This is a genomic window from Streptomyces misionensis, from assembly GCF_900104815.1.
Lineage (GTDB): Bacteria > Actinomycetota > Actinomycetes > Streptomycetales > Streptomycetaceae > Streptomyces > Streptomyces misionensis.
This window is the reverse complement of sequence record NZ_FNTD01000004.1, coordinates 3709818-3822354: the sequence shown is the minus strand read 5'-3', so window position 1 is coordinate 3822354 and position 112537 is coordinate 3709818. Positions and strand designations below refer to the sequence as shown.

General features: G+C 71.6%; 106 protein-coding genes, 2 tRNA genes and 2 pseudogenes (1 of these 110 running past the window's edge). 58 read left to right on the top strand and 52 right to left on the bottom strand.

Translation table 11 applies throughout. The features are described 5' to 3' along the window. The first annotated feature begins 137 nt into the window (after positions 1 to 137). The 8 genes from BLW85_RS18940 (at position 138) to BLW85_RS18905 (ending at position 8479) form a co-directional block, all read left to right on the top strand. Positions 138 to 1097 (top strand): alpha/beta hydrolase, encoded by a 960-nt coding sequence (locus BLW85_RS18940; RefSeq protein ID WP_074992669.1) that lies wholly within the window; start codon positions 138 to 140, stop codon positions 1095 to 1097. Continuing rightward, positions 1090 to 2325, top strand: coding sequence for an acyltransferase family protein (locus BLW85_RS18935; RefSeq protein ID WP_074992668.1), 1236 nt, complete (start codon positions 1090 to 1092; stop codon positions 2323 to 2325). The genes BLW85_RS18940 and BLW85_RS18935 overlap by 8 nt, the downstream gene beginning before the upstream one ends. A gap of 10 nt (positions 2326 to 2335) precedes the next feature. Beyond that, positions 2336 to 3733, top strand: a complete 1398-nt coding sequence (locus BLW85_RS18930; RefSeq protein ID WP_244174881.1) for a sensor histidine kinase — start codon at positions 2336 to 2338, stop codon at positions 3731 to 3733. Next, complete coding sequence (locus BLW85_RS18925) at positions 3730 to 4410, top strand: response regulator (RefSeq protein WP_070024177.1); 681 nt, start codon at positions 3730 to 3732, stop codon at positions 4408 to 4410. Before BLW85_RS18930 ends, BLW85_RS18925 begins: the two co-directional genes overlap by 4 nt. A gap of 101 nt (positions 4411 to 4511) precedes the next feature. After that, positions 4512 to 5861, top strand: a complete 1350-nt coding sequence (locus tag BLW85_RS18920; RefSeq protein WP_074992667.1) for a sensor histidine kinase — start codon at positions 4512 to 4514, stop codon at positions 5859 to 5861. Then, positions 5858 to 6523 (top strand): response regulator, encoded by a 666-nt coding sequence (locus BLW85_RS18915; protein ID WP_070024172.1) that lies wholly within the window; start codon positions 5858 to 5860, stop codon positions 6521 to 6523. Before BLW85_RS18920 ends, BLW85_RS18915 begins: the two co-directional genes overlap by 4 nt. Positions 6524 to 6568: 45 nt before the next feature. After that, positions 6569 to 7789: a cytochrome P450 gene (locus BLW85_RS18910; protein ID WP_074992666.1), complete on the top strand. Its 1221-nt coding sequence runs from the start codon at positions 6569 to 6571 to the stop codon at positions 7787 to 7789. A gap of 87 nt (positions 7790 to 7876) precedes the next feature. After that, positions 7877 to 8479 (top strand): Uma2 family endonuclease, encoded by a 603-nt coding sequence (locus tag BLW85_RS18905; RefSeq protein ID WP_074992665.1) that lies wholly within the window; start codon positions 7877 to 7879, stop codon positions 8477 to 8479. Between the two features lie 9 nt (positions 8480 to 8488). On the opposite strand, the gene BLW85_RS18900 is transcribed toward BLW85_RS18905, so the two are convergent. Continuing rightward, a complete protein-coding gene (locus BLW85_RS18900) occupies positions 8489 to 9997 on the bottom strand; it encodes an ABC transporter permease (protein ID WP_244175037.1) in 1509 nt (502 codons plus the stop codon). Positions 9998 to 10080: 83 nt separating this feature from the next. After that, entirely contained in the window at positions 10081 to 11052 is a 972-nt protein-coding gene (locus tag BLW85_RS18895) for an ABC transporter ATP-binding protein (RefSeq protein WP_074992663.1), read from the bottom strand. Between the two features lie 74 nt (positions 11053 to 11126). On the opposite strand from BLW85_RS18895, the gene BLW85_RS18890 reads away from it, so the two are divergent. Further along, positions 11127 to 11627, top strand: coding sequence for a GbsR/MarR family transcriptional regulator (locus BLW85_RS18890; RefSeq protein WP_074992662.1), 501 nt, complete (start codon positions 11127 to 11129; stop codon positions 11625 to 11627). A gap of 16 nt (positions 11628 to 11643) precedes the next feature. Here BLW85_RS18890 and BLW85_RS18885 read toward each other — a convergent pair whose 3' ends face one another. Beyond that, the gene (locus tag BLW85_RS18885; RefSeq protein WP_070024164.1) at positions 11644 to 12477 is read right to left on the bottom strand and encodes a diacylglycerol kinase family protein; all 834 of its coding nucleotides are present in this window, start codon (positions 12475 to 12477) and stop codon (positions 11644 to 11646) included. A gap of 197 nt (positions 12478 to 12674) precedes the next feature. On the opposite strand from BLW85_RS18885, the gene BLW85_RS18880 reads away from it, so the two are divergent. Together BLW85_RS18880 and BLW85_RS18875 are read left to right on the top strand one after the other, a co-directional pair. Beyond that, positions 12675 to 13958, top strand: coding sequence for an adenylosuccinate synthase (locus tag BLW85_RS18880; protein ID WP_070024163.1), 1284 nt, complete (start codon positions 12675 to 12677; stop codon positions 13956 to 13958). A gap of 223 nt (positions 13959 to 14181) precedes the next feature. Beyond that, the gene (locus tag BLW85_RS18875; protein ID WP_074992661.1) at positions 14182 to 16005 is read left to right on the top strand and encodes a bifunctional metallophosphatase/5'-nucleotidase; all 1824 of its coding nucleotides are present in this window, start codon (positions 14182 to 14184) and stop codon (positions 16003 to 16005) included. Between the two features lie 79 nt (positions 16006 to 16084). Here the strand turns inward: BLW85_RS18875 and BLW85_RS18870 are convergent, their stop codons facing one another. The 3 genes from BLW85_RS18870 to BLW85_RS18860 all read right to left on the bottom strand — a co-directional run bounded on the left by BLW85_RS18870 (position 16085) and on the right by BLW85_RS18860 (position 19004). After that, the gene (locus BLW85_RS18870) at positions 16085 to 16735 is read right to left on the bottom strand and encodes a hypothetical protein (protein ID WP_070024159.1); all 651 of its coding nucleotides are present in this window, start codon (positions 16733 to 16735) and stop codon (positions 16085 to 16087) included. Between the two features lie 98 nt (positions 16736 to 16833). Continuing rightward, positions 16834 to 17532, bottom strand: a complete 699-nt coding sequence (locus BLW85_RS18865; protein ID WP_074992660.1) for a GntR family transcriptional regulator — start codon at positions 17530 to 17532, stop codon at positions 16834 to 16836. A gap of 116 nt (positions 17533 to 17648) precedes the next feature. Further along, on the bottom strand, positions 17649 to 19004 hold the full coding sequence (locus BLW85_RS18860) for an aspartate aminotransferase family protein (protein WP_070024155.1): 1356 nt from the start codon (positions 19002 to 19004) through the stop codon (positions 17649 to 17651). 200 nt (positions 19005 to 19204) lie between these two features. Between BLW85_RS18860 and BLW85_RS18855 the strand changes: the two genes are divergently transcribed. Further along, positions 19205 to 21013: a serine/threonine-protein kinase gene (locus BLW85_RS18855; RefSeq protein ID WP_074992659.1), complete on the top strand. Its 1809-nt coding sequence runs from the start codon at positions 19205 to 19207 to the stop codon at positions 21011 to 21013. A gap of 141 nt (positions 21014 to 21154) precedes the next feature. Here BLW85_RS18855 and BLW85_RS18850 read toward each other — a convergent pair whose 3' ends face one another. Next, positions 21155 to 21904, bottom strand: coding sequence for an SLATT domain-containing protein (locus BLW85_RS18850; RefSeq protein WP_070024152.1), 750 nt, complete (start codon positions 21902 to 21904; stop codon positions 21155 to 21157). Positions 21905 to 22140: 236 nt separating this feature from the next. Here BLW85_RS18850 and BLW85_RS18845 point away from each other — a divergent pair, with 236 nt between their 5' ends. From BLW85_RS18845 to BLW85_RS18810, 7 genes are all read left to right on the top strand, one after another. Continuing rightward, positions 22141 to 22485 (top strand): YbaB/EbfC family nucleoid-associated protein, encoded by a 345-nt coding sequence (locus BLW85_RS18845; protein ID WP_070024151.1) that lies wholly within the window; start codon positions 22141 to 22143, stop codon positions 22483 to 22485. Positions 22486 to 22536: 51 nt separating this feature from the next. Beyond that, positions 22537 to 23136, top strand: a complete 600-nt coding sequence (recR, locus tag BLW85_RS18840) for a recombination mediator RecR (protein ID WP_074992658.1) — start codon at positions 22537 to 22539, stop codon at positions 23134 to 23136. Then, a complete protein-coding gene (locus tag BLW85_RS18835; protein WP_070024148.1) occupies positions 23129 to 23785 on the top strand; it encodes a DUF5063 domain-containing protein in 657 nt (218 codons plus the stop codon). Before recR ends, BLW85_RS18835 begins: the two co-directional genes overlap by 8 nt. Positions 23786 to 23979: 194 nt before the next feature. Then, a complete protein-coding gene (locus BLW85_RS18825; RefSeq protein ID WP_070024143.1) occupies positions 23980 to 25251 on the top strand; it encodes an aspartate kinase in 1272 nt (423 codons plus the stop codon). After that, on the top strand, positions 25248 to 26303 hold the full coding sequence (locus BLW85_RS18820) for an aspartate-semialdehyde dehydrogenase (RefSeq protein ID WP_070024142.1): 1056 nt from the start codon (positions 25248 to 25250) through the stop codon (positions 26301 to 26303). Before BLW85_RS18825 ends, BLW85_RS18820 begins: the two co-directional genes overlap by 4 nt. Before the next feature lie 327 nt (positions 26304 to 26630). Then, positions 26631 to 27317 carry a SigE family RNA polymerase sigma factor gene (locus tag BLW85_RS18815; protein ID WP_074992657.1) on the top strand — a complete coding sequence of 229 codons (687 nt, stop codon included), beginning with the start codon at positions 26631 to 26633 and terminating at the stop codon, positions 27315 to 27317. Between the two features lie 58 nt (positions 27318 to 27375). Continuing rightward, on the top strand, positions 27376 to 28527 hold the full coding sequence (locus BLW85_RS18810; protein WP_208624861.1) for a hypothetical protein: 1152 nt from the start codon (positions 27376 to 27378) through the stop codon (positions 28525 to 28527). Positions 28528 to 28565: 38 nt separating this feature from the next. Here the strand turns inward: BLW85_RS18810 and BLW85_RS18805 are convergent, their stop codons facing one another. Then, the gene (locus BLW85_RS18805; protein ID WP_177329882.1) at positions 28566 to 29363 is read right to left on the bottom strand and encodes an SURF1 family protein; all 798 of its coding nucleotides are present in this window, start codon (positions 29361 to 29363) and stop codon (positions 28566 to 28568) included. A gap of 44 nt (positions 29364 to 29407) precedes the next feature. Further along, positions 29408 to 30247, bottom strand: coding sequence for a class I SAM-dependent methyltransferase (locus BLW85_RS18800; protein ID WP_239697565.1), 840 nt, complete (start codon positions 30245 to 30247; stop codon positions 29408 to 29410). Positions 30248 to 30330: 83 nt separating this feature from the next. Between BLW85_RS18800 and BLW85_RS18795 the strand changes: the two genes are divergently transcribed. Next, positions 30331 to 32136: a S9 family peptidase gene (locus BLW85_RS18795; protein WP_074992656.1), complete on the top strand. Its 1806-nt coding sequence runs from the start codon at positions 30331 to 30333 to the stop codon at positions 32134 to 32136. Positions 32137 to 32212: 76 nt separating this feature from the next. Here BLW85_RS18795 and BLW85_RS18790 read toward each other — a convergent pair whose 3' ends face one another. Further along, entirely contained in the window at positions 32213 to 33295 is a 1083-nt protein-coding gene (locus BLW85_RS18790) for a C40 family peptidase (RefSeq protein WP_074992655.1), read from the bottom strand. A 205-nt stretch (positions 33296 to 33500) separates the two neighbouring features. Beyond that, positions 33501 to 34346 (bottom strand): class I SAM-dependent methyltransferase, encoded by an 846-nt coding sequence (locus BLW85_RS18785; protein ID WP_177329883.1) that lies wholly within the window; start codon positions 34344 to 34346, stop codon positions 33501 to 33503. Positions 34347 to 34515: 169 nt separating this feature from the next. Here BLW85_RS18785 and mshA point away from each other — a divergent pair, with 169 nt between their 5' ends. Together mshA and BLW85_RS18775 are read left to right on the top strand one after the other, a co-directional pair. After that, positions 34516 to 35853: a D-inositol-3-phosphate glycosyltransferase gene (gene mshA, locus BLW85_RS18780; RefSeq protein WP_070024505.1), complete on the top strand. Its 1338-nt coding sequence runs from the start codon at positions 34516 to 34518 to the stop codon at positions 35851 to 35853. Beyond that, positions 35846 to 36346, top strand: coding sequence for a type III secretion system chaperone family protein (locus BLW85_RS18775; RefSeq protein WP_074992654.1), 501 nt, complete (start codon positions 35846 to 35848; stop codon positions 36344 to 36346). The genes mshA and BLW85_RS18775 overlap by 8 nt, the downstream gene beginning before the upstream one ends. A 10-nt stretch (positions 36347 to 36356) precedes the next feature. On the opposite strand, the gene BLW85_RS18770 is transcribed toward BLW85_RS18775, so the two are convergent. Continuing rightward, positions 36357 to 37187 (bottom strand): AraC family transcriptional regulator, encoded by an 831-nt coding sequence (locus BLW85_RS18770; protein WP_070024131.1) that lies wholly within the window; start codon positions 37185 to 37187, stop codon positions 36357 to 36359. Here BLW85_RS18770 and BLW85_RS18765 point away from each other — a divergent pair. Further along, the gene (locus BLW85_RS18765; RefSeq protein WP_177329885.1) at positions 37186 to 37671 is read left to right on the top strand and encodes a DUF2000 domain-containing protein; all 486 of its coding nucleotides are present in this window, start codon (positions 37186 to 37188) and stop codon (positions 37669 to 37671) included. The genes BLW85_RS18770 and BLW85_RS18765 overlap by 2 nt on opposite strands. Before the next feature lie 82 nt (positions 37672 to 37753). On the opposite strand, the gene BLW85_RS18760 is transcribed toward BLW85_RS18765, so the two are convergent. Both BLW85_RS18760 and BLW85_RS18755 read right to left on the bottom strand, forming a co-directional pair. Beyond that, the gene (locus tag BLW85_RS18760) at positions 37754 to 38227 is read right to left on the bottom strand and encodes a carboxymuconolactone decarboxylase family protein (RefSeq protein WP_070024130.1); all 474 of its coding nucleotides are present in this window, start codon (positions 38225 to 38227) and stop codon (positions 37754 to 37756) included. A gap of 140 nt (positions 38228 to 38367) precedes the next feature. Further along, positions 38368 to 39657, bottom strand: a complete 1290-nt coding sequence (locus BLW85_RS18755) for an MDR family MFS transporter (RefSeq protein WP_070024128.1) — start codon at positions 39655 to 39657, stop codon at positions 38368 to 38370. Between the two features lie 153 nt (positions 39658 to 39810). On the opposite strand from BLW85_RS18755, the gene BLW85_RS18750 reads away from it, so the two are divergent. Continuing rightward, the gene (locus BLW85_RS18750; RefSeq protein ID WP_070024126.1) at positions 39811 to 40572 is read left to right on the top strand and encodes a phosphoglyceromutase; all 762 of its coding nucleotides are present in this window, start codon (positions 39811 to 39813) and stop codon (positions 40570 to 40572) included. A 200-nt stretch (positions 40573 to 40772) separates the two neighbouring features. Here the strand turns inward: BLW85_RS18750 and BLW85_RS18745 are convergent, their stop codons facing one another. After that, positions 40773 to 41210: an ATP-binding protein gene (locus tag BLW85_RS18745; RefSeq protein ID WP_074992653.1), complete on the bottom strand. Its 438-nt coding sequence runs from the start codon at positions 41208 to 41210 to the stop codon at positions 40773 to 40775. Between the two features lie 275 nt (positions 41211 to 41485). Further along, positions 41486 to 42226, bottom strand: coding sequence for a GntR family transcriptional regulator (locus tag BLW85_RS18740; protein ID WP_074992652.1), 741 nt, complete (start codon positions 42224 to 42226; stop codon positions 41486 to 41488). An 81-nt stretch (positions 42227 to 42307) separates the two neighbouring features. Here BLW85_RS18740 and BLW85_RS18735 point away from each other — a divergent pair, with 81 nt between their 5' ends. Further along, positions 42308 to 43402, top strand: coding sequence for a DUF1152 domain-containing protein (locus BLW85_RS18735; protein WP_074996123.1), 1095 nt, complete (start codon positions 42308 to 42310; stop codon positions 43400 to 43402). A 161-nt stretch (positions 43403 to 43563) separates the two neighbouring features. On the opposite strand, the gene BLW85_RS18730 is transcribed toward BLW85_RS18735, so the two are convergent. Both BLW85_RS18730 and BLW85_RS18720 read right to left on the bottom strand, forming a co-directional pair. Then, complete coding sequence (locus tag BLW85_RS18730; RefSeq protein WP_143060454.1) at positions 43564 to 45810, bottom strand: tetratricopeptide repeat protein; 2247 nt, start codon at positions 45808 to 45810, stop codon at positions 43564 to 43566. 1299 nt (positions 45811 to 47109) lie between these two features. Further along, positions 47110 to 47403, bottom strand: coding sequence for a ribosomal protein L7/L12 (locus BLW85_RS18720; RefSeq protein ID WP_074992649.1), 294 nt, complete (start codon positions 47401 to 47403; stop codon positions 47110 to 47112). A gap of 142 nt (positions 47404 to 47545) precedes the next feature. Here BLW85_RS18720 and BLW85_RS18715 point away from each other — a divergent pair, with 142 nt between their 5' ends. From BLW85_RS18715 to BLW85_RS18705, 3 genes are all read left to right on the top strand, one after another. Beyond that, positions 47546 to 48412, top strand: coding sequence for a tetratricopeptide repeat protein (locus BLW85_RS18715; protein ID WP_074992648.1), 867 nt, complete (start codon positions 47546 to 47548; stop codon positions 48410 to 48412). A gap of 265 nt (positions 48413 to 48677) precedes the next feature. Further along, a complete protein-coding gene (locus tag BLW85_RS18710) occupies positions 48678 to 49292 on the top strand; it encodes a DUF1326 domain-containing protein (RefSeq protein WP_074992647.1) in 615 nt (204 codons plus the stop codon). After that, the gene (locus BLW85_RS18705) at positions 49289 to 50056 is read left to right on the top strand and encodes a DUF2182 domain-containing protein (protein WP_074996122.1); all 768 of its coding nucleotides are present in this window, start codon (positions 49289 to 49291) and stop codon (positions 50054 to 50056) included. Before BLW85_RS18710 ends, BLW85_RS18705 begins: the two co-directional genes overlap by 4 nt. An 88-nt stretch (positions 50057 to 50144) precedes the next feature. Here BLW85_RS18705 and BLW85_RS18700 read toward each other — a convergent pair whose 3' ends face one another. The 3 genes from BLW85_RS18700 to phoU form a co-directional block, all read right to left on the bottom strand. Continuing rightward, entirely contained in the window at positions 50145 to 52109 is a 1965-nt protein-coding gene (locus tag BLW85_RS18700) for a YncE family protein (protein WP_079172363.1), read from the bottom strand. A gap of 373 nt (positions 52110 to 52482) precedes the next feature. Beyond that, positions 52483 to 52638, bottom strand: coding sequence for a hypothetical protein (locus BLW85_RS39435; protein WP_167381417.1), 156 nt, complete (start codon positions 52636 to 52638; stop codon positions 52483 to 52485). 145 nt (positions 52639 to 52783) lie between these two features. Beyond that, positions 52784 to 53473: a phosphate signaling complex protein PhoU gene (gene phoU, locus BLW85_RS18695; RefSeq protein ID WP_070024116.1), complete on the bottom strand. Its 690-nt coding sequence runs from the start codon at positions 53471 to 53473 to the stop codon at positions 52784 to 52786. Positions 53474 to 53702: 229 nt separating this feature from the next. Here phoU and phoR point away from each other — a divergent pair, with 229 nt between their 5' ends. After that, a complete protein-coding gene (gene phoR, locus BLW85_RS18690) occupies positions 53703 to 54959 on the top strand; it encodes a two-component system sensor histidine kinase PhoR (protein WP_070024114.1) in 1257 nt (418 codons plus the stop codon). Further along, positions 54956 to 55636 (top strand): two-component system response regulator PhoP, encoded by a 681-nt coding sequence (gene phoP / locus BLW85_RS18685; RefSeq protein ID WP_014673455.1) that lies wholly within the window; start codon positions 54956 to 54958, stop codon positions 55634 to 55636. The genes phoR and phoP overlap by 4 nt, the downstream gene beginning before the upstream one ends. Before the next feature lie 92 nt (positions 55637 to 55728). Here phoP and BLW85_RS18680 read toward each other — a convergent pair whose 3' ends face one another. Then, on the bottom strand, positions 55729 to 56418 hold the full coding sequence (locus BLW85_RS18680; RefSeq protein ID WP_074992645.1) for a copper chaperone PCu(A)C domain-containing protein: 690 nt from the start codon (positions 56416 to 56418) through the stop codon (positions 55729 to 55731). A gap of 617 nt (positions 56419 to 57035) precedes the next feature. Between BLW85_RS18680 and BLW85_RS18670 the strand changes: the two genes are divergently transcribed. From BLW85_RS18670 to BLW85_RS18640, 7 genes are all read left to right on the top strand, one after another. Further along, entirely contained in the window at positions 57036 to 57518 is a 483-nt protein-coding gene (locus tag BLW85_RS18670; protein ID WP_003953493.1) for a CarD family transcriptional regulator, read from the top strand. A 334-nt stretch (positions 57519 to 57852) separates the two neighbouring features. Next, positions 57853 to 58662: a 2-C-methyl-D-erythritol 4-phosphate cytidylyltransferase gene (ispD, locus tag BLW85_RS18665; protein ID WP_074992644.1), complete on the top strand. Its 810-nt coding sequence runs from the start codon at positions 57853 to 57855 to the stop codon at positions 58660 to 58662. Beyond that, entirely contained in the window at positions 58652 to 59149 is a 498-nt protein-coding gene (ispF, locus tag BLW85_RS18660) for a 2-C-methyl-D-erythritol 2,4-cyclodiphosphate synthase (protein ID WP_074992643.1), read from the top strand. The genes ispD and ispF overlap by 11 nt, the downstream gene beginning before the upstream one ends. 83 nt (positions 59150 to 59232) lie before the next feature. Continuing rightward, positions 59233 to 59637: a PPOX class F420-dependent oxidoreductase gene (locus tag BLW85_RS18655; protein ID WP_074992642.1), complete on the top strand. Its 405-nt coding sequence runs from the start codon at positions 59233 to 59235 to the stop codon at positions 59635 to 59637. 94 nt (positions 59638 to 59731) lie between these two features. After that, positions 59732 to 61132 carry a cysteine--tRNA ligase gene (gene cysS, locus BLW85_RS18650; protein WP_074992641.1) on the top strand — a complete coding sequence of 467 codons (1401 nt, stop codon included), beginning with the start codon at positions 59732 to 59734 and terminating at the stop codon, positions 61130 to 61132. Between the two features lie 102 nt (positions 61133 to 61234). Then, a complete protein-coding gene (gene rlmB / locus BLW85_RS18645; protein WP_070024103.1) occupies positions 61235 to 62179 on the top strand; it encodes a 23S rRNA (guanosine(2251)-2'-O)-methyltransferase RlmB in 945 nt (314 codons plus the stop codon). Positions 62180 to 62307: 128 nt separating this feature from the next. Continuing rightward, positions 62308 to 63996: a DoxX family protein gene (locus BLW85_RS18640; RefSeq protein ID WP_208624860.1), complete on the top strand. Its 1689-nt coding sequence runs from the start codon at positions 62308 to 62310 to the stop codon at positions 63994 to 63996. A gap of 73 nt (positions 63997 to 64069) precedes the next feature. Here the strand turns inward: BLW85_RS18640 and BLW85_RS18635 are convergent, their stop codons facing one another. The 3 genes from BLW85_RS18635 to BLW85_RS18625 form a co-directional block, all read right to left on the bottom strand. Further along, positions 64070 to 64801, bottom strand: coding sequence for a nucleotidyltransferase family protein (locus BLW85_RS18635; RefSeq protein WP_070024100.1), 732 nt, complete (start codon positions 64799 to 64801; stop codon positions 64070 to 64072). A 33-nt stretch (positions 64802 to 64834) separates the two neighbouring features. Then, complete coding sequence (locus BLW85_RS18630) at positions 64835 to 65293, bottom strand: hypothetical protein (protein ID WP_070024099.1); 459 nt, start codon at positions 65291 to 65293, stop codon at positions 64835 to 64837. A gap of 160 nt (positions 65294 to 65453) precedes the next feature. Further along, on the bottom strand, positions 65454 to 66590 hold the full coding sequence (locus BLW85_RS18625; RefSeq protein WP_070024096.1) for an ABC transporter ATP-binding protein: 1137 nt from the start codon (positions 66588 to 66590) through the stop codon (positions 65454 to 65456). A 217-nt stretch (positions 66591 to 66807) separates the two neighbouring features. Between BLW85_RS18625 and BLW85_RS18620 the strand changes: the two genes are divergently transcribed. Beyond that, positions 66808 to 66881 (top strand) — tRNA-Thr (locus tag BLW85_RS18620). 81 nt (positions 66882 to 66962) lie between these two features. On the opposite strand, the pseudogene BLW85_RS18615 reads toward BLW85_RS18620, so the two are convergent. From BLW85_RS18615 to BLW85_RS18605, 3 genes and pseudogenes are all read right to left on the bottom strand, one after another. Continuing rightward, positions 66963 to 68113 (bottom strand): annotated as a pseudogene (locus BLW85_RS18615) (tyrosine-type recombinase/integrase). Further along, positions 68113 to 68295 carry a helix-turn-helix domain-containing protein gene (locus BLW85_RS18610; RefSeq protein WP_074992639.1) on the bottom strand — a complete coding sequence of 61 codons (183 nt, stop codon included), beginning with the start codon at positions 68293 to 68295 and terminating at the stop codon, positions 68113 to 68115. Before BLW85_RS18610 ends, BLW85_RS18615 begins: the two are co-directional and overlap by 1 nt. Beyond that, positions 68288 to 69659 (bottom strand): annotated as a pseudogene (locus BLW85_RS18605) (replication initiator). Before BLW85_RS18605 ends, BLW85_RS18610 begins: the two are co-directional and overlap by 8 nt. A 418-nt stretch (positions 69660 to 70077) precedes the next feature. On the opposite strand from BLW85_RS18605, the gene BLW85_RS38880 reads away from it, so the two are divergent. After that, positions 70078 to 70911, top strand: coding sequence for an SLATT domain-containing protein (locus BLW85_RS38880; RefSeq protein WP_208624859.1), 834 nt, complete (start codon positions 70078 to 70080; stop codon positions 70909 to 70911). 109 nt (positions 70912 to 71020) lie between these two features. Here the strand turns inward: BLW85_RS38880 and BLW85_RS38875 are convergent, their stop codons facing one another. Both BLW85_RS38875 and BLW85_RS38870 read right to left on the bottom strand, forming a co-directional pair. Next, positions 71021 to 72046 (bottom strand): hypothetical protein, encoded by a 1026-nt coding sequence (locus BLW85_RS38875; RefSeq protein WP_143060453.1) that lies wholly within the window; start codon positions 72044 to 72046, stop codon positions 71021 to 71023. A 1034-nt stretch (positions 72047 to 73080) separates the two neighbouring features. Beyond that, the gene (locus tag BLW85_RS38870; RefSeq protein WP_143060452.1) at positions 73081 to 73788 is read right to left on the bottom strand and encodes a hypothetical protein; all 708 of its coding nucleotides are present in this window, start codon (positions 73786 to 73788) and stop codon (positions 73081 to 73083) included. 185 nt (positions 73789 to 73973) lie between these two features. On the opposite strand from BLW85_RS38870, the gene BLW85_RS39430 reads away from it, so the two are divergent. After that, positions 73974 to 74038, top strand: a tRNA-OTHER gene (locus tag BLW85_RS39430). A 129-nt stretch (positions 74039 to 74167) separates the two neighbouring features. Here BLW85_RS39430 and BLW85_RS18590 read toward each other — a convergent pair. From BLW85_RS18590 to BLW85_RS18555, 8 genes are all read right to left on the bottom strand, one after another. Beyond that, on the bottom strand, positions 74168 to 74965 hold the full coding sequence (locus BLW85_RS18590; protein ID WP_074992637.1) for an AfsA-related hotdog domain-containing protein: 798 nt from the start codon (positions 74963 to 74965) through the stop codon (positions 74168 to 74170). An 18-nt stretch (positions 74966 to 74983) separates the two neighbouring features. Then, positions 74984 to 76018 (bottom strand): aldo/keto reductase, encoded by a 1035-nt coding sequence (locus tag BLW85_RS18585; RefSeq protein WP_070024092.1) that lies wholly within the window; start codon positions 76016 to 76018, stop codon positions 74984 to 74986. Further along, on the bottom strand, positions 76015 to 76737 hold the full coding sequence (locus BLW85_RS18580) for a thioesterase II family protein (RefSeq protein WP_070024090.1): 723 nt from the start codon (positions 76735 to 76737) through the stop codon (positions 76015 to 76017). The genes BLW85_RS18585 and BLW85_RS18580 overlap by 4 nt, the downstream gene beginning before the upstream one ends. Before the next feature lie 29 nt (positions 76738 to 76766). Further along, a complete protein-coding gene (locus BLW85_RS18575) occupies positions 76767 to 78176 on the bottom strand; it encodes a class I adenylate-forming enzyme family protein (RefSeq protein ID WP_074992636.1) in 1410 nt (469 codons plus the stop codon). Positions 78177 to 78193: 17 nt separating this feature from the next. Continuing rightward, a complete protein-coding gene (locus BLW85_RS18570) occupies positions 78194 to 78799 on the bottom strand; it encodes a hypothetical protein (RefSeq protein WP_074992635.1) in 606 nt (201 codons plus the stop codon). Then, positions 78792 to 79940: a beta-ketoacyl synthase N-terminal-like domain-containing protein gene (locus BLW85_RS18565; protein ID WP_074992634.1), complete on the bottom strand. Its 1149-nt coding sequence runs from the start codon at positions 79938 to 79940 to the stop codon at positions 78792 to 78794. The genes BLW85_RS18570 and BLW85_RS18565 overlap by 8 nt, the downstream gene beginning before the upstream one ends. Before the next feature lie 50 nt (positions 79941 to 79990). Continuing rightward, entirely contained in the window at positions 79991 to 80251 is a 261-nt protein-coding gene (locus BLW85_RS18560) for an acyl carrier protein (RefSeq protein WP_070024085.1), read from the bottom strand. An 86-nt stretch (positions 80252 to 80337) separates the two neighbouring features. Next, positions 80338 to 81315: a DMT family transporter gene (locus BLW85_RS18555; protein ID WP_070024084.1), complete on the bottom strand. Its 978-nt coding sequence runs from the start codon at positions 81313 to 81315 to the stop codon at positions 80338 to 80340. 75 nt (positions 81316 to 81390) lie between these two features. On the opposite strand from BLW85_RS18555, the gene BLW85_RS18550 reads away from it, so the two are divergent. Next, positions 81391 to 82296 (top strand): LysR family transcriptional regulator, encoded by a 906-nt coding sequence (locus tag BLW85_RS18550; RefSeq protein WP_074992633.1) that lies wholly within the window; start codon positions 81391 to 81393, stop codon positions 82294 to 82296. 191 nt (positions 82297 to 82487) lie between these two features. After that, entirely contained in the window at positions 82488 to 83849 is a 1362-nt protein-coding gene (locus BLW85_RS18545) for a hypothetical protein (RefSeq protein WP_074992632.1), read from the top strand. Positions 83850 to 83907: 58 nt separating this feature from the next. Here BLW85_RS18545 and BLW85_RS18540 read toward each other — a convergent pair whose 3' ends face one another. Next, complete coding sequence (locus BLW85_RS18540) at positions 83908 to 85548, bottom strand: FAD-dependent oxidoreductase (RefSeq protein WP_074992631.1); 1641 nt, start codon at positions 85546 to 85548, stop codon at positions 83908 to 83910. Between the two features lie 209 nt (positions 85549 to 85757). On the opposite strand from BLW85_RS18540, the gene BLW85_RS18535 reads away from it, so the two are divergent. The 7 genes from BLW85_RS18535 to BLW85_RS18505 all read left to right on the top strand — a co-directional run bounded on the left by BLW85_RS18535 (position 85758) and on the right by BLW85_RS18505 (position 91014). Next, positions 85758 to 86843, top strand: coding sequence for a SchA/CurD-like domain-containing protein (locus tag BLW85_RS18535; protein WP_070024076.1), 1086 nt, complete (start codon positions 85758 to 85760; stop codon positions 86841 to 86843). 56 nt (positions 86844 to 86899) lie between these two features. Continuing rightward, positions 86900 to 87337 (top strand): cupin domain-containing protein, encoded by a 438-nt coding sequence (locus tag BLW85_RS18530; RefSeq protein ID WP_070024074.1) that lies wholly within the window; start codon positions 86900 to 86902, stop codon positions 87335 to 87337. After that, positions 87334 to 88593: a beta-ketoacyl-[acyl-carrier-protein] synthase family protein gene (locus BLW85_RS18525; protein WP_070024072.1), complete on the top strand. Its 1260-nt coding sequence runs from the start codon at positions 87334 to 87336 to the stop codon at positions 88591 to 88593. Before BLW85_RS18530 ends, BLW85_RS18525 begins: the two co-directional genes overlap by 4 nt. A gap of 7 nt (positions 88594 to 88600) precedes the next feature. Beyond that, on the top strand, positions 88601 to 89845 hold the full coding sequence (locus tag BLW85_RS18520; protein ID WP_070024070.1) for a ketosynthase chain-length factor: 1245 nt from the start codon (positions 88601 to 88603) through the stop codon (positions 89843 to 89845). Positions 89846 to 89912: 67 nt separating this feature from the next. Further along, complete coding sequence (locus BLW85_RS18515) at positions 89913 to 90167, top strand: acyl carrier protein (protein WP_070024068.1); 255 nt, start codon at positions 89913 to 89915, stop codon at positions 90165 to 90167. A gap of 1 nt (position 90168) precedes the next feature. Then, positions 90169 to 90648, top strand: coding sequence for an SRPBCC family protein (locus BLW85_RS18510; protein ID WP_074992630.1), 480 nt, complete (start codon positions 90169 to 90171; stop codon positions 90646 to 90648). Between the two features lie 42 nt (positions 90649 to 90690). Then, positions 90691 to 91014 carry a TcmI family type II polyketide cyclase gene (locus BLW85_RS18505; protein ID WP_070024064.1) on the top strand — a complete coding sequence of 108 codons (324 nt, stop codon included), beginning with the start codon at positions 90691 to 90693 and terminating at the stop codon, positions 91012 to 91014. A gap of 81 nt (positions 91015 to 91095) precedes the next feature. Here the strand turns inward: BLW85_RS18505 and BLW85_RS18500 are convergent, their stop codons facing one another. Both BLW85_RS18500 and BLW85_RS18495 read right to left on the bottom strand, forming a co-directional pair. Further along, a complete protein-coding gene (locus BLW85_RS18500; RefSeq protein ID WP_107409320.1) occupies positions 91096 to 92091 on the bottom strand; it encodes a methyltransferase in 996 nt (331 codons plus the stop codon). 128 nt (positions 92092 to 92219) lie between these two features. Then, complete coding sequence (locus BLW85_RS18495; RefSeq protein ID WP_074992628.1) at positions 92220 to 93317, bottom strand: right-handed parallel beta-helix repeat-containing protein; 1098 nt, start codon at positions 93315 to 93317, stop codon at positions 92220 to 92222. 87 nt (positions 93318 to 93404) lie between these two features. Between BLW85_RS18495 and BLW85_RS18490 the strand changes: the two genes are divergently transcribed. Together BLW85_RS18490 and BLW85_RS18485 are read left to right on the top strand one after the other, a co-directional pair. Beyond that, the gene (locus BLW85_RS18490) at positions 93405 to 94070 is read left to right on the top strand and encodes a rhomboid-like protein (RefSeq protein WP_177329887.1); all 666 of its coding nucleotides are present in this window, start codon (positions 93405 to 93407) and stop codon (positions 94068 to 94070) included. 10 nt (positions 94071 to 94080) lie between these two features. Then, on the top strand, positions 94081 to 95487 hold the full coding sequence (locus BLW85_RS18485) for an NAD(P)/FAD-dependent oxidoreductase (protein ID WP_208624858.1): 1407 nt from the start codon (positions 94081 to 94083) through the stop codon (positions 95485 to 95487). A 33-nt stretch (positions 95488 to 95520) separates the two neighbouring features. Here BLW85_RS18485 and BLW85_RS18480 read toward each other — a convergent pair whose 3' ends face one another. After that, complete coding sequence (locus BLW85_RS18480) at positions 95521 to 97014, bottom strand: MFS transporter (RefSeq protein WP_070024057.1); 1494 nt, start codon at positions 97012 to 97014, stop codon at positions 95521 to 95523. Positions 97015 to 97069: 55 nt separating this feature from the next. Next, positions 97070 to 98041, bottom strand: a complete 972-nt coding sequence (locus BLW85_RS18475) for a zinc-binding dehydrogenase (protein WP_074992627.1) — start codon at positions 98039 to 98041, stop codon at positions 97070 to 97072. A 126-nt stretch (positions 98042 to 98167) separates the two neighbouring features. Here BLW85_RS18475 and BLW85_RS18470 point away from each other — a divergent pair, with 126 nt between their 5' ends. Continuing rightward, positions 98168 to 98845, top strand: coding sequence for a pentapeptide repeat-containing protein (locus BLW85_RS18470; protein ID WP_167381416.1), 678 nt, complete (start codon positions 98168 to 98170; stop codon positions 98843 to 98845). Positions 98846 to 98849: 4 nt separating this feature from the next. Here BLW85_RS18470 and BLW85_RS18465 read toward each other — a convergent pair whose 3' ends face one another. Then, positions 98850 to 99350: a hypothetical protein gene (locus BLW85_RS18465; RefSeq protein WP_070024053.1), complete on the bottom strand. Its 501-nt coding sequence runs from the start codon at positions 99348 to 99350 to the stop codon at positions 98850 to 98852. Positions 99351 to 99477: 127 nt separating this feature from the next. Here BLW85_RS18465 and BLW85_RS18460 point away from each other — a divergent pair, with 127 nt between their 5' ends. After that, positions 99478 to 100869 carry a M1 family metallopeptidase gene (locus BLW85_RS18460; protein ID WP_208624857.1) on the top strand — a complete coding sequence of 464 codons (1392 nt, stop codon included), beginning with the start codon at positions 99478 to 99480 and terminating at the stop codon, positions 100867 to 100869. 12 nt (positions 100870 to 100881) lie between these two features. Here BLW85_RS18460 and BLW85_RS18455 read toward each other — a convergent pair whose 3' ends face one another. Together BLW85_RS18455 and BLW85_RS18450 are read right to left on the bottom strand one after the other, a co-directional pair. Next, positions 100882 to 101823: a bifunctional GNAT family N-acetyltransferase/NUDIX hydrolase gene (locus BLW85_RS18455; RefSeq protein ID WP_074992626.1), complete on the bottom strand. Its 942-nt coding sequence runs from the start codon at positions 101821 to 101823 to the stop codon at positions 100882 to 100884. Positions 101824 to 101913: 90 nt separating this feature from the next. Continuing rightward, complete coding sequence (locus tag BLW85_RS18450; RefSeq protein WP_070024048.1) at positions 101914 to 102489, bottom strand: TerD family protein; 576 nt, start codon at positions 102487 to 102489, stop codon at positions 101914 to 101916. 164 nt (positions 102490 to 102653) lie between these two features. On the opposite strand from BLW85_RS18450, the gene arfB reads away from it, so the two are divergent. Both arfB and BLW85_RS18440 read left to right on the top strand, forming a co-directional pair. Continuing rightward, positions 102654 to 103091 carry an alternative ribosome rescue aminoacyl-tRNA hydrolase ArfB gene (arfB, locus tag BLW85_RS18445; RefSeq protein WP_070024047.1) on the top strand — a complete coding sequence of 146 codons (438 nt, stop codon included), beginning with the start codon at positions 102654 to 102656 and terminating at the stop codon, positions 103089 to 103091. Positions 103092 to 103133: 42 nt separating this feature from the next. After that, the gene (locus tag BLW85_RS18440; protein WP_070024044.1) at positions 103134 to 103988 is read left to right on the top strand and encodes a sigma-70 family RNA polymerase sigma factor; all 855 of its coding nucleotides are present in this window, start codon (positions 103134 to 103136) and stop codon (positions 103986 to 103988) included. 21 nt (positions 103989 to 104009) lie between these two features. Here BLW85_RS18440 and BLW85_RS18435 read toward each other — a convergent pair whose 3' ends face one another. Together BLW85_RS18435 and BLW85_RS18430 are read right to left on the bottom strand one after the other, a co-directional pair. Then, entirely contained in the window at positions 104010 to 104495 is a 486-nt protein-coding gene (locus BLW85_RS18435; RefSeq protein ID WP_070024042.1) for a GNAT family N-acetyltransferase, read from the bottom strand. A 215-nt stretch (positions 104496 to 104710) separates the two neighbouring features. Continuing rightward, the gene (locus tag BLW85_RS18430; protein ID WP_071828471.1) at positions 104711 to 105283 is read right to left on the bottom strand and encodes a flavin reductase family protein; all 573 of its coding nucleotides are present in this window, start codon (positions 105281 to 105283) and stop codon (positions 104711 to 104713) included. Between the two features lie 329 nt (positions 105284 to 105612). Between BLW85_RS18430 and cdgB the strand changes: the two genes are divergently transcribed. Both cdgB and BLW85_RS18420 read left to right on the top strand, forming a co-directional pair. Further along, positions 105613 to 107268, top strand: a complete 1656-nt coding sequence (cdgB, locus tag BLW85_RS18425) for a diguanylate cyclase CdgB (protein ID WP_070024038.1) — start codon at positions 105613 to 105615, stop codon at positions 107266 to 107268. 117 nt (positions 107269 to 107385) lie between these two features. After that, positions 107386 to 108294: a carbohydrate-binding protein gene (locus tag BLW85_RS18420; protein ID WP_074992625.1), complete on the top strand. Its 909-nt coding sequence runs from the start codon at positions 107386 to 107388 to the stop codon at positions 108292 to 108294. A 99-nt stretch (positions 108295 to 108393) separates the two neighbouring features. On the opposite strand, the gene BLW85_RS18415 is transcribed toward BLW85_RS18420, so the two are convergent. From BLW85_RS18415 to BLW85_RS18400, 4 genes are all read right to left on the bottom strand, one after another. Continuing rightward, positions 108394 to 108741: a peptidase inhibitor family I36 protein gene (locus BLW85_RS18415; RefSeq protein WP_074992624.1), complete on the bottom strand. Its 348-nt coding sequence runs from the start codon at positions 108739 to 108741 to the stop codon at positions 108394 to 108396. A gap of 135 nt (positions 108742 to 108876) precedes the next feature. Then, a complete protein-coding gene (locus BLW85_RS18410; protein ID WP_074992623.1) occupies positions 108877 to 109797 on the bottom strand; it encodes a 1-phosphofructokinase family hexose kinase in 921 nt (306 codons plus the stop codon). 126 nt (positions 109798 to 109923) lie between these two features. Then, positions 109924 to 111102: an N-acetylglucosamine-6-phosphate deacetylase gene (gene nagA, locus BLW85_RS18405; RefSeq protein WP_177329890.1), complete on the bottom strand. Its 1179-nt coding sequence runs from the start codon at positions 111100 to 111102 to the stop codon at positions 109924 to 109926. Further along, entirely contained in the window at positions 111102 to 112049 is a 948-nt protein-coding gene (locus BLW85_RS18400; protein ID WP_074992622.1) for an ROK family protein, read from the bottom strand. Before BLW85_RS18400 ends, nagA begins: the two co-directional genes overlap by 1 nt. 129 nt (positions 112050 to 112178) lie before the next feature. Here BLW85_RS18400 and BLW85_RS18395 point away from each other — a divergent pair, with 129 nt between their 5' ends. Continuing rightward, positions 112179 to 112537, top strand: the beginning of a protein-coding gene (locus tag BLW85_RS18395) for an extracellular solute-binding protein (RefSeq protein WP_208624971.1). It continues 916 nt past the right edge of the window; 359 of the gene's 1275 nt are visible here — the first part of the coding sequence; the start codon lies at positions 112179 to 112181; its stop codon lies beyond the right edge, outside the window.

Here is a 112537-nt window from a genome sequence, read left to right as displayed (position 1 = left end):
CCGGCCCGGTCATACCCGTAGTACCTGAGAGCCACCCCGCGGGACGGCTCCCCGGCGGGACGCCGACGACACCCCTCGGTCCATAACTTCCTTACCGGTCAAGCCCGATGGACGGGCCGGCCGGAAGGAAGCCGACCATGGGGCACCCGACCCGCACCCGACGCCGCCGAGCGCGCCGCGCACTCGTCGCCGCCCTGCTCACCGCGGCCCTCACCGTCCCCCTCTCCGCCGCGGCCCGCCCCCGCATTCCGGCCCCCGCTCCCGCGGCCCTCCCGCGCCTCACCCCGGCCACCCTCGCCGCCGCCTACGCCGCGAACCGCGCCGACGCCGGCCGCGCGGCCGGGACGGCCGCCGCGCACGGCGACTCCCGGCGCGCCGCCGCCGACCGCGCCCTGGCCGCGGCGGACCGCCGGCTGCTGGCGTTCGACGGGCGGGGCGCGGGCCTCGCCACCGAGGTGTTCGGCGATCTCGCCCACGCCGACCACATCGCGGTCCTGGTCCCCGGCTCGGACACCTCCCTGGACACCTACGCCCGCTTCCACCGGGCCGCCGCCGCCCTGCACGCCGCCACTGGTCCGCGCACCGCCGTGGTCGCCTGGCTCGGCTACACCACCCCCGGCACCGTCAGCACCACGGTGACCACCACCACCCGCGCCGACGAGGCCGCTCCCCGACTGCGGGCGCTGGTACGGCAGTTGCGCTCCCTGGTGCCCGCCCGCGCGCACCTCTCCCTGATCTGCCACTCCTACGGCTCGGTCGTCTGCGGCCGGGCCGCGCGCGGGCTCGACGCGGACGACATCGTCCTGGTCGGCAGCCCCGGCACCGGCGCGGACGACGTGCCCGACCTGGGCACCACCGCCCGCGTCTGGGCGGCGCGCGGCACCGGCGACTGGGTGGCCTATGTGCCGCACGTCCGCGCCGACCTGCTCCTCGCCACCGTCGGCTTCGGCACCGACCCCGTCTCCCGCGGCTTCGGCGCCCGGGTCTTCGACGCGGGCGCGGCCGGCCACAGCGGCTACTTCACCCCGGGCTCGGCCTCCCTCGCCAACCTGGCCCGGATCACCCGCGGCGAGACCTCCGAGGTGACCCGTGGCTGAGCGCACCGACAACTCCGGCATACGACAGGCGGTACGGCGCGGCGCCCGGCACATCGACGCCGCCACCCCCGACTCCCGCGACCGTGCCGTGGACGCCCTGCGCGCCTGGGCGATCCTCGGGGTCGTCCTCGGCCACTGGCTGGTCACCGCGCTGGTCGCCCACGACGGCGGGCTGCACACCGCGAGCCCCCTGCACCGCATGCCCTGGCTGGCCCCGATCTCCTGGGCCTTCCAGACCCTCGCGCTGTTCTTCCTGGTGGGCGGGCACGTGGCCACCAGGAGCCTGGCCTCGGCGCGGGCCCGCGGGATGTCGTACGGGCAGTGGCTGCGCGCCCGGCTCATCCGCCTCGTCCGCCCGGCCGTCGCCCTCCTGTGCCTGTGGGCCGTGGTCACCGCGGGCCTGCTGCTCACCGGCGCCCCGCCGGACACCGTCCACACCCTCGTCAAACTGGCCCTGTCCCCGCTGTGGTTCCTGCTGGTGTTCGCCGCGCTGACCGCCGTGACTCCGCTCGTCGCCCGCCTGCACCCCCTGTGGCCGCTCGCGGTGGTGCTGCACGTGGACGTGCTGCGCTTCGGGCTGCACCTCGGTCCCCACTGGCTCGGCTGGGTCAACCTGGCCGCGGGCTGGCTGGTCCCCTACACCCTCGGCGCCGCCTGGACCCGCGGGGAACTGGACACCCGCCGCGCGGGCTGGACCCTGCTGGCCTGCGGTGCGGCGGCCACGGCGGCCCTCGTCGCGCTGGCGGGCTATCCGGCCGCCATGGTCGGCGTGCCCGGCGCGGCGGTCTCCAACCTGAACCCGCCGACCCTCGCCGCCGTCACCTTCGGCCTCGCCCAGTGCGGACTCGCCCTGCTGCTGCGCGACCGGCTGCGCCGCGCGATGCGCCGCCCGCTGCTCTGGGCGGCGGTGGCCACCGTCAACCTCTCCGCGATGACCGTCTTCCTGTGGCACCAGACGGCCCTGATGGCCACCACGGCCGCCGCGCTCCCGGCCGGCCCGCTGCCCGGGCTGCACACCGCCCCCGACGGCCCGGCCTGGATCGCCGTACGACTGCTGTGGCTGCCGGTGTTCGCACTGGTCCTGGCGGTGTGCTGGGGTGCGTTCCGGTCCTGCGAGCAGGGCGGGGGCCGCCGGTCGCGGGCGCGGCGCGGCCGGGTCGTCCGGGTGCACCGGGGCGGCGCGGAACCGGGGGCCGCCCCCCGTGTCGGCCCTGGGACGCGTGTCTAAGGTGGTGGGCGTGACGGAAACGGGGGGTCGTCGGGGGTTCGCGGTGCGCGCGGACGGGGTGCGGCGGGGGCTGCGGGTGCTGCGGGACGACCTGTGCACCGTGCGGCGCGATCCGCTGCCCGCGTTCGTCTGGGTCCGCTGGCTGCCGCACGGACTGGTGTCCCTGGCCGCGTTCGGGGTGGCGACCGGCGGTGTGGCGCAGCTCGCGAACAACGGGGGGCTGAGCCTGGGCGCGGCCTTCGCGATCGGTCTGGCGCAGGGCGCCGCCCCGGTACTCGCGCTGGGGCGGCCCCTCGCCGCCTGGTGGCTGTCTCTGACGGCGGCCCTGGTGTGCGCCGCCGCGGTGCACGGGGGGCTCGGCCGGACGCCCGGGGTGGTGTTCTCCTGGCCCTGGACCGCGGCCGGGATCATCGCGCACCTGCTCGTCCTGCTGCTGCTCGCGCTGCGGGTGCGCGCCCGGGTGGCGATCGAGGCCCTGGCCCTGACGGCGCTGCTCACCTGGGCCCTGGAGGGGGTTTGGGGCGGGCAGGTATACCAGCCGACCGGGGTCGCCGCGGTGGTGCTGTCCGCGGTGGTCGTGGTGCTCGGCATCGCCGTGCGCGGCCGTCAGGAGGCACGCGCCGAACTCGTGGAGCAGACCAGCCTCACCGCCGAGGAACGGGCCCGCCGCACCCTCCTGGAGGAGCGCAGCCGGATCGCCCGGGAACTGCACGACGTGGTCGCCCACCACATGTCGGTCATCTCCATCCAGGCCCAGGTGGCACCGCACCTCGTGGAGCGGCCGCCGCCCGAGCTGATCGAGAACCTCGCGGGCATCCGGCAGAACGCGCTGGAGGCCCTGACCGAACTGCGCCGGGTCCTCGGGGTGCTGCGCTCCGAGCACCCGGAGGACCCCGAGGGCCCCTACGGGCTCGGCGCCCCCGGCACCGGCGCCGCCCCCGACGCCCCCCAGCCCACCCTGGCCCGGCTCGGCACCCTGCTCGACAACACCCGCGCCGCCGGGATGGAGGTGAGTGCCGAGGTACGGGGGAGGGTGCGGCCGTACGCCCCGGGCGTGGAGCTGTCGGCGTACCGGATCGTGCAGGAGGCGCTGAGCAACGCGCTGCGGCACGCGCCGGGATCCACGGTGCGCGTCGAGGTCGCGCACCGCCTCGACGGACTGCACCTGGAGATCGTCAACTCCCGCCCGCGGGAAGCGGTTCCGCCCTCGCCGGGCGCCGGGCACGGGCTGCTCGGCATGCGCGAGCGGGCCGCGATGCTCGGCGGCCGGGTCACCGCCGCCGCGACCCCGCAGGGCGGCTTCGCGGTCACGGCCTTCCTCCCCGGCGGCGGCACCCGGCCCGAGGGCACCCCGCCCGACGGGCCGTCCCCGGCCCCCTTGCCCACGACAGGAGAACAGACCCCATGACGAGCGGCGCCGGCACCATCCGCGTACTCATCGCCGACGACCAGGAGATGGTGCGGCAGGGCTTCACCGTGCTGCTCGACGCGCAGCCCGGCATCGAGGTGGTCGGGCAGGCGGTGGACGGACGCGACGCCATCGCCAAGTCCGCCGAACTCGGTCCGGACGTCGTGCTGATGGACATCCGGATGCCCGAACTCGGCGGCATCCAGGCCACCGAGCACATAGCGGCGGCCCAACCGGGCGTCAGAGTCCTGGTGCTGACCACCTTCGACCTGGACGAGTACGTGTACGACGCGCTGCGCGCGGGTGCCTCCGGGTTCCTCCTCAAGGACGCCTCCGCCGACAAACTGGCCGAGGCGGTACGGGTGGTGGCCGGCGGCGACGCCCTGCTCGCGCCCGGTGTCACCCGGCGCCTCATCACCGAGTTCTCCCGGCTGGACGGCGGCCGCCGCTCCCCGCTGCGCCGGCGCGTCGGCGAGCTGACCGAGCGGGAGACCGAGGTGCTGGCGCTGATCGCGCAGGGACTCAGCAACGCGGAGATCGCCGGGCGGCTGGTGGTGGCCGAGCAGACCGTGAAGACGCACGTGGGCCGCATCCTGGTGAAGCTGGGGCTGCGCGACCGCACCCAGGCCGCGATCTTCGCCTACGAGTCCGGGCTGGTCCGTCCCGGCACCCGCTGAGTTCCCCGTCCCGAAGGCCGCGTGTAGTACCTGAGACGGACCCCGCGGAACCCCTCTCCAAGCTGACGACCGGAACCGGTCCGCCGCCTACCGTTCTCCCCGTGACCGAGACGACGCACACGCACCCGACCCCGCCGGCCGGGGCCGGCCGGCCGCGCAGCCCGGAGTTCCGGCTGGCGGCCGACGCCCTCGCCGGGCTGCGGCAGGACCTGTTCCACGGGGCCTTCGCCTACCGCCCGCTGCCCCGCCTCGGCCCCGGCAGCCGGCTGGTGCGCGGCCGTTCGGGCCGGATGCGGGAGTACGCCGCCTGGGCCCCGCACGGCCTGGTGGCCTTCCTCGGCCTGGTGGCCATGTGGCTGGGCATGCTGCGCAGCGACATCTCCGGAGCGCCGACCCTGCTGTGCGGGCTGCTGTCCCTGGTGCCGGTCCTGCTGACCCTGGTGCGGCCGGCCGGAGCCTTCTGGCTGTCCCTCGTCGCGTCCCTGGTCAGCGGCGTGGTCAGCGAGGACTACTGGGGCGGGATATGGACGCCGGGCACCTTCTTCTCCCACCTGGTGGTGCTCACCGTCGTGGCGGTCCGCACCCGCCCGCGCACGGCGGCCTGGATGTGGGTGCTGACCGGGGTGTACGGCTCCTTCGCCAGCTGCCTCCTCACCCGGGTGGACGGCAGCAGCCAGGTCGCCCAGATGCAGGTGCTGTCCGCGCTGGTCCTGCTGGTGGTCGCCGTACGGCAGATCCGCAGGCAGGCCGCGGAGGAGGTCACCGCGCAGCAGTCGGTGACCGAGCACGAGCGCTCGCGCCGCACGCTGCTGGAGGAGCGCACGACCATCGCGCGCGAGCTGCACGACGTGGTCGCCCACCACATGTCCGTGGTGGCCATCCAGGCGGAGGCCGCACCGTACCGGGTGCAGAACCCGCCGCCGGAGCTGGAGAAGGCGTTCGCCACCATCCGGGAGAACGCGGTGGCGGCCCTGACCGAGCTGCGCCGGGTCCTCGGGGTGGTCCGCGCCGAGGACTACGAGGCCCCCGACGCCCCGCAGCCCACCCTCGCCGACCTCGACGCGCTGCTCGCCAACGTCCGCGAGGCCGGTCTCGACGTGACGAAGGCGGTGACCGGCGCGGTGCGCGGACTGCCGCAGGGGGTGGAGCTGTCCGCCTACCGCATCGTGCAGGAGGCGCTGAGCAACACCCTGCGGCACGCGCCCGGGGCGAGCGCCCGGGTGGAGATCGGCTACGTCCTCGGCGGCCTGGGCCTGCGCGTCGTCAACGGCCCGCCGCCCGCGCCGAGCCTGGTGAAACCGTCACCGGGCGCGGGGCACGGGCTCACCGGGATGCGGGAGCGTGTCACCATGCTGGACGGCGAGATGACGACGGCCCGGACGGACGAGGGAGGCTACGAGGTGACGGTCTTCCTGCCGGTCCCGGCCCCGGAGACCGAGGGCGGCGCATGACGATCCGCGTACTGGTCGCGGACGATCAGATGATGGTCCGCGAGGGCTTCTCCGTCCTGCTGAACGCGATGCCGGACATCGAGGTCGTCGGCGAGGCCGTCAACGGCCGGGAGGCGGTGGACCGGGTGCGGCAACTCGCCCCGGACGTCGTCCTGATGGACATCCGCATGCCCGAACTGAACGGCATCGAGGCGACCCGCGAGATCGTGGCGGCGGACGCCGCGGCCAAGGTGCTGGTGCTCACCACCTTCGACCTGGACGAGTACGTCTACCAGGCGCTGCGCGCGGGTGCCTCCGGGTTCCTCCTCAAGGACGCCTCGGCCCGCCAACTCGCCGACGGCGTACGGGTGGTGGCGGCCGGCGAAGCGCTCCTCGCTCCCTCGGTCACCAAGCGCCTGATCTCCGAGTTCTCCCGCCTACCGGAGGCCAGGCACCCGCTGACCGTCGCCCACACGGCCTACGGCGACCTCACCGAGCGCGAGACCGAGGTCCTGGTCCTCATCGCCCAGGGCCTGTCCAACGCGGAGATCGCCGAACGCCTGGTGGTCGCCGAGTCCACCACCAAGACCCATGTCAGCCGCATCCTCGTCAAACTCGGCCTGCGCGACCGCACCCAGGCCGCGGTCTTCGCGTACGAGGCCCGCCTGGTGACACCCGGCTGACGCGCGCCCCTGGTCAGAACGCGCCCCGCGGGTTAGCGTCCGGGCATGTCAGGGCCACACGACCTCGCTTTCGACCCCTGGGACCCCGCGTTCCTCGCCGACCCCTACCCGGCCTACGCCGAACTGCGTGCGCGCGGCCGGGTGGTCCGGTACGAACCGAGCGACCAGTGGCTGGTGCCGCACCACGCGGACGTCTCGGCGCTGCTGCGGGACCGGCGGCTGGGGCGGACGTACGGGCACCGGTTCTCGCACGAGGAGTTCGGCAGGCAGGCGCCCCCGCCGGAGCATGAGCCGTTCCACACCCTCAACGACCACGGGATGCTCGATCTGGAGCCGCCGGACCACACCCGCATCCGGCGCCTGGTGTCGAAGGCGTTCACCCCGCGCACGGTGGAGCGGCTGAAGCCGTACGTGGAAAACCTGGCGAACGAGCTGGTGGCGGGGCTCGTCCGGGACGGCGGCGGGGACCTGCTGGCGGACGTGGCGGAGCCGCTGCCGGTGGCGGTGATCGCCGAGATGCTGGGCATCCCGGAGGCGGACCGGGGGCAGCTGCGGCCCTGGTCGGCGGCGATCTGCGGGATGTACGAGCTGAACCCGTCGGAGCGGACCGCGGCGGCGGCGGTCCGCGCCTCGCTGGAGTTCTCCGAGTACCTGCGGGGGCTGATCGCGCACCGCCGCGAGCATCCCGGCGAGGACCTGGTCTCCGGGCTGATCGCCGCGCACGACGAGGGCGACCGGCTGACCGAGCAGGAGATGATCTCCACCGCCGTACTCCTGCTCAACGCCGGTCACGAGGCCACCGTCAACGCCACGGTCAACGGCTGGTGGGCGCTGTTCCGCAACCCCGGCCAGCTCGCCGCCCTGCGCGCCGACCACTCCCTGGTGCCGACCGCGGTCGAGGAGCTGATGCGCTACGACACCCCGCTCCAGCTCTTCGAACGCTGGGTGCTGGACGACATCGAGATCGACGGCACCACGATCCCGCGCGGCGCCGAGATCGCCATGCTCTTCGGTTCCGCCAACCACGACCCGGCCGTCTTCGCCGACCCCGGCCGCCTCGACCTCACCCGCCGGGACAACCCCCACATCTCCTTCAGCGCCGGCATCCACTACTGCATCGGCGCCCCCCTGGCCCGCATCGAACTGGCCGCCTCCATGACCGCCCTGCTCCGCCAGGCACCCACCCTCGCCCTGGCGGCGGAACCGGCCCGCAAACCGAACTTCGTGATCCGGGGCCTGGAGGGGCTGCGCGTGGAGGTGCGCTGATCACCCGTCCGGCTGATCACGCGGCTGTTTTGGCATATGCCTGCCGTCCGCACGGCACGCTGGTGCCCGCCTTACGAGGAGGGCACCATGACGGTTATGGCAGAGCGCGAGTTGCAGTCGGCCCAGATGTCGGTGGAGGAGTTCGAGAGGATCGCCGAGTCCGCGGCCAGGGAGACCGACGACACCGTCAGGTTCGAGTTCATCAACGGACGGATCGGGGTCAAGAAGGTGCCTGACGGCGACCACAACAGCATCGTGCTCTGGCTGATGAAGCAGTGCATGCAGGCGCGGCCGGACCTGGACCTCTACCAGGGGCAGGGCCTGAAGGTGGAGGAGTACCGCGAGGGGCGGGTCCGGCCGGACGCCGTTCTCGTGCCCGAGGACCACTACGCCGGCCACGGTGAGTGGGCCGATCCGGCCGGCGCGCTCCTGGTCCTCGAGGTCACCTCCCATGACTCCGACACCGACCGGCGCGACCGCCAGGAGAAGCCCGTGGCCTACGGCGCGGCCGGGATCCCCTTCTACCTGCTGGTCGACCGCGACGACCACACGGTCACCCTGTTCAGCGACCCGACCCCGGGCGTCGGCTACCGCGACACCCACAAGGAGGCGTTCGGCGCGAGGCTGACGATCCCCCAGCCACTCGGCATCGAACTCGACACTGAGAGACTGAAGCGGTACGTCGACTGACCCGCCCCCTCACCCCGCCACGTCCCGCCTCCGCAGCCCCGCCAGCCCCGCCGCCACCAGCAGTGCGGCGAGCCCGGTCAGGAGCAGCAGCGGCGGCCAGTGCACCGCGCCGCCCGGCAGCTTCGGGAGGTGGGCGAAGGGGGAGAGGTCCAGGAGGGCGCGGGGGGCCTTCAGGGCGGGGCCGACCCAGCCGAGCAGCAGGACCGCGCCCGCGACCGCCCACGCGGCGCCCGCACCGCGCGGCAGCACTCCGTGGAGCAGGACCGCGATGCCGCCGATCACCCAGATCGCGGGCAGCTGCACCAGACAGGCGGCCAGCAGGACGCCCGCGTCCTTGCCGTACCCGGCGGCGAAGCCCAGACCGGTGAGGAGCATCAGCAGCGCCGCCCCGCCGAAGGCGATCAGCAGGTGCCCGGCCGCCCAGCGCAGCCGGCCGACCGCGCCCGCCAGCACCGGTTCGGCCCGCCCGGAAGCCTCCTCGCCGTTCAGCCGCAGCACCGACTGCACGACGTACAGCGCCGCGACCAGCCCCAGCATCCCGGTCAGCGCGGCGAGCAGCGCGTCATCGAGCGCCGCCTGCCCGCCCATCCGCCGGAACAGCTCCCGCGCCTGGTCGTTGCCGCGCACCAGGTCCGCCGCGCCGGTCGCCACCGCGCCGTACACCACCCCGGCGACGAAGAACCCCGCGCTCCAGCCGAGCACACTGCCCCGCTGCAACCGCCAGGCCAGCGCCCCCGCGCCGGCGAGCCGCCCGGCGGCGGGTCCCGGCCGGGTCGGCAGGAAACTCATGCCGACGTCCCGGCGCGCGGCCAGCGCGTAGGCGAGCGCGCCCTGGACCAGTACCGCCGCCGCGAACAGCGCGAGCACCCACCAGCGTTCGCCCGCGAAGGGCCGCAGGTTCTCCAGCCAGCCGAGCGGGGACAGCCAGGTCAGCATCGAGGAGCCGTCCGGGGACGCCGCGTCGCCCGCCGCCCGCAGCACGAACGCCGCGCCCAGCACCGCCGCCGTCAGCCCCCGGGCGAGCCGCGCGCTCTGCGTCAGCTGGGCCGCGATCGCCGCCGTGGTCGCGAACAGCAGCCCGACCCCGCCGACCCCCAGCCCGAACGCCACCGCCCCCGGGCCGCCCTGCCCGGCCAGACCCGCCGCGATCAGCGCGGCCAGGACCGCGTTCGCGCCCGCCGCCGTCAGCAGCGCGGCCGTCAGCGGGGCCCGCCGCCCGACCATCCCGGACGACACCATCTCCTGCCGCCCGCTCTCCTCCTCGTCCCGGGTGTGCCGCACCACGACCAGCAGGCTCACCACGGCGGCGAGCGCGCTCGCGTACACCCCGACCCGCCAGGCGGTGAGCGCGCCCAGCGAGTCCGCGAAGACCGGTCCGACCATGGCGCGCAGCGAGGTGTTCGCCGTCATCTGGTGCATCAGCGCGGCGCGCGCGGCCGGGGTGCCATAGACGCTCCGCAGGGCGTTCGGCATGGTGAGGACCATCAGCGCGATCACCGCGAGCCACACCGGGACCATCACCCGGTCCCGGCGCAGCGCGAACCGCGCCAGCGTGCCGGTACCGGCGAACGACCGGTGGCCGCCGCCCCCTGCCGTCCTGTTCACACCGTCACCTCGTCCGCACCGGTGCCGTCGGCGTCGTCCGCGTCGTCCGCGTCGTCCGTGTAGTGCCGCAGGAAGAGTTCCTCCAGCGTCGGCGGGGTCGAGGTCAGCGTGCGCACGCCGGACTCGCCGAGCACCCGCAGCACGCCGTCGAGCCGGTCGTTGTCGACCTGGAGCCGCACCCGATGGCCCTGCACGTCGAGGTGGTGCACCCCCGGAAGGTCCGCCAACGCGCCGGGTGAGCCCGCGAGTTCGGCGCTCACGCTGGTCCGGGTCAGATGCCGCAGCTCGGCCAGCGAACCGCTCTCCACCGTCCGCCCCTTGCGGATGATGCTGACCCGGTCGCACAGCTGCTCCACCTCGCCGAGGATGTGGGAGGAGAGCAGGACCGTACGGCCGCGCGCCCGCTCCTCGCGCACGCAGCTCCGGAAGACCTCCTCCATCAGCGGGTCCAGGCCCGAGGTCGGCTCGTCCAGGATCAGCAGGTCCACGTCCGAGGCGAAGGCGGCGACCAGGGCGACCTTCTGCCGGTTGCCCTTGGAGTAGGTGCGGCCCTTCTTCGTCGGGTCCAGCTCGAAGCGCTCGATCAGCTCGGCCCGCCGCCGCGGGTCGAGCCCGCCCGCCCGCCGCCCGGCCCGCTCCCCGCGGCCCCCTTGGCGCAGCCGGCCGAACAGGTCGATGACCTCGCCGCCGGAGAGGTTGCGCCACAGCGTCACGTCGCCGGGCACGTAGGCGATCCTGCGGTGCACCTCCACCGCGTCCCGCCACGGGTCGCGGCCCAGCACCCGCGCGGCGCCCGCGTCGGCGCGCAGCAGCCCGAGCAGCACCCGGATGGCGGTCGACTTGCCGGCGCCGTTGGGGCCGAGGAAGCCGTGCACCTCACCGGTCTCGACGTCGAGGTCGAGACCGTCCAGCGCATGGGTACGGCCGAAGGACTTGTGGAGTCCGGCGACCGTGATTGCCTTCGTCATGACCCCGAACGTACGCTTCTTTCAGAAATTTGTGAAGTTACCGAATGTCCCTAATGTTGGGTACGGTTGACCCCATGACGGAAGCGGAGGGGACACAGCCGGCGGGGCGGGACCCCGAGGCGGTCTCGGCGTTCGTGGAACACTTCGCGGCCCAGCTGGTCGAGGCGGGCATGGCCCGGATGCCCTCGCGCGTCTTCGCCGCCCTGCTCGCCTCCGACACCGGCACCCTGACCTCCGCCGAGCTGGGCGAACAGCTTCGGATCAGCCCGGCGGCCGTCTCCGGCGCGGTGCGCTACCTCGCCCAGGTGCACATGGTCTCCCGCGAACGCGAACCCGGTTCGCGCCGGGAGCGCTACCGCGTGCACAGCGACCAGTGGTACGAGGCCCTCACCAACCGCGACGCCATCATCAAGCGCTGGGAGGACGCCCTGCGCGAGGGCGTCGTCAGCCTCGGCGCGGACACCCCCGCGGGCCGCCGCCTGGCCGAGACGCTGGCCTTCTTCGAGTTCATCGAGAAGGACGTGGCGGAGATGATGGAACGCTGGCGCGCCTACCGGGACGAGAAGTACCGGTGATCTCCGGGGCGCGTGCTCAGCGCCCCCGCGCGCCAGCCGGCAGCACCAGCGTCCACGCCCCCTCGACCGCCCGCCAGGCCCGCCCCCGCACCGGTCCCCGCACCACCGCGTCCGCCCGGTAGTGGAAGTCGGGCCCGCTGACCCTGACCGCGTGCCCGGACGCCCGCAGGGGACCCCCGGCCGCCCGCCGGACCTCCACCTCGGCCAGACCGCCGGCCGGCCTGAGCGAGACCGACTCCACCGGCTGGTCCAGTTCCACCACCGTCTCCCCGTCCACCTCCACCCGCAGCCGGGCCGGTCCGGGCGCGGGTATCGCGGCCAGGCGGGGCGGGCGCGGGCTCAGGGTGCGGACCAGGGAGCGGTACCAGGGGCGCCCGGCCGCCGCCACCGGCTCGGGCACCGCCGCCCGCACCGGTGCCGGGGGCACGGTCAGCCCGGTCAGCACCAGCCCGTCCGCGTCGTCGGCCAGCAGGTCGAGGCGGCGCTCCTCGCCGTCCAGGACCGCCCGCGCCGCCGCCACCGCCCCCGTCGGCACGCCCAGCGACTCCGCCAGCGCCAGCCGTTCCCCCACCGGGACCATCGACAGCGCGCATCCGGCCAGTTCCCGTTCCCGGTGCAGCAGGGTCACCGCGCGCACCAGGGCGCGGTCGTCGCCCACCACCACGGGGCGCCTGGCACCCCGACGGCCCAGTGCCCGGGCGAATTCCGCCGGGTCCTCCGGGAGACAGACCTTGGCCGCCGCACCCGCGCTGAGCACGTCTTTCGCGATCCGTACGGACTCCCCGTCCGCTTGTCGGGCCGCCGGATCGATGATCACCAGCAGCTGTTCGGACGTCGCGAAAGTCGCCACCTCGGTCCTGCCTCGCTTCCTCGGGTAGCATCTTTGTGCAAGAGCCCCTTGCGCTATTGCGCCAGGGGCTTCGTCTATTCCGGGGCATCCGGTCCGACGGTTGTGCGGCCAACGACGGTCGCGGTGGCACGCGGCGGTGAACCTTACGCCCACGCCCCTGACCTTGGACATGCCCCGCCCGGAAGGGGTGTACGCGCGTGCCCGCACTTGTGCTGCTCGGTGCTCAGTGGGGTGACGAGGGCAAGGGGAAGGCCACCGACCTGCTCGGTGGATCGGTGGACTATGTGGTGCGATACCAGGGCGGCAACAACGCCGGCCACACGGTCGTCGTCGGCGACCAGAAGTACGCACTCCACCTCCTCCCTTCCGGCATCCTCTCTCCCGGATGTACGCCGGTCATCGGCAACGGTGTCGTCGTCGACCCGTCGGTCCTGCTCTCCGAGCTGAGCGGTCTGAACGAGCGGGGCGTCGACACCTCCAAGCTCCTCATCAGCGGCAACGCCCACGTCATCACGCCGTACAACGTGACGGTCGACAAGGTGACGGAACGCTTCCTCGGCAAGCGGAAGATCGGCACCACCGGGCGCGGCATCGGCCCGACCTACGCCGACAAGATCAACCGCGTGGGCATCCGGGTCCAGGACCTGTACGACGAGTCGATCCTCCAGCAGAAGGTGGAGGCGGCCCTCGACGTCAAGAACCAGATCCTCACCAAGCTCTACAACCGCCGCGCCATCGCCGCCGACCAGGTGGTCGAGGAGCTGCTGGGCTACGCCGAGCAGATCAAGCCGTACGTCGCCGACACGGTCCTGATCCTCAACCAGGCCCTGGAGGACGACAAGGTCGTGCTGTTCGAGGGCGGCCAGGGCACCCTGCTCGACATCGACCACGGCACGTACCCCTTCGTCACCTCCTCCAACCCGACCGCCGGCGGCGCCTGCACCGGTGCCGGCGTGGGTCCGACGAAGATCAGCCGGGTCATCGGCATCCTCAAGGCGTACACCACCCGCGTCGGCGCCGGTCCGTTCCCGACCGAGCTGTTCGACGAGGACGGCGAGGCGCTGCGCCGGATCGGCGGCGAGCGCGGTGTGACCACCGGCCGTGACCGCCGCTGCGGCTGGTTCGACGCGGTGATCGCGCGGTACGCGACCCGGGTGAACGGCCTGACCGACTTCTTCCTCACCAAGCTGGACGTGCTCACCGGCTGGGAGCAGATCCCGGTCTGCGTCGCGTACGAGATCGACGGCAAGCGGGTCGAGGAACTGCCGTACTCCCAGACCGACTTCCACCACGCGAAGCCCGTCTACGAGAACCTGCCGGGCTGGAGCGAGGACATCACGAAGGCCAAGTCCTTCTCCGACCTCCCGAAGAACGCCCAGAACTACGTCAAGGCGCTGGAGGAGATGTCCGGCGCCCCGATCTCCGCGATCGGCGTGGGTCCGGGCCGGGACGAGACGATCGAGGTCAACTCCTTCCTGTAAGCCGGAAGAAGGCTCCGGTTCACCGTGCGGCAGCGCCCGCCGGGTCCGCCTCCGCGCGGACCCGGCGGGCGCTTCCGCGTTCCGGCCCGGATGACTCATCCTTGACCTGGACATGGTCATTTCCTGGTTTGCGGCGATGAGGGGCGCGAGCACGATCTACGCGGGTAGCCTCCGCCTTGGAACGCCCCTCTGCTCGCACCAACTCCAGTCTCAGGAGCCTTGAATGACCCACAGTCGCATGAACCGCCGGGAGTTCGTGAAGAAGTCGGCCGTGACCGGCGCCGCCGTCGCGGCGGCGGGCGCGGTCTCCGGCGGCACCGCCGAGGCGGCCGACCGCGGTCATCACCCCGAAAAGGCTCCGCGCACCTGGTCGTTCTCCATCCTGGGCACCACCGACCTGCACGGCCACGTCTTCGACTGGGACTACTACGCCGACGCCCCCTACACCGACAAGGCCGGCAACTCGGTGGGCGTGGCCCGCGTCGCCACCCTCATCAAGCAGCAGCGCGAGGCCAAGGGCGAGCACCGGGTGCTGCTCGTCGACGCCGGCGACATCATCCAGGGCACCTCCCTGGCCTACTACTTCGCCCGCGTCGACCCGATCACCGGCACCGACGGCAAGCGCGGCCCCAGGCACCCGATGGCCACCGCCATGAACCACATGCGCTACGACGCCGCCGCGCTCGGCAACCACGAGTTCAACTACGGCATCGACACCCTGCGCAAGTTCGAGGACCAGTGCGACTTCCCGCTGCTCGGCGCCAACGCCCTGCACGCCACGTCGCTGCGCCCGGCCTTCGAGCCGTACACCGTCAAGCGCATCAAGGTCCCCGGCGCCCCGGACATCAAGGTCGGCATCCTCGGCCTGACCAACCCCGGCATCGCGATCTGGGACAAGGACAACGTCGGCGGCAAGCTGGTCTTCCCGGGCCTCGTCGAGCAGGCGAAGAAGTACGTGCCCCGGCTGCGCGCCCTCGGCTGTGACGTCGTCTTCCTGACCGACCACTCCGGCCTGGACGGCTCCTCCTCGTGGGGCGACGCGCTTCCCTACATCGAGAACGCCTCCAACCTGGTCGCCGAGCAGGTCCCGGGCATCGACGCGATCCTCGTGGGCCACACCCACGTCGAGGTGCCGTCGTACACCGTGAAGAACGAGCAGACCGGTGAGGACGTGCTGCTGTCCGAGCCGTACTGCTGGGGCTACCGCCTCAGCGTCTTCGACTTCGAGCTGGAACTCCACCACGGCCAGTGGAAGGTGACGGGCAAGAAGGCGCAGACCCTCGACCCCAAGGGGGTGGACGAGGACCCGGAGATCAAGAAGCTCCTGGAGGCCGATCACGAGCTGGTCGTGAAGTACGTCAACACGCCCGTCGGCACCTGCACGGCGGACCTCTCGGCGGCGGACTCCTGCTGGAAGGACGTCCCGATCATGGACTTCATCCACAAGGTCCAGATGGAGACGGTCAAGACGGGCCTGTCGGCCGCCGACGCCGCCCTCCCGCTGATCTCGGTGGCCGCGCCCTTCAGCCGCACGGCCGACATCCCGCAGGGCAACGTCACCATCAGGGACATCGCCGGCCTCTACATCTACGACAACACCCTGTACGGCAAGAAGCTCACGGGCGCCCAGCTGAAGGACTACCTGGAGTACGCGGCGAAGTACTACCACCAGGTGCCGGCGGGCACGAAGGTCGACACCGCCACGCTGACGAACGCCAACAGCTTCTGGGACTACATGTACGACACGGCGGCCGGCGTCGACTACGAGATCGACATCGCCCAGCCGGAGGGCTCCCGCATCAGGAACCTTTCCTACAACGGCGCCCCCGTCGCCGCCGACCAGGTCTTCGTCGTGGCCGTCAACAACTACCGGGCCAACGGCGGTTCCGGCTACCCGCACATCGCCTCGGCGGAGATCGCCTACAGCTCCACCAACGAGATCCGGCAGCTGATGATCGACTACGTCACCGCCACCAAGTCCCTCGACCCGGCCGACTTCGCGGTCACCAACTGGAAGCTGACCCAGGACGGCACGCCGGTCTTCTGATGTGCGCCGGCCTCCGCGCGTCCACTTCCCGGCCCGGCACGGCCGGGAAGTGGGCGCCGGGCCCCTCCAGCGGTGGAACTCAGCTGAAGACGATCATCGAACCCTGGGCCAGCGACCGGGTCGTGGCCGCGTGCAGGCCCAGCCAGACGTGGCGCTCGCGGGCGAAGGGGCTGGGGTCGTAGGGCGTCGGGGCGGCCGGCTCCTCCAGCTCCGTGGGAGCCGTCGGCGGGGCCGGGGGCGCCGGCGGGTTGGCCGGGTCGATGCCGATGCCCGGGGCGATGTACTGCAGCTCGCGCAGCAGCGCCTGGGAGGAGCCCAACGGCCCGCCGCCCGCGAGGAGTTCGTCGTTGGACAGGGGGTGCGGGAAGTCCACCGGGACGTACGCGCCCGCGTGGTCGTAGTGCCACACCAGATGCGACTGCTGGGCCGTGGACTCGAACATCTCCAGCAACTGCTCGTAGTCGCCCCCGAGTTCGTCCACCGGGGTGACCGGCAGGCCGCAGGCCTGGAGCAGATAGGCGCGGCGCAGGAAGTGCAGGGCGTCGTAGTCGAAGCCGGCGACCGGGGCGACCTCGCCGGACAGCCCCGGCATGTACTGGTACACCGGCACCGGGGGCAGCCCGGCCGCGGCCAACGCGTCGTTGTAGTGCGCGAGTTCCTCGGCGAACGGGTTGTCCGGGGTGTGGCACAACACGTCCACGAGCGGTACCAGCCACAGGTCACAGGCCAAAGAGAGCTCCTCGCATCGGCGGCCGCGCGGCCACGCACGGCAGCAGGTGGTCTGGGAAGCGTAATCGGTGCGCCACGCCTCCCATACCCCCACGTCCCTCAGCTGTCGGACAGATCCTCCAGCAACGCCAGCGAGTGCGCGTTCGCCGCCGCCACCGTCGTCCGCGCCGTCTCCGTGTCCCGCCGGGCCAGCGCCTCGACCAGCTCCGTGTGCCCGGCCCACAGCCGGCCGCGCAGCGTGGGCAGACGGCGCAGGTGCTGGACCGCGCAGACCCAGGCCTGGACCCGCAGCCGGTGCAGGAAGTCGCCGAGGTAGGGATTGCCGAACAAGGCGCCCAGCTCGCGCCAGAAGCGCAGGTCGTAGCCGATCAGCACGGTGAGGTCGCCCGCGGTGGCGGCACGCTGTGCTTCCTCGCCGCGGCGGCGCACCGTGGCCAGCGTCGCGGCGGTGCGCGCGTCCTCGGCCGGGGCGGCGAAGGCGGGGTGACCGGCCGCGAGGGCCTGGAACATGCCGTCCGTGACCAGGTTGCGGGCCTCGATCATGTACCGGTAGTCCGCGAGGGAGTACTCGGGCACGCGGAAGCCGCGGTGCTGGTCGGCCTCCAGGATGCCCTGCGCGGACAGGTCCACCAGCGCCTCGCGGACGGGGGTGGCGGAGACGCCGTACTGCTCGGCGATCTCCTTCACGGTGAACGCCCGGCCCGGTCGCAGCCGCCCCGCCAGCACCTCGTCACGGAGCGCGTCCGCGATCTGCTGCCGCAGGGTGCTGCGGGTGACGGCGGTGCCATTGCCGGGCATGGCCGGTCTCTCCTCACGCGTACGGGTGACGTGCTCGCACGTTTGACCAACTCTTACGGGTCTTACGAGCACGTCACCTTACGCGTTCGGCCGGGGCCCGCGGCAGCTGCGGACCGTCACACCGTGTACTCGTCGGCGACGGCCAGCGCGGCGTCGAGGGCGGCCAGGCCCTCCTTCAGCTCGGCCTCGCCGATGTTGCACGGCGGCACCACATGGGTGCGGTTCATGTTCACGAAGGGCCACAGACCGTGCTTCTTGGCGGCGGCGGCGAACGCGGCCATCGGCGCGTTCGCCTCGCCGGCCGCGTTGTACGGCACCAGCGGTTCGCGGGTCTCCCGGTCCTTGACCAGCTCCAGCGCCCAGAACATGCCGGTGCCGCGGACCTCGCCCACGCTCGGGTGGCGGGCCGCCAGGTCGGCGAGGCCGGGGGCCAGCACCGTCTCGCCGAGCCGCTTGGCGTTCTCCACCACGCCCTCCTCGGCCATCACGTTGATCGTGGCGACGGCGGCGGCGCAGGCCAGCGGGTGCCCGGAGTAGGTCAGCCCGCCCGGGTAGGGGCGCTTGCCGAAGGTCTCGGCGATCTCCTGGGAGATGGCGACGCCGCCCAGCGGGACGTAGCCGGAGTTCACGCCCTTGGCGAAGGTCATCAGGTCCGGGGTGACGTCGAACAGATCGGCCGCGAACCACTCGCCGGTACGGCCGAATCCGGCCATGACCTCGTCCAGGATGAAGACGATGCCGTACTTGTCGCACAGCTCGCGCACCCCGGCGAGGTAACCGGGCGGCGGCACCATGATCCCGGCCGTGCCCGGGATGGTCTCCAGGATGATCGCGGCGATCGTGCCGGGGCCCTCGAAGGCGATCGTCGTCTCCAGGTGCTCCAGCGCCCGCGCGGCCTCCTGCTCCTGCGTCTCGGCGTAGAAGCGCGAGCGGTACAGGAAGGGCGCCCAGAAGCGCACGACACCGCCGGTGCCGCTGTCGGAGGGCCAGCGGCGCGGGTCGCCGGTGAGGTTCACGGCCTGCTGGGTGCCGCCGTGGTACGAGCGGTAGGCCGAGAGCACCTTGGGGCGGCCGGTGTGCAGCCGGGCCATGCGCACCGCGTGCTCCACGGCGTCGGCGCCGGCGTTGGTGAAGAAGATCTTGTCCAGGTCGCCGGGGGTGCGCTCGGCGATCAGCCGGGCCGCCTCCGAGCGCGCCTCGATGGCGAACGCGGGCGCGAACGTCGTCATCCTGGCGGCCTGCTCCTGGATGGCCGCGACGACCTTGGGGTGCTGGTAGCCGATGTTGGTGTAGACGAGCCCGCTGGTGAAGTCCAGGTACCGCGTGCCGTCGTAGTCCCAGAAGTACGACCCCTCGGCGCCGGCGACGGCGAGCGGGTCGATGAGGTCCTGCGCGGACCAGGAGTGGAAGACGTGCGCGCGGTCCGCGGCCTTCACTGCGGCGCCGGCTCCGGAATTGGGCTGAGGGGTCATGCGGGCGAGCGTAAATGTCCGCGATGCGGAAGCGGTATCGGCGTCCTGTTCCGTGGGCGGGCGCAATCCACGACAGGTTGTCGACATCGGGCGCCGCGACCTGTTACGGAACCGTGGAGAGCGAGGCGTCCGACGCGCCCGGGGACGCGATTATTCTCGGGCCCGTTGCACAGCCGACGGGGTGGGAAGGGCGGGCGGTCATGGAGGAACTCGGGCCTGGGGATCCGCTGGAGATCGGGGGGTACCGGCTGCTGGCCAGGCTCGGTTCGGGAGGCATGGGACAGGTCTACCTCGCCCGGTCGGAGCGGGGCCGCACGGTCGCCGTGAAGCTGGTCCGCGAGGAGCTGGCCGCGCGCGAGGAGTTCCGGGCCCGCTTCCGGCGGGAGGTGGCGGCCGCGCGGCGGGTCGGCGGGTACTGGACGGCGCCGGTCCTGGACGCGGACACCGAGGCGGCGGTGCCGTGGGTGGCCACCGGGTACGTGGCCGGGCCCAGCCTGCGGCACGTCGTCGGGCACGAGCACGGCGCGCTGCCCGAGCGGTCGGTGCGGATCCTCGCGGCCGGGCTGGCCCACGCGCTCAAGGACATCCACGCGGCCGGGATCGTGCACCGGGACCTGAAGCCGTCGAACGTGCTGGTCACCATCGACGGGCCGCGCGTGATCGACTTCGGCATCGCCCGCGCGCTGGAGACGACCGGCGCGGGCGGCGAGCACCTCACCGTCACCGGCTCGCTGGTCGGCTCGCCCGGGTTCATGGCGCCCGAGCAGGTGCGCGGGGACCGGGTCACCCCGGCCTGCGACGTGTTCTCGCTGGGCTCGGTGCTGGCCTACGCGGCGACCGGGCGGATGCCGTTCGGGAACGCCGGCGGCGGCATCCACGCGCTGATGTTCCGCATCGCCCGGGAGGAGCCCGACCTCGCGGGCGTGCCGGAAGGGATCGCCGACCTGGTCCGCGGCTGTCTGCGCAAGGACCCGGCGGCCCGGCCCTCCCTGGACGACCTGCTGGACCGCACCGGCGCACAGGACACGGTGCACGGCGGCCGCTCCCGCGACCCCTGGCTGCCGGGGTCCCTGGTGGCCCAGCTGGGGCGGCACGCGGTGGAGCTGCTGGAGGTCGAGGAGCCGGCGACGGCCAGGACGGGGACCGCCGCCACCGGGCCGGACTCCGCGCCCGGTGGCGCGGGCGGACCGGACGCGTCGCCGGAGCACGCCGCCGTCCTGGACGGGGGAGAGCCGGCCACGGAGGGCGGGGGCGCCGAGCGGCTGCCGACCGTGGTGCCGGGGCGGCCGGCCCCGCCGGGGTGGCCGGCCGCCCCCGGGACGTACGGCCACCCCCAGCAGCACCCCCAGCAGGGCACGCACTCCCCGTACTTCGCGCCGGACGTCCCCGCGCCCGCCGGCGGGCCCGGGTATCCGGGCCCGCCGTACCAGCCGTACGGGACGGAGCCCGGGGAGCCCGAGCGGCGCAGCGGGCGGTCGACCGCGCTGCTCGTCGTGATCGCGCTGGTCGTCGCGCTCGGGGCCGGCGGTTCGGTGTACGCGCTGCTGAACAGCGGGACCGACGGCAAGGACGGCGGTACGGCCGCGCCCGCCCCCGTGACCGGCTCCGCGTCGCCCACCGGCTCGGGCGAGCGCGGCCCGGGTCCCGGCTCGGCCTCCCCCTCGGGCGGCGCGGTCCCGGACGCCTACCTCGGCACCTGGACCGCGACCATCGACAACGCCGCCGGCACCAGCACCCGCCGGCTCACCATCCGCCAGGGCGGGGTGGGCGACAGCGTGCTGACCCTGGTCGCGGACGGACCGGAGTACCACTGCGTCTTCGCCGCCCCGCTGAGCCAGGAGCCGCTCGCCCAGGGGCCGTTGGAGATCGGGCCGTCCACCGTGACCAGTGGCGAACCCGCCTCCTCCTGCACCCCGGGCGACGCGACCGAGGTCAGCCTGCTGCCCGACGGGCGGCTGCGGCGGGTGCAGCAGGGCGGCGGCGAAAGCCTGACGTACGCGAAGCAGTGACGGCGCCCAACCGCCTTGTCCCCCAAGGCGGTTGAACGTCCGGAGAACTTCCGCGAACGTGTCCGATTCGCGCCCTTGCCCGGCATGGTCTGGTGCGAGTGCCGGGTGCCCCGGCGTCGAGGCACCTTCCACGCCCCCGGCTCAGCGGGGCTCCGGGGGCCGCTGCCGCGGCATGTTCGGGCGCGCCCCGCCCACCGGCGGCAGCGGGAACCGGCCGCCCTGGCCGCCCGCCTCCTGCCGGGGCACGCACCCCACCGCCCCCTGGAGCCCCATCGGCGCCGCACCCGCGCGGAACGACCCCATCCAGTCGGCCGTCTCCACCCGCACCAGTTCCGTCACGTCCTCCGAGAACCGCCGCAGCAGCACCACGCACCGGTCCGCCGCCTCGCTCGCCGTGCCCTCCGCGGGACCCAGCACCTCCCGCATGCCCTCCGCCGCCCAGTCGAACTGGAGCGCCTGCAAGCGCCGCTGCACCGCCTGTGCCGTCGCCACGTCCCGCATCCAGCCGGACGTCACCCCGAAGTACCGGTCGACACCGGCGCAGGCGGCCGCCAGCAGCAACGCCAGGCATCCCCAGCGGGCCGCGCCGGCCGCGATCCCGGTCAGGTCCAGCAGCGGCAGGGCCACCCCGGTCACCGCGCCCGCCGCCGCCCCGGCCCGCAGCACCCGCGCCCCCCGCCGCTTCCACAGCCGGTCCCGCAGATACCAGTCCGCCGTGCGCAGCGCGCCGTGCTCCACCCAGCGGTACAACTCGTCCAGCCGCTCGCCGGGTTCGCCCCAGTCGCCGGGCGGCAGGGCCCGGCCGGTCAGATCGCCCGGCCGGGGACCGGGCGCGCCCTCGCCCCGCCCGTCCTGAGGCGGCCCCTCGGGCTGCATCTCCGGCTGACCCACCCGGCACTCCCTACTGATCACGACCGGTCACGTGGCGTGACATTCCCTGGCGACGTGCGTCACCCTTCCTACCGCCCAACGGGTGGCCCGGTCGGGACTTTCCCGGCTTTTCCGCCCGGAAGAGCGTCTTGATCAGGTAGAGGTCCGTCGTCTCTCTCACTCGAAAGAGTGGCGGCGCGAGGGCCGCCTGGACCACGTAGGCTCGTGCCAAGAAGAAAGACGTAGAGGAGCTGATCGTGATCCCCGGTGGTGGCCAGCCCAACATGCAGCAGTTGCTCCAGCAGGCGCAGAAGATGCAGCAGGACCTGCAGCGGGCGCAGCAGGAACTGGCGGAGACGGAGGTCGACGGGCAGGCGGGCGGCGGCCTGGTGCGGGCCACCGTGACCGGCGCCGGCGAGCTGCGCGGACTGAAGATCGATCCGAAGGCGGTGGACCCGGAGGACACCGAGACCCTCGCCGACCTGATCGTGGCGGCCGTGCAGGCGGCCAACGAGAACGCGCAGGCGCTCCAGCAGCAGAAGCTCGGCCCGCTGGCGCAGGGCCTGGGCGGCGGCACGGGCATCCCCGGTCTGCCGTTCTGAGGCCGTCCCCACTAGCGTACGTACCGAAAGGTCTCCAGGAAGGGCAGTCCGTTGTACGAAGGCGTGGTCCAGGACCTCATCGACGAGCTGGGGCGGCTGCCCGGCGTCGGTCCCAAGAGCGCGCAGCGGATCGCCTTCCACGTGCTTCAGGCCGAGCCGACGGACGTGAAGCGGCTCGCGCAGGCGCTCCTGGAGGTCAAGGCGAAGGTCCGCTTCTGCGCGACGTGCGGCAACGTCGCGCAGGAGGAGCTGTGCAACATCTGCCGTGACCCGCGCCGCGACCCCGCCGTGATCTGCGTCGTGGAGGAGCCCAAGGACGTCGTCGCGATCGAGCGCACCCGCGAGTTCCGCGGCCGCTACCACGTGCTGGGCGGCGCCATCAGCCCGATCGAGGGCGTGGGACCCGACGACCTGCGTATACGGGAACTTCTCGCGCGGTTGGCCGACGGGTCGGTCACGGAGTTGATCCTGGCCACCGATCCGAATCTCGAAGGCGAGGCGACGGCCACGTACCTCGCCCGCATGATCAAGCCCATGGGCCTGAAGGTCACCCGCCTGGCCAGCGGCCTCCCGGTGGGTGGCGACCTGGAATACGCGGACGAGGTCACCCTCGGCCGCGCCTTCGAGGGGAGAAGACTCCTAGATGTCTGACGCCACGCTGCACGCCAAGGACCCCGACGACTTCGCGGTCCAGATCGCGGACCAGGTCGAGAGCTTCCTGGTCGCCGTCACGGAGGTGGCCAAGGGCGACGAGCCCGGCTCGGCCGTCCCGTTCCTCCTGCTGGAGGTCTCCCAGCTGCTGCTGGCCGGCGGCCGGCTGGGCGCCCACGAGGACATCGTCCCCGACGAGCGCTACGAGCCCGACCCGGGGCCGGAGGCCGACGTGGACGCCCTGCGCGAGAACTTCGCCCGGCTGCTGGAGCCCGTCGACGTCTACTCCGAGGTCTTCGACCCCTACGAGCCCCGCAAGGCCCCGGTGCCGGCCCGGATCTCGGACGACCTCGCCGACGTCATCACGGACCTGCGCCACGGCATGGCCCACTACCGCGCGGGCCGCACCACCGAGGCGCTGTGGTGGTGGCAGTTCTCCTACTTCTCCAACTGGGGTTCGACGGCCTCCGCGGTGCTGCGCGCCCTCCAGTCGGTGCTCATCCACGTCCGGCTCAACCAGCCCCTGGAGGAGCTGGACGGACTGGACACCGACCAGACCCCGATGGGCGACGAGACCCTGGAGTTCGAGGCGGGCCGCGTCATGGCCGAGGAGATCGGCGGCCCGCTGGGCATCCGGCCCGGGATGTGAGCCGGCCGGGCCGCGGCCCCGGGCTGTGACCCGGGGCACGTTTCGCGTGGCCCGGCGCGGGGCGGGCAGGAGGCCCTGCGGAAGCGGGCGCCCGGGGTCCCATCGGCGGATGTCTCACCATGCGGGAGCAGGGTGGTGGATTTCGGACGCTCGTTAAACTGAGCCGACACAAACGAACCGAGCGAGGAGCGCACGTGGGCCTTGTCGTGCAGAAGTACGGAGGCTCCTCCGTAGCCGATGCCGAAGGCATCAAGCGCGTCGCCAAGCGGATCGTGGAAGCGAAGAAGAACGGCAACCAGGTTGTCGTCGTCGTTTCCGCGATGGGCGACACGACGGACGAGCTGATCGATCTCGCCGCGCAGGTTTCTCCGATGCCTGCCGGGCGTGAATTCGACATGCTGCTGACCGCCGGAGAGCGTATCTCCATGGCGCTGCTGGCCATGGCGATCAAAAACCTGGGTCACGAGGCCCAGTCCTTCACCGGCAGCCAGGCCGGCGTCATCACCGACTCGGTCCACAACAAGGCCCGGATCATCGACGTCACGCCCGGCCGCATCCGGACCGCGCTGGACGAGGGCAACATCGCGATCGTCGCCGGTTTCCAGGGCGTCAGCGCCGACAAGAAGGACATCACCACCCTCGGCCGCGGTGGTTCGGACACCACGGCAGTGGCCCTCGCCGCCGCCCTCGACGCCGAGGTCTGTGAGATCTACACCGACGTCGACGGCGTGTTCACCGCCGACCCGCGCGTGGTGAAGAAGGCCAGGAAGATCGACTGGATCTCCTTCGAGGACATGCTGGAGCTCGCGGCCTCCGGCTCCAAGGTGCTCCTCCACCGCTGTGTGGAGTACGCCCGCCGCTACAACATCCCGATCCACGTACGCTCCAGCTTCAGCGGGTTGCAGGGCACGTGGGTCAGCAGTGAGCCGATTGGGGACAAGAAGGTGGAGCAGGCCATCATCTCCGGTGTCGCGCACGACACCTCCGAGGCCAAGATCACGGTCGTCGGCGTGCCGGACAAGCCGGGTGAGGCCGCCTCGATCTTCCGGGCCATCGCCGACGCCCAGATCAACATCGACATGGTCGTGCAGAACGTGTCCGCCGCCGCCACCGGCCTGACGGACATCTCCTTCACGCTGCCGAAGAGCGAGGGCCGCAAGGCCATCGACGCCCTGGAGAAGAGCCGCGGCGGCATCGGCTTCGACTCGCTGCGCTACGACGACCAGATCGGCAAGATCTCGCTGGTCGGCGCGGGCATGAAGACCAACCCGGGCGTCACCGCCGCCTTCTTCGAGGCGCTGTCCGACGCGGGCGTGAACATCGAGCTGATCTCCACCTCCGAGATCCGCATCTCCGTGGTCACCCGCAAGGACGACGTGCCGGAGGCCGTGCGCGCCGTGCACACCGCCTTCGGGCTGGACTCCGACACCGACGAGGCCGTCGTCTACGGAGGCACCGGCCGATGACCGCCAAGCCGACGCTCGCGGTCGTGGGAGCGACCGGAGCCGTCGGCCGGGTCATGCTCCAGATCCTGTCCCAGCGCGCGGACGTCTGGGGCGAGATCCGTCTGTTCGCCTCCCCCCGCTCGGCCGGCCGCAAGCTGACCGTGCGCGGGGAGGAGGTCGAGGTGGCGGCCCTGACCGAGGACTCCTTCGCCGGGGTGGACATCGCCCTGTTCGACGTGCCGGAGCCGGTCGCGGCCGAATGGGCGCCCCTCGCCGTCGCGCGCGGCGCGGTGGTCGTCGACAACTCCGGGGCCTTCCGCGCCGACCCGGACGTGCCCCTGGTGGTGCCCGAGGTCAACGCCCACCGGGTGCGCAACCGCCCGCACGGCATCGTCGCCAACCCCGGCGCCACCACCCTCACCATGATCGTCGCGCTGGCCGCGCTGCACGCCGAGTACGGGCTGCGCGAGCTGGTGGTGTCGTCGTACCAGGCGGTGAGCGGGGCCGGGCGGGCCGGTGTGGAGACGCTGCGGGCCCAGTTGTCCCTGGTCGCCGGCACCGAGCTGGGCACCGCGCCCGGTGACGTACGGCGGGCCGTGGGCGAGCAGACCGGCCCGTTCCCCGAGCCGGTCGCGCTGAACGTGGTGCCGTGGGCCGGTACGGCGGCCGAGGACGGCTGGTCCTCGGAGGAACTGCGGGTGCGCGACGAGACCCGCCGGATCCTCTCCCTGCCCGGGCTGCCGGTCTCGGTGACCTGCGTCCGGGTGCCGGTGGTCACCACCCACTCGCTCACCGTCCACGCCCGCTTCCAGGGCGAGACCGGTGTCGCTGGGGCCCGCGAGATCCTCGCCACCGCGCCCGGCGTGGTGCTGTGCGACGACCCGGCGGCCGGCGAGTTCCCCACCCCCGCCGACGTGGTGGGCACCGATCCCGCCTGGGTGGGCCGGCTGCGGCGGGCGCTGGACGACCCGACCGCGCTCGAACTCTTCGTCTGCGGCGACAATTTGCGCAAAGGTGCCGCACTGAACCTCGTACAGATCGCGGAGCTCGTCGCCCGGGAGTCCGCCGGGTGACCCGTGGTGCCGCTTTGTAGGATCTGTGTGAGAAACGTGGCCGGCTCCATGGTCGAAACCGCTTGAGCCGTCCCTCTCGGCGACAGAAGATGTGCCTCCCCGCCCTCCGCAACCGCGCGCAGGGCGGGGAGCGTCTTTGCGGTCACTCTTCGGGGCGAGGGGTGGGGGGCGTGGGGACGCCGCGAACGGACCGGGTGCGGGGATGCCCGTCCATATCGGACATAGGGGAAGAGCGGGACGCATGACGGCACTTGAGGCACCGCCGGCTGTCGCACATGTGACGCCCGGCACGTACAACCCTGACGGGGGCAGACGTGTCCAACTGGCGTGGCAGAGGTACTCGAACTCACCGCGGCCCGCGGCACGGCGGCCCTTCGGCCGCCGCGTGCGGCACTGCGGCCCCGTACGCCCGGCGGCATGCCGGTGATCGCGCCCATGCCCGCCGCGGGGCCGGCCCGCATACCCGGTCAGCGAGACGGCGCTGAGGACACCACCGCGGGCACGGCCGCCGAGGCCGTCGCCGGCACCACCGTCGACCATCTCACCGAGACCTACCGGGCGCACTACCGCTCGCTGCTCGGTCTCGCCGCGCTCCTCCTCGACGACACCGCCTCCTGCGAGGACGTCGTCCAGGAGGCGTTCATCCGCGTCCACTCGGCGCGCAAACGCGTCCGCGACCCGCAGAAGACCCTCGCCTACCTCCGGCAGACGGTGGTCAACCTCTCCCGCTCCACGCTGCGCCGGCGCATCCTCGGCCTGAAGCTCCTCTCCAAGCCGATGCCGGACATGGCGAGCGCGGAGGAGGGCGCGTACGACCAGCTGGAGCGCCGCGACCTCATCAAGGCGATGAAGGGGCTGCAGCGCCGCCAGCGGGAGGTGCTGGTCCTGCGCTACTTCGCGGACATGACCGAGGCCCAGGTCGCCGAGACGCTCGGCATCTCCCTGGGCTCGGTGAAGGCGTACGGTTCGCGCGGGATCGCCGCGCTGCGGGTGGCCATGGAGCAACCCGTATGAACGACGGACTGCACCGCGACGCCACCACCACACGTCATCGCACGCTGGGAACGAAACTGTGAACCACGGCCCCGACGACAGGAACACCGAGGGGCTCGCTCCGGCCGCGGACGACGTCCAGGGGCCGCGGGACTCCTTCGGTGAGGGCGAGGGCTCCGGCGGACCGGACGGCGGCCCGCAGGCCGGGGAACCGGCTCCGGCGCTCGGCGGGCCCGGGTCGGACGAGGCGGCGCTGCGGATGCTGCTGCACTCCGCGGTCGACGGCATCGAGCCGAGCACCGGCTCCCTTGAGCACCTGCGCCGGGCGGTGCCCGCGCGGCGGGCCCGCAAGCGGCAGGCCGCCGTCGGCATGGCCGCGGCCGCCCTGTTCTTCGGTACGGCCATCCCGGCCCTCGTCCACGTCTCCGGCTCCGGCGGCAGCGACCCCGACACCGCGATGGCCGGCCAGTCCTCGCAGGCCAAGTCCGGCACCGGGCACGGCCGGGACAAGGGCGGCGAGACGAGCGGCGGCAAGGGCGCCGACGGCCGGCCGGCCCAGCCCGGCAAGGAGCCGGGCAAGCCCGGGGAGAAGGGCAAGGCCGGCGGCGCGGGCGCGGGTTCGGCCGCGGGCGCCGATCCGTCGGCCACCCTGGCCGCGGGCGTCCCGGTGTGCACGGCGGCCCAGCTGGGCTCCGCCACGGGCAGCACGGACGCGCCGGACTCCGCGGGGGTCGTCTACGGCACGTTCCACGTCACCAACGTCTCCGCGAGCGCCTGTACGGTCGACGGCGCGGGCACGGTGGGCGCGAGCGCGCAGGGGGCCGCGGAACCGGCGAAGATCATCGTCGTGCGGCATGCGGCGGGGGACGCGGCGACCGGGCTGCCCGACCCCTCGCAGGAGGTGAGCGGGCTGGTCCTCCAGCCGGGTTCGGCCTACGAGGAGAGGTTCGCCTTCGTGCCTTCCGAGACCTGTCCCACGAGCGGCGGCTCGACCGGCGGCCCGGCCGGCGGAGGCGCGAGCCCCGACCCGACGCCGACCGCGACGGACGGCTCCACCGACACCGGCGGCCCCTCCGGCGCCACCACCCAGCTCGGCTCCGGGGACACTCCGCCCAACGGCAACGTCCTGCTCACCCACACCCCCCAGGCGGGTTCCCCGACGGCGTCCACCGTGGTGACGGGGGAGTGCGCGGGGACCGTGTACTACACGGGGCTGCTGGCCGGGTCGTAGCGTCCGGGCCCGCCCGGCCGCGAGCGGCGAAGGCGGGCTCAGCCGCCGGAGGACACCGTGACCGGCGCCGCATCCTCCTCGGGCACCAGGCCCAGCTCGGCGTCCCGCGCGGCCTCGACCTCGCGCCGCAGCAGCCGGAACCACATGAACACCGTGAACCCGGCGAAGACGAACCACTCGCCGGTGTACCCCAGGTTCTGGAACGCCTTCAGGTCCAGCCCGGTGCCGTCGGGGGCCGTCGCCGGCACCGCCTTCATCCCCGCGTCGGCCTTGTCCAGCGTCACCCACGCGTCGTAGAGGTGGTACGGCACGAGGTTGACCAGCGAGGCCGAGCTGATCGCCGCCGTCTGCCCCGCCGGCAGCCCGCCCTGCCCGCTCACCCCGTTGTCCCCGGGCGTCTCGGACGCCTGGAGCGCGCCGGTGACCGTGACCTCGCCCCGCGGCGGCGCGGGCGCCTTCGCCGCGTCGGCCTTGCCCGGCAGCCATCCGCGCACCACCGGCAGCGCCTTGCCGGTGCCGGTGCGCAGCAGCGTCAGGACGTAGAACCCGTCCTTGTCGTCGAGCTGCCGGCCGGGCACGAGCAGTTGCGTCCCGTACCGTCCGTGCGCGGTCACCCGCCGCCCGGACGTCGCCTTGTCCACCGGCAGCATCGAGTCCAGCGGACGTGCCGCCTCGGAGCTGTCGGAGGCGGCCTGCCGGTTCGCGGCGTGCTCCTCCTGCACCCGCCCCTCGAACCGGCTCAGCTGCCAGGACCCCATGAAGATGCAGAAGGGGATGGCGAGCAGCACGAAGACGTTGATGCCCCACCAGCGCGGAGTCAGCAGAAACCGGTACACGCCCTCCACGGTACGGCGCCCGCCCCGCCGTCCGGACCGCAGGGTCAGTCCTTGACGGCCTTCAGCGAGTAGATCAGGGGGAGCCGCGGGTGGTCCGCGGGGAAGCGGTGGTAGCCGTCGCGCACCTCGAAGTTCTCGAAGCGCGGGAAGAGCGAGACGTCGTGCTCGTGCAGGAACTCCAGGCGCAGTCCGGTCGCGGCGAGCGCCGAGACGACGTCCCCGAGCGTGTGCTGCCACTCCACGCTGCGGTTGTGCACGGTGACGGCGTCCCGGTCGGCGTAGGTGCCGGGTTCGTCGTACACCTGTGCGTCCCGGGAGAAGTAGTCGCGCACGACCCGGCTGCCGGTCGCGTCGTCCAGGGCCTCGGTGATCGGGTGGAACTCGGCGAGGTAGAGGAAGCCGCCCGGCGCCACCAGGGACGCGGCGGTCTCGGCCCACCGCCGGATGTCCGGCAGCCAGCACAGCGCGCCGAGCCCGGTGTACACGATGTCGTACGACGCCTCGGGCACGGCCCGGACCGCGTCGTACACGTCACCGGTGACGAAGGCCGCGCGCTCGGGCCCGTAGCCCAGGTCGGCCGCGAGCGAGCGGGCCGCCTCGACGGCGGGCGCGGAGAAGTCCAGGCCGACGACGCGGGCGGCGCCGCGGTGCGCCCAGGAGAGGGTGTCGAGGCCGAGGTGGCACTGGAGGTGCAGCAGGCTCCTGCCGGTGACGTCGCCGACCTCGGCGGTCTCGAAGTCCCGCAGCACGTCCGGGCGGGCGCGGAAGCCGTCCAGGTCGTAGTAGTCGCTGTCCACGTGGACGGGCACCCGCTCGTCCCACATGGCCCGGTTGTCCTCCCGCCAGCCCTCGGGCGCGGATGTGGACGGCGTCTGTGTGGTCATGCGCGGAAAGTTATCCACAGGCTGTGCCCACCCGCCACACAATTGTCCGCGCGGCCAGGCAGTATGGGCGCATGACTGGGGCGATGAGTGAGAGCAGGACGCCGGACACCTCGGGTATGCCGGACTGGGAGAAGCGCTTCCGCGCGCCGCGCGTGTCGCTGCCCGACTGGGCGGAGGACGCACCGCACCGCGCGCTGTTCGTGTCGAACGCGACGGGCACGTACGAGCTGTACGCGTGGGACCGCGCGACGGGCGAGCAGCGCCAGGCCACGGCCCGGCCGAACGGCACGACGAGCGGCGTGCTCTCCCCGGACGGCGCCTGGATCTGGTGGTTCGACGACAAGGACGGCGACGAGTTCGGCGTCTGGCGCCGCCAGCCCTTCACCGGCGGCGCGGACGAACCGGCCGTCCCGGGCCTCGCCCCCTCCTACCCGGCCGGCCTCGCCCTGGCCCGCGACGGCCGCACCGCGGTCGTGGGCCGCTCCACGGACGAGGACGGCACGACGATCCACCTGGCCCGCGCGGGCGAGGAGCCGGTGGAGATCTACCGGCACCGCGAGTCCGCGGGCGTGGGCGACATCTCCCACGACGGCTCGCTGCTCGTCATCGAGCACACCGAGCACGGCGACGCGATGCACGCGGCGCTGCGCGTGCTGCGCCCGGACGGCACCCCGGTCGCCGAGCTGGACGACACCAAGGGCGGCACCGAGGAGCTGGGCCTGGAGGTGCTGGGCTTCGCGCCGGTGGAGGGCGACAACCGGCTGCTCGTCGGGCACCAGCGCCGCGGCCGCTGGGAGCCGCTGGTGTGGGACGTGGTGTCCGGGGAGGAGACGGACCTCGCGCTGGAGCTGCCCGGTGACGTGGCCGCGGAGTGGTACCCGGACGGCTCGGGCCTGCTGATCGTGCACAGCTTCGAGGCCCGCAGCGAGCTGTTCCGCTACGACCTGGCGAGCCGTGAGCTGACCCGTGTGCCGACCCCGCCCGGCTCGGTCTCCGGGGCGACGGCCCGCCCGGACGGCAGCGTGGAGTACCTGTGGTCGTCGGCCGCCGAGCCGCCGGCGGTGCGGTCCACCTCCGGCGGGGTGGTCCTGGACCCGCCGGGGATGGCGTGCCCGCCGTCGGTTCCGGTGGAGGACGTGTGGGTCGAGGGCCCCGGCGGCCGCGTCCACGCCCTGATCCAGAAGCCGGCGGGCGCCACCGGCCCCCTGCCCACCGTCTTCGACCTGCACGGCGGCCCGACGTGGCACGACAGCGACTCCTTCGCCGCGGGCCCGGCCGCCTGGGTCGACCACGGGTACGCGGTGATCCGCGTCAACTACCGCGGCTCGACCGGATACGGCCGCGCGTGGACGGACGCGCTCAAGCACCGGGTCGGTCTGATCGAGCTGGAGGATGTGGCGGCCGTCCGCGACTGGGCGGTCTCCTCCGGCCTGGCCGACCCCGCCCGCCTGGTCCTCACCGGCGCCTCCTGGGGCGGCTACCTCACCCTCCTCGGCCTCGGCACGCAGCCGGAGGCGTGGGCGGTCGGCATCGCGGTCGTCCCGGTCGCGGACTACGTCACGGCCTACCACGACGAGATGGAGGCCCTGAAGGCCATGGACCGCACCCTGCTGGGCGGCACCCCGGAGGAGGTCCCGGAGCGCTTCGAGGCGTCCTCCCCGCTCACCTACGTCGACCGGGTCAAGGCCCCCGTCTACATCTCCGCGGGCGTCAACGACCCCCGCTGCCCCATCCGGCAGATCGACAACTACGTCAAGCGCCTCGAATCCCGCGGCGCCGCCCACGAGGTCTACCGCTACGACGCCGGCCACGGCTCCCTGGTCGCCGACGAGCGCATCAAGCAGGTCTCCCTGGAACTGGACTTCGCCAGGAGGCACCTCCCGGCGTAGCCGTCCCGCCCGGCCGGAGCACCACCGAACGGGCCCGCCCGCCGCGCCGGCGGCGGGCCCTGGGCCGCCCGCCGTGTCACGCGTCCGGTCGGACGACGCCCAGGATCGGCATCGAGCCCGCCCCCGCGACCGTCACCGTGCGGCCCGGGCGGGGGGCCTGGACGATCGTGCCGTCGCCTATGTAGAGGGCGACATGGCTGGCGTCGTCGAAGTAGATGACGAGGTCGCCGGGGCGCATGTCCTTCACCGCGATGTGCTTGAGCTGCTTCCACTGCTCCTGCGAGGTGCGCGGGATGGGCCGGCCGGCCGCGGCCCACGCCTGGGAGGTCAGGCCCGAGCAGTCGAAGGAGTCCGGGCCCGCGGCGCCCCACACGTACGGCTTGCCGATCTGGGCGGTGGCGAACGCCACGGCCTTCTCGCCCTCGGCGGACGCCTTGCCGTGGATCTTCTTGAGGATGCCGGTGTCCAGCCAGGCGGTCTGCGCCTTGAGCGCGGCCTGCTGCTCCAGCTGGGCGAGCCGCTCCTTCTGCTTCTTCTCCAGCGACGACTCCAGCTTCTTCGCGGCGTCGATCTGCTGCTGGATCTTCTTCTTGGCGTCGGCCTTGGCCCTGCGGTCCGCGTCCAGCTTCTTCCACTGGGCGGCGGCGTCGTTCGCGTAGTCCTGCAACTGCCGCTGGGTGTCGGACAGTTCGCCGATCAGATGGTTGGCCGCCTGCTGCCCCTGGAGGACCAGGCCGGCGTCGTCCAGGACCTGTCCCGGGTCGTCGCTGAGCAGAAACTGGGCCGTGGGCGGCAGCCCGCCGCCGCGGTACTGCTCCCGGGCCGCCGCGCCCGCCTGGTCCTTGAGCTTCGCCAGCTTCTGCTGCCCGGCCACGATCTTCTCGGCCAGCGCGACGATCTCGGCGGACTGCTTCTTCGCCTTCTCCTCGGCCGCGTTGTACGCGTCGGTGGCGACGGCCGCGTCGTGGTAGAGCGTGTCGAGCTTCTGCCGGACCTGTTCGAGGTCCTTGTCCGGCACGGGAGTCGGGCTCGGAGCGGGCGCGCCGGCCCCCGGTGGCGGTGCCGGGGCGGCGAACGCCGCACCGGGCGCCGCGAGCACGGTCACCGCGCAGACCACGGTCAGGGCGGCCGCGAGCAGACCACGCTTGCCCGTACCCATACCTACCCCCCAGCTGATTTACCGTCAGTAACATACGGATGCCTGAGGGATCGTGCCACGGCCGCGCGCAAAGCGACAGAGGCCGTGGGGAAAGTCGGACTTTCCCCCCTGCCTCGAACGCCCCGGCCGCCACGACGACCACCCCGCCCGTGTGACGAACGGCGCCCGGGGATCGTTCCGTTGACGGCCACCCGAAAGGGTGGTTTCAGTTCCGGGGCGCCAACGCCTCCCACGCCACGGTCACTTCGCCCTGCCGCCAGCGGCCCGGCGCGTCGGTCACCGGCCAGTCGCCGGTGAGGGAACGCACCGCCCGCATCCAGCGCTGGCGCGCGCCGTACGAGGCGTACGGCGCGGCCCCCGCCCAGGCGCGGTCGAAGTCGCGCAGGAACGCGTGCACCGGCTCACCGGGCACATTGCGGTGGATCAACGCCTTCGGCAGCCGTTCGGCGAGGTCGGAGGGGCGCTCCAGCGAGCCGAGACGGGTGGCGAAGGTGACCGTCCGGGGCCCCTCGGGGCCGAGCGCCACCCACACGTGCCGCCGCCCGATCTCGTCGCACGTCCCCTCGACCAGCAGCCCGCCGCGCGAGCCGCCGCCCGCGGGGGCCAGCCGCGCGCACAGCCGCTCCCAGACGGCGGCGACCTCGGCCTCGTCGTACTGCCGCAGCACGTTCGCGGCCCGGATCAGCGTCGGGCGCCCGGGCACCGGCACCTCGAAGCCGCCGTGCCGGAAGACCAGCCCGTCCCGCTCGTAGGGCCGGGCCGCAGCCACCCGCTCCGGTTCGATCTCGACGCCGACGACCCGGGTGCGCGGGGCGACGGTGCGCAGCCGGCCGAGCAGCTCGACGGCGGTCCACGGGGCGGCGCCGTAGCCGAGGTCGACCACGACCGGTTCGCCGGCCCGGCGCAGCTCGGCGCCGTGCGTCGCGGCGATCCAGCGGTCCATGCGGCGCAGCCGGTTCGGGTTGGTGGTCCCGCGCGTCACGGTGCCCACGACGGGCGCCCCGCCGCCCGGGCGCAGCCGGGAGCGGGGGAGGGTGGTGCGGGAGGCCATGCGTACGAGGGTAAGGGGCGCGGCCGGCCGGACGGAGTTGAGCCCAAAAAGGTAATGATTCGGTAAAGCCGCTTGTTCCGGAAATGGCCGGCACCCCCGCCGCTGTTGCACCACCGTGGAGGGCGCGGGCGAGTCCTCCCGACGGCATGCCCACAAGGAGGACCGCCACGTGAGCCAGTACACCGGCAGGCTCGTGCGCCGCTCCCCGTCCGCCGCTCCCCGGCTCCGGCTGCACCGCAGACCCCGCCGGGTGGCCATGCTCTCCGTCCACACCTCACCCCTGCACCAGCCCGGCACCGGCGACGCCGGCGGCATGAACGTCTACATCGTGGAGCTGGCCCAGCGGCTGGCCGCGCTCGGCATCGAGGTCGAGGTCTTCACCCGGGCCACGGCCGGCGACCTGCCCCCCACCGTCCAGCTCGCCCCCGGCGTGCTGGTCCGGCACGTCGACGCGGGGCCGTACGAGGGGCTGGCCAAGGAGGAGCTGCCCGCCCAGCTGTGCGCCTTCACCCACGGGGTGATGCAGGCGTGGGCCGGCCACCGCCCCGGCTACTACGACCTGGTCCACTCCCACTACTGGCTCTCCGGCCACGTCGGCTGGCTCGCCGCCCAGCGCTGGGGCGTGCCCCTGGTGCACGCCATGCACACCATGGCCAAGGTCAAGAACGCCAACCTGGCCGCCGGCGACCGTCCCGAGCCCGCCGCCCGGGTCATCGGCGAGATGCAGGTCGTCGCCGCCGCGGACCGGCTGATCGCCAACACCGCCGAGGAGGCCGGCGAACTCGCCCGGCACTACGAGGCCGACCCCGCCAAGGTCGCCGTCGTCCACCCCGGCGTGAACCTGGAGCGCTTCCGCCCCGCCGACGGCCGGGCCGCCGCCCGCGCCCGCCTCGGCCTGCCTGCGGACGCCCTGATCCCGGTCTTCGCGGGCCGCATACAGCCCCTGAAGGCCCCGGACGTGCTGCTGCGCGCGGTGGCCGTCCTCCTCGACGAGCGCCCCGAGCTGCGCTCCCGCATCCTCGTCCCGGTGGTCGGCGGCCCCAGCGGCAGCGGCCTCGCCAAGCCCGAGGGGCTCCAGAAGCTCGCCGCCCGGCTCGGCATCGCGGACGTCGTGCGGTTCCGCCCGCCGGTCGGCCAGGAACAGCTCGCGGACTGGTTCCGGGCCGCCTCCGTGCTGGTCATGCCGTCGTACAGCGAGTCCTTCGGGCTGGTCGCCATCGAGGCGCAGGCGGCCGGCACCCCGGTGCTCGCCGCCTCGGTCGGCGGACTGCCGGTGGCCGTGCGCGACGGCGAGACCGGCTTCCTGGTCGACGGGCACGAACCGGCCGACTACGCCCGCGTGCTCGGCCGGTTCGCCGACGAGCCCGCCCTCACCGCGCACATGGGCGAGGCCGCCGCCCGGCACGCCCGGCGCTTCGGCTGGGACGCGGCGGCCGCGGCGACCGCCGACGTCTACACGGCCGCGACCCAGTCGCACCGCCGTCGCGTACGCTCCCACCATGGGTGATGTCGAGAAGGCCGGACAGGTCCTGGAGGCCGTCTTCCAGGACGCCGAACTGGAGTGGGAGCGTCCCGAGCCCGGGAACTACGTGGTCAAGCTGCCCGGCACGCGCAAGCTGTCCACCACGGTCTCCTTCCTCGCCGGCCGGCACTCCCTCTCCCTCAACGCCTTCGTCGTCCGCCACCCCGACGAGAACGAGGCGGGCGTCCACCGCTGGCTGCTGGAGCGCAACCTCAAGCTGTACGGCGTGAGTTACGCCGTCGACCGGCTCGGCGACGTCTACGTCACCGCGCGCCTCCCGCTCGCCGCCGTCACCCCCGAGGAGATCGACCGCCTCCTCGGCCAGGTCCTGGAGGCGGCCGACGGCGCTTTCAACACCCTTCTGGAGCTGGGTTTCGCCACCTCCATCCGCAAGGAGTACGCCTGGCGCGTCTCCCGCGGCGAACCCACCCGCAACCTGGACGCCTTCAAGCACCTGCTCGACCGCCCGGCCGAGTGACCCCCGGCGGCTACGCCCCGCGGCGCGCCCCGCGCCGGTAGCGGCCCGGCGGCACCCCGACCAACTTCCGGAAGTGCCGGGAGAGATGGGCCTGGTCGTAGAAGCCGGTCAGGGCCGCGACCTCGCCCGGCGGCAGCCCGTCCAGCAGCAGCCGGCGGGCCCGGCCGACCCGGCGGGACATCAGGTACTGGTGCGGGGCGATGCCGTACGCGCCGCTGAACGCCCGGACGAGGTGGGCGGGATGGGCGTGCAGCAGCGCCGCCGCCTCGGCCAGGGCGACGCCGTCGACGAGCCGTGCGTCCAGCAACTCCCGCAAGCGGCGCGCGAGCCGGGGGTCGCGCCCGGGCCGCGGCGGATCCGTGCGGCGGCGCAGGTGGTCCCGCAGCCGCTCGCCGACCAGGGTCAGCCTGCTCTCCGCCTCCAGCTCGTCGCCGGGGCGGGCCAGGGCCGAGTGCAGCTGTCCGACGCGCCGGCGCAGCACGGGATCGCGCAGGTCGGGCCCGTCGACGGCGGCCCCGATCAGCTCCTCGCCCAGTCGGCTGCTGTCGAGGTACACCACCCGCTTGCGGAAGCCGCCCGGGGTCGCCGGGGAGCCGTTGTGCGGCACGTGCGGCGGCAGCAGGCTGACCGTGTCCAGCGGGGTGCCGTGCTCATGGCGGTCCAGGTCGTAGCGGACCGCCCCGTCGTCCACGATCAGCAGCGTCCAGGCGTCGTGGACGTGCATGGGGTAGGCGTACTCGGTGAAATGGGCGTGGAACACCTCGGTGACGCCCGGCACGCGGGGGCGCCACGCGTTCACTTCCTCCCCCGGGGCCTCGCTCGCGGCCCTGCTCACGGCCATGCAAACAACGTACAAGACGGCGTCGGGCGGCGGTCGGCAGTCTCGACCCATGAGTTCCCTGAGCGCCGAACCCGTCCGTTTCGACACCAAGATCGCCGTCCTGCTCCGCGCGGACCTGGCCCCCTGGCAGCGCCTGAACGTCACCGCGTTCCTGGTCAGCGGCCTGGGCGCGACCCTGCCCGAGGTGGTGGGGGAGCCGTACGAGGACGCGGACGGGGTGACGTACCTGCCCATGTTCCGGCAGCCGGTGCTGGTCTTCGAGGGCGAGAAGGAGACCCTGCGCGCGGCGCACGAGCGGGCCCTCGGCCGGGCCCTGCCCTGCGCGGTGTTCACGGCGGACCTGTTCGCCACCGGCAACGACCGCGACAACCGCGCGGCCGTACGCGCCGTGCCGACGGCCGATCTGGACCTGGTCGGGCTGGCGGTGTACGGCCCGCGCAACGGGGTGGACAAGGTGCTGAAGGGGGCGCGCATGCACCCGTGACACGCGCCCCGGCGGGATGGCCGCGTACCGGCGGGACGGACCGGCCGGACCCCCGTACCGGCCGCCGCCCCTTGCCGGCCGGTCAGCCGAACATGCCCGGCCGGTAGTCGCCCGCCGGCTGCCGGACGATGACGTTCAGCCGGTTGTAGAGGTTGATCATCGCGATCAGGCCGACGAGGGCGGCGAGCTGCTCCTCGTCGTAGTGCTTCGAGGCCTCCGTCCAGGCCTCGTCGGTCACCCCGCCGGCCGCGTCCGCGATCCGCGTGCCCTGCTCCACCAGCTCCAGCGCGGCACGCTCGGCCTCGGTGAACACCGTGGCCTCGCGCCAGGCCGCGACCAGGTGGAGCCGCTGGGTGCTCTCGCCCGCGGCCTCGGCGTCCTTGGTGTGCATGTCGGTGCAGAACCCGCAGCCGTTGATCTGGCTGGCGCGGAGCTTCACCAGCTCCTGGGTGGCGTGCGGCACGGTGGAGTCCGTGAGCACCTTGCCCGCCGAGTTGACGTACTTGAAGAACTTGGCGCCGACGGGGCTGGTCATCAGGTTCAGACGAGCATCCATGGTGGGTGCGCTCCTGTGGTGTGGTCGCTGCTGGCTACACCTCATTGACGGGAGCGGGCCGGGGAATGTGACAGCGCCGTGTGTGACCCGCGCCACTTTTCACCCGGTTGGGCGCGGGTCCGGTTGCCGGGCCCGGGGCGTCAGGCGCTGGGCTCGGGGGCGGGTGCCGCCGCGCCTTCGGCGAGGGCGCCGCCGCGGGCACCGGCCTCGTCCGTACGGTCGTCCTTGCGCAGCCCCCGCATCAGCAGTCCGTAGCCGAGCCCGGCGGCCGTGCCCACGACGGCGCACGTCCCCCACAGCCACTCGGCCCCGAACCGGTCGATGACCTGCCCGGACATCAGCGGTGCGACCAGCGCGGCGACGGACCAGGACAGGCTGTACATGCCCTGGTAGCGCCCGCGTCCGTGCACGGGGGAGAGCCGGACGACGAGCCCGGTCTGGGTCGGCGCGTTGACGATCTCGGCGAGGGTCCACACGCACACCGTGGCCATGAAGGCGCCGACCGAACCGGCGAAGGCGGTGAGCCCGAAGCCGTACCCCGCCAGCAGCGAGGAGAGGACCAGCAGGCTGCGCGGATCGCGGTGCTCGATGAACCGGGTGACCGGGATCTGGAGGGCGACGATCAGGACGCCGTTGACGGCGATGGCGAGGCCGTAGTCCGCGGGCGAGAACCCGGCCCGGCCCATGGCCACCGGCAGTGCCACCGAGCCCTGCTGGAAGATCAGGGCGACCAGGAAGGACAGCCCGACCACGGCCATGTACCGGCCGTCGCGCAGCACGGTGGCCAGGCTGACCCCGGCCTCGGCGCCGCCCCCGGACCGCTTGGCCGGAGCGTCCGGCCGGGACTCGGGGACCTTGAGGAAGACGACGAGGGCGCAGGCGGCCGTCATCCCGGCCTCGATCAGGAACCCGGCGAGATAGCTGAACTCGGCGATGAAGCCGGCGGCCGCGGAGGAGACGGCGAAACCGAGGTTGATGGCCCAGTAGTTGAGCGAGAAGGCCCGCACCCGGTCCTCGGGCCGCACGATGTCGGCCATCATCGCCTGCACCGCGGGCCGGGAGGCGTTGGAGGCCATGCCGACGAGGAAGGCGACTCCGGCGATGGCGACCGGACCGGTCATGAACCCGAGCAGCGCGACGAAGACGGCGGTGGCCGACTGGGCGACGAGCAGGGTGGGCCGCCGGCCGAGCCGGTCGGCCATGACCCCGCCGCCGAGCGCGGAGACGACCCCGCCCAGCCCGTGCAGCGAGGCGACGAGACCGGCGTACGAGGCGGAGTACCCGCGGTCGAGGGTGAGGTAGAGGGCCATGAAGGTGGCCACGAAGGCGCCGAGCCGGTTGACGAGGGTGCTGGTCCACAGCCACCAGAACTCACGGGGAAGCCCGGAGACGGCTTCCCGGGCAGCACGTCCGAGACGGGCGGCGGGCATGAGGGGACCCCCTGAAGTTGTAAGCGGCCGACAGCGCAAGCACAACTTACATAGGGGGTCTGACAGTGACCACTCGATTAACAGATGCCGTCAACGATCCACCCACTGGTCGGCCGCGTCGCCGCCCACGGGGCGTGGATTACGCTCTGAGGCATGGCCGACGCACCGTACAAGCTGATCCTCCTCCGCCACGGCGAGAGCGAGTGGAACGCGAAGAACCTGTTCACCGGCTGGGTGGACGTCAACCTGAACGAGAAGGGCGAGAAGGAGGCAGTCCGCGGCGGCGAGCTCCTGAAGGACGCCGACCTGCTGCCCGACGTGGTCCACACGTCCCTCCAGAAGCGTGCGATCCGCACCGCCCAGCTGGCCCTGGAGGCCGCCGACCGCCACTGGATCCCGGTCCACCGCAGCTGGCGCCTGAACGAGCGCCACTACGGCGCCCTCCAGGGCAAGGACAAGGCGGCGACGCTGGCGGAGTTCGGCGAGGAGCAGTTCATGCTCTGGCGCCGCTCCTACGACACCCCGCCGCCCCCGCTCGCCGAGGACTCGGAGTTCTCCCAGTTCGACGACGCCCGCTACGCGACCCTCCCGCCGGAGCTGCGCCCGCGGACCGAGTGCCTGAAGGACGTCGTCGTCCGCATGCTCCCCTACTGGTACGACGCGATCGTCCCCGACCTCCTGTCCGGCCGCACGGTCCTCGTCGCCGCCCACGGCAACTCCCTGCGCGCCCTGGTCAAGCACCTGGACGGCATCTCCGACGCCGACATCGCGGGCCTGAACATCCCCACGGGCATCCCCCTCTTCTACGAACTCGACTCCGCCTTCAAGCCCGTCACCCCGGGTGGCAAGTACCTCGACCCGGAGGCCGCCGCAGCCGCCATCGAGGCGGTCAAGAACCAGGGCAAGAAGAAGTAACGCGGCACTATCAGGCCCCCTGCCTGCGGGTTCGCCGCGGGGAGGGGGCTTTTCGCTGCGTCTGGGCCGTCTCCGGGCCGTCGGGTGTTGGAGGGTCAGGCCCGGGTCCGATTGGCCGAGGGCTGGCTTGCCCAGGATTTCCGGAAGAAGTGAGCGGAGCCCGCCGCTGGACCCCTGATATCTGCGCGGGGGCGCCTGGCTCACAAGGGCCAGGCATCGGCCATCACGAAGGCGACCACCGTTCCCCCGAAGCGGCTGGGCCCGGAGTGCCAGGACTCGGCGATGGAGTCGACCAGGAGCAGTCCGCGCCCGTGCGCGTCCTCGGCATCCGGCCGGCGCAGGCGAACACTCGCCGGGAAGCCGGGATTGTGTACCTCCACACGCAGCGAGGTGGCGTCCCGGAACCACTCCACCCGCACACGCCACTCCCCCTCCGACCGACCATAGAGGATCGCGTTGGTCACCAACTCCGAGATCATCAGCGTGCAGTCGTCGACCGAACAGGCCGGGTTGTACGGAGCGATGAACTTCCGGAACCAGCGCCGGGCCCGGGGTACGGACTCCGGAGTCGGATCCAGGATCATCGCTCCCAACCGCGGCGATTCCTCGCAGGGATAGCGGTCGATCACGTAGGTCATCCGCGCTCACTCCTTACCGCTGCCGTCGCAGTCGAGGCAGCGCCGCTTCGACGTGGCACGGGTGCGGTCATTGGCGGCGGCAAGGGCCACCGACGTGCGCGAACCAACACGCTTCCAGCCGCGCCCCCGACATCCCCGGCAAGCCAAGTGCGCGCCATGAACCGGCCGCCGACCTTGTCACGCCCGTGCCCTCTTCTAAGTGGCCTTAGCCACTTACTGGATAGTGGCATTAGCCACTCGCGGTACGCAAGGCGTTCGCACGAACTACACCTCCATCAGGCGAGGGGGTACCCCTGCTCGAACGCCCAGCGGTGCGGCGGGTAGGTCGCCTCGGAGAACTCCAGGGGCCGGTCCTGGAGGTCGTAGACCACATGGTGGACGACCAACACAGCCGAGTCTGCGCCCAGTTGAAGAGCAGCCGCTTCTTCGTCGGTGGCGGTCCGGGCGCACATGCGGTCTTCGGCGTAACTGCCCTTCCGGCCCGTCATGTTCTCGACGTACATCAGCGTCCCTTCCTGGATCCGCTCGGGCTCCAGGAGTTTGGGCGCACGCTGGCCGACGTCCGGCGCGAACCATGACGTGGACAGGGTGATCGGTCCGTCCTGGTTGTTCGTCACCCGCCGGCGGTGCACCGCCCGACGATCCTTCGACAGCCCCAGGGCCTCCGCGACGTGCTCGGGCGCGTCCATCCAGCCGGTGGACGTGATCACCGCATACTCGCCGGGCGTGTAGATCTTCCCGGTCTGCCGAGCGCGGCCGTACAACTCCCGTGCGCGCCGGTTCACTTCGAGGCTGCGCACGTAGGTTCCCGACCCCTGGCGCTTCTCGACGAGGCCCTGATGACTCAGCGCCTCCAGTGACCGGGCCGCGGTAGGCCGGGAGACCTTCCAGTCCGCCGCCAACTGCCGTTCCGACGGGACCTCGTCCCCTGCGCGCAGGTCACCCCGAAGGATCTGATCGCGGATGTAGTGCGCGATCTGGAGATACTTCGGCTGAGCCTCCTCGATCTGCGGCATGTCCCCTCCTCGTAAAAGTGGCTATGGCCTCTAGCCACTATAGGGTGAATGGCCAATACGAGAGCCCGTAATGTGGAGCACATGACGCGGTTGATCGTCGCGGCCGGGGGAGGGGGCGACGCTGTCGCCGCCGCCATGCTTCACGCGGCCCTGTATGGCGACGAGGACCAGGCGGTGATCCTCACCTACGCCTGGGACCGCCTCCTGGTCGACCCGATCCCGGGCCCCCGCGGAGCCGACAACTTCAGCGGGCTCGAACCTCTCACCCGCTCGGTCTGGACTGTGCCGGCCACTGCCGAGCCGATCGCACCGGCAGGTTCCACACTCCCCCGCCTTGCGGCAGCACTCCCGCACACCTTCACCTTGCTCGACCCCCACTATGGCGCCGAGGGCATCGCACGGCAGATGGAAGAACTGGTGGCCCACCTGGCTCCCACGTCGATCGATCTGCTGGACGTCGGCGGAGACATCCTCGCCCAGGGCGACGAACCCACCCTGAAGAGCCCGCTCGCCGACGCGCTCACACTCGCCGCCTGCTGCCAGGTTAACGCCCCGATCCGACTGCTGGTCGCAGGACCAGGGCTGGACGGCGAGATCTCGCCCGCCGTCCTAAGCCCCCTGCTCGGACCCCTTGTCCACACCTTCACGTCGAAGGACGTGGAGACGATCAGCGGTGTCCTTAAGTGGCACCCCTCAGAGGCAACCGCGATGCTCGCCGCAACAGCTCGCGGAGTCCGCGGCATCTGCGAAGTACGCGACGCTGGCCTCCCCGTACCCCTCACCGACGAGGGAGCCACCGTCCACGAAGTCGACCTGGACGACGCGGTCAGCCGCAACAACCTGGCCCGCGCCATCATGACGACCGCCGCCCTGGACGAAGCCGAGGCATATAGCCGGGAGATCTGCGGCTTCTCGGAAATCGACTACGAACGCAACAAGGCAACCTGGCTCACTGGGCCGGCACCGGCGAAGCTCGAACCCGACGACGTACTGTCCCGACTCGACCGGTTCCAGCGCGAGGCGCGAGCCCGCGGAGTCACCCACACGACCTTCCGCCGCATCACCGAGGCCCTGAACCTCAGCGGTTCCCAGCGCGAAGAACTACGCCAACTCCTCATCAGCAGCCGCCCAGAGCAGCACGCAGCACCCTTGTGGCGCATCTCAGCCGACGACTGAGTCACAACCTTCTCCACGGGTTCAAGGCGGCTCGCTCCGCTCACCGCGCGCGGCCCGGCCCCCGGCCGGGCCTGCGCTCCTGCCTTCGTCCCGCTCCAGCCCGGCCGGCGCCCGTGCCGCGCTCCGAGCAACAGCAGGCTTCGCAACTGCGGCGACCGAACCTACTTAATCGCCCCTCGAAGGTACTCCGCTATCAACCGCTTTCGGTCAGGTTCATCAAATGGCTCAAGAAGCCGCTCAGCCTCCTTTAGCGCAGAGCGGCCACGTTCGCTCTCACCGTGCGTCATCAAGGCAAGGCCGATAGCAGTCATGACGGTCCCCTGCCCGTGATCGTCTCCCGCGTCACGAAACAGCCGTAGAGCGGATTCATAAGCGTCAAGCGCTTTTCGGAGGTCTGAAGTCAGACTAATCGCGTTTCCCAGATTGAGAAAACACATTGCTTCGCCCTGGCGATCTCTCACGTCTCGATAGGCCGCAATCGCCGCACCCAGATATTGCGCTCCGTCTTTCAGAAGGGGAGTGGAGGTCTCCCGTGTTGCTCTCTGAATAAGAGTCGTTCCGAGTTGCGCCAGCGTCGAGGCTTCTGCCTTTCTGGCCCCATTCTTTGCGTGGACCACGAGGGCTTGCTTTAGCACCTTCTCAGCCTCTTGGAACCTGCCCGCTTCGCGAAGAGAGATGCCCAGATTAGTGAGACCGAAGCCATCGCCTCGCCCATGCTCTCCCCTAATTTTCATAGCCCTGCGCAAAGGTTCCATGCTGGCCTCAACGCCGACCAGATCTCTCAGAGCACCACTTAGATTGATAAGCGCTCGCGCCTCGGTATCAAAATCATTAAGGGAGCGTGCAAGGGCTACGGATTTATTGAACCAGCGCACTGCATCTCGGTACTTCCTCATAGAGGTATACGTGATACCGAGATTGTTATAAGCGCCAGCTAGGCGTGACTGATCTCCACTTCTCCTCACAGCCTCTATCCCGATAAAAAGGACGGACAAGGAGGAAGAAAAGTCCGCCGCATTAATCAGATAGGGCACGACCGATGCAGCCAAGTCCGCACTCGTGTCAGACTTTCCCAACTTTGCGGAGATCTCTGCACTAGCGACCAGGTTCGACGCCTCGATAGCGAGCCACTCCATGGCGGCGGCACGGTCGATGAAACCCACAGCCGGCTGCTTCTCTGGGTGGCCATTGATCCATTCAGCCGCATGTTCAGCCCTAGCTGAGAGGTAAGAAACGAGTCTTGCTTGAGCAGCGTCACGCGAGTCCTTGCTGTCGCTGCTCTGCGCCTGTTCAGCTGCATAGAGGCGGACCAAGTCATGCATCCTCCACCTGCCCGGGTTATTGCCCGCCTCCACTAGGTGGCAGTTAAGGAGGTGCCGCAGGGCCCGCCTCGCCTTCACCTGCTGGGTGTCGAGCAGAACAGCTGCTGCCTCTACCGACAAGTCGGTACCTGGACTAAGGGAGAGGGCCCTGAACGTTGCGGCATGGAATTCATTTAGTCGAACATAGGATCGTTCGAAAGCCGCGCGAACGGCAACATCTTCATGCTCCAGCCCCTCCAGTCGTTGCTCTTCTTGCGCGAGTTCATCCGCAAGTTCCGTTGGAGACAACTCTGGGTCGGAAGCCAGGATGGCACCGACGATGCTTACCGCCAGCGGAAGATGACCACAGAGTCTCGCCAACTCGTAACAGTCTCCGGATGGCAGTTCCCTTTTCGCCTTAACCTTGACCAGGTTCACCGCATCTTCAGGTGCGAGTACATCGAGTCGGACGTTAACTGCTCCAGGAAGCAGTGGTGCGATTGCGTTGCGAGATGTAACGATGACTCTATGCACATGAGAATTCGGGATGAGCGAAAGAACTTGCCCCGGGTCGCGAGCGTTGTCCAAAAAAAGCAAAACGGGCAGTTTGGCGTCCGCCCGCTTTTGCAATTCAGTATGAAACTGTGGACCAACATTCTCCGGCATGGGGTCGATTGCATCTACCCCTAGTGCTTTAAGTGCTGGAGAATAAACCTGGTGCGGGTAAACGGAGAGATCGGTTATGGCATCATATCCGCGAAGGTCAACAAATACGGCGCCTCCGGGGAACAGCTTCCGGTCCATTGCTAGGTTAGCAGCCCGGGTGGCGAGCTCTGTCTTGCCAATGCCTCCGAGTCCTGATAGCACCAAGACAGAGCTAGCCTCACTATCCTCTGCCGGTTGAAGATGGGCGAGGATACGTTCAACCTCACCATCACGCCCTACGAAATCGCCTCGGATAATTCCCGTTTGACTTAGCGGGATGACCGTAGGTGGTGCGGCAGTTTCGCCACTTTCGTTGACGTAGAGGTCGCGCCCAGCCTGATATACCCGAGCCTGATCAGATGCTTGCGCGCGAAGCGTCATGTGCTTTTCGGAATCGCTCACGACTCTTGGATGTGCTGGTCGCGCCCGGCCTGGTATACCCGTCCATTTCCTGTCGCGTAAGCATGCATCTGAACAGAATTGCCGCCCGCCGTACCTTGCGGGGAGAGTTCGTCCAGCAGTGCCCTCAGTTCCTCTGCAACGTGGGGCTCAGTAAGGAGCAGCCGTCGCACCCTGCCTTGCCACTCCGCTCGGAGCTCAGTCTCCGTCTGCGGGTCCTCACCACTGCGTGCCGCCAGTAGATCCTCGCGAGTCTGGTCAAGTTCACCAGCCACGGAGTCAGCCCGCTCCGGGGCGACCTTCCGCCAGATGGCTACGACTCCCTCACGTGTGCGCTGCCAGGCATCCGTAGCCATGAGCGTGACGATTGTTGTGCCAGCAGTGCCCGCAAGGGCTGCTACCTGTGGATCCATCAATGCCCCCCAGCGCTATCAGGTGGCTTCGTAGCCCCTCAACGAGACGACAAGTTACCTGCCGCGGGGGAAGATACGCCACAAAGTCCCTGCCCGGTCGCTTCGGCAAGAAGGCATCGTCCACGGTTCACCCCTAGCGCTTCCGTCGGCGAGACCCGCTGCCCGCGGACGTCCCCGAGCAGCGTGGCTGAGGCCCGGTGGTGGGTGTCCCTGGCACACGCGCGCCTGATCCGGTGGCGTACCCACCATTGTGGCTGCCTGTCGTGGACTGAGGATCAAGCACTTCAAGGGCCAGCCGCCGCCCGCGCCACCCGGCAAGGGGCCGTGCCACTCGCGTGCCAGATCCTGCGGGGAACTACGGGGAAGAGCGGAGACCGAAGGTATGCGTGATCGAGCCTCAAACCCCACCCGCCGCAGGTCGCTGAAGGAGACAGGGCCCGGAACACCCAAGCTTCCCAAGCTGATGGCTCGGGCACGGTGGTCACGGGCCGGCCGTCGATGCTTGCTCTGGTCGACGGCATCAGCAGCGTGGCTGAGGCTGGTGGGGGTGCAGCGAGGCATACGCGCGCCTGGTCGATCGGCTGACTCGCCGTCGTGGTTGCCTTTCGTCGGCTGAGGTTCAGACGCCGCATCGAAGGCCCCGGCGCCAGTCAGGCGGTCCCGCGCGGGCAGGGTTGGGCCGTCTCTGGGCCGTCCGAGGTCACTCAACAGTGGCCAATGGCGACCGACGACGACCACCAGGCGTATGAACCCACCACCCCTGACCAGCAAAAACCCAGCTCACCAAGATCCCCGGCAACACCCAGGGCAAGAAGAAGTAAGCGCTCACGAGTAAGCCCCCTTGGTGCGGGATCTCCGCGGGTAGGGGGCTTTTCGCTGCCTCCGGCTGTCACCGCGAAGGGGCCGTGCTCGCTCCCCGCTCCGGTTCCTGTCTCCACTCCGCTTCGGCGCCGGCGCTCTGGAGCAGGGCGACGGCGGACTGGGCTCTGTGTGCGGACAGGCCCCCGAGGAGGGTGACGGGCGCTTGGCGGGCCAGGACCCGGCTGTGCCACAGGCTCAGCCCGGTCACCTTGCGCACTGCTCGGGTCACGTCCATGTCGCGGGGTCCGCAGTCGATGAGCACCACCTCGTGGGACGGGTCGTCGCAGATCAGCGTGTAGTACTCGGTGGACTCGTCGGACATCTCGGCCTCCAGCCTCGGCGAGCGGGAGCGTACGCGCCCTCGAAGACGGCAGCCACGGCTTTTCGGGGGTTCGACGCCCCCCTCCCGCCCCCTCCCCTCGTCGTGCGAAACTCCCTGCCTGGTCAGCGGGAGGGGCAGGGGCGTGGAGAAGTCCGAGGCGGGGCGGTTGCTGGGGCGGGCTCGGGAGATGTGGGAGGCGCGGGAGTGGCTGCGTTCCGCCGAGTTGTACGAGCAGGTCCTCGCGCACTATCCGGACGAGGGTCCCAGCGCGGCGTGGTGGTACGACGCGGCACTGGCGTACAAGTTCCTGCGCAACTGGGCGAAGGCCTGTGAACTCGGCCGTGAGGCTGCCGCGCGTTCGCCCCGCGGCGAGCAGGACCCGGCGTTCTGGAACCTGGGCGTCGCCGCCACGATCCAGCGGGACTGGGCGACCGCCCGTGACGCCTGGGAGGGCTTCGGGATACCCATGCCGGAGGGCGAGGGGGAGATCAACGGCGCCTTCGGCCCGGCCTGCGTACGGCTGGACACGGGTGGTGAGCGCGAGGTGGTCTGGATCCAGCGGCTCTGCCCGACGCGCGGACGGGTGATGAACGTCCCGGCCACGAAGGGCCGTCGCTTCGGGGAGATCGTCGTGCACGACGGGGAGCCGAACGGCGAGCGGACGTACAACGGGCGGCGCGTCGCCGTCTTCGACGAACTGCTGCTCTTCGAGGCGTCCTCGCTGCCGACGCTGCACACGACCGTGCACGCGGCGGACGCAACCGACGTCGACGCCCTGGTGGACTCGTTCTTCGCGCGGGACTTCGGAGCCGAGCCGGCGAGCGGCTTCCACATGCTGTGCGCATGCTGCAGCGAGGGCCGGGTCGACTACGACGAGACCAGCGTGCGGACGCACAGCGGCGCGCAGACCGTCTGGCTGGCCGCCCCCGAGGCCGAGGCCCGGGAGCTGCTGGACGCGTGGGCGGTGGGCGGCGAACGCGGCTGGGAGGGACTGGAGCTGTTCGGTTGAGCCACCGGGAGTGAGCAGCGGGCGGCGTGGTGCGGGGCTAGCCTGGAGTTGTTCGGGCGGCCGTTCGGGCCAGGGAGTTCCTCCTGGTGGCGATCTTGTGGCCGAGTGGGCGCGGGACACGCGTCCGCCCTCCGATTTCCGCATGGGGCCACCGGGTCCGTGACGCATGGGGTCCATGAGGTCGAGGCGCCGCACAGGGGCGGCGCGCACATCCCAGAGCTTCCGCTCCGTCGGCCGGGCGCGTGGACCAGGCGGGAGTGCGGAGATGGCTTGGAATCTGAGCGGTACGTACCTTGAGAGCTGCAACTGCGACACCGTGTGCCCGTGTACCACCTCGGGCATGACCGCGCCCGCCGACAACGAGCGCTGCCAGGTGACCCTCGCGTTCCACGTCGCACAGGGCGAGGTCGGCGGTGTGGACGTGTCGGACCACAGCGTCGTCGTGTTCGCCGACGCGCCCCGCGTGATGGCCGACGGCGGCTGGCAGATCGTGCTGTACGTCGACGCTTCGGCCGACGACAGCCAGGCGGACGCGCTGGGCAAGGTCTTCTCCGGGCAGGTGGGCGGGCCGATGGCGGCGCTCGTCCCCCTCGTCGGCGAGGTTCTCGGCGTCGAACGCGTCCCCATCGCCTTCCACGACGACGGCCGCCGCCACACGGTGCGGGTGGCGGACGCCATCGACATCGAGATCGAGGACCAGGTGGCCCCACAACTCGGTGCGGACGGTCCCGTGATGGGGCTGACCGGCATGTTCCACCCGGCCAACAGCACTTTGACGATCGCCCGGTCGACGCGGGCCATCGGCACCGGCGTACACGGCCGCTCCTGGGACTTCACCGGCCGCAATGCGCACTCGGCGCCCTTCTCGTGGTCGGCGTGACCAGGACGGCGATCACCGTACGGCACGGCGCGGGCCACTCGGAGCTGCTGCTGCTCGCGGCGGCCGCGGCCTGGGCATGGGTGGCGCTGCGCCGGGGGGACATGGGGTCCGGGGCGATGGCCTGGGACCTGCCCGCCTTCCTGGGCATGTGGACCGTGATGATGGCCGCGATGATGCTGCCGGCCACGTCGCCCGTCGCCGCGCTGTACGCGCGGACGGTCCCCGTCCACCGGACGCCGCGCATGATCGCCTTCACCGCCGGCTACGTGCTGGTCTGGTCCGCCGCCGGGCTGCCGGCATACGCCCTGGCCGGCGGCGCGACGCACCTCGCGACCACGCGTCCCGCGGCCGGAACCGCGGCGGCCGCCGCCGTCTTCGCCGTCAACGGCGTCTACCAGCTCAGCCCCCTGAAGGACCGCTGCCTCGCCAAGTGCCGTTCGCCGATCGGCCTGCTGCTGCGCTACGCGTCGTACCGCGGCCCCTCGCGCCACCTGCGCGCCGGAGCGCACCACGGCGCTTTCTGCCTGGGCTGCTGCTGGTCCCTGATGCTGCTGTTCACGGCGTTCGGCGTGATGAACCCCTGGGCCATGGTGGGACTGGCCGCCGTCGTGACCACGGAGAAGCGCCTGCCGAGGGGCCGTCTCGTCGCCCGCGCCGTCGGTCTCGCCTCGCTGGCGCTCGCGATCGCCGTCTTCTGGGCGCCCCTGCTGGCAACCAACCTCACGGGCGGCGGCATGGGCGGGATGGGACTGCGCCACCTGTGACACGCGCCGTGCCGGGGAGCCGCCGGCCGCACGGCGAACGGCCACCGCCCGAGATGAACCCGGGCGACGGCCGTTCGCAGACGGTGCGTCAGTTGGAGAAGTACAGGTACTTCCACGAGCCGTACGTCGTCGTGTTGACGTTGTCGCCCGAGGAGTTGTTGATGTACGACGAGCGCATGCGGGCCTTGATGCCGGAGGTGCCGGGGGCGCCGAGGCTCACGGCCGACTTGCCGTTCGAGGCCAGCTTGAAGTACTCCGGGCTGCCGTCGGCGGTGTACCACTTGCCGCCGTAGTAGACCTGGAGGTCCATGCGCTGCATGCGGCCCGGGTAGTACGTCATGGTCGTGGTGAGCAGCGGGTCGGTGTTCTTGTGGAACCAGTAGTACGTCGTCGACCCGATCTTGGCCGTCTTGTAGTACTTCGTCACCGCGGTGGAGGTCTTCACCTTGGCGTAGCCCGTGGACTTGACCGTCCTCGGCTTGTAGCGGGAGTCGCCCTTGAAGACCGCGGTGACGTCCGTGTCGCGGGTCATGTCGACCGTCGCGGAGATGTTCCCGTGGGAGTCGACCTTCCCGGACTTCAGCAGCTTGTTGGGCTTGTCGCCGCCGTAGGGGTTGGCCCAGATCTCGACCGTGCGGTTCTTGTAGGTCGTCCCGAGGTGCGCCGTGAACTTCACGTCGGCGCCGTAGGAGTAGACCTTGCCGTTGTTGTTCAGGCTCAGCGAGGCCGTGGCGCGGGAGACGTCGACCTTGTCGGACGCGGTGACCGCGGAGTGCGCGGCGTCGCCCGCGTAGGTCACCTTGTAGGTGACCGTGCCGCCGGCGGGCGGGGTGTCGGTGAAGGAGTACGTGCCGTCCGCGCGCACCGTGACCGCGGGCAGCGCCTTGCCGCTCGGGGAGTCCAGGTCGACCCGGGTGACCTGGAGCTTCGCGCCGGTCGGCAGCGGGACCGTCGCGGACAGCCTGCCGGTGACGGTGAGCTGCTTGGCGCGGGTCGCGCTCGCCGGGGCGTTGACCGTCAGGGTCGGGTTGTTCAGCGCCGGGCCGGTGAGCACCTTGAGGGTGTAGCCGGAGTTCTGGGCGTCCGAGCCGACCAGCGCGAAGATCCGGGAGTCGTCCGGCGCCCAGGCGAGATCGGCCGTGCTGGAGGTGCCCTCGTCGTAGGTGCGCAGCGGCAGGGTGGCGTTGGGCCGGTACGTCATGATCTTGCCGCCGTTGACCTGGGCGACGAGTCCGTTGGAGGCGACGTCGGCGAACTGGCCGCTCGGGTAGGAGCCGGCGGCCTTGAACGTGCCGTCCGCGTAGGCGTCCCGGTCCCGGCCGTTGACCAGCACCTGCTTGCCGCCGGGCACCAGGTCGATGTCCCCGATGCCGTTGTTCAGCGTGTAGTCGCCGTTGTGCCAGGCGACCAGGGCGGCCTTGCCGCTGGAGACGTCGAGCACGGCCATCGAGTCGGTGGACAGCCCGGTCTCGGCGACGCCGAGGATGCCCGGCTGGGTCGGGTCGGTGTCCAGCAGGGCCTGGCCCCAGATGCCCACCGAGGTGCCCTCGGTCGGGAACTGCTCCAGCGACACCGGGTCGGTGCCGCTCGCCGGGTCCACCGAGGGGTCGACGGAACCGAGGTCGCCGTCCCACTGGTCGCCGTAGGAGAACCAGACCTTGCCGCCGCTGAACGCGACGTGGCGCGGGCCGGTGTTGGTGGCGACGGTGTAGCGGGCCTTGACGGTGAGCGTGTTCGCGTCGATGGCCCAGATCTCGTGGATCTGCGGGGCGGCCGCGTACACGGTCGTCCCGTCGTCCGAGACCGCGAGATCGCTCACCCCGGTGACCCCGGCGACCGAACCGAGGACGGCACCGGAGTAGTCGGTGGCCGTGACGGTGCCGCTCGTGCTGTCGCCGACGAACACCCGCTGCGCGGGCCCGTCCACCGCGAGGCCGCCGGGCGAGGTGACATGGGCGGCCGGAGCGGCCGAGGCGGTGCCGGCCGCGCCGAGGCTCAGCGCCGCCGAGCCGAAGAGGACCGCGAGCGCCGTCGCGGTCGAGATGCTGCGCATACGCACAGTGCTGCTACCCCCACAAGGAAACCCGGTGCGTGACCGGGGAGATGAGTGCGCCGCGCAGCACCCGGGCACGACCGCCGTTTCACGGTGATGCGCGGGGCGCGGCTGCTGGAGGCAGCGTATGGCATGGCTGTGACAATTGTGGAGGGGGTTTCCGGTATGGGGAGATCCCCTGAAGGCGCGGGCCCGTCGCCGGACGCCCGGGAGCGCGGGTTTCGCGAGCGCCGACCGGGTCCGGCACGGACCGAGCGGGCCGGTGCGGAGCCCGTCCGCACCGGCCCGCTCGCCGACCGTCCTACGACGATGCCGCCGTGGAACCGCCCTACGACGACGCCGTCGCAGGGACCGTCCTACGACGACGCCGTCGTCAGCCGCACTGGCAGGGGCCGCCCGACTGGCAGCCGCAGCCGCAGCCGGAGCCGCAGCCGCACGCGGCGACCAGCGGCAGGCTCCTGATCTCGGCGACCTGTTCGGTCTCGCGCTCCTGCGTGGGGTCGGGGGTGGTGCTGGGGGAGTCGGTCATGGGTCCCTCCTAGACGCCGGGGCCAGGTGGCGGGGGCGAGACTGCCCTCATCCATCTCATGCCCGCGCCCCCGGGCGCATCAACGGCGCACGGAGGCGCCCCCGGCCGACGCCCAGGCCGGCACCGCCGGGCGGACCCGGCCGGGTCACGCCCCTTCGACGCCCGTCACCGGCTGGATGTCCGGCTGGAGTTCGTCCGCGTGCTCGCCGGTGACCAGGTAGACGACGCGCTTGGCGACGGCGACGGCGTGGTCGGCGTAGCGCTCGTAGTAGCGGCCGAGGAGGGTGACGTCGACGGCCGTCTCGATGCCGTGCTTCCAGCGGTCGTCGATGAGGTGCTGGAAGAGGGTGCGGTGCAGCAGGTCCATCTCGTCGTCATCCTGCTCCAGCTGGAGCGCGAGGTCGACGTCTTTGGTCACGATGACCTCCGCGGCCTTGGCCATCAGGCGCTGCGCGAGCTGGCCCATCTCCAGGATGGTCGCGTGCAGGTCCTGCGGGACGGCCCGCGCGGGAAAGCGCAGCCGGGCCAGCTTCGCCACGTGCTGGGCGAGGTCGCCGGAGCGCTCCAGGTCGGCCGACATGCGCAGCGACGTGACGACGATCCGCAGATCGGTGGCCACCGGCTGCTGGCGGGCCAGCAGGGCTATGGCCCGGGCCTCCAGGTCGTGCTGGAGTTCGTCGACCTTCTGGTCCGCCTCGATCACGTTTTCGGCGAGCTTCAGATCGGCGTCCAGCATGGCGGTCGTGGCGCGTCCGATGGCCGAGCCGACCAGCCGGGCCATCTCCACCAGACCGTCGCCGATCGAGTCCAGTTCCTCGTGGTACGCGTCCCGCATCAGGTTCCCTCTCGTACGTGTGCTTGGGGGGTTCGGGGTCGTTGTCCGGGGGCCCGGCGGCAAAACCGGCGGCGCGAACCCCACGCTCCCACGTTCCGCCCCGTACGCGTCCGTTTCCGGCTTCCCAAATGAACCGGTACTGGCTCCAAGGTGAACTCTGGGCGACGAGTGTTCGAGGTCGCACCCTCACGGCTGTGGGCACGTCCTGCCCCATGCCTAACCTGGACGCATGGACGTGAACGCGGCGGTCGCCGCAGCGGCAGCGATCGCCGGAGTGCTCACCGGCGTCATCGCCATGCTGGCGTTCCGCTGGAGCGAACGCGACCAGAAGCGACCGACCAGGACTTCCTTGCACACAGATCCCGTACTCCCGCCCGGTGTGGACACCGTTCTCTCGGTGCTGCGCTCCTCCGCCGTCGTCCTCGACGAGGCCGACGCCGTCGTCAAGGCCAGCTCCGCCGCCTACGCCCTCGGGCTGGTGCGCGGCGGCAAGCTGTCGATCGAGCCGATGCTCCAGATGGCCCGGGACACGCGAAGAGACGGCGAGATACGCCAGGTCGAGCTGGATCTGCCCCGGCGCGGCAGCGGACGCGGCGAGGCCCTCGCCGTCTCCGCGCGGGTGGCGCCGCTCGGCTCCCGCCTGGTCCTGCTGCTGGTCGAGGATCTGACCGAGGCCCGCAGGATCGAGGCCGTACGACGCGACTTCGTGGCCAATGTGAGCCATGAGCTGAAGACGCCGGTCGGCGCCCTGTCCCTGCTGTCCGAGGCCGTCATGGACGCCTCCGACGACCCCGAGGCCGTGGAGCGCTTCGCGGGCCGCATGCAGATCGAGGCGACCCGGCTGACCAACCTGGTGCAGGAACTCATCGACCTGTCCCGGGTGCAGAACGACGACCCCCTGGAGGACGCCGAGTCCGTCCAGGTGGACGAGCTGGTCGCCGAGGCCGTCGACCGCTGCCGGCACCAGGCGGGCACCAAGCAGATCACCATGGCCGCCGGAGGCACCGCGGACCTGCACGTCTGGGGCAACCGGGGCCAGCTGGCCGCCGCCCTCGGCAACCTGGTCGAGAACGCCGTGAACTACTCGCCGGCCCGCACCCGCGTCGGCATCGCCGCCCGCCGGGTGAGCGCGCCCGGCGGTGACATGATCGAGCTGGCCGTGACCGACCAGGGCATCGGCATCTCGGACAAGGACAAGGAGCGCATCTTCGAGCGCTTCTACCGTGTCGACCCGGCCCGCTCCCGGGCCACCGGCGGCACCGGTCTGGGTCTCGCCATCGTCAAGCACGTGGTCGCCTCGCACGGCGGGGAGGTCACGGTCTGGAGCGCCGAGGGCCAAGGCTCCACCTTCACCCTCAGACTGCCGGAGGCGGGCGCGGCCCGCGACCGCGCGCAGCACCACGAGCCCGGCCTCGACGACGAGGCCGGCGGTCCCACCGAGTCATCCCCGTACGAACCGCTTCCCGCCCCGGAGGTCCTTCCGTGACCCGAGTGCTCGTCGTCGAGGACGAGGAGTCCTTCTCCGACGCCCTGTCGTACATGCTCCGCAAGGAGGGCTTCGAGGTCGCCGTCGCGGCGACCGGCCCCGACGGCCTCGACGAGTTCGAGCGCAACGGCGCCGACCTCGTCCTGCTCGACCTGATGCTGCCGGGGCTGCCCGGCACCGAGGTCTGCCGCCAGCTGCGCGGCCGTTCCAACGTCCCCGTGATCATGGTGACCGCGAAGGACAGCGAGATCGACAAGGTCGTCGGTCTGGAGATAGGGGCGGACGACTACGTCACCAAGCCCTTCTCCTCCCGTGAGCTGGTCGCCCGCATCCGCGCGGTGCTGCGTCGGCGCGGGGAGCCGGAGGAGGTCACCCCGGCCGCGCTGGAGGCCGGCCCGGTCCGCATGGACGTGGACCGGCACGTGGTGACCGTCGGCGGCTCCAAGGTGGACCTGCCGCTGAAGGAGTTCGACCTGCTGGAGATGCTGCTGCGCAACGCCGGCCGGGTGCTGACCCGGATGCAGCTCATCGACCGGGTCTGGGGCGCCGACTACGTGGGCGACACCAAGACCCTGGACGTGCACGTCAAGCGGCTGCGCGCCAAGATCGAGCCGGACCCGGGCGCGCCGCGCTACCTGGTGACGGTGCGCGGCCTCGGCTACAAGTTCGAGCCGTAGGCCGCAGGCCGTCGCCGTACGGCGGCCAGCGGTACGCCGAAGGGCGGCTCCCCGGTGCGGGGGGCCGCCCTTCGGCTTGGCCGTACGACCGCTCAGTGGCCCGCGGCCGACTGCGACGCGGAGTCGCTCGGGGTCACGCCGGTGCCCGCGCCGGTCGTGGCGGTGTCGCTCGCGGTGGCCGACGGGTTCGCGGTGTCGTGCTTGCCCGGCTTGGCGCTGCCCGAGGCGGTGGCGCCGGGGGCCGGGGAGCCGGTGGCCGCGGGCGAGGGGATCTGGCTCGGGCCCCACTTGTCGAAGTAGCTGGTGGCCGGGACCACGAAGGCGTTCAGGCTCACCGCGCCCGTCTTGCTGAAGGTGAAGGTGACCTTCTGGGCGTTGCCGTCCTGGACGCTGCCGCGGCCGCCGGGGATCTCGGCGGAGGCGTTGCCCGGGCCGCCGAGCATCAGGGAGCCGTGGGCCGGCACGGTCAGCTTCTGGCCCTTGGCCGGGGTGAGCTTCACGGTGTCGCTGGTGCCCGGGATGGTGACCGACTGGAGGGTCTGGTCGGTGGCGCCCTGGTTGAACAGCCGCGCGGAGACCACGGCCGGCCCGGTCGCCTTCGGGTCGGGCTGGGTGACGATCACGGCGTTCTGGATCTTGATGTCGCCGACGGTGGTCGCCGCGTTGTCCGGCTTGATCTGCAGGGTCTGCGAGTCGTTGCCGGCGCCGCAGGCGGCGAGTGAGGCGATCGAGAAGGCGATGGCAGAGGCGGCGAGGGCGCCGCGTCGAAGGCTGCTGCTCACGGCGGCGGCAACTCCTTGAACGCAGGGGCGGCTTCCTTGTAAAGCCGCCCTAAGTGTCTGTCCGGCGGCCCCAGGTTACCGAGCCGTTCCCGCGCGGCCGCACCCGACCCTCCCCCTGGCGTCCGGCATCCCGCCAGGTGGGGGTACCCGGCGTCAACGTCGGTACACCGGTCACTCCTGTCACAAGTGGCTCTTCAGCCACTTTGCCGAGGCCGGCTACGCCATTCGGATAACCGCGCGCAAAATCTCCGTGAAGGAATGCGTGATCAACCCCGATATTGATCACGGCATCACCCGTCCGGCGGCCCTCGATCAATTTCGGAAACGGCCCGCACCGCCCCGCGGCCACCGAACGGAGTAGCGGAAGTCGTACGCTAGGAACCGGACAAATCGGGACGTTCATCCACTTGGAGTGGGCGCGTGAGGTGTGTAACGTACGCGTTTCACCCCGTCCGGACAGCCCCTCCCACCTGCGAATTCCCGCCTTCCGGGGCCCCGCGCAGCACGTTCCGGTTGCACTTGTCAAGCCCCGAGATATGCCCTGACCTGCGAAAACGCCATTCAGAAGACGCCGTATCCGTGTTACCCTGGATAGCCACGGAAGGGGTACCTGTCACATGACGTTCAAGGTTGGCGACACCGTGGTCTATCCCCATCACGGGGCCGCGCTGATCGAGGCCATCGAAACTCGCCAGATCAAAGGCGTGGACAAGACCTACTTGGTGCTGAAGGTCGCCCAGGGTGACCTGACGGTACGTGTGCCAGCGGACAATGCGGAGTTCGTCGGCGTGCGTGATGTGGTCGGTCAGGACGGGCTGGACCGGGTCTTCGAGGTGCTGCGCGCGCCGTACGCCGAGGAGCCCACGAACTGGTCCCGTCGCTACAAGGCAAACCTGGAGAAGCTCGCCTCCGGCGATGTCATCAAGGTCGCGGAAGTCGTGCGTGACCTGTGGCGTCGTGAGCGCGAGCGCGGACTGTCCGCCGGTGAGAAGCGCATGCTCGCGAAGGCCCGCCAGATCCTGGTGAGCGAGCTGGCTCTCGCGGAGAACACGAACGAGGACAAGGCCGAGGCCCTGCTCGACGAGGTGCTCGCCTCCTGACGTGCCCGCGCCGTGGGTGGCGAAGGCCGGTCGGCTGACCGGCTGACTCGCCTGCGCCCCGCACATCTCTCAGCACGCAGCACAGCGAAAATGCCGCGGTGCCCGATGACACGGAACCTGTCGCCGGGCGCTGCGGCATGTTTCGTCCCCGCGGCGCCTACGTGCCGTACACGGGAAGCCCCTGAAAAGGAAGCAGGCCCCCCGATACTCGGTGTGCCGGGCCCGGGTGGACGGCTCGACCAGGGTCACGGAAAGGGTCCGGTCAAGGCGTCGCGCCCGGCACTCCTCCAGGCCATACCCAACTAGGTCGAGCACACAAACCTGACAGGAACCGATGTCTGACGAATCGCGTCCCTCGCCCGCGCAACCGCCCTTCGCGCCCGCCGCCACCCCCGTCGCCACCCCCGTCGCCGCCGTGATTCCCGCCGCCGGCCGGGGCGTACGGCTCGGCCCCGGCGCACCCAAGGCGCTGCGCGCGCTGAACGGCACGCCCATGCTCATCCACGCGGTCCGCGCGCTGGCCGCCTCCCGCCATGTCTCCCTGGTCATCGTCGTGGCCCCGCCGGACGGTTCCGCCGAGGTCAAGTCCCTGCTCGACGCGCACGCGCTGCCCGGGGGCACGCCCGGCGGCGGCCGGGGGAGCACCGACTTCGTGGTGGTGCCCGGCGGGGAGAGCCGCCAGGAATCGGTCCGGCTGGGGCTCGCCGCCCTGCCGCCCGAGTACGGCGTCGTCCTCGTCCACGACGCGGCCCGCCCCCTGGTCCCGGTCGACACGGTCGACGCCGTCATCGAGGCCGTGCGCGACGGCGCCCCCGCCGTGGTGCCCGCGCTGCCGCTGGCCGACACCGTCAAGGAGGTCGAACCGGCCACCGAGCCCGGCGCGCCCGAGCCGGTCGTCGCCACGCCCGAGCGGGCCCGGCTGCGTGCCGTCCAGACGCCCCAGGGCTTCGACCGCGCGACCCTGCTGCGCGCCCACGAGACCGTGACCGACGACGTGACCGACGACGCCGGCATGGTGGAGAAGCTGGGCCTGCCCGTGGTGACCGTGCCCGGTCACGAGGAGGCGTTCAAGGTGACCCGCCCGCTCGACCTGGTCCTCGCCGAGGCGGTCCTGGCCCGCAGGAGGCTGAACGATGGCTTCTGAGACCACCCCGATGCTCCCCCGAGTCGGCATCGGCACCGACATCCACGCCTTCGAGGAGGGCCGCGAGCTGTGGTGCGCCGGCCTGAAGTGGGAGGGCGAGGGATCGGGACTCGCCGGGCACTCCGACGCGGACGTGGTCGCGCACGCCGCCTGCAACGCCCTCTTCTCCGCGGCCGGCCTCGGTGACCTGGGGCAGCACTTCGGCACCGGACGGCCCGAGTGGTCCGGCGCGTCCGGCGTCACGCTGCTCACCGAGGCCGCCCGGATCGTGCGCGCGGCGGGCTTCACCATCGGCAACGTCGCCGTCCAGGTGATCGGCCCCCGGCCGAAGATCGGCAAGCGCCGGGACGAGGCGCAGAAGATCCTCTCCGAGGCGGCCGGCGCACCGGTCTCCGTCTCCGGCGCCACCACGGACGGCCTCGGCTTCCCGGGGCGCGACGAGGGGCTGATGGCGGTGGCGACGGCGCTGGTCGCGAGGGTGGCCTGAACCCCGCGCCCTCCTGGTGCGGGTGAGCCGAGCGCGTGCGAGGGTACCCGGAGAGTCACGTCCACGGCTTTCCGGAGGTACCCATGCCCGCCGCCCTGTCCGACCGGCTCAAGTCCCTGCTCGACGGCAAGGTGTTCATCGTCGTCGGCACCGTCCAGCCCGACGGCAGCCCGCAGATGTCCCCGGTCTGGGTGAAGCGGGACGGCGACGACCTCCTCTTCTCCACCACGGTCGACCGCCGCAAGAAGAAGAACCTCGACCGCGACCCCCGCGTCACCGTGACCGTCATGGACCCCGAACAGCCCTACGAGTACGCCGAGATCCGCGGCACCGCCGAGATGACCGCCGAGGGCGCGCGGGACCTCATCGACGAACTGAGCCTCAAGTACACCGGCAAGAAGTACGCCGAGTTCAACCCGGACTCGGTGCACGACGCCGATCGGGTGGTGGTGCGGATCACCCCGCGCAAGGTCGTCGGCCGCCTCTGAGGGGCGACGCGCGGGTGCGCCGGCGAGGAGCGCGCGGTGCGGTAAAGAGGGGAAGGGGCGTGAGGCACTGGCCCGCGCCCACTACCCTGGAGTGGTGACTATTCGCCTGTACGACACCAGCGCCCGGCAGATCCGTGATTTCACCCCGGTCAAGCCGGGTTGTGTCTCGATCTACCTGTGTGGCGCCACCGTGCAGGCGGCCCCCCACATCGGGCACATCCGCTCGGGCCTCAACTTCGACATCATGCGCCGCTGGTTCGAGTACCGCGGCTACGCGGTGACGTTCGTCAGGAACGTCACCGACATCGACGACAAGATCATCGCCAAGGCCCACGAGCAGGACCGCCCGTGGTGGTCCATCGGCTACGCGAACGAGCGCGCCTTCAACGACGGCTACACGGCCCTGGGCTGCCTGCCCCCGACCTACGAGCCGCGCGCCACCGGCCACGTGACCGAGATGGTCGAGATGATGCGCACCCTCATCGAGCGCGGCCACGCCTACGAGGCCGACGGCAGCGTCTACTTCGACGTCCGCTCCTGGCCCTCCTACCTGGAGCTGTCCAAGCAGGACCTGGACGAGATGCGCCAGCCCGCCGAGGAGGGCATCACCGGCAAGCGCGACCCCCGCGACTTCGCCATGTGGAAGGCCACCAAGCCGGGCGAGCCCGACTGGGAGACCCCGTGGGGCCGCGGCCGCCCCGGCTGGCACCTGGAGTGCTCGGCGATGGCCCACAAGTACCTGGGCTCCGTCTTCGACATCCACGGCGGCGGCCTGGACCTGATCTTCCCGCACCACGAGAACGAGATCGCGCAGGCCAAGGCCTTCGGCGACGAGTTCGCCCGCTACTGGGTGCACAACGCCTGGGTCACCATGAGCGGCGAGAAGATGTCGAAGTCGCTCGGCAACAGCGTTCTGGTCTCCGAGATGGTCAAGCAGTGGCGCCCCATCGTGCTCCGCTACTACCTGGGCACCCCGCACTACCGCTCGACCATCGAGTACAGCGAGGACGCCCTGCGCGAGGCCGAGTCCGCCTTCGCCCGCATCGAGGGCTTCGTGCAGCGGGTCACCGAGCTGGCCGGCAAGACCGTGGAGCCCGCCGCCGAGGTCCCGCCCGCCTTCGCCGAGGCGATGGACGACGACCTGGGCGTCCCGCAGGCCCTCGCCGTGGTGCACACCACCGTCCGCCAGGGCAACAGCGCGCTGGCCGCCGACGACAAGGACGCCGCGGTCGCCCGCCTCGCCGAGGTGCGCGCCATGCTCGGCGTCCTCGGCCTGGACCCGCTCGACCCCCGGTGGGCCGGCGAGTCCGACCAGAGCGAGGACCTGCACGGCGTGGTCGACAGCCTCGTACGGCTCGTCCTCGACCAGCGCGAGTCCGCCCGCGCCCGCAAGGACTGGGCCACCGCCGACGCCATCCGCGACCAGCTCGCCCAGGCGGGCCTCGCCATCGAGGACAGCCCGCAGGGCCCGCGCTGGACGCTGGGCGCGCGTTAGCCGCCGGGCCGCCCGGCCCTTGATCGATTGTGCCGCCCGGCCTCCCGGGCGGCACACTGCATAAGACGTACGTACGAACGAAGCTCACGGAACGGATGACTCATGGCCGCGAACAACCGCCGCATGTCCGGCAAGAAGGGCGCGCAGGTCGGCAGTGGCGGCCAGCGGCGCCGGGGCCTGGAGGGCAAGGGCCCGACCCCGCCCGCCGAGATGCGCAAGGGCCACGCCAAGCAGCGTGCCGCCGCGGCCAAGGCCCGGCGCGCGCAGGGCGGCCGCCCGCAGCAGCGCAGGGGCGGCGGCAGGTCCACGTCCGAGCTGGTCGTCGGCCGTAACCCGGTGGTCGAGGCGCTGCGCGAGGGCGTGCCCGCGAACACCCTGTACGTGCAGCAGTTCATCGACAACGACGAGCGCGTCCGCGAGGCCCTCCAGCTCGTCGCCGAGCGCGGCGGCATCAACCTGATGGAGGCCCCGCGCCCCGAGCTGGACCGGATGACCAACGGCCTGAACCACCAGGGCCTGGTCCTCCAGGTCCCGCCGTACGAGTACGCGCACCCGGAGGACCTGCTCGACGCCGCCGCCGACGAGGGCGAGGACCCGCTGGTCGTGGCGCTCGACGGGGTCACCGACCCGCGCAACCTCGGCGCGGTCGTCCGCTCCGTCTCCGCCTTCGGCGGGCACGGCGTGGTCGTGCCCGAGCGCCGCTCGGCCGGCATGACCGCGGGCGCCTGGAAGACCTCCGCCGGCACCGCCGCCCGCACCCCGGTGGCCCGCGCCACCAACCTCACCCGGGCGCTGGAGCAGTACAAGAAGGCCGGGCTCACGGTGGTCGGTCTGGCCGCGGACGGCGAGGCCGAACTCGGCGACCTGGACGCCCTCCAGGGCCCGGTCGTGATCGTGGTCGGCAGCGAGGGCAAGGGCCTGTCCCGGCTGGTCGGCGAGACCTGCGACGTCCGGGTGCGCATCCCGATGCCGGGCGGCGCCGAGTCCCTGAACGCCGGTGTGGCCGCGGGCATCGTGCTGTACGAGGCCGCCCGCCGACGCGCCTGAACACCCGTCCGGAACTTCACCCTTACGCGGGAATTCCGGCGTCCATATGGCGTGCGACGCTGCTTTGACGGGGCCCGGACACATCCGGCCGGTCAAAGCAGTGTCCTAACTCCACGTCACTCGGTTAGATGAGTGTGGACACCAGAACACCCCGCACACCCACGGGGGACCGCTCGTCGGGATTCGACGACGCTCCCGCGCTGAGCATGGTGAAGGTGCCGAGCGATCCGGCGCAGGTCATCGTCAACCACGCCAGCTTCCGCGTGCAGCTGGGCGCGTCGGCCCGGCGCACCCGGTCGCCGCGGATCGCCCGTCACCTCAGCGCCGGCCAGGACACCGCCCGGATGCCCGTCGCGGGCCCGGCGGGCAGGGCCGGTGCCGGCCGTCGCCGCCCCCTCGTGTGGAGCGGCAAGTCCGCCCCCGACGACACCGGCGCCCACCGGCTCCTCCAGGCCGTGCGGGGCAGCATCGTCGGCCACGCCGACGAGTCCGACACCGGCGCCACCCGGGTCATCCCGCGCGTCGGCACCACCGACTACGGCGACGCCTACGACGCGCTCGGCGAGACCGTCGAGACCCCCGTCGTCGGCCACCAGCGCACCGCGGCCGACGACGGCGGCACCCGCCTGCTGCCCCATATGCGCACCGGCTCCTACGACCAACAGCCGTACGCCCGGCCCGGGTTCGGGTCCCATGACGAGTACGGCGAGTACGACGGGTACGACGAGGACACCGGATCCCACCCGCTCGCCGAGGAGTACGACCCCGACGCCCCGCGCTCCGCCAAGCGGGCCGCCGACGACCCGGGCAGGCACGCCTACTACCCCGGCCGCCGGATGAACCTCGGCGTGGTGCTGCTCCCGCTGCGCATCTTCCTGGGCTTCATCTCCATCTACGCCGGCATGGGCAAGCTGTGCGACCCCGTCTACTTCGACGGTGGCAAGCGCGGCTCCATGGTCACCTGGCTCAACACCCTGCACCCCTGGGACGTCGCCGAGCCGCTGCGCCAGGTCGCCCTGCACCACCCGGTCGGCTCGGGCCTCGTGATCGCGTTCCTCCAGGTCGTGGTGGGCGTGCTGACGATCCTCGGCTGCTGGCAGCGGGTCGCCGCGGTGGTCGGCGCGCTGCTGTCGGCCGCGCTGATCGTAACCGTCAGCTGGAAGACCGTCCCGGCGTACGACGCCCCCGACATCATCTATCTGGCCGCCTGGTCCCCGCTGATCATCGCCGGTGCCCCCGTCTACTCGGTGGACGGCCGGCTCGCGGGCAGCGCCTGGCGGCGGCTCGGCCCGCGCTCCGACATCTGGGAGCTGCGCCGCTACGTGCTGCGCCGCGGCGCACTGATCACCGCGCTCACCGTCGGCCTCACCCTGCTGGTCGGCTCGCTGCTCGGCGGCGCGGTCCGCGACTCCAGCCGGGTGGTCGTCCCCGGCCCCGGCGAGGCCCCCCGCAACAACGTCCCCGGCTCCCCGCTCCCGGGCGAGCCCGGCACCAAGCGGAAGCACACCCCCTCGGCCCCCGCCTCCCCCTCGGGCGGCGCCACGACCGGCGCGAGCCCGTCCGGTGCGGCCGGCACCCCGGGCGCGACGCACAGCGCGGGCGGTACGACGACCACGCCCAGCCAGACACAGGGCACCACGGGCCAGCTCCCGCCCCGCCAGTCCGCGCCCACCGGCGGCGCCCCCAGCACCACGGCCGGCCCGACCAGCACGGGCGGCGGCACCGCCACCTCCGGCGGCACCTCCCCGGGCGGCGCCACCACCTCCGGCGGCGGCTCCACCGGTGAACCGGGCCTGGTCGGCGGCCTGTTGGGCTGAGGTGACGCCACGGAAGAGGGCCCCCGCACCTGCCCGGTGCGGGGGCCCCGTCCTGTACGGCGCGCGCTCGGTGCTACCGGCCCAGCCCGGCCAACTCCTTGGCCGCCTCGGTCAGATCCTTCGCCGTGTCGATGGCCCTCCAGTACGCCCCCTGCGGCAGCGGGAACCCGGCGAGCTTCCGTTCCCGGGCGAGACCCGGGAACGTGGTGCGCTCGTGGTCGCCCCGCTCGGGCAGCAGCGCGGTGAACCCCGGTGAGAACACGTACACACCGGCGTTGATCTCGAACGTGGACGGCGGCGCCTCGATGAAGTCGGTGATGTGGCCGAAGCCGTCGGTCTTCACCGCGCCCCAGGGGATGCGGGGCCGGGCCAGCGCCAGTGTCGCCACGGCGTCCCGCTCGGTGTGGAAGTCGGCCATGTCCCGCAGCGAGAAGCGGGTCCAGATGTCGCCGTTGGTGGCGTACCAGGGCCGGTCGGGGTGGGGGAGGTGCGCGGCGGCGAACTTGAGTCCGCCGCCGCGGCCGAGGGGCTCGGTCTCCACGACGGTGCGCACGGAGACCGGCAGCTGGGCCGAGTCCAGCCAGTCCTGGAGGACGTCGGCGAGGTGGCCGCAGGAGACCACCACGTCCGTCACACCCTCCTCGGCGAGCCAGGTGAGCTGGTGGCCGATGATCGGGGTGCCCGTGCCGGGGATCTCGACCATCGGCTTGGGCCGGTCGTCGGTGTACGGACGCAGCCGGGAGCCCTGGCCGCCGGCCAGGATCACGGCTTGGGTGGGGCGCGACGCGGCGTTCGGATGGGTCATGAACCGCACTGTACGTGGCGCCCCGAGCGGGGTTCAGCCGCGTGCGGCCAGCACCCCGGTGGCGAAGGAGGTGTCGCACACCGGGCGGGCGTACGACTGGGCGCGCGCGGCGCCGTAGATGCGCACCGCGGCCTTGCCGAGGGCGCGGGCGATGGCGGAGCAGTGCCGGGCGAGCGACGGGCGGCCGTTGACGGCCTCCTGGAGGTGGGTGAGGACCACGCCCGGGTTCTTCTCGTGCAGCTCGCTCATCAGGCGGTCCCGCAGCACGTCCTCGGGGGCGTGGGCGACCGCCTTGGGGGCGGCCTCCGCCGAGATGACGTCCGAGGCGGTGAGCACCGAGCTGGCGGGGCTTCCCGTCCAGTTGACCCGGGTGACCGCGAGGGTTCCCGAGAGCACCAGGACGACGGGCAGGACGAGGGCGAGGGAGCGGCCGACCCGGCGGGCAGGGCCCCGGTGGCTGCGTCGCGTCTGAGTGGTGAGTGAGTGCTTCACGCGTGTGAGGGTAGCGGTCGGTAATGCCACCAGGACGGTCAGTCACTCTTACGGGGGATGAGAAACGACGGTTTTCGGGGTAGGGGGTTGACGGCCGCGCCCGGAACGATCATGCGAAGAGGGCCCCGCGGCGCACCGCGGGGCCCTCTTCGGACGGTGCTCAGTCGGACAGCCGCTCGCCGGTGGAGGTGGAGAAGACGTGCGTCTCGCCGGGCCGCGGCACGACGTGCAGCGTGGCGCCCTTCTCCGGCACCTGGCGGCCGGGCACGCGCACGACCAGCTCCTTCGACTCGCCGTCGAGGTCGGCGCTGCCGTAGACGTAGCCGTCGGCGCCCAGCTCCTCGACCACGTTCACCGAGACGGCGAGGCCGGCCGGGGCGTCGGCGGTGTCCTTGCTGAGGGCGCTCGCCGCGCCGCCGTTGTGCTCGACCACGTCGAAGTGCTCCGGGCGCACGCCCACGGTCACCGTACGGTCACCCTTGTCGGTGGCGGCCTTGAGGGCGTCCCGGTTGACGGGCACCACGCTGTTGCCGAACTTCACGCCGCCGTCGGTGATCGGGACCTCGACCAGGTTCATGGCCGGGGAGCCGATGAAGCCGGCGACGAAGAGGTTCGCGGGCTTGTCGTACATGTTGCGCGGGGTGTCGATCTGCTGGAGCAGACCGTCCTTGAGGACCGCCACGCGGTCGCCCATCGTCATGGCCTCGACCTGGTCGTGGGTGACGTAGACGGTGGTGATGCCGAGCCGGCGCTGGAGCGAGGCGATCTGGGTGCGGGTCGAGACACGGAGCTTGGCGTCCAGGTTGGACAGCGGCTCGTCCATGAGGAAGACCTGCGGCTCGCGCACGATCGCGCGGCCCATCGCGACACGCTGGCGCTGACCGCCGGAGAGGGCCTTGGGCTTGCGGTCCAGGTACTCGGTGAGGTCGAGGATCTTCGCGGCCTCCTCGACCTTCTGCCGGATCTCCGCCTTGTTGACGCCGGCGATCTTGAGCGCGAAGCCCATGTTGTCGGCGACCGTCATGTGCGGGTACAGGGCGTAGTTCTGGAACACCATGGCGATGTCCCGGTCCTTGGGCGGCAGGTGGGTGACGTCGCGGTCGCCGATGCGGATGGCGCCGGCGTTGACGTCCTCCAGGCCCGCGAGCATCCGCAGCGAGGTGGACTTCCCGCAACCCGACGGGCCGACCAGGACGAGGAACTCGCCGTCCTCGATCGCGATGTCGAGCTTGTCGACGGCGGGCTTGGTGGAACCCGGGTAGATCCGGGTCGCCTGGTCGAACGTGACAGTGGCCATGGTGAATGGGCCCCCTTCTACCGGCAGGAACGTGCCGGACGATCCGTTGTAGGAAGGTGGTTGGCGTAGTCCACGCGAGTGAACTGAACCGAGACGGTACCCGGCGATCACCGGTCTGTCAGTACATGGGCGGCTGTGAACTTCGGGGAAATTCTCGACAGGCCCACGAGGCGACGTGGGTACACTGCACAGGCAGGTCCGCACAGACGCGGACCAGGCCTCCTTAGCTCAGCTGGTCAGAGCGCCGCTCTTGTAAAGCGAAGGTCGTCGGTTCGAATCCGACAGGGGGCTCTTGGGTTGAACAGCGCGAACGCCCCGGCCGGTGATCGGTCCGGGGCGTTCGGCATCCACGGATGACATCAACGCGGGCGGTCACTCACGGTCGAGACGGCGCCTGAGCAGGCGATCCATGTGGCTGATGGCCTCGCGCTGCGTGTCCGAGGCCACGTGCGTGTAGACGTCCATGGTGATGCTGATCTGGCTGTGGCCCAGGATCTCCATCACGACGCGGGGCGCGACACCGGCCGCGGTGAGGAGCGTGGCGCAGCCGTGCCGGGCGTCGTGCAGACGGATGCGCCGAAGGCCGGCGGCGGCGGTGATGCGGAAGAACGACCGGTTGATGTTCTGCGGGTCGACCGGGCGACCGGTGCGGGTGGTGAAGACGTACGCGGACGGGGACAGCTCGACCCCCTTGAGCCGCGCAGCCTCCCTCTGCCGCATCCGGTGCCAACGGAGCGCTGCCAGGCAGATCAGGGGGAGGGGCACGGGACGCGCCCGGCCGCTCTTGGTGGTGTCCTCGTACAGCTCCCCGCCCACGCGCTGCACCTGATTGCTGATTCGCAACACCCGGTGTTCGAGGTCCACGTCCGACCAGCGGAGCCCCAGGATCTCGCCGCGCCGCAGGCCCATGGAGACCGCCAGGACGAAGGCGGCGTACAGCGGATCGCGGCGGGCCTCCTCCAGGAACCTCAGCGTCTCGTCCAGCGTCCAGGGAGTCAGCTCCCGGCGAGGCACCTTCGGGGCCTCCACGAGCGAGGCGGCGTTCCGCGTCACCAGCTCCTCACGGCAGGCCGCGGTGAGGGCGGTCCGCAGCACACGGTGCGCCTCCTTGGCCGTGGCCGGGGAGGCCCGGCGCGACACCTCAGCGACGAACGTCCGCACGTGGCGGGGTCCCAGCGCCTCCAGGCTCTTGGAGCCGAGCAGCGGCACGAGGTAGAGGCGCACGTGCATCGCGTACTTGCTGTACGTCGTGCGCTTGCGGTTCGGCTTGATGAAGTGCTCCAGCCAGTACGGCAGCCACTCCGAGAGCTTGGCCGACTTGGTGGGCACGGGCACGCCCTGGTCACCTTGTCGAGCAGTTCTCGGCGTTTGGCGTCGCACTCGGCCCAGGTCTTGCCGTAGGCGAACTTGCGGGCGCGGGTGCCGTCCGGCTGGAGCACGTAGACCGCGCACTGGAACCGGCCGTCTTTGCGCTTGGTGATGGTGCCGGCGCCGTTGGGATTCCGCTTGCGTTGCTGGGCCATCAGGCGGCTGCCTCCAGTTCGGTGGTGATGTACTCGCGGACAGCCCGCGCCGGGATACGGCGGCACCGGCCGATGGTGATCGAGGGAAGACGCCGGGAGCGGATGAGGTCATAGACCGTGGAGCGGCCGAGCTTGAGACGCGCCATGACGTCCGGGACCGTCAGCAGCTCGTCGTCATGCACGGGTGGGTTCTCCTTCCGTTCCGGGAGCGGGTTCGAGGGATGCGGCCAGCCAGGCTTCGGCCTCGGACAGACCGGTGCCGGCGAAGACCCAGTGGGCGAGGACGTACGTCGTCTCGGTCACCGGGCCGCTGGCTGCTGTCGCTTGTGCGCGGCGCCATTCGGCGCGGGCGTCGCGGAGGACGCCGAGGGTGGTGGAGTAGCGGCGGGACTTGGTGGAGAAGTGGCCGCGGAAGCCGAGCATGTGGGCCCAGGCGCGCAGGCGGAGGTGTTCGAGGTCCTTGCGGGCGCCGAGGGTCCAGGCGGTTCGGATGAGGCGGCGGGCGTGGTCGCTGATGTCGAGCTGGGCGAGTTCGGCGGCGAACTTCAGGGGGCGGTCGAGGGCGCCCGTCGCGGTTTCGGCGCCCTTGGTGGCGTACTTGGCGATGTACGCCGCTACGGCCCGCTCGGTCAGCTCCTGGCCGTCGTTGAAGTCGGCGGAGCGGATGGTGCGGACGTCGAGCTGGCGGCCGAAGGTGAAGGTGTGGGCGCGGCCGTCGATGACCGGGCCGTCGACGCGGGCCTTGGCGGCGGCAGCCTCGATGGCGACGGTGAGCAGTTCGGCAGTGGCCCAGGCCGGGGGCGGGGTGTCGCCGCCGCCGGGGCCGTCGAGGCGGATCACGGCGTGGAAGTGGACGGCGCCGCGCTTCTGGTACTCGGCGACCTTGGCGAAGGAGACGCGGGCGTGTTCACGGAAGCGGCGCTGTGACAGGCCAGCACGCTTGGCGATCTCCCGGCGCAGGTGGATGGAGAAGCGGCGCCAGAGGAGACCGGCGTGCGCGTTCCACAGCACGGCCGCTTCGTAGTCGTACGTGTCCGGGTCGAGCGGTGCGCCAAGGGCGTGGTCGTCCTGGCCGTGACGGGTGCCGCAGCGGCAGGGGCGGCCGTCGGTGCGCCGGTTGTGGACCGGGCCGAAGCCGGGGGCGGTGAAGGTGGCGAAGACGCGGGGGTGGGCTGCGACCTGTTCCGGGGTGCCCTTGCCGCCGCGCAGGCCGGCGGTGATGAGGTGGAAGGTGTCGCGGCGGTAGACCTCGGCGCAGGCGGGGCAGCGGGTGGTGCGGCGGTTGTTGTCAGCGGACGAGCAGCTGGCCGGCCGGGAGTGTGGTCGAGTCGAGGTGCTGGAGAACGCGGCCGATCTCACCCGTGGTGGTGTCGACGTCGTACTCGGTGCGGTGGCCGTCAAGTCGCCGCGCAAGCGCTGCGTGCGCGGCCCGGCCCCCGGCCGGGCCTGCGCTCCTGCCTCCGTCCCGCTCCAGCCCGGCCGGTGTCCGTGCCGCGCGCATAGCAGCGACGAAGACCACAAGGCGAGTGCCACCAGGAGCCGCCATGGTCAGAACGACGCCTCCGGCGGGGAGGCCGGTACCGGGATGGGGGCGCCGTTCCCGACCGCGGGTCCGTAGTGGCGTGAGTGGGAGGCTCCCATCCCGTGCACCGTCGACCCAGGCAGAGCCGAGCAGACGCGGCCCCTGGCGCACAGGTCGTTCGTACAGTGGCGCGCTCCACCTGGACGCCAGGAACCACGCCCGCTCCACGGTGTGTGGGTCGACGGCAGACGGGATGGGAGCCGGCGGCTAGACGCGAAGCCCGCTGTTTCGCTGCCCCGGAACAGTACAGAGGGCTAAGTACTCAACGCAGGTATCCCCGGCACTCATAGCTGGCACACTACCCCTTGGGCAATCAGGTAGGTCACCGTCGGCAGAACATGCCGTCGCTCTAAGTTGTATCGTGCAGGAGGGCTTAAACCCCATGACGTCACCCGGCTACGGAAGCACTACCGACGAATTGATTCAGCACCGCCGGGACGTAGCCGACCTGCAGCGCAGGATCAGGAATCGCCGCCTGCAGGTCGCTGGACTTTACGGGACACCGTCACTCCTTGCGCTCTCCATCTTCGCGTGGATTGCCACAAAGAACACAATCTGGCTAAACAAAGATATGCCCGGGTCAGCCCACGGTGCATTTCTGATAACCGCGGTAGTCTTTGCTGCGGCATCCGCCCTACAGTTCGGAATCGAGTTCACCGAAGAGTTTTGGGATTGGGAAGATAAGGGCACGTCGGTATCAAAACTAGCACTCGACCTTGAACTTGCGGAAGAGCGACGAATCCTCGAAGCGAGACGTCTCACGCCTTCAGCGGTAGAACGTCAGGCATCTTACAAGGAAAGAACTCCAGCCGAGGTAAGTCGCCTACGGAAAGAGTCTCGGCACTATCGCCGGGTTCACCTTTGGATGCAATGGCTACTTTTTGTCAGCTCGGCTGCGATCACTGCGATCACTGCTTGGTATGACCCACCCCAACCAGGCAAGGCGGCGCTCATCTGCTTGGGATTCACCATCACAGTAATCACTGCCGCCACTGGATACTTCAAGCCCCGTGAACGGGCATTCAATTTGCAGCAGACTGCAGACAACATCGAACAGCACGTTACGGCCCTAGACCTCGGCATCGCTCCTTACACGCAGGGGGACGCGGATAACCTGGAACTGTTCGCAGCCACTGTTGAAACCATGCGAGTTGAGCAGAGGCGACGCGAACAACAACTGGATCAGCCGCATCAAGGTCAGCAAGAAGTGATCTGAACTGGTCCCTCACGCCCACCGGTGGGCAAAGTCCTTATACGCGAGTGCGCGCGAATCTCCGAGCTAAAAAATCTGAAGCCTAGCGATTCGCGCGGCAGCGAGAAAGCTGTTAATCCAGCGGTTCGAAATGCGGCCTCGGGGCAATCACCGGAGTTCTCAGTTCGTTAATATGCAGCCACTCGGGTGCTTCTACCGAGACGAGCTGATGCTTTACCTCGACAAGATGTTGTTGTGCGGCTTCATCGAGGGCATTCTCAATGTCGATTACTTTAGCCGTTGGATATTTTTCAATCTGCTCGGCCACCCGCTGCCCCTTGACGCTTGGTTTCATGTAGTAAGGCGGCCGCTCCTGCTTGCCTATCGTATATACCGCTGATGCAACGGACCAGTATGCGTCGTTGAAAAGCCCCATAAAGCCGTCAGGGTCGGGAAGTACGGTGAGCCAAAGCCCGCGGCTTCGATCGTATCGGACACCGGGTCGCAGATCCGTTGCTGCTGGCACTATCGCTACGCGGAGTCCAGGCCCTCCTTCCAGAAGCCTATGATTACTTTTGATTGTTGCGGCGGCGTATCGTCGTGCGTTTTCATCCGAAAGAAAGATGTCCGTCTTCCAGATTTTTTTGATTCTTTCACCCAAGAGAACCTCTGCGGTCGCCCCCTGTGCGGCATGCTTGAGCCAGTCGCTGGCGAACCTATATGGCCTTCCTTGGCTATCCGGAAGGAGGACGGCCTCTTCTCCAGCATTTTCGACCACTGCTTCGAGAAATCCCAGGTACTTCGCGCGCTCATACCCGAAAAGAAGTGAGGAGGTTCCAGACGAGCCGCGGAATACTTTGGGCGAGGTGCGGGCCAGCGCGTCAGCGACAAGCTCGGTAACCAGTGGTTCATTACCGGCAATCGCCTCGTGAACGGCCCATTCAAAGCCATCTCCTCGCATTCCCTTATCCCGTTCGAGGCGAACGTAGTGCGAAAGCTGACGCATTGTAACGTCGACTCGATCGACGTTCAGGTCGGTAAGGTCCTGAGTGCTCAACTGGTCAAGCATCGCTCTCAAGATGGAGCGGGAGATGGCGTACAAAGCGCGACCGTATTCATCGACGGGCTCTCGCTGCCTGAGGAAGGTGACATCGCTCATAGCTCACCGTAACCGATGTGCCTGATCATGTGCAGGTCCCGGACTGGACTGGTCAACGCATATGACGTCTAGCCTCCATGACGGTCCATCAGCCATAGGGCCCGAACTGAGCGCGGGGGGGGCGTCTTGACTAGCGAGGATACGTTCGACAGAAGTGGATCCCCCGACGCAACTTAGTCGTGGACTAGACGGCGAACAACATCCGCACCGGCCGGCGTGGCATCTCCCGGCGACGGCACTGCACCGTGGCTGAGGCCGGTGGGGGTGCAGCGAGACATACGCGCGCCTGGTCGGTCGGCGCGTTCGCCGTCGTGGCTGGCTGTCGGCAGCTGAGGTTCATACGACCTGTTCGATGGCGGCCGCCGTCAGCTCCCGGCGCAGTCACCTAGCTCCTGATCATTGCCGTGCTTAGCGGCACATCCGAGAGTCACCGGGGCGAGTCGGTGTCATGGCCGATCCTCGCTAGCCTCCTGCCAGCAGATCAAGGGCCCACCTGACCGTGCATGCTGGCAGGCATTGCGGCAGGTGGTCTACTGAATCCGGAGGCTCAGCCATGAGCTTGTCCCTTATAGAGCACTGCGTGTCATAGCCAGTAGTGGTCCTGCTCGCGTCCCCGACTTGGGCCAGGACGGTGGGCGCCAACGCGGACGCTACGGCCTTCCTCGCGCTGTTCCTAGCAGTCAGCGGTACAGCAACGAAGTACAGCAACCCCAGCAACCAGCCCCACCCCGTAGCGCCCCGTTGAGGCCAGAACGCAACCTGTATGACCGTCTCCGACCCATCTCTCTAGAGCTACGGATCAGAAGGTTGCACCAGGTAGAGATGGTCTGGCTCCGTGCCGGGCCGTCTCAGTTTCCGTCTCATTCAGCCGCGTTCACGGTCATTCAGCCGAGGCCCCGTGCCGTCCCCGCAGTAGCTGCCGACCCACCGCGAACGCAGGTGAACGCCCCTGCACGCCGCCCCATGAGGCACCAACAGACTTGGAAAGCGTGCGCCTGCACGCGTCAGATCCCTAGCCGCAGGAGGCCTTGCGCTCAGCTGATGAAGCGCTTGTTGGCGGCCGCGGCAGCGTCGGCGACCAGGGCGTCGCCGTTGTGGAGAGGCTCGATGGTGAGTGCCATCAGGTTTGCTCCGTATCGGATGATGAGGATCGGCTCGGCAACGGTGACGCCAGTGCCGCCGGCGAGAAGTTCTGCGCTCTGATCGCCGTAGTGCGGAGCAGGTACCCGGGTCAGAGTCATTGTCGCCGGGGGTGTCGGTGAGGTGACGGTCGCGGTAGGGCAAGTGGCCGCGTCGGCCAGCAGGTTGTTTGTGGCGTGCTCGGCCTGGGCCGGGCTGGAGAAGGAGCCCACCCATTCATTCAGGCCTGCCCCGGTCGTGGGGTTTGCCAGTGTGCGGGCGGCGAACTGCTTAGCCGAGAGCCTGCCAACCCGGGGATTCATTGCGAAGGAGCCCATGGCGTCGGTACAAGCGACCGATCCAGGCTTGAGCGTATGGAAGCCTGGCGGTTGGTCCACTCCCGTCTGGTTGTCACCAAAGGACTTGTAGCCGAGGCCGAGTTCGTCGGGAGTGATTAGCCGTTTGATGAGCTGGGCCGTGGTCAACGCGGGCATGCCTGAACCCGCGGGCGCGGCAGCAGGCTTGGCGGAGGTCGGCTGGGCACTGGAGCCAAGATGGCCAGTGCTGCTCGCAGCCTTTGCACTGCAGCTACCCAGGAGCAGGCTGCTCAGTATCGCGGCCATGGCACCTACGGTGCGGACGTGTCTTCGTGGAAGAGCGATCACCCGCTCATCCAAGCCGTTCCGTGGAGTCTTGACCAGGGCCTTCGTCGCACGCCCCCTGACATCCACGAGTGACATCAACGACCCCGTACACCAACACACGGCTACGGCTCCGTTCGACCGAGGCGACCATGCAGCTCCGCACCAGAGCCAAGCTGCAGTCGAACTTGTAAAGCGAAGGTCGTCGGTTCGAATCCGACAGGGGGCTCCACTGAGGCCGAGGCCCAGGTCAGAGCGCTACTGACCTGGGCTTCTCAGGGAGCCGGGCGAATCCGGTCGTGCCGGGCCTCCACGGAATGGGCGCGCGTCGCTCTCGCAGCCGCGGGCCGGCGTACGCGGCTCAGGTCACGACGGCGGTCCCGGTGCAGACCGTCCGCCCGGACTGCACCGCGAGCACCTCGTATCTCCGCGTCCCGTCCGCGTCGGCGGGGCGGAGGCGGAGGGAGCACGGGGTGTCGGGGACCGTGTAGCCCGTGAACGTGCTGGAGAAGTGGGTCACCCGGGCACCGTCGGTCTGGTCGCGCACCATCTCCAGCAGGGCCTCGGCGAGGGTCATTCCGGGGATGTGGTCCACCGGTGCTCCCCGGAAGGTCAGCTGGTCCGGCCGCGGACGGAACTCCTGTGCGGACGACCCGGTCCACGGCGGTGCGTCCGGCGCAGCCTGCCCCGGGGTGCCGCGGACGAACCGGTACACGGCCGGGGAGAGGAACGCGAAGTCCACCTGTCCGGTGCCCAGCGAGCGGTCCTCGGTGCGGACCTCGCCCCTGAAGCCCGCGCCGACCAGTTGTCCGCGGCGCAGGTCGGGGTCGAGGCAGTCGAGGCCGATCGTGATCGGGGTGCCCCGCGGCAGGGCGAGCGGGCCGGGCTCCGCGGGCGCGCAGGACAGGGACCGGAAGACGCAGTGATGGCCCCGGGGCACTCGGTAGGCCTCGTGGGCGACCGCCAGGGCCGCGAGCCGTACCGCGTGCGCCAGGACGAGCGGCTGGTCGCCGCTGTCGTAGCGGGCGTCGATCTCGAAGCGGTGCTCGGCCCGTCGCCGCCAGCCGGCCGGGGCCAGACCGGACGCCGGGTCTGCCAGGTCGTCGGGGATCGCCTGGACCGTGGTCGCCGGCCGCTGCTCCTCGCTCGTGACGGACATGCCGTCCTCCTCTCGTCCTCAGTGCCCGCGTCGCCGCAGCGAAGCGTCGGCGAGTTCCGGTGGGCTCCAGCCGCCGTCCTCCGGGTTGAGGGTGCGACCCGGCGGGACGATCTCGTCGATCCGGTCGAGGACGTCCCGGGGGAGCCGTACGTCGGCCGCTCCCAGCTGACTCTCCAGTTGTTCCATCGTGCGGGGCCCGACGATCGCCGAGGTCACGCCGGGATGCTCCATGACGAAGGCGAGGGCGAGATGGATCAGGCTGAGGCCCGACTCCTCGGCCAGCACGGCCAGTTGCTCCACCGCGTCGAGCTTGCGCTGGTTCGCCTCGGTCGACATGTCGTACCGCTTGCCCCAGCGGCCGGCCCGCCCGGTCCGGGCGATCTCCTGACCCTTGCGGTAGCGCCCGGTGAGCCAGCCGCCGGCCAGCGGGCTCCACGTGGCCGTACCGATGCCGTACTTGAGGCAGGTGGGCAGCACGTCCGTCTCGATCTCGCGGGCGAGCAGCGAGTACGGGGGCTGTTCGCAGACGAAGCGTTCCCGGTGGCGGCGTTCGGCGGTCCACTGGGCCTCGACGATCTGGTGGGCGGGGAACGTCGAACTGCCGAAGTAGCGGATCTTCCCGGCCCGTACGAGATCCGTGAGCGCGCCGAGGGTCTCGTCGATGTCCGTGTGCGGGTCGGGCCGGTGCACCTGGTAGAGGTCGATCCACTCGGTGCCCAGGCGGCGCAGGCTGTTGTCCACCGCCTGGTGAATCCAACGACGGGAGTTACCACGCGAGTTGGGGTCGACGCCCATCGGGGAGTGCACCTTGGTCGCCAGGATCACGCGGTCCCTGCGGCCGGACATCGACAGGGCCTTGCCGACGATCTCCTCGGACTCGCCGCGGGAGTAGGAGTCGGCCGTGTCGATGTAGTTGATGCCCGCTTCGAGCGCACGGTGGATGATGCGGACGGAGTCGTCGGCGCTCTTGTTGCCCCAGGAGCCGAACATCAGGGTGCCCAGGCAGAGGCTGCTGACGCGGATGCCGGTGGTGCCCAGGTGGCGGTACTTCATGCGGTGACCGCCTCCTGTGCCGTCCAGCCGGCCACCCGGGACGCGACGTGGTCGGGCCAGTCGTAGAGGAAGTAGTGGCCGCCGGTGAGGTGTTCGACCTCGACCGGGCCCGTGGTGTACGCCGACCAGCCGAGCAGCCGGTCGGGGTGCGTCATCTCGTCCTCGCGGCCCGCCAGGACGTGCACGGGTACGTCGACGACGGGCGGCGGGTCGGTCGGGGTGTAGGCGTGCACCATGGCCTGGTCGTTGCGGATGATGTGCAGGAAGCCGTCGGCCATGGCGCGGCTGAGTCCCTTGGGGACTCCGCCCACGGAGCGCAGTTCCGCGAAGAGTTCGTCGTCGGGCAGCTTGGCCACCCGCTTGCCCCACTCGGTCTGCAGGTGCGGGGGGTTGCGGCCGGACACGATCAGGGTGTGCGGGGTGGGCAGGCCGGCGCGTTCGAGGTGGTGGACCATCTCGTAGGCGATCAGGGCGCCCATGCAGTGGCCGAGCAGGAAGAACCGGTCCGTGTCGAGCCGGTCGAGGAGCAGTCCGGCCAGGTCGGCGGCGGCCTGCGGCACCTGGGTGGCGAAGTCCTCCGAGCGGCGGGTGCCGCGCCCGGCGGGTTCGAGGGGGACCACGTCGATGTGGTCGGGGAACGTGCGCTGCCAGGGCCGGAAGACTCCGGCGGAGCCTCCGGCGTGGGGCACGCAGAACAGCTGGGTGCGGGGTGCGGTCACGGTGTCGCTCCTTTGCCTGCTGGTCCGGTTCACTTGTGCTGGACGGTCGCCGAGACGGGAACGACCGTGATCTCGGCGGGGCGTTCGCTGCGCAGCAGCAGCGGTCGCAGCGCCTCGTGGACCATGTCGTCGGTGACCAGGACCGGTTCGGAGGCGTGGACTTCGAGGTCGATGCGTGTCTCGCCGTCCGCGTCCCGGCTGACCCGGGGAATCGCGCGGGCGACACCGGGGATGGTCTGCGCGGCCTGCCGGACGGTGAAGAGGGAGACCTTCTCGCCGCGGACCACCACGAAGTCGGAGAGCCGGCCCTCGTAGTACAGATAGCCGTCGTCATCGCGCCGGAACAGGTCGCCGGTGGCGACCAGGCCGGGTTCCAGGAGCGGTTGGCGCGCGGCGGGGCCGACCTTGCGCAGCAGCGCCGTGTCGGTGGCCACCAGGAGTTCCCCGACGCCGTCCGGCCCGGGTTCGCGGATCGTGGCGCCGACCCCGGCGAGCGGCAGGCCCACCGACGCGTGGCGGTGCGCGGGTTCGGCGTGGGCGGCCAGCGTGGCCACCCGGGGGCCGGCCTCGGTGAGGCCGTAGGTGACGTACAGCTCGCCCGTGGGGTTGAGCGAGAGAAGACCGGCGACGTGCACCGGGTCCATCCGGTCGCCGCCGACCGCGAGCGACCGCAGCGGGGACGGCAGCCGCTCCCCCGTCTCCACCAGCTGGCGGGCGATGGTGGGGGTGATGGAGGACGAGGTCACGCCGTGCCGGACGACGGCCGAACGGTAGCCGGCCGGGTTGAACGGCGGTCCGGAGATGACGAGCCCGGCCCCGGTCACCAGGGCGGTCAGGGCCTGGGCGACGATCGCGTACGAGTAGTAGAGCGGCAGCGTGATCAGCAGCCGGTCGTCGGCCCGCGTGCCCACCGCGGCAGCGTGCCGGCGCGCGTTGCGCAGGAGCGAGTCGACCCGGTGCAGACAGGCGCTGAACATGCCCGAGGTGCCCGAGGTGAGCATCAGCGCGTGGCCCGGTGCGTACGCTCCCTGCGGCCCGCCGGCCGGCAGGAGTACGGCCTGTTGCTCGCCGACCTGGTGCACCCGGTCGGCGCCGTAGCGGGCCGGGTCGACGCGTGCGGCGACGAGTGCCCCGGCGCGCAGATGCCCGGCCAGTGCGTTGACGCGGGCGGACGGGGTCGAGGGGGCGACGGAGATCGGGACGCAGCCGCCGAGGAGGACGGCGAAGTACTGCTTGAGCAGGTGGGTGCCGTTGGCGAGGGCGATGACGACGGGGGTTCCCTCGCGCAGACCGAGGCGCGCGAAGTCGGCCGCGACGGTGTCGAAGTCGGGGCCGTCGGGCGCGTCGCCGGGCCGGCCAAGGTCGAGGGTACGGGCGAGCAGCGAGACGACATCGTCCCGGCTGATGCCCAGGTCCACGGCGAGAGGTCGGGTGAGCATGGGAGAGGACACCTCGTTCAGCTGGTCGCGGCGACGGTCGCGGGGACCGGTGCCGCGAGGCGGGCGAGCGCGGACTCCGCGTGCGGCTCGGGAGCGCGGACGGACTGCAGTACGGCGCACCGGACGGCGTGGGTGTCACCGTCCTGCCGGTGGGTGCCGAGCAGGACGTAGCGGGCGCTGCCCCGGCCGAACCAGCCGGCGGCCACGTCCAGGGCCGTGGGCAGGGCCGCGGCCGGCGGCATGGAGAGGGTGAGTGTCGGACCGCGGAACCCCTGCCGGATGCAGGCGAGTCCGGCGAGCGAGCCCGGGTTGGCGCCGGCGAACTTCAGCGGCGACAGCCTTCCCCGGGGCGTGGCCCGGGCGATCTGGCGCATGGTGTCGAGCGTGCACACCTCGCTGATCGCGATCACGCCGACCAGGTCGCCGATCTCGGACAGGTCGCCGATCTCCGTCAGACCGGGGCGGCAGTCCCGTGCGGCGGCCTCGGCGGCCTCGGCCATCAGCCACGCCAAGGGATCGGCGAACAAGGACGACCCGTTGCGGGAGTGGCGCTCCGGCGCGTCGGTGACGATCTCCGCGTACCCGACGGAGGCCAGGTCGGCCGGCGTACGGGAATCAGTCATCGTCGCCTCCCGGCACGGAGAACAGCAGCGCGGTGTTGAAGCCGCCGAAGCCCAGCGTCAGGCTGAGCCCCGGGCCCGGCGGCACCGGACTCGGCCTGCCGACCGGCAGCGGCAGCGGGAAGTCCTCCATCGGGGTCTCCAGGCCCTGGACGGCGGGTACTTCGCGATCGGAGAGGGCCTTGATCAGGGTGATGGCCTCGATGGTCCCGCAGGCGCCGAGGCTGTGGCCCAGCGCGCCCTTGGTGCCGTAGACGACGGGGCCGTGCGGGCCGGTGCCGAACAGCGCCCGCAGGCTGGTGGACTCCACGGCGTCGTTGACGGGGGTGCCGGTGCCGTGCGCGCTCACCACGGCGATGTCGTCGGTGCTCAGGCCGCTGCCGGTCAGGGCCCGTTCCACGGCCAGGCAGACGCTGCGGCCGCTGGGATCGGGGGCGGTCATGCCGGCGGCGTCGTTCGCGGAGCCCGCGCCGCGCAGTACGGCGTGCACCCGTGCGGACCGGTGGCGGGCGTGCGCCGCGGACTCGAGGACGAGGACGCCGGCGCCCTCGCCGAGGACCATGCCGTTGTGCCTGGTGTCGAACGCGCGCAGGGCCTCGGTGCTCATCGTGCCGAGCAGGGAGTGGCCCAGCCGCTTGGCGGCGGTGACGACGTCGACACCGACACAGACGCAGACCTCGCGGCGCCCCGAGCGGATCAGCTCGGCGCCCATCAGGACGGCGTCGGACCCGGCGGAACAGGCGGTCGTCACACACAGCGGCGCGCCGGGGAAGCCGATCCGGTCGGCCGTGCGGCGGGCCCAGTCGTAGAGGGAGGGGACGTCGGGATCGTCGAGGTTTCCCGCGTAACTCGTCCCGAGGATCAACTCGGTGTCCGGGCCGTCCGGTGGAATTCCGGCGTCGGCCAGTGCCGCCTGCGCGGCACGTACGGCGAGTTCCTGCTGTCGGAGGTGGGGTTCAGCGGATACCGAAACGGTCGGCACCATGGCTGTCAGCGGACTTCGAACCGGAATCGCGGAAGGCGTGTCGGTAATTCCCGACTTTCCTTCAAGCAGCTTTTTCCATACGTCGTCCACGGAATTCCCGAGAGGTGTCTCCCAGCCGATTCCGGTGACGTACAGCTCCGGCGTGGCGGTGTCGGCCACATCGCTCCATTCGTGTCTCACGCGCCGTTCGGCGCTGTCCGAGGCATCGGTCAAGCGGTGGCTGCTGCTGCCTTCAGGCTTTCTACCAGCGAGGTCAGGGACGCGACGCTGGCGAAGTGCTCCGGGGTGAAGTCGTCGTCGGAGATGGCGATGTCGAAGGCCTCCTCGAGCTGGACGCGCAGTTCGACGAAGCCGAGGGAGTCCACTCCCAGCACGTCCCGCAGACTGTCCTGCTCGCCTATCTGCTCGACCGGGACCTCTACGTAGATGTCCGAGACGAGTATCTTCTTGATGGTGCCGGATGCAGACACAGTGGTTTTCCTTTCAGGCTTTCCGAAGTGATATTCAACCTACGGTTCGGGTATTTCATGAGAGTTTCCAAAACGCTTGAGGATGATTACTTCGAGGGAGTCTTGCGCTGCGAGAGCGCGGCACCGGCGAGGATCACCACGGCCCCCACGGGCTGGTGCCAGTTCAGCGTCTCGCCCAGCACGATGACGCCGGCGACGGTGGAGATGATGGGGACGAGGTACGTCACCATGGACGCGACGGTGGCGCCCGCGTCCCGCACCAGCCCGTACTGGATCAGGAAGGCGATGCCCGTGCCGACGGTGCCGAGGGTGAGCAGGGACAGCGACTGGGCGAGCGGGAACGCGTGCGGGAACGACGTCAGGAACGGTGTGACCAGGGCCAGTTCGACCGCGCCGGCGGTCAACTGGGCCGCGGACAGTGACACGCTGGAGTGCCCGGAGTCCGTGAGGAAACGGCGGACGTACACCCAGCCGGCGCCCATGCTCAGCGCGGCCGTCAGTGCCAGGCCCGCGCCCAGCGGGTCGCCGACGTCGGCGCCGTTCCAGATGCCGAAGACCACGAGCACACCGAGGAAACCGATGGCCATGCCGGCCAGCCGGTTCCGGTTGGGCCGCTCGCTCGGCAGCGCCGTCATCGCCACGAGCAGGGTGAACAGCGGAGTCGTGGCGTTGCAGATGCCGGCGAGCGCGGAGGTGATGCGCTGCTCCGAGTAGGCGAAGAGCGTGAACGGCAGGGCGTTCAGCAGGAAGCCGGCGACGGCGAGGTGCAGCCACAGCGCCGGCCGGCGGGGCAGGGTGTCCCGCTTGACCACCAGCACGACCAGCAACGCGACTGCCCCGAACGCGACCCGGCCCAGGGCGACCTGAAGCGGCGCGAACGCCTCGCCGCTGACCTTGACGAAGAGGAAGCTGAGACCCCAGACCAGGGCCAGTAGCAGGAAGCGGATGCGCCAGTCGAGGCCGGGGCGCTGATCGGGAGAAGGTGCACTCGGGAACGGGGCGGCACCCCCGCTGTCGGTCGCGTTGCCGGTCGCGCTCTCGGTCGCGGAGGAGACTGATTCCATGACCACCACTCTGGGATCGAGGGAAGCCCACGACAAGCGAGGTTTTGTGAGTTCTGTTTGTAGCAGGCATTCACCATGCTGAACCTGGAACGACTCCGCAGTTTGCAGGCCGTGGCCGCCCACGGCTCGGTCAGCGGGGCGGCCGCGGTGCTGCACCTGACGCCCTCGGCCGTCTCCCAGCACCTTCGCAAGCTCGAACAGGAGACCGGCCACCAACTGGTCACCCGCACCGGCCGCGGCGTGGAACTCACGCCCACCGCACTGCTTTTGGCGGAGCGCGCCCGGCACATCCTGGCCCTGGTCGACGAGACCGAGGCCGAACTCCAGTCGCACAACGACCATCCCGTGGGCCGGCTGACCCTGGGCGCCTTCCCCACCGCGGCGCGCGGCGTGGTGCCGCGGGCCCTGCGGCTCCTCGCCGAGCGCGCGCCCCAACTGGAGGTACGCGTACGGGAGGTGGACCACGACTCCCCGCTGCCGCAGGTGGAGCGAGGTGAACTGGACGTCGCCATCGCCCAGGACTGGGAACACATGCCGATCTCCTGGCCGGGGAAGCTGAGAAGGCGCCTGCTCATGGTGGACACGGCAAGGGTGGCGCTGCCCGCGGACCACGCCCTGACCGACCGTCCCGCCGTACGCATCGGCGAACTCCTCGACGCGTCCTGGATCAGCCGGCCCCAGCGCTCGACCTGCCACGAATGGCTCATGCACACCATGCGTGAGCAGGGCGCCGAACCCCGCATCGTCCACGTGGTGGCCGAACACCCCACCCAGCTCGCCCTGGTCGCCGCCGGCGTGGGCCTCGCGATGGTCCCCGGCCTGGGCCTGGGCCACCTCCCGCCGGACGTGGTGGCCCTGCCGGTCGAACCCGTCCTCAGCCGCAGGATCTACGCGGTGTGGCGGCCGGAGGCCGCGGTGCGTCCGGCGGTACGGGTCGTGATCGAGGCGTTGACGGAGATCGGGAGAGAACTGACGGCTTGAGGGACCGGGGGGCTGACGGGCGGCGCGCCCGTCAGCCCAGCTGCGCATCTGCTCGACGGTGTTCGCCCACCGCCCCGGGCAAGCCCGATAATTGACGCGTCCCCCTCAGGCAACTCCCCTACGATCCCTCCGTCGCCCGGAGGCCGACGTCCACGGGGGCGCCGGGTCCTGGCGTTTGAGGAGTGGAAGCCATGCGAAGACACCGGGGCGCACGCACGCGCGTCGTCCTCGCTTCTGCGGGAGCGCTGGGACTGGCGCTGGCGCTGGCATCGCCGGCGATGGCGGCGAGCGCGACGCCTGCGACGCCCACTGGGCTCCTGAACGGTGACAAGGTGTGCGCGACCGACGCCGACGCACCCGCTTATCTCGCCGAAGGTCTGCAAGGTCTCTCCATCGGCGCCGTGCCGGGAGACACCGACCCGGCCGACAACAGCCAGTTGTCCCTGAACTACCGTCTGTGGCCGGTGTCCGATCCGTCGCGGACCAGCACGTTGTCCCGACCTGCCGTCATCGGGTCCGAGGCGGGGGTCAACGTGCCGACCGACGATCTCGCCGACGGGCAGACCTACGCCTGGCAGGCACAGACGGTGGTCGGGAACGACGCCTCCGACTGGTCCGCCCCGTGCTACGTCACCATCGACGACACCCATCCGCCGACGCCGGTGGTCTCCTCCTCGAACTACCCGGAGGGTCGGCTCGACCAGGGTGGCGAGCCGGTGCGCTTCACCTTCGACGCCAACGGTGCCGACGACGTGGAGGGCTTCGAGTTCGGCTGGCAGCAGGACCTTCCGGTGCCGGCGTCCGGCAGCGACCCTTACCACGACGATCCGGCCGACTTCGTGCGGGCCGACGGCGGCACGGCCACGGTGACCCTGGTCCCGCCGGCCGGCGCGGGACCGATGACGCTCTACGTCTCCGCCCGGGACCGGGCCGGCAACCCGTCGATGAAGACGGCGGAGTACTTCTTCATGGTCGCTTCGACGGCGCCGACGATCACCCCGGCCACGGCCTCCCCCGAGTTCGGCAAGAAGGACGTCCTCACGCTCGCGCCCGATCCCGCCCTCCAGTCGGCGAGCCCGGTCGTCAGTTACTCCGTGACGACCTTCGGCGGCCGGCACGACGGGACGACGACCGTCGACGCGGCGGCGGACGGCATCGCCCACATGCCGTTCACCTTCGACGGCGTCAGCGGTGAGCGCGTCGAGGTGAGCAGCAAGAGCGCCGACGGCTGGGTCAGCAACGCGGCCTCGTGGTACGCGTGGGCCGACACCACGCCCACCGTGCGTTCGGACGACTTTCCCGAGAACGGCGCGGGCGGCGGGGCCGGTGATACCGGCACCTTCACGTTCGAGCCCAAGGTGAAGGACATCGTGAGCTACACGTACTCCTTCGACTGGGGCGGAACCGAGCAGACCGTGGACGCGGAAGCGGACGGTACGGCCACGATCGACTGGACCCCGCCCGACAGCGGCTCCTACGCCGTGAACGTCTACGCGACGACCGCCGACGGGATCCAGCTGGCCACCTACACCTATTTCTTCGACGTGAACTGACTCCCCGGAACGGCGCGGGGACCGCCCATCGGGTCGCCCCGCGCCGTTTCCACGCTGGTCAGCCCGTGCGCAGGACCGTCTTCAGGGCCTCCCTCAGGGCCGTCTCCGGGTCGGGGACCGCGGCGTCCGCGCGCCAGGCGACGAAGCCGTCCGGGCGGACCAGGACGGCGCCGTCGGCGGTGACGCCGTGCAGGGCGGCCCAGTCGGCGCCCTCGGTGTCGTACATCAGGTCGGCGTCGGCGCCCGGGCCGATGCGATAGGCGTCCAGGCGGACGCCGTCCGTGGCGGCGATGCGCCGGGCGGCGTCGTACCAGCCCGCGTCGTCGGGGGCGTCGGTGAGCAGCACCATGGAGCGCTCGTAGAGGTCGAGGGTGGACAGCCGCCGGGCGGCCTGGCGCAGCCACAGGTGCGGGGCGCGGGTGCCGGGGCGGCCGGTGAGGGCGACGTTGTCGGGGATGACCGGCGCCGCGGGGTCGGTGCCGAGGGCGGCGCCCTGCGGGTAGTGGTAGCCGAGGACGACGTTGAGGATGCCGCCGCGCTTGGCGCCGCCGACGCCGGGGGCGGGGGCGAAGCCGGGGTGGCTGTGCTCGACGGAGCGTGCGGAGGCGCGGGCGCTGGTGGCGACGGCGACCGGGCGGCGCTCCGAGCCGTAGGTGTCGAGGAGGGCGGGGGAGGCCCAGCCGTCGAGGACGGCGGCGAGCTTCCAGGCGAGGTTGTGGGCGTCCTGGATGCCGGTGTTGGAGCCGAAGGCGCCGGTGGGGGACATCTCGTGGGCGGAGTCGCCGGCGAGGAAGACCCGGCCGGACGAGTAGGAGTCGGCGACCCGTTCGGCGGCACGCCAGGAGGCCATCCCGGTGATTCTCACGTCCAGGCCGGGCACGCCGACGGCGGCGGCGATGTGCCGCTGGAGCCGCTCCTCGGTGAACTCCTCCAGCGTTTCGCCGAGTTCGGGGTGCCAGGGGGCGTGGAAGACCCAGCGCTCCTTGTTGTCGACGGGGAGCAGGGCGCCGTCGGCGTCCGGGTGGGTGAGGTAGCAGCAGATGAAGCGGCGGTCGCCGACGACGTCGGCCAGCCGGGTGGATTCGAAGGTGACGCTGACGTTGGCGAACAGGTCGCCGGGGCCGCTCCGGCCGATGCCGAGGGCGTGGCGGACGGGGCTGCGGGGGCCGTCCGCGGCGACGAGGTAGTCCGCCCGGACGGTGTAGCGCTCGTCGGTGGAGCGGTCGCGGACGACGGCGGTCACCCCGTCGGCGTCCTGTTCGAAGGACTCCATCTCGTGGTGGTAGCGCAGGTCGCCGCCGAGTTCGCGGGCGCTGTCCACCAGCACCGGTTCGAGGTCGTTCTGGCTGCACAGGCACCAGGCGGTGGGGCTGAACTTCTTCAGGCCGCCGCCGGGGTCGATCTCCCGGAACAGCCACTCCCCGGCGTCGCCGACGAGGGTCGGGGTCTGCAGGATGCCGTGGTTGTCGGCGAGCAGGGAGGCCGCCGCCTTGATGTCCGGCTCGATGCCGGCCACCCGGAACAGCTCCATCGTCCGGACGTTGTTGCCCCGTCCGCGGGGGTGGTGGGAGGTCCCGGCGTGCCGCTCGACGAGCAGATGGCGTACGCCGAGGCGGCCCAGGAACAGGGATGTGGACAGGCCCACCAGAGAGCCGCCCACGATGAGGACGGGGACCCGGTGGTCGGCTGGGTGATGCATCGAGGCCTCCAGAGCAGGGGTGCGTACGAGCGCCTGTCACTTTCATGCCCGCTATCCACATGATTGGGGCCATTTGCGCCCTGGATCACCCACGTGGTTCCTACGAGTCGCGGGCTCACGGACAGCGGCACAGGATCAAGAAGCGCTGACGTCGCGTCACGGCGGTGACCGGCGCACCCGAGAACCCCCGCCAAGGAGATGTCCGCACCATGACCACCACCTCTGAACGTCTGTCAGAAGCGCCGGCACGGGACGTGTCGCGTGTCTCCCAGTCCGTGTTCGACGGCTCGCGGCTCCGGGTCGTGCTGCTGGTCGACGTCTACGAAGGCGCGCAGCAGCAGTTCCTGGAGGCGTACGAGCAGCTCTGCAACCAGGTTGCGTCCGTGCCCGGGCATGTCAGCGACCAACTCTGCCAGTCCATCGAGAATCCATCCCAATGGCTCATCACCAGCGAGTGGGAGAGTGCCCCGCCGTTCCTCACCTGGGTGAACAGCGAGGAGCACGTGCGGATGGTGGAGCCGCTGCACTCCTGCGTGCGCAACACCCGTTCGCTGCGCTTCCACATCGTCCGCGAGACGGGCCGGGCGTACGCGGGCGACGCGCCCGCCCGGGGCCGGCTGCAGAGCGAGGTGCGCATCGGTGACGGGGTGATCCGGCACGCGCTGACCTTCACGGTGAAGCCCGGCACCGAGGACAAGGTCGCCCGGCTGCTCGCCGACTACGCCGCACCGGAGCCGCGGGTGGACGACTCCACGCGGCTGCTGCGCACCTCGCTGTTCATGCACGGCAACCGGGTGGTGCGCGCCATCGAGGTGCGCGGCGACCTGATGGCCGCCCTGCGCCACGTGGCGCGCTCGCCCGAGGTGCGGGCCGTGGAGGAGGCCATCAACCCCTATCTGGAGCAGGACCGGGACCTGGACGACCAGGAGTCGGCGCGGCTGTTCTTCACCCGGGCGGCGCTGCCCGCCGTCCACCACGTGATGGCGGACGACCGGCCCGAGGGCACCCGCCGGGCCCTGTACTACCCGGCCCGGCCGGGGTGCGGGATGAAGCTCGCGGAGCTGCTGGCCAAGGCGGACTCGGCGGACGCGGACGACCCGGCGAGCCGGGTGCTGCGCAGCACGCTCTTCGAGCGCGAGGACGTCGTGGTGCGGCTGGTGGACCTCGCCGACGAGGGCGCGGACGTGGACCCGCTGCCCGGGGACGGCGCCCTGGCCGCCGCGCTGCGCGACCTGCTGGCCGGTGAGGCCGCCCCGATGGAGCTGGTCACCGACCGCCGTTCGCCCGCCGTCTGACCTCCCGGCCACCCCACGAGCCCCCAGAAGCCCGATCACACCACCGGAGGACTGTCGTGATCCAACCCCGTCCGAGAATCGTGGACCTCAGCGAGGTCGAGCCCAACACGCGGCGCGGCGGTGATCTGCGCGCCATGCTCACCCCGGCCACGGTCGGCTCCACCAGCGGCTTCATGGGCGTGGCCATCGTGCAGCCCGGCGACCGCATCGGTGAGCACTACCACCCCTACTCCGAGGAGTTCGTCTACGTCGTCTGCGGCCAGCTGGAGGTCGACCTGGACGGCGAGCCGCACGTGCTGCGCCCCGAGCAGGGGCTGATGATCCCCATCGGCATGCGGCACCGGTTCCGCAACGTCGGCAAGGTGGAGGCGCGGATCGTCTTCCACCTGGGTCCGCTGGCGCCGCGCCCGCAGCTCGGGCACGTCGACACCGAGGAGACGCCGGCGGCCGAACCGGCGGGCGCGGGTGCCGACGGGGGAGGGGTCCGGTCATGAACCGGCGCGTGGCGGTCACCGGCATAGGCATCGTCGCCCCGGGCGGCATCGGTGTACCCGCGTTCTGGGATCTGCTCGCGGGCGGCCGGACCGCGACGCGGGGCATCACCTTCTTCGACCCCTCCCAGCTGCGCTCGCGGATCGCGGCCGAGTGCGACTTCGATCCGACGGCGCACGGTCTGGACGCCGAGCAGGTGGAGCGGTCGGACCGGTACATCCAGTTCGCCCTGGTCGCGGGCGAGGAGGCGGTCCGCGACTCGGGGCTGGACCTCCGGCGGGAGGACCCGTGGCGGGTCGCGGTGTCGGTGGGCACCGCGGTCGGCGGCACCACCCGGCTGGAGAACGACTACGTGCTGGTCAGCCATGGCGGCGAGCGCTGGGACGTGGACCCCGAGCGGGCCCGGCCGCAGCTGCACCGGGCCTTCACCCCGGCGACGGCGGCCTCCGCGGTGGCGGAACGTTTCGGCGCCCAGGGTCCGGTGCAGACCGTCTCCACCGGCTGCACCTCGGGCCTGGACGCCGTCGGCTACGCCTTCCACACCGTCCAGGAGGGCCGGGCCGACATCTGCATAGCCGGTGCGTCGGACTCGCCCATATCCCCGATCACCATGGCGTGCTTCGACGCGATCAAGGCCACCTCGCCGAACAACGACGACCCCGCGCACGCCTCCAGGCCCTTCGACAACAACCGTGACGGCTTCGTCATGGGCGAGGGCGGCGCGGTGCTCGTCCTGGAGGAACTGGAGCACGCCCGGGCCCGCGGCGCGCACGTCTACTGCGAGCTGGGCGGCTACGCCACCTTCGGCAACGCCTACCACATGACCGGTCTGACCAAGGAGGGCCTGGAGATGGCGCGGGCCATCTCCACCGCCCTCGACCAGGCCCGGCTCGACCCCACGGCGATCGACTACGTCAACGCGCACGGCTCCGGCACCCGGCAGAACGACCGCCACGAGACGGCGGCGGTCAAGCGGGCGCTCGGGCAGCACGCCTACGACACCCCGATGAGCTCCATCAAGTCCATGGTGGGCCACTCGCTCGGGGCGATCGGCGCCATCGAACTGGTCGCCTGCGTGCTGGCGCTGGCCAAGCAGGCCGTGCCGCCGACCGCGAACTACGAGACCCCCGACCCCGAGTGCGACCTCGACTACGTGCCGCGTATCGCCCGCGAACGGAAGCTGACCAGCGTGCTCTCCGTGGGCAGCGGGTTCGGCGGTTTCCAGTCCGCGGTGATCCTGACCCGGCCGAGGGAGTGAGGACACGATGAGCGAACCCCAGGACCGGCGCGCGGCCGTCACCGGCATCGGCGTGGTCGCGCCCAACGGCATCAGCACCGACACCTTCTGGAAGGCCACCCACGAGGGCCTGAGCGTCCTGGACCGGGTGACCCGCGAGGGCTGCGAGCACCTGCCGCTGAAGGTGGCCGGCGAGGTCCGCGCCTTCGAGGCGGCGGACACCATCGAGGAGCGTTTCCTCGTCCAGACCGACCGGTTCACCCACTACGCCATGGCGGCGGCCGACTTCGCGCTCGGCGACGCCCGGCTCGGCCCGGCCGACACCGCCGAGTCGCCGTACTCGATCGGTGTGGTGACCGCCGCCGGGTCCGGCGGCGGCGAGTTCGGCCAGCGCGAACTGCAGCGGCTGTGGGGCAAGGGCAGCCGGTTCGTGGGGCCGTACCAGTCCATCGCCTGGTTCTACGCCGCGAGCACCGGCCAGGTCTCCATCCGCCGCGGCTTCAAGGGCCCCTGCTCGGTCGTCGCCTCCGACGAGGCCGGCGGTCTGGACGCCCTCGCGCACGCGGCCCGGGCGGTGCGGCGGGGCACCGACGCGATCGTGGCCGGGTCCACCGAGGCGCCGCTCGCGCCGTACTCGGTGGTCTGCCAGCTCGGGTACGAGGAGCTGAGCCGGGAGAGCGACCCGGCCCGCGCCTACCGGCCGTTCACCGAGGCGGCGTGCGGGTTCGTGCCCGCCGAGGGCGGCGCGATGCTCGTGGTGGAGGCCGCCGCTGCGGCCCGGGAGCGCGGCGCCGACATCCGGGCCTTCGTGGCCGGGCACGGGGCCACCTTCACCGGCGCCGCCCGCTGGGCGGAGTCCCGCGCGGGCCTCGCCCAGGCCATCCGGCAGGCGCTGGCCGAGGCGGAGTGCGCGCCCGAGGAGGTCGACGTGGTCTTCGCCGACGCCCTCGGGGTGCCGGCGGCGGACCGGGCGGAGGCGCTGGCGATCGCCGACGCCCTCGGCGCGCACGGCACGCGGGTGCCGGTCACCGCGCCGAAGACCGGCACCGGCCGGGGCTACTGCGCGGCCCCGGTGCTGGACACCGCCGCGGCCGTGCTCGCGATGGAGCACGGACTGATCCCGCCGACCCCGAACGTGCACGACGTCTGCCACGACCTCGACCTCGTCACCGGCCGCGCCCGCGCCGCCGAGCCCCGCACGGCGCTGGTCCTCAGCCGCGGGCTCATGGGGTCGAACTCGGCGCTGGTGCTGCGGCACCCCGCCGCCCGGTGAACAACGCGGTCCACCGGGTGGCGGCCACGGCAACGGCGCAGGGAGCACAGCAAAGGAGAAGAACGACATGTCCAAGATCACCGTCGAAGAACTCGCAGCGCTCATGAAGAAGGCGGCCGGCGTCACCGTCAGCCCCGAGCAGCTCCACGACAAGCCGGACACCGGCTTCGACGCCCTCGGCGTCGACTCGCTGGGCCTGCTCGGCATCGTCGGTGAGCTGGAGAACGAGCACGGCACCCCGATGCCGGTGGACGCCGAGCGCTGCAAGACCCCCCAGCAGTTCCTCAACCTCGTCAACAACACGCTGATGGCAGGAGCCTGACATGGCAGGACACACCCAGAACGAGATCACCATCGCGGCCCCGCTCGACCTGGTCTGGGACATGACCAACGATCTGGAGCGCTGGCCCCAGCTGTTCAGCGAGTACGCCGCGGTCGAGGTGCTCAAGCGGGAGGGCGAGAAGACCACCTTCCGGCTCACCATGCACCCGGACGAGAACGGCACCGTCTGGAGCTGGGTCTCCGAGCGCGAGCCCGACCGCGCCACCCGCACCGTCAAGGCCCGCCGGGTGGAGACCGGTCCGTTCGCCCACATGGACATCCACTGGGCCTACGAGGAGGTCCCGGCCGGCACCCGCATGGTGTGGACGCAGGACTTCGCGATGAAGCCCGAGGCGCCGGTCGACGACGAGTGGATGACCGACAACATCAACAAGAACTCCAAGGTCCAGATGGCCCTGATCCGCGACAAGATCGAGAAGGCCGCCGCCGGGCACCGGCCCGCCCCGGCGCTCGCCGACTGAGCCACGAGGAGGACCGAAGGCAACGAGGAGAGGACGAACACCGTGCACCAGGCCCTGATCGTCGCCCGGATGGCCCCGGGTTCCGCCCCCGACATCGCCAAGATCTTCGAGGAGTCCGACCGCGGGGAGCTGCCCCGCCTCGTGGGCGTCACCCGGCGCAGCCTCTTCCAGTTCGGCGATGTGTACATGCACCTCATCGAGTCCGAGCGCGAACCGGGCCCGGCCATCGCCAAGGTCACCGAACACCCCGAGTTCAGGGACGTCAGCGAGCGGCTGACGGCGTACGTCAGCGCGTACGACCCGGAGACCTGGCGGTCTCCCAAGGACGCGATGGCGCACCGCTTCTACGTCTGGGAGCGCCCCTGAGCGCGACTGTCCACCGGACGGCCGTCGGCCGCCGGGCCCGCGGCGAAGCGGGCCCGGCGGCCGACGGCCCGGGTGTGTCCGTCACCCCTGCACGTGGCATTCGAAGGCGTGCAGGTACGGGTTGACGTTCCGGATGGTGTCCACGGTGAGAGAGGCCGCGGTGAGCCGGCGCACCATGCTGTCGGTGGTGTGCTTGGCCCCGCCGACGTTGAGGAGCAGCAGCAGGTCCATCGCGGTGCTGAACCGCATCGACGGGGTGTCGTCGACCAGGTTCTCGATGACCACGACCCGGGTCCCGGGGCCGCCCGCCTGGACGACGTTGTGCAGCAGCCGGGCCGTGCTCTCGTCGTCCCACTCCAGGATGTTCTTGATGATGTAGACGTCCGCGCGGACCGGGATCGCCTCCCGGACGTCGCCCGGCACGATCTGCGCGCGGTCGGCGAGGTCGCCGCCCTCGCGCAGCCTCGGCAGCGCGTTCTCCACCACCCGGGGCAGGTCCAGCAGACTGCCGTGCATCCGCGGGTACTTGTCCAGCAGGCAGGCCACCACGTGCCCCTGGCCGCCGCCGAGGTCGGCGACGGAGTCGGCGCCGGACAGGTCGAGCAGGGCCGCAACCTCGCGCGCCGACTGCTCGCTGGAGCGGGTCATGGCCCGGTTGAAGACGTCCGCGGACTCGGGGGCGTCCTCGTTGAGGTAGGTGAAGAACTCCTTGCCGTACAGGCCCTCCACCACGTTGCGGCCGGTGCGCACCGCCTCGTCCAGCTTGGGCCACGCGGCCCAGGTCCACGGCTCGGTGCACCACAGCGCGATGGCGCGCAGGCTGTTCGGGTCGTCCTCGCGCAGCAGCCGGGACATCTCGGTGTGCGCGAAGGTGCCGTCGGGCCGCTCGGTGAAGACGCCGTAGCAGGTCAGGGCGCGCAGCATGCGGCGCAGCGGCTTGGGTTCGGCGCGCACCGCGGCCGCGAGGGCCTCGGCGGACATCGGGGTGTCCCCGAGCGCGTCGGGCACGCCCAGCCGGGCGGCGGCGCGGACCGCGGCGGACAGGGCCGCCCCGAACACGAGCTCGCGCAGCCGCATCGGCGGGGGCGGGGCGGTGGGGGCCTGGGGGGTGGTCTGGTTCGGCGGTGCCGTCTCGGCGGTGGTCATCTGCCGGCTTCCTTCGTTCTTCGGTCTGCGTCGGTCCAGCAGGGGCAGTGGTCGGGCGGTCAGCACAGGCCCGAGGGCTTGGAGGCGCGGCAGGCGTTGTGCTGGAAGGTGTTGCCCTTGCCCTTGGTCTCGGTGTTGACGAGGTCGGCGGGTGCGTTGCCGTCCAGCGCGTTGTCGCTGATGCGGTTGTCGTCGTTGGTGACGCCGACGAAGCTCTTGAAGAGCACGATGCCGCCGGACAGCGGGGACTTGCCCGTGTTGCCGACGACCCGGTTGCCGTCCACCACGGTCTTCTCGGTGCCGGTCAGCACGATGCCGGAGCCCTGGATCGCGGGCAGCCGGTCGGTCTTCGGGCAGGACTTGTTGTTCCTGCTCACGTTGTTGTACGCGACCTCCAGGGCACCGGCCTTGGGCCTGTTCTCGTCGCCGACGACGAACACGCCGGCGCAGTTGCCGGTGATGTAGTTCTCGGCGACCGCGAGGTTGCGCAGGCGGCGCACGGTGACGCCGATCCGGTTGTTCTCCAGCCGGTTGCGCTCGACCACCGTGCGCCGGGTGTCGAGGGCGCCGGCCTCCTCGGTGATGGTGTTGGCGAGGAAGACGCCCGCGTCGCCGTTGCCCTGGGCGTAGTTGCCGAAGATGTGGCCGCGCACGGAGCGCTCCTGGGCGATGCCCCACACCGCGTTCTTCACGGCCTGTACGCCGCGCACGGTCATGCCGTCGGTCGCCATGCCGAACACCCCGGCGCGGGCGAAGCCGGTCACCCGCAGATCCGCGACGGTGACGCCCTCGACGTTCTTCTTCTTGGTGCCGATCACGCAGATGCCGTTGCCGCCCTCGGCGCAGCTCTTGGTCGCCTTGGTGTTCGCGTGCGGCGCCTTGCCCGCGACCGTCTTCACGGCCGGCTCGATCACCGTGCGGCCGCCCAGGCCGCGCAGGGTGACCTGGGGCGTGTTGATCGTGACGCTCTCCTTGTAGGTACCGGGGAGCACCAGCACGGTGTCACCGGGCTGCGCGCGGTTCACCGCCTGCTGGATCGATTCGCCCTGGCGGACCACCAGGGTCTGGTGGGCGGCCGCCGCGGGGGCGGCGCCGAGTCCCGCGCCGATCAGTGCTGCGACGGCGCTCGCGGCATAAGCGATGTGACATCTCTTCATATCGGGTACGTTATGACCCAATAATCCTTACTTGTACGGATAGGCCATCCGGCGGCGTGTCAGCGGAAGGGGCCGCATACTGGCGACGTGAGCCGGGTCAAGCCCTTGCGCCGTGGACTCGGGGCGGTCGCGCGGTACGTCCGCGGCGCCCCGGGCACCTACGTCTGGCTGGCCGTCCTGTTCGTCACGACCGTCGCGGTGCACCACATGTCGCCGGGGTTCGAGCAGCACTTCCTGCGCCGCAGGTCGACCAACATCCACGAGCTGTCGCGCACCCCGCTGCGGGTGCTGGTCACCAGCGCGATGTGGATCGACGGCGGGCGGTGGCTGCCGTACGCCGTGCTGTACACGGTCTTCCACGCGCCGGCCGAGCGGTGGCTCGGCACCGCCCGCTGGCTCGCGGTGTGCGCCTGTGCGCACGTGCTGGCGTCCCTGGTCAGCGAGGGCCTGCTGCTGAAGGCGATCAAGGACGGCATCGCGCCGCACTCGGCGGTCAACACCCTGGACATCGGCGTCAGTTACGCGCTGGCCGGTGTCGTCGCCGTCCTCACCTACCGGATCGCCCGGCCCTGGCGCTACGGCTACCTCGCGGTCGTCCTCGCCGTCTTCACCCTTCCGCTGGCCGGCTCGCCCACCTTCACCGACGTCGGGCATTTCCTGGCGATGCTGATCGGCCTGGCCTGCTACCCGCTCACCACGGGCCGCGCGAAAGCACGGAATCCGAAGGAGACACCGACCACTCCCACGGGTTAGGTTCCCGGCCATGAGCAGCTCGGCGAGCAGTGTCGTGAACGGTGGCATCTCCTTCTGGTACGCGGACGACGGCCTCCCCGCGGTACGGGAACCGCTGTCCGGGGACGCCACGGCCGACGTGGTGATCGTCGGCGGCGGATACACCGGTCTGTGGACCGCCTACTACCTGAAGAAGGCCGCGCCCTTCCTGCGGATCACCGTCCTGGAGCAGAAGTTCTGCGGTTACGGCGCCTCGGGCCGCAACGGCGGCTGGCTGTACAACGGCGTCGCGGGCCGCGACCGGTACGCCAGGCTGCACGGGCGGGAGGCCGCGGTACGGCTCCAGAAGGCGATGAACGACACCGTGGACGAGGTGATCGCGGTCGCCGAGGCGGAGGGCATCGACGCGGACCTGCACAAGGGCGGCGTCCTGGAGGTGGCCACCACCCCCGCCCAGCTGGCCCGGCTGAAGGCGTTCCACGAGCACGAGCTGTCGTACGGCGAGAAGGACCGCGAGCTGTACGGCGCCCGGGAGACGGCCGAGCGGATCCGGATCGCGGACGCCGTCGGCTCCACCTGGACCCCGCACGGCGCCCGGCTGCACCCGGTGAAGCTGGTGAAGGGGCTGGCGGCGGCGGTGGCCGCGCTCGGGGTGACGATCCACGAGTCGACCCCGGTGACGGAGATCCGCCCCAAGCACGCCGTCACTCCCTACGGCACCGTCCGCGCGCCCTACGTCCTGCGCTGCACCGAGGGCTTCACCGCCTCCCTCAAGGGCCAGAAGCGGACCTGGCTGCCGATGAACTCCTCGATGATCGCCACCGAGCCGCTGAGCGAGGAGCAGTGGGCGGCGATCGGCTGGGACGGCCGGGAGACGCTGGGCGACATGGCACACGCCTACATGTACGCGCAGCGCACCGCCGACGGCCGGATCGCGCTCGGCGGGCGCGGGGTGCCGTACCGCTTCGGCTCCCGCACGGACAACGACGGCCGCACCCAGCGGGCGACCGTGGAGGCGCTGCGGGACGTCCTGGTGCGCTTCTTCCCGTCCCTGGCCGGTGTCGCGGTCACCCACGCCTGGTCCGGCGTCCTCGGCGTGCCCCGCGACTGGTGCGCCACGGTCACCCTGGACCGCTCCACCGGCCTCGGCTGGGCGGGCGGCTACGTCGGCTCCGGCGTCGCCACCACCAACCTCGCCGCCCGCACCCTGCGCGACCTGGTCCAGCAGGACTCCGGGCAGGGCGGCCGCACCGAACTGACCGACCTGCCCTGGGTCGGCCACAAGGTCCGCAAGTGGGAACCCGAACCCTTCCGCTGGCTCGGCGTCCACGGCATGTACGCCACCTACCACACGGCCGACCACCGCGAGCGCCTCCACCCCGCCGGCGACTCCTCCCGCCTGGCCAGGGCCGCGGACTGGGTGGCGGGGCGCCACTGAGGGGGCCCGGACGGCCCGCGGCCGGCCCTGGTGTCAGGCGACCGGTTCGGACACCGGGGTCTTCGGCCGGCGGCCGTGCTTGGGGGCTCGGGCGGTGACCAGCAGACCGGCGACCAGGCCGGCCAGGAGCATGATGGCGGCGGCCCAGCCGATGGCGACGGTGTAACCGTGCACGACGCCGGCCGCGACCGTGGCCGGCCGGTGCGGGCGGGCGGCGATGTAGGCGGCGGCGCTGGTGGTGGCGAGGGTGTTGAGCAGGGCGGTGCCGATCGAGCCGCCCACCTGCTGCGCGGTGTTGACGGTCGCGGAGGTGACCCCCGAGTCGCGCGGCGCGACCCCCGCCGTGGCCGTGGCGAACACCGGCATGAACGTCAGCCCCATGCCCAGCCCCAGCAGCAGCAGGGACGGCAGGATCTCCCCGGCGTAGGAGGAACGGACGGTCAGCCGGGTCAGCAGCAGCAGGCCGCTCGCCGCCAGCAGCATGCCCGGCACCATCAGCAGCCGCGGCGGCACGTGGTGCAGCAGCCGCGCGGAGATCTGGGTGGACCCGGTGACGATCGCCGCGGTCATCGGCAGGAACGCCAGCCCCGTGCGCACCGGCGAGTAGCGCAGGATGACCTGGAGGTAGTAGGTCATGAACAGGAACAGCCCGAACATGCCGATCACCGCGAGCATCATCGTCAGGAAGCAGCCCGCCCGGTCCCGGTCCCGCAGGATGTGCAGCGGCAGCAGCGGGCTCGGTGCCCGGGCCTGCCACCACACGAACGCCGCGAGCAGCAGCGCTCCCGCCGCGAACAGCCCGAGCACCAGCGGGTCCGTCCAGCCGCGCGGCTCCGCCTCGCTGAAGCCGTAGACGATCGCGACCAGGCCGCCGCAGCCGAGCACCGCACCGGGCACGTCGAGGCGGACGTCGTCGTGTCCCGGCCGGTCGTGCAGCAGGGCGAACGCGCCGAAGACCGCGAGCGCGGCGATGGGCACGTTGACGTACAGGCACCAGCGCCAGGTGAGGTACTCGGTGAGCACCCCGCCGACGATCAGCCCGATCGCCGAGCCGCTGCCGGCCAGCGCGCCGTAGACGCCGAACGCCTTGCCGCGCTCGCGCGGGTCGGTGAACGTCGTGGTCAGCAGGGACAGCGCGGAGGGTGCGAGCACCGCCGCGAAGACGCCTTGCAGCGCGCGGGCGCCGAAGAGCATCCCCGAGCCGGTGGCCGCGCCGCCGAGCGCGGAGGCGGCGGCGAAGCCCACGAGCCCGATGACGAAGGTGCGTTTTCGGCCCATGAGATCGGCGACCCGGCCGCCGAGCAGCAGCAGACCGCCGAAGGCCAGCGTGTAGGCGGTGATCACCCACTGCCGGTTGCCGTCGGACATGTGCAGGGCACGCTGGGCGGAGGGGAGCGCGATGTTCACGATCGTGGCGTCCAGGACCACCATCAGCTGGGCGAGGGCGATGACGACCAGCCCCCACCAGCGGTGCGGATCCGTCCCCTCCGCGGCGGCCCGGGACTCACCCGTTCGGCCGAGACTCATCTGGCCAGAAGACCATGAATCGGTACGTACCGCATCCGGGTGCGGGCTCGGCGCCTCAGGGCTCCAGCACCACCTTCCCGACGGTGCCGCGGTTCTCCAGCGCCCGGTGCGCGGCGGCCGCCGCCGCGAGCGGGAAGCGGGTGACGGCGGGCCGCAGCCGCCCCCGCGCGGCCTGTGCGAGCGCCCGCTCCTCCAGCACCCGCAGCCCGCCGCCCCGCCGCACCAGCTCCGGCCCGAGCACCGGCTCGGAGACACCTTCCACGACGTACCCCCGCCCGTCGCCGATGCCCTCCGCCGACCAGCCGAAGACCAGGTGCCGGCCGCCCGGCCCGAGCAGCGCCACGGCCTCCCGGGCGACCGCGCCGCCCACCCCGTCGTAGACGATCGTCGCGGCCCGCCCGCCGAGTCCCGCCCGCACCTCGGCGGCCCAGCCGGGCGCGGTGTAGTCGACGGCGAGCGCGGCGCCGTCCGCCCGTACCCGCCGCGTCTTCGCGGGGCCGCCCGCGAGCCCGACCACGGTCGCCCCGGCCGCCACCGCGTACTGCACCAGCAGCGTGCCGATGCCGCCCGCGGCCGCCGGTACGACCACCACGTCGTCCGGCCCCGGCTCGGCGCACCCCGCGACGCCCAGGGCGGTGCGGCCGGTGCCGATCATGGCGACGGCCGCCGCGAAGTCCAGCGGCTCCGGGACCTCGTGCAGCCGCCCGGCGTCGGTGACGGCCAGTTCGGCGTACCCGCCGGGCGCGAAGCCCAGGTGGGCGACCACGCGCTTGCCGAGCCACGTCCCGGCCACCCCCTCGCCGAGCGCGTCCACCACGCCCGCCACCTCCCGGCCGGGCACGGTCGGCAGGGCGGGCAGCTCCGGCAGCGGGCCCCGGTGCCCCGCGCGCAGCGCCGTGTCGAGCAGGTGCACCCCGGCCGCGGCGACCGCGATCCGCACCTGCCCCGGGCCCGGGACCGGATCCTCGGCCTCCTCGTAGGTCAGGTTCTCGGCCGGACCGAAGGCGTACAGGCGTACGGCGTGCATGGGGACCCCCCAGGTGAGCGACTGCCGCAACCCTCCGACATCAAGCGCGCTTGAGGTCAAGGGCCGGCCGTGGCGCGTTCGCGCGGGCCGGGGCCGTTGTCGGTGGCGGGGTGCAGCATGGACCGCATGGCGAGGGAAACGACCGGCGGCAGCCGGATGCGACGCGGGGCACGGCGGCCGGAGCTGCGCCTGCCGCCGCTGGAACCGTGGGACGGCGGTCCGCTGGACGCCGAGGGCGACTACGACGGACTGGAGCTGCGGGACGCGGACCTGAGCGGGCAGGACGCGGCGGGCGCCCGGTTCATGGACTGCGCGCTGCGCGGCTGCGCGCTGGACGGGACCCGGCTGCGCCACGCCCGCGTCCTGGACTGCGTGCTCACCGCTCCCCGCGGGGTCGGCACCGATCTCGCCGAGGCCACCCTGCGCGACGTCGAACTGACCGAGCCCCGGCTCGGCGGCACCCAGCTGCACGGCGCGGTGCTGGAGCGGGTCGTGGTGCGCGGCGGCAAGCTCGACTTCCTGAACCTGCGCACGGCCCGCCTGCGGGACGTGGTCTTCGAGTCCTGCGTCCTGGTCGAGCCGGACTTCGCGGGCGCCGGCCTGGAGCGGGTGGAGTTCGTGGACTGCGCGCTGAAGGGGGCGGATTTCGGCAAGGCCACCCTCAAGGACGTGGATCTGCGCGGTGCCGCGCCGCTGGAGATCGCCCGGGGCCTCGAACGGCTGTCCGGCGCGGTGATCAGCACCGGGCAACTGCTGGACCTGGCACCTGCGTTGGCGGCGGCCGTCGGGATCCGCGTGGAGTAGGCGGTCAGGAGACGCGGGGGAAGCGGGCCTGGAGGGTCCAGACCGCCGGGTTGTCGCCCAGCTCCTCGTGGAGGTCGACGAGGTCGGCGATCAGGTCGTGCAGGAAGTCCCGCGCCTCACGGCGGAGTTCGGCGTGCGAGAAGGACAGCGGGGGCTCCTCCAGGGGCTGCCAGTCGGCGGTGATGTCGACCCACCCGAAGCGGCGCTCGAAGAGCATCCGGTCGGTGGACTCGGTGAAGTCCAGCTCCGCCCGCTGCGGCCGGGCGGCGCGGGAACCCATCGGGTCCCGGTCCAGGCGTTCCACGATGTCGCACAGCGCCCACGCGAAGTCCAGCACCGGCACCCATCCCCAGGCGGTGGACAGCTCCCGGTCCGTCTTCGTGTCCGCGAGGTACACGTCCCCGCAGAACAGGTCGTGCCGCAGCGCGTGGACGTCCGCGCGGCGGTAGTCGGTCTGCGGCGGGTCCGGGAAGCGGTTGGAGAGGGCATAGCCGATATCGAGCACCCACCGATGGTGTCACGCCGCCTGGCCTGTCCCCGCCCCTGGCCAGGGTCTCTCGTTCGGATCATGCCGGGCTCGCGGGGCTCGCTGATCCGGCCTGATCCAAACGAAAGACCCTAAGATCGCTGACATGTCCAGATCCGTACGTGCCGTGCCAGCCGCCGCGACCGTGCTGGCCCTCGTCCTCGCCGGCACCGCGTGCGAGGGCGGAGTGCACGGCACCCCGGGCGGCTCCGGTCTGCGCGATCCGTACTTCCCGAGGGCGGGCAACGGCGGCTACGACGTGGACCACTACGCCCTCACCCTCGACTACACCCCCGCCACCCGCCGGCTCACCGGCACCGCGGTGATCACCGCCCGCGCCACCAAGGACCTGTCGGCCTTCGACCTGGACCTCTCCGGGCTGCGCGTGGACTCGGTCGGCGTCGACGGCCGCGACGCCCGCTTCAACCGCGCCGGGCAGAAGCTCACCGTCCGCCCGCACGACGACCTGCGCGAGGGCCACACCTTCCGGACGACGGTGCGCTACTCCGGCGTCCCGCGCACCCTCACCGACCCCGACGGCTCCGAGGAGGGCTGGCTGCCCACCGCCGACGGCGCCCTCGGCCTCGGCGAGCCGGTCGGCTCCATGGCCTGGTTCCCCGGCAACGACCACCCCTCCGACAAGGCCACGTACGACATCACCGTCACCGTGCCGCAGGGCCTCCAGGCCGTCTCCAACGGCGAGTTGGCGGGCCAGTCCACCCACGGCGGCCGTACGGCCTACCACTGGCACACCGCCCAACCCATGGCCGGTTACGTCGCCACCGTCGCCATCGGCCACTTCGTCGTCACCCGCACCGAGGGGCCCGGCGGACTGCCCGTCCTCACCGCCGTCGACCCCGGCCAGGTCAGGGCGAGCGCGGCGGTTCTCGCGCAACTGCCCGGCATCGTCAAGTGGGAGGAGGACACCTTCGGCCCCTACCCCTTCTCCTCCGTCGGCGCGATCATCGCCCGGCCCGGCGCCGCCGGTTACGCCCTGGAGACCCAGAACCGGCCCGTCTTCCCCGGCGCCCCCGAGACCGGCACCCTGGTGCACGAACTGGCCCACCAGTGGTACGGCGACTCGGTCACCCCGAAGTCCTGGCGCGACATGTGGCTCAACGAGGGCTTCGCCACCTACGCCCAGTGGCTGTGGCAGGAGGACCACGGCGGGGACAGCGCCCAGCGGACCTTCCTCGACTACTACCACCGCGACGACGACACCCTCTGGGCCTTCCCGCCCGCGCGGCCGTCGAGCGCCGAGCACATCTCGGGCACGCCCGTCTACCAGCGCGGCGCCATGGTCCTGCACAAGATCCGCCAGAAGGTCGGCGACAAGGCCTTCTTCGCCTTCCTGCGCGCCTGGCCCGCGGCCCACCGCCACGGCAACGCGAGCACGGCGGATTTCACGGCCTACGTCCAGAAACGTTTCCCTGGCGTGGACTTCGGCGAGATCTGGCGGGACTGGCTGTACGGGGAGGGGAAGCCGGCGCACCCGTAGCGCACGCCCGCCTCACCGGTCCCCGGCCGACGCCCACGCCGCCAGCATCCGGGCCAGCCCGCGCGGCCACACCGGCTCCCGTGCCCGCGCCAGTTCCCGCGGCGACCACCAGTGCCAGGCGAGGACGCCCTCGGCCGCGAGGTCCGCGCCGGCCGGCTCGCGCCGCGGTCCCCGCGTGACGTAGACGTGCTCGTGCTGACGGACGGGCACGCCCGCGCGGGCGAGGTCGTTCTCCCAGGTGCACAGCAGGGTGCCCGGTGACAGATCGGTCCAGCCCGTCTCCTCCGCCAGCTCCCGCAGGGCGCCCTCGCGCGGCCCCTCGCCCGCCTCCAGGCCGCCGCCCGGCAGGGCCCAGTGGATGCCGGCCTCGGCGTTGTCGTAGCGGAACAGCAGCACCGCGCCGTCCGGGTCCACGACGGCGATCCGGGCCGCCGGCCGCAGGGTGCGCAGCGGCTTGCGCAGGACGGCGCAGGGGCGGCCGAGGGCGCGGTCGGCGCGACGGTCGAGCAGGCCGTAGCCGAGCGAGGTCCAGAAGGCCAGGCCCGCCGGGTTGTTGTCGAGCACGGCGAGCCGCACGGCGGCGGCACCCCGTGCGCGCAGCCGGTCCTCCAGTCGCTCGGCGAGGGCGCGGCCGTACCCCTTGCCGTGCTCGGCACCGTGCACCAGCAGCAGCCCGATCCAGGGGTCCGGGTCGGCCGGGTCGGGATGCCGGGCGAGCGTGATCGCCAGCCCGAGGAGCCGTCCGTCGCCGGCCCGGGCGAGCAGCACCTCGGCTCCCGGTACGGCCAGTTCCCCGGTCAGGGCCGCGGCGATCTGGTGCGGCCGGATGTCGTCCGGGTCGGGGAAGTCGCCGGTGAGCCGGTGGAAGGCGCTGTTCGACGCGTACAGCGCGGTGAGTTCGGACAGCAGGGGGCCCGGGATGTCCTGGCCGGGGGAGAGGGGCGCGAGGATCACCGGGGCAACCTACCCCCGCGGTCGCGGGCCCGCGCCGGAATTTCCGCCCTCCCCGGCGGTCCGCCGGGGAGGTGCGAGAACGGCGGTGCCTCAGACGTTGACGCCGAAGTCCTGGGCGATGCCGACCAGGCCCGAGGCGTAACCCTGGCCCACCGCGCGGAACTTCCACTCCGCGCCGTTGCGGTACAGCTCGCCGAAGACCATCGCGGTCTCGGTGGCGGCGTCCTCGGACAGGTCGTAGCGGGCGATCTCGGCGCCGCCGGCCTGGTTGACGATGCGGATGTAGGCGTTGCGGACCTGGCCGAAGTTCTGGCCGCGGTTCTCGGCGTCGTAGATGGAGACCGGGAAGACGACCTTGTCGATGTCGGCGGGCAGACCGGCCAGGTTGACGTTGATCGCCTCGTCGTCGCCCGCGCCCTCGCCCGTGCGGTTGTCGCCGGTGTGGACGATGGTGTTGTCCGGGGTCTGCTTGTTGTTGAAGAAGACGAAGTGGGCGTCCGAGTAGACCTTGCCCTGCGCGTTGACCGCGATCGCGGAGGCGTCCAGGTCGAAGTCCGTGCCCGTGGTGGTGCGGACGTCCCAGCCGAGGCCCACGGTGACGGCGGTCAGGCCCGGAGCCTCCTTGGTGAGCGAGACGTTGCCACCCTTGGACAGGCTTACAGCCATGTGGGGTCCTTCCTAAGACGTGAAATGCGTGCCGACGAAGCTACCGTCACCCGGGACAACGCCGAGGGGGGTCCTGATGGTTCCGCACCCCTTTACCTTTTTTACCCGCACTTCTCCACGGTCCGGGGAAATCCGGGTGACGCGAACGGGCCCGGACCGGGAACATGGAAGGCATGTCCGGTCCTTACCTCGTCCGCGGCTCCGTCTCGCTCCCCGAGGCCGAGCTGATGTGGCGTTTCTCCAGGTCGTCGGGGCCCGGCGGGCAGCATGTGAACACCAGCGACTCCCAGGTGGAGCTGCGCTTCGACCTGGCGGCCACCGAGGCGCTGCCGCCGGTGTGGAAGGAGCGGGCCCTTCAGCGGCTGGCCGGCCGGCTGGTCGACGGGGTGGTGACCGTACGGGCGTCCGAGCACCGTTCCCAGTGGCGCAACCGCGAGGCCGCCGCCGTACGCCTCGCCGCCCTCCTCGCGGAGGCGACCGCGCCCCCGCCCAAGCCGCGCAAGCCCACCCGGATCCCGCGCGGCATCAACGAGCGCCGGCTGCGGGACAAGAAGCAGCGCGCGCAGACCAAGCGCGGGCGTTCGGGCCGGGACTGGGGGTAGGGCCGGCCGTCACATCCGCCGCCCCCGGCGCGTCAACACGGTATGGACGACAACGACAACGACTTCCTCGCCCGGCGGTTCGAGGCGCACCGCGGGCATCTGCGGGCCGTCGCCTACCGGATGCTGGGCTCGGCCGCCGAGGCCGAGGACGCGGTGCAGGAGGCGTGGCTGCGACTGAGCCGGGCCGGCGCCGGCGAGGTGGAGAACCTCGGGGGCTGGCTGACCACCGTGGTCGGGCGGGTCTGTCTCGACGTGCTGCGCTCGCGCCGCACCCGGGGCGAACAGCCGCTGGAGAGCTGGCGGCCGGGCCCCTCGGCCGAGCCGGACCCCGCGCAGGACGCGCTGCTCGCCGACTCGGTGGGAGCGGCGCTGCTCGTCGTCCTCGACACGCTGGGGCCCGCGGAGCGGCTGGCGTTCGTGCTGCACGACCTGTTCGGGGTGCCGTTCGAGGAGGTCGGCCGGATCGTCGGGCGCAGCCCCGCCGCCGCACGGCAGCTGGCCAGCCGGGCGCGGCGGCGGGTGCGGGGCGCGGCGGCGCCGGAGGCGGACCTCGGGCGGCAGCGGGCGGTGGTCGACGCGTTCCTCGCGGCCGCCCGCGGGGGCGACTTCGCGGGGCTGCTGGCCGTGCTGGACCCGGACGTGGTGGCGCGCGGGGAGACGGGGACGACGGCGGGGGCGGCCCAGGTCGCCGCGAACGCGGCCCGCTTCGCGGCGCCGGCCGCGGTGGCGCGGCCGGTACTCGTCGACGGCGCCACCGGCCTGGTGGCGCGGGGCGCGGACGGCGCGGTGGAGCGCGTCCTGACGTTCACCTTCTCGGCGGCGGGCCGCATCCTGGCGATCGACGTCATCACCGGCCCGGAGCGGCTGGCCGCGCTGGACCTGGAGCCGGCGCGGTGAAGGGCGGGCCGGGCGCGGTGCCTAGGCCCTCCCGTCGTCCGGCCCGTCCGCCGGCCCGAGCACCCCGACCACCTGGCCCCCGCTCCTCTCCCCGGTCTTGCGGAAGCCCAGGCGGAGGTAGAACTCCTCGGGGCCGTCCGGGCCCGGGTGCCAGGTCACGTACAGATCGGACCCGCCCCGGCGCCGGATCTCCGCGCCGACCGCCGCGACCGCGAAGCGCCCGTACCCGCGGCCCTGTTCGTCCGCCGCGATGTTCAGCCGCCACAGGCCGGAGCGGCGCACGCTCCCGTCGCCGTACCAGTCGATGTCGAGGAAGGCCATGAGGAACCCGACCGGCCGGGAGCCGTCGAGGATCAGGCGGGGCCAGGCCACCCCGGCGGGGTGGACGTACGCCTCGGCGAGCGAGCGCTCGACCGGCTCGACGGCGTGTTCCTGGTCGGGCCGGACCCGGATGCCGAGGGCGGCCTCGAAGGTGCGGGGCGTGATCTCTGCCAGCTGCGGTGCCATCCGCGCACCCTAGGGCCTCTCGTTTGGATCAGGCCAGGCTCGCGGGGCCTGGCACGCGCATCTGCCGCGTTGTCGTCAGTCGCCGACGCTCCGCGTCGACTCCCTCCTCCGCCTTGCATCTGCACGCACCAGGCCCCGCTCGCTGATCCGGCCTGATCCAAACGAAAGACCCTAGGCGGCGGGGCGGCCCCGCCACCACGGGAATTCGCGGCGCCTCAGCCCAACTGCCGGTAGCGGCCCCGGAAATACGTCAGCGGCCCGCCCTCCGCGCTCGGCACCCGCGCCGTCAGCACCCGGCCGATGACCAGCGTGTGGTCCCCGGCCGCCACCCGCTGCTCGGTCCGGCACTCCAGCGTGGCGAGCGCGCCGCCCACCAGCGGGGCGTTCGTGGCCTCGCCGCGCGTGTAGGGGATGTCCTCGAAGAGCAGCCGGTCGCTGATGCGGCCTCGCATGGCGAAGCGGCCCGCGATGTGCCGCTGGCTCTGGGCGAGCACCGACACCGCCCACAGCGGCTGCTCGGCGAGCAGGTCGTCCATGCGCGAGCCCTCCCGCAGGCTGACCAGGACCAGCGGCGGGTCGAGGGAGACGGACATGAAGGCGGTCGCGGTCATGCCGACGTCCTCCACGCCCGGTGCGGTCGGGTCGTCCGGATCGAGCGGCGGTTCCTGCGCGGTGACCAGGACCACACCGGCGGCCAGTCGGGACAGCGCGGCCCGGAACTCGTCGTTGCTCACCCCCTCAGCATGCCCGGAAGCCGTGGGAGTCGTGGGGGAAGGCGTCTTCAGCACGCCGGAAACGCTAGTCTGCGGCCCGCGGGCACCGCATCGGGCCTCCGCCCGAGCCGGGTCCTAGGACCAGCGGCGGACGGACACCCCGCGGAACCACACCGCACACGACCGCGGTACCGGCAATGGGTGAACTCGGGAAGAACGCGGAAACACTGCCCAATTGTTCATGTTTTGCTGTGACTTGAGTCACAAGGGGCAGGAATTGTTGACCCTGTGTACCGGGTGGGCAGCGCGCTGTGATTCAGTGGCGGTGAAACTGCTGGAGCAACCACGAGGCGCCGAAGACGACGACCCTTGATTCGCTGCGAGGTCTCGGGGGGAGGGCGAGCATGGAGACCGAGTCGGAGCCGTACGTCCGTCTTGCGTCCCTGCGGCAGCTGCACCAGGTCATGGCGGACATGAACACGGCACGCAGCCTGGCGGACACCTTGCAGACCGTGGCCGACGGCGCGGTGAACGCCCTGGGCTACGAGATGGCGTGCGTGAACCTCGTGCGCCCCGACGGCGACCTCGTCGTGGCCGCCTTCTCCGGCAACTCCGCCGCCGAGTCCCTGATCACCGGCCGGGTCGGCTCCCGCGACGCCTGGGACCGCCGGCTGGGCATGGGCGAGCGCTGGGGCGACCTCGTCTTCATACCGCACACCGAGGGCTGGGTGCTGGACGACGACGACGTGCCCCAGTGGTTCACTGACGGTCCCGCGCCGCGCTTCGAGGACGAGTGGCACCCCTCCGACCGGCTCTTCGCCCCCATGTACACCCCGGGCGTGCAGGGCTCCACCTGCGGCGAGCTGCTCGGCGTCATATCCGTGGACCGCCCGCGCAACGGCCGTCTGCCCGGCGCCTGGGGCCGCGAGGCCCTCCAGATGTACGCCTTCCAGGCCGCCATCGCGATCAGCAACGCCCGGCTGCGCTCCAACATGCAGCGCGCCCTGGTCCGCCTGGAGCGCGAGCAGCAGGCGCTGCGGGCCAGCGAGGAGAGTTTCCGGCAGGCCTTCGAGTACGCGCCGTCCGGCATGGCCATCGCCGAGATGGGCGGCGAACAGCACGGCCGCATCCTGCGCACCAACGACGCCCTGTGCCGGCTGCTGGGCCGGCCGGCCTCCGCGATGCGCCGCTACGCCTTCTCCGATCTCGTCCACCCCGAGGACATCGGCACCCTGCTGCGCACCTCGGCGGAGGGCGGCCGCGCCGAGCTGCGCCTCGGCCGCCGGGACGGGTCGTACGTCTGGGTGTCGCTGCGCAACAGCGTGGTCGCGGACGCCGCCGACGGGCCCCGCTTCCTGCTCACCCACGTCGAGGACATAGAGGAGCGCAAGCGCCGCGAGCTCCAGCTCGCCCACCGCGCCTCGCACGACTCGCTGACCGGCCTGCCGAACTCCGCCGAGCTGCGCTCACGGCTCTCCGCCCGGCTGTGCCGCCGCCCGGCGCACGCCGGCGCCCTGGAGTCCCTGGACGCGGCCTACGGCCACCCCGCGTACGACGGCCCCGCGGGGCACGGCTTCGACTTCGCGCCGGGCGCGGAGGCGTACGACGCCTACGACCACCATGTGCACACCGTGGCCCCCGAGGGCGACCAGGACGACGGCACCAAGGGCCTCGCGGTCCTCTTCTGCGACCTGGACGGCTTCAAGTCGATCAACGACCGGTTCGGTCACAACGCGGGCGACGCGGTGCTGATCGAGGTCGCCCGGCGGCTGTCCCAGGGCGTGCGCGACGGCGACACGGTGGCCCGGCTCGGCGGTGACGAGTTCGTGATCCTCGCCGACGGCCTCGGCCGCGCCGACGCCGAGGACCTGGCCGTACGGCTGCGCAACGAGATCATCCAGCCGATCCGGGCCGAGGGGCGGGCGGTCCGGGTGGGCGCGAGCTTCGGCATCGGCTGGGCGCACTGCGGGATGACCGCCGACGAGGTCCTGAAGTCGGCCGACGAGCGGATGTACGTAGAGAAACGATCTCGTCCCAAACAGCATCGACGTGCGGGATGAACCGCAGGTCAGCGAGTTGATGCGGTCTAGGTCACCCGTTTGGCTCAGACGGTGGGGGTAGGCTCGCCTTTCCAGCCATGACCGCATCAGTTCGCACCTGTTGAGGAGTACCAAGGGATGACGCCCGGCGACAACGGCGCGAGCACGCCCGAGGAAGACGACCCGTTCGGCTATCTGTACGCAGACGGCCAGGCCCGAGGGGCGCAGCCGCCGTCCGGCGGCTACGGCTACCCGAACTCGGTCAGCAGGGTGCGCACGGTCGGCGAGCGTCAGTACGGCCAGCAGCAGCCGCCCTACGTCCCGCCGCAGGGCGCCTACGGCCAGCCGAACGCCCACTACCAGGCCCCCGAGACGCTCCCCGGTGCCACCCCGCCCGGCAGCCGTCCCCCGGCCCCCCGGTCCGGCCCCGGCCGCCGCGGCCCCAACACCAAGGGCCTGCTGATCGGCGCGATCGCGGTGGTCGCCGCGGTGGTCGTCGGCATCAGCATCGCCATGTTCAACGGCAACTCGGACGACAAGAACTCCGACGACCAGGCCGGCGCCACCCCGGCCCAGTCCCAGAACGCGGACCCGACGCCGACGAGCAGCAGCTCATCCGACGGCACGCTGCCGAAGGCGGACGCGGCGGACAGCTCCGTGCAGCTGGCGGGCGGGGCCGCGGTGTCTTCGGACGTGAAGGGCGCGAAGGGAGCGGGCGGCAGGTACGTGGCCGGCCTCAATCAGGTCGGCGCCTCGGTCACCTGGACTGTCGGTGGCATCCGGGAAGCCGGTTCGTACCGCCTGTACGTGCGTTATTCCATTCCCGGTGAGGACGCCAACGCAACGTTGACGGTCAACGGCAAACCCAACCAACAGCCGCTCGGCATGAAGAACTTCATCCACTCGCCGAAAGGCGACTTCGAGAAGGGCTGGCAGACCACCTGGGCTCCGGTAACCCTGAACCAGGGCGCCAACACCTTGTCGATCGCCTGTGGTCAAGGGAACCAGTGCAACGCCCTCATCGATCAGTTCTACATCTCCAAGTAGAGGCCGATGCGGTCCGTCAAGCGTGACAGCCGCCGGAGGTGTTGATTCTCGGCGGCTGTCGAGCATTGTGGACTTCGGGTCAAGCCCTTCTGGCGTGCCTCACCCGTAGATCTCGACCGAGTTGGCGCTGCCGGGGTTGTCCGAGTAGCTGCCCGGCTTCAGCGTGACCAGTTTGGTGCCGGTGGCGCAGCCGAGGGTGGCCTTCCAGAAGACCAGAGTGTAAGAAGTCTGGTTCGAGACGGATCGGGCGATGTGGGCGAGAGGGATACAGCCGGGCGTTTCGGAGTAGACGGTCCTGGTCCCGGTCCTGTTCGTCCCTGACCATCCGCAGAACTTGCCCTTCGGGCAGGTGTTGGGATCGGCCGCCGCGGCCGGTGTGGCAAAGGCGCCGCCCAGCAACGCGCTGGTCACAGCCACCGTCGCCAGGCTCTTCGCGAGCATGCTCATGTGAGGTTCCCCTATATAGGACGCTACTGGTCAATGTAGCGAATGAGTGATCATCCGATCATTCATTCGCTATAGGGGGAAAGGGTGTTTCTCGGCCAATCTGTCATGCGTGCATGTCCGGCGAGGGGCGCGAGGCTAGTGCGCCGTCGTCACCGACACCTGCTCCAGGAGTCTCTCGTACGTCCCGCGGTCGAACTCGCCCGCCGCGGGCGCCCGTACGGTCGCCGCCGACAGGGCCACCGCCCGGGACAGCCGGTCCGGCCAGCCGAGCCGTTCGACCAGGCCCGACAGCAGGGCGGCCACCGCCGAGTCGCCCGCGCCGGTCGGGTTGCCGTGCACCCGCGACGGCGGGCTCGCGCGCCAGTGGCCGTCGGGGGTGGCGGCGAGCAGGCCGTCCGGGCCCAGGGAGGCGACCACCGCGTGGGCGCCGCGCCGGCGGGCGTCCCGGGTGGCGCGCAACGGGTCGTGGGAGCCGGTGAGTTCGGCCAGTTCGTCGGCGTTCGGCTTGATGATGTCGGGGCGGGCCGCCACCCCGCGGCGCAGCGGTTCGCCGCTGGTGTCCAGCAGGATCGGCACGCCGAAGGACCGCGCGGTGCGGACGAGGCCCGCGTACGCCCCCACGGGCACCCCGGGCGGCAGGCTGCCGCACAGCGCCACCGCCGAGGCGCCGGCCAGCAGGCCCTCGTAGCGGTCGAGGAACGTGCCCCACTCGGCGGGCGCGATCTGCGGGCCCGGCTCGTTCAGCTGGGTGGTGTCGCCGGAGCGTTCGTCCACCACCGCGATGGTGCGCCGCGTCGCCCCCGCCACCGGTACCAGCGCGTCGGTGAGCCCCTCGGTGCCGGCGAGCCGGTCGCGTACCGCCCGGCCGGTGCCGCCGCCCGCGAACCCGGTGACCGTCACCTCGTGCCCGAGCGCGGCGAGCACCCGGCCCACGTTCACGCCCTTGCCGCCCGGGCGCTCGATGACCTCCGAGACCCGGTGCGAGGCGTGCGGGCGCAGCGACCGCACCCGATAGGTGATGTCGAGAGCGGTGTTCAGCGTGACCGTGAGGATCACCCGGGCTGCCTCCCTCGAAGCCGGCGTTCCGGCGCCGCCTGTCGTTTCCGGGGCCCGATCATGCCAAACAGACGGCGGCCGGCCCAGTCGCGGGCCGGTCGCCGGCACCGGGAAAAGCCGGGCGTATCAGGCCAGTTGGGGAGCTACGACCCACGCGCCGCGGCGCATCACGCCCTTTACCGCGAAGTCCGCGTCCAGCAGCACCAGGTCCGCGTCCTTGCCCGGCTCCAGGGAGCCGACCCGGTCGGAGAGGCCCAGCAGCCGGGCCGGGTTGGCGCACAGGGCCTTCACCGTGTCCTCGACCGACAGCCCGTCCACGGTCACCGCGCGCTGGAACGCCCGGTCGAGCGTCAGCGTCGAGCCGGCGATCGAACCGCCCTCCACCAGCCGCGCCACGCCCTCGCTGACCTCGACCTCCAGCGGGCCGAGCATGTAGCGGCCGTCGCCCTGGCCCGCCGCGTCCATCGCGTCGGTGATGAACGCGACCCGGTCCGCGCCCGCGTGGTGGAAGGCCAGCTCCAGGGCGGCGGGGTGCAGATGCGTGCCGTCGTTGATCAGCTCGACCGTCACCCGCTCGTCCTCCAGCAGCGCGGCGACGGGGCCGGGGGCGCGGTGGCCGAGGGCGGGCATCGCGTTGAACAGGTGGGTGGCGACCGTGGCGCCGGCCTCGATGGCCTCCACCGTCTGCTCGTACGTCGCGTCCGTGTGCCCGATCGCCGCGATCACCCCGTGCTCGGCGAGCAGCCGCACGGAGTCGATGCCGCCGGGCAGCTCCGCGGCGAGGGTGAGCATCCGCGCCTGGCCGCGCGCCGCGTCGATCAGCTTGCGGACCTCGGCGGGCTCCGGGTCGCGCAGCAGCGCCTCGGAGTGAGCGCCCTTGCGGCACGGCGAGATGAACGGCCCCTCGAAGTGGATCCCCGCGATCTCGCCCTGCTCGGCCAGCTCGCTGAGCAGCCCCGCCTGCCGTACCAGCAGGTCCATCTCGTCGGTGACGGTGGAGGCGACCAGGGTGGTGGTGCCGTGCTCGCGGTGGGTGCGGACCGCGGTGAGGATCTGCTCGGCGGTCCCGGAGAAGGAGGCGCCGCCGCCGCCGTGGTTGTGGATGTCGACGAAGCCGGGGACCAGCCAGTGGCCGCTCACGTCGACGACCTCGGCGCCGGCCGGGGCGGCGGCGGTGATGCGCGTGCCGTCGACGGCCACCTGGCCGCCGTGCACCGTTCCGGTGGGCAGGACCACGTTCGCGCCGGTGAGCAGCCGGGGCTGCGGGGCGCTGTCGGGGGCCGGAGTTTCCCGCTCGTTGGCCATCAGGTGCTTACCTCCGGAGTCGTAGGGATGGTGCCGGTCAGCAGGTCCCGCGCGAGCAGCCCCGCGCCCAGGCAGCCGGCGCTGTCGCCGAGGGCGGCGGGCACGATGGACGGCAGTTTCTGGAAGGTGACCCGGCTGCGGACGGCGTCCCGCAGGGGCTGGAACAACACTTCCCCCGCCTCGGCGAGCCCGCCACCGATGATCAGCGTGCGCGGGTCCAGCAGGGTGAGCGCGGTGACCAGCCCGTCGGCGAGCGCGTCCACCGCGGTCCGCCAGACCCGGCCGGCCTCCGGGTCGCCGGCCGCGACGGCCCGGGCGCAGTCGGCCGCGTCGGCGTCCGGGTTCCCGCCGGCCGCCGCCCAGGCCTCGCTGACGGCGGCCGCGGAGGCGTACCGCTCCAGGCAGCCGCGCTGCCCGCACGGGCAGGGCGCGCCGCCGGGCCGCACGACGATGTGGCCGATCTCGCCCGCGAAGCCGTGCGCGCCCGACTCCACCCGGCCGTCGATCCCGATCGCGCCCGCGATGCCGGTGCCGAGCGGCACGAACAGGAAGCGGTCGGCGCCCCGGCCCGCGCCGATCCGGCCCTCCGCGAGCCCGCCGGTGCGCACGTCGTGGCCGAGCGCGACGGGCACCCCGAGCCGCTCGGCGAGCAGCGCGCGCAGGGGCACGTCCTGCCAGCCGAGGTTGGCGGAGTAGACGGCGGTGCCGTGCTCCTCGTCCACGATGCCGGGCACCGCGATACCGGCCGCGGCGGCCGGGGTGCCGTAGTGCTCGGCGCCGTACGCGCGCAGTTCGGCGGCGAAGTCGAGGATGCCCGCCACCACCGTGTCGGGGCCGCGTTCGCGGCCGGTGGCGCGGCGGGCGCGGTGCAGCAGGGCGCCGTCGTCCCCGACGAGGGCGGCCTTCATCCCGGTACCGCCCACGTCCAGGGCGATGACATGTCTCACGGGGACAGTGTGGCCCGGTGACCCATGAGAGGTCTAGTCCACTCGCGTGGTGTAGACCTTAGGATTCCATCTATCGGACAGTCGGACAGCAGGGTTGGGACTTTGACGGTGCGTCGGCGTACGGCAGGAATGATCGCGGTGGTGTCCGCCATGGGCATGACCGCGCTCCTCGGCGGCTGCGGGAGCACGGGCTCCTCCGACGTGACCCTCAGACTCGTCGCCGCCGACTACGGCGACTCACCCGCCAACAGCTCCAAGAAGTACTGGGACTCGCTGGTCAAGGCGTACGAGGCGACGCACTCGGGGGTGAAGGTCGAGGTCAGCGTCTACTCCTGGAACGACGTCGACCGCAAGGTCAAGGAGATGGTCGACGCCGGCCACGCGCCCGACCTCGCGCAGATCGGCGCCTACGCCGACTACGCGGCCGCGGGCAAGCTCTACGCGGCCTCGGACCTGCTCTCCATCCGCACCCAGGCGGACTTCCTGTC

Excerpts from the sequence above, each read along its gene's own strand:
- phoR (WP_070024114.1), top strand. The coding sequence starts at position 53,703 with ATGGACGTGAACGCGGCGGTCGCCGCAGCGGCAGCGATCGCCGGAGTG.
- BLW85_RS18500 (WP_107409320.1), bottom strand. The coding sequence starts at position 92,091 with ATGCGGCTGCGCGAGCTCGTGTTCGGGGCGGCCCTGTCCGCCGCGGTC.
- BLW85_RS18670 (WP_003953493.1), top strand. The coding sequence starts at position 57,036 with ATGACGTTCAAGGTTGGCGACACCGTGGTCTATCCCCATCACGGGGCC.
- nagA (WP_177329890.1), bottom strand. The coding sequence starts at position 111,102 with ATGGCCAACGAGCGGGAAACTCCGGCCCCCGACAGCGCCCCGCAGCCC.
- BLW85_RS18485 (WP_208624858.1), top strand. The coding sequence starts at position 94,081 with ATGAGCAGCTCGGCGAGCAGTGTCGTGAACGGTGGCATCTCCTTCTGG.
- arfB (WP_070024047.1), top strand. The coding sequence starts at position 102,654 with ATGGAAGGCATGTCCGGTCCTTACCTCGTCCGCGGCTCCGTCTCGCTC.
- BLW85_RS18450 (WP_070024048.1), bottom strand. The coding sequence starts at position 102,489 with ATGGCTGTAAGCCTGTCCAAGGGTGGCAACGTCTCGCTCACCAAGGAG.
- BLW85_RS38870 (WP_143060452.1), bottom strand. The coding sequence starts at position 73,788 with ATGGCCGCGATACTGAGCAGCCTGCTCCTGGGTAGCTGCAGTGCAAAG.
- BLW85_RS39435 (WP_167381417.1), bottom strand. The coding sequence starts at position 52,638 with ATGACCGACTCCCCCAGCACCACCCCCGACCCCACGCAGGAGCGCGAG.
- BLW85_RS18420 (WP_074992625.1), top strand. The coding sequence starts at position 107,386 with ATGACGCCCGGCGACAACGGCGCGAGCACGCCCGAGGAAGACGACCCG.
- BLW85_RS18585 (WP_070024092.1), bottom strand. The coding sequence starts at position 76,018 with ATGAAGTACCGCCACCTGGGCACCACCGGCATCCGCGTCAGCAGCCTC.
- BLW85_RS18745 (WP_074992653.1), bottom strand. The coding sequence starts at position 41,210 with ATGACCTACGTGATCGACCGCTATCCCTGCGAGGAATCGCCGCGGTTG.
- BLW85_RS18590 (WP_074992637.1), bottom strand. The coding sequence starts at position 74,965 with ATGTCCGTCACGAGCGAGGAGCAGCGGCCGGCGACCACGGTCCAGGCG.
- BLW85_RS18765 (WP_177329885.1), top strand. The coding sequence starts at position 37,186 with ATGCAAACAACGTACAAGACGGCGTCGGGCGGCGGTCGGCAGTCTCGA.
- BLW85_RS18435 (WP_070024042.1), bottom strand. The coding sequence starts at position 104,495 with ATGGCACCGCAGCTGGCAGAGATCACGCCCCGCACCTTCGAGGCCGCC.
- BLW85_RS18545 (WP_074992632.1), top strand. The coding sequence starts at position 82,488 with ATGCGAAGACACCGGGGCGCACGCACGCGCGTCGTCCTCGCTTCTGCG.
- BLW85_RS18710 (WP_074992647.1), top strand. The coding sequence starts at position 48,678 with ATGGCTTGGAATCTGAGCGGTACGTACCTTGAGAGCTGCAACTGCGAC.
- rlmB (WP_070024103.1), top strand. The coding sequence starts at position 61,235 with ATGGCCGCGAACAACCGCCGCATGTCCGGCAAGAAGGGCGCGCAGGTC.
- BLW85_RS18865 (WP_074992660.1), bottom strand. The coding sequence starts at position 17,532 with ATGCCCGGCAATGGCACCGCCGTCACCCGCAGCACCCTGCGGCAGCAG.
- BLW85_RS18535 (WP_070024076.1), top strand. The coding sequence starts at position 85,758 with ATGACCACCACCTCTGAACGTCTGTCAGAAGCGCCGGCACGGGACGTG.
- BLW85_RS18540 (WP_074992631.1), bottom strand. The coding sequence starts at position 85,548 with ATGCATCACCCAGCCGACCACCGGGTCCCCGTCCTCATCGTGGGCGGC.
- BLW85_RS18635 (WP_070024100.1), bottom strand. The coding sequence starts at position 64,801 with ATGACCCATCCGAACGCCGCGTCGCGCCCCACCCAAGCCGTGATCCTG.
- BLW85_RS18895 (WP_074992663.1), bottom strand. The coding sequence starts at position 11,052 with ATGACGAAGGCAATCACGGTCGCCGGACTCCACAAGTCCTTCGGCCGT.
- BLW85_RS18550 (WP_074992633.1), top strand. The coding sequence starts at position 81,391 with ATGCTGAACCTGGAACGACTCCGCAGTTTGCAGGCCGTGGCCGCCCAC.
- BLW85_RS18785 (WP_177329883.1), bottom strand. The coding sequence starts at position 34,346 with ATGGCCTCCCGCACCACCCTCCCCCGCTCCCGGCTGCGCCCGGGCGGC.
- BLW85_RS18910 (WP_074992666.1), top strand. The coding sequence starts at position 6,569 with ATGTCAGGGCCACACGACCTCGCTTTCGACCCCTGGGACCCCGCGTTC.
- BLW85_RS18875 (WP_074992661.1), top strand. The coding sequence starts at position 14,182 with ATGACCCACAGTCGCATGAACCGCCGGGAGTTCGTGAAGAAGTCGGCC.
- BLW85_RS18495 (WP_074992628.1), bottom strand. The coding sequence starts at position 93,317 with ATGAAGAGATGTCACATCGCTTATGCCGCGAGCGCCGTCGCAGCACTG.
- BLW85_RS18760 (WP_070024130.1), bottom strand. The coding sequence starts at position 38,227 with ATGGATGCTCGTCTGAACCTGATGACCAGCCCCGTCGGCGCCAAGTTC.
- BLW85_RS18460 (WP_208624857.1), top strand. The coding sequence starts at position 99,478 with ATGTCCAGATCCGTACGTGCCGTGCCAGCCGCCGCGACCGTGCTGGCC.
- BLW85_RS18905 (WP_074992665.1), top strand. The coding sequence starts at position 7,877 with ATGACGGTTATGGCAGAGCGCGAGTTGCAGTCGGCCCAGATGTCGGTG.
- BLW85_RS18575 (WP_074992636.1), bottom strand. The coding sequence starts at position 78,176 with ATGCTCACCCGACCTCTCGCCGTGGACCTGGGCATCAGCCGGGACGAT.
- ispD (WP_074992644.1), top strand. The coding sequence starts at position 57,853 with ATGTCTGACGAATCGCGTCCCTCGCCCGCGCAACCGCCCTTCGCGCCC.
- BLW85_RS18515 (WP_070024068.1), top strand. The coding sequence starts at position 89,913 with ATGTCCAAGATCACCGTCGAAGAACTCGCAGCGCTCATGAAGAAGGCG.
- BLW85_RS18625 (WP_070024096.1), bottom strand. The coding sequence starts at position 66,590 with ATGGCCACTGTCACGTTCGACCAGGCGACCCGGATCTACCCGGGTTCC.
- BLW85_RS18700 (WP_079172363.1), bottom strand. The coding sequence starts at position 52,109 with ATGCGCAGCATCTCGACCGCGACGGCGCTCGCGGTCCTCTTCGGCTCG.
- BLW85_RS18750 (WP_070024126.1), top strand. The coding sequence starts at position 39,811 with ATGGCCGACGCACCGTACAAGCTGATCCTCCTCCGCCACGGCGAGAGC.
- BLW85_RS18790 (WP_074992655.1), bottom strand. The coding sequence starts at position 33,295 with ATGGGTACGGGCAAGCGTGGTCTGCTCGCGGCCGCCCTGACCGTGGTC.
- BLW85_RS38880 (WP_208624859.1), top strand. The coding sequence starts at position 70,078 with ATGACGTCACCCGGCTACGGAAGCACTACCGACGAATTGATTCAGCAC.
- BLW85_RS18520 (WP_070024070.1), top strand. The coding sequence starts at position 88,601 with ATGAGCGAACCCCAGGACCGGCGCGCGGCCGTCACCGGCATCGGCGTG.
- BLW85_RS18755 (WP_070024128.1), bottom strand. The coding sequence starts at position 39,657 with ATGCCCGCCGCCCGTCTCGGACGTGCTGCCCGGGAAGCCGTCTCCGGG.
- BLW85_RS18555 (WP_070024084.1), bottom strand. The coding sequence starts at position 81,315 with ATGGAATCAGTCTCCTCCGCGACCGAGAGCGCGACCGGCAACGCGACC.
- BLW85_RS18890 (WP_074992662.1), top strand. The coding sequence starts at position 11,127 with ATGACGGAAGCGGAGGGGACACAGCCGGCGGGGCGGGACCCCGAGGCG.
- BLW85_RS18835 (WP_070024148.1), top strand. The coding sequence starts at position 23,129 with ATGTCTGACGCCACGCTGCACGCCAAGGACCCCGACGACTTCGCGGTC.
- BLW85_RS18570 (WP_074992635.1), bottom strand. The coding sequence starts at position 78,799 with ATGACTGATTCCCGTACGCCGGCCGACCTGGCCTCCGTCGGGTACGCG.
- BLW85_RS18770 (WP_070024131.1), bottom strand. The coding sequence starts at position 37,187 with ATGGCCGTGAGCAGGGCCGCGAGCGAGGCCCCGGGGGAGGAAGTGAAC.
- BLW85_RS18820 (WP_070024142.1), top strand. The coding sequence starts at position 25,248 with ATGACCGCCAAGCCGACGCTCGCGGTCGTGGGAGCGACCGGAGCCGTC.
- BLW85_RS18525 (WP_070024072.1), top strand. The coding sequence starts at position 87,334 with ATGAACCGGCGCGTGGCGGTCACCGGCATAGGCATCGTCGCCCCGGGC.
- ispF (WP_074992643.1), top strand. The coding sequence starts at position 58,652 with ATGGCTTCTGAGACCACCCCGATGCTCCCCCGAGTCGGCATCGGCACC.
- phoU (WP_070024116.1), bottom strand. The coding sequence starts at position 53,473 with ATGCGGGACGCGTACCACGAGGAACTGGACTCGATCGGCGACGGTCTG.
- BLW85_RS18655 (WP_074992642.1), top strand. The coding sequence starts at position 59,233 with ATGCCCGCCGCCCTGTCCGACCGGCTCAAGTCCCTGCTCGACGGCAAG.
- BLW85_RS18855 (WP_074992659.1), top strand. The coding sequence starts at position 19,205 with ATGGAGGAACTCGGGCCTGGGGATCCGCTGGAGATCGGGGGGTACCGG.
- BLW85_RS18800 (WP_239697565.1), bottom strand. The coding sequence starts at position 30,247 with ATGACCACACAGACGCCGTCCACATCCGCGCCCGAGGGCTGGCGGGAG.
- BLW85_RS18740 (WP_074992652.1), bottom strand. The coding sequence starts at position 42,226 with ATGCCGCAGATCGAGGAGGCTCAGCCGAAGTATCTCCAGATCGCGCAC.
- BLW85_RS18795 (WP_074992656.1), top strand. The coding sequence starts at position 30,331 with ATGAGTGAGAGCAGGACGCCGGACACCTCGGGTATGCCGGACTGGGAG.
- BLW85_RS18860 (WP_070024155.1), bottom strand. The coding sequence starts at position 19,004 with ATGACCCCTCAGCCCAATTCCGGAGCCGGCGCCGCAGTGAAGGCCGCG.
- BLW85_RS18900 (WP_244175037.1), bottom strand. The coding sequence starts at position 9,997 with ATGGTCCCGGTGTGGCTCGCGGTGATCGCGCTGATGGTCCTCACCATG.
- cdgB (WP_070024038.1), top strand. The coding sequence starts at position 105,613 with ATGGAGACCGAGTCGGAGCCGTACGTCCGTCTTGCGTCCCTGCGGCAG.
- BLW85_RS18775 (WP_074992654.1), top strand. The coding sequence starts at position 35,846 with ATGGGTGATGTCGAGAAGGCCGGACAGGTCCTGGAGGCCGTCTTCCAG.
- BLW85_RS18720 (WP_074992649.1), bottom strand. The coding sequence starts at position 47,403 with ATGTCCGACGAGTCCACCGAGTACTACACGCTGATCTGCGACGACCCG.
- BLW85_RS18940 (WP_074992669.1), top strand. The coding sequence starts at position 138 with ATGGGGCACCCGACCCGCACCCGACGCCGCCGAGCGCGCCGCGCACTC.
- BLW85_RS18735 (WP_074996123.1), top strand. The coding sequence starts at position 42,308 with ATGACGCGGTTGATCGTCGCGGCCGGGGGAGGGGGCGACGCTGTCGCC.
- BLW85_RS18415 (WP_074992624.1), bottom strand. The coding sequence starts at position 108,741 with ATGAGCATGCTCGCGAAGAGCCTGGCGACGGTGGCTGTGACCAGCGCG.
- BLW85_RS18475 (WP_074992627.1), bottom strand. The coding sequence starts at position 98,041 with ATGCACGCCGTACGCCTGTACGCCTTCGGTCCGGCCGAGAACCTGACC.
- BLW85_RS18480 (WP_070024057.1), bottom strand. The coding sequence starts at position 97,014 with ATGAGTCTCGGCCGAACGGGTGAGTCCCGGGCCGCCGCGGAGGGGACG.
- BLW85_RS18925 (WP_070024177.1), top strand. The coding sequence starts at position 3,730 with ATGACGAGCGGCGCCGGCACCATCCGCGTACTCATCGCCGACGACCAG.
- BLW85_RS18915 (WP_070024172.1), top strand. The coding sequence starts at position 5,858 with ATGACGATCCGCGTACTGGTCGCGGACGATCAGATGATGGTCCGCGAG.
- BLW85_RS18510 (WP_074992630.1), top strand. The coding sequence starts at position 90,169 with ATGGCAGGACACACCCAGAACGAGATCACCATCGCGGCCCCGCTCGAC.
- BLW85_RS38875 (WP_143060453.1), bottom strand. The coding sequence starts at position 72,046 with ATGAGCGATGTCACCTTCCTCAGGCAGCGAGAGCCCGTCGATGAATAC.
- BLW85_RS18470 (WP_167381416.1), top strand. The coding sequence starts at position 98,168 with ATGGCGAGGGAAACGACCGGCGGCAGCCGGATGCGACGCGGGGCACGG.
- BLW85_RS18440 (WP_070024044.1), top strand. The coding sequence starts at position 103,134 with ATGGACGACAACGACAACGACTTCCTCGCCCGGCGGTTCGAGGCGCAC.
- BLW85_RS18640 (WP_208624860.1), top strand. The coding sequence starts at position 62,308 with ATGAGTGTGGACACCAGAACACCCCGCACACCCACGGGGGACCGCTCG.